Source organism: Vibrio sp. La 4.2.2 (assembly GCF_027586995.1).
Lineage (GTDB): Bacteria > Pseudomonadota > Gammaproteobacteria > Enterobacterales > Vibrionaceae > Vibrio > Vibrio mediterranei.
Genome location: NZ_JAPPTJ010000001.1, coordinates 1 through 115,343 on the forward strand (window position 1 = coordinate 1; position 115,343 = coordinate 115,343).

Consider the following 115,343-nt stretch of genomic DNA (forward strand, 5'->3'; position numbering starts at 1 on the left):
ATTACTTTAATAACAAATAGATCAGAATAACTAATGAAAAACAAAAGTATTTTTTTAGATAATTATCAATCTTCGATATTTTAGATTGAATATTCCAATTTTCACTGAAGAATTTTATAAGGTGAGCAAATAGCCGATTTTTAAACAAATTACAGATTGCTTTTCTAGCCAGTTCCTGCACCATAGAGACTAAACTAATGTGCTACTAGTAAGAAATATCATGAGAACTCTGCCATGGAATGCTTGGTTACTTGCCACAGTCCAACCTTTTGTCCTCTCTGTAGGCGCTTTAAACGTATTTTTGGGAGGCATTGTCGGTACCAGTCTTCATAGTGACCCGACCCTCGCTACTTTTCCGGTCACTGCTTTGATTTTAGGCGTATCACTTAATATCTTTCCCGCTGCTCGTATCCAAAGAAAAATCGGTCGAAAACGCGCTTTCGTTATCGCTGCGCTAGTAAGCAGCGTCGCGGCCTTCTTTGCAGCTTGGAACATCGATAATGGCAGTTTCTGGGGATTCTCACTGAGCACTTTCATTCTTGGCACTCAATTAGCCTACGTCGGTCAATATCGATTCGCAGCAATAGAGAGTTGTGCAAACCCTTCCCAACATGCCAGTGTTATAAGTTTAGTTTTAGTCGGAGGTATTGCAGCAGCATGGGTTGGTCCTGAACTGCTCAATTTGGGCCAGTTTATCCCAATGTTTGAGTCTGATTACGCTCGGGCATACGCGGCACTAGGGACTCTAGAGATCGTTGGTGCTCTCATTCTGGCTATCGCAATGAAACCTCTAGAGATTCACGATAGCAATAACGAGGTAGGTGAAGCGCGCACCCTTTCACTTCTATTTAAACAACCCCTACTTTGGCTCGCTATCGGTGCTGGGCTTACCGCTTATGCAGTTATGGCTTTCTTAATGACTGCGACACCACTTGCGATGTCGGGTCATGGACATGATATCCAAAGCGCAAAATGGGTCATTCAGAGTCATGTCATGGCAATGTACTTACCGTCATTAATCACTCCGCTGATCATTAAGCGCATCGGTCTCTACAAGTTGATATCCTTAGGTTGCATTATATTCCTTGCTTGTATTGTCATCGCTCTACTAGGACATTCCGTACACCATTATTGGTGGGCATTAGTAGCACTTGGTGTGGGTTGGAACTTCTTATTTATCGGAGGGACAACATTATTACCTCAAACATACAAGCCTAGTGAGCGATTCAAAGTGCAAGCTGTAAACGATTTCTCTATCACTGGATTTCAAGCGGCGGGTTCATTAGGAGCGGGATTCGTCCTCTATACTCAAGGCTGGGCGTGGATGTTGATTGCCTCACTATTTCCTATCGCGCTGTTGTTTGTCCTCAATTTAGTCGTTAAGAAATAGCTCAAGTAACCATGTTTTGACACACAAAACCATATAAGGCCGTCAATGACGGCCTTATTCGTACTTAACAATAGGTACCAAGTTGGCAATGAGAGTAGCTAGCGTGCATGTCATTGACTTTAACAAGACGTTGATTTACATCGCCCTGCCCCGCCAATTGAATCTGGTACCAACGGTTATATCGTTTTTCGTCGGAAGTAATACTATCGGCAACGTACTTAAGAACCTGATCATACGTAGCGACATTTTTTTCTGAAAAGCGATAACTATCAATAACGTCCTGTCGCTTTTCATCCAGCTGTTTAGCTAACGCAATACGGTCTTTTTTCATTTCAGTATCTTTTTCAGTAACTAAAATGGCTAGATAGTAGTAGGTTAATGCCGCATTTAACTGGCTCTTGTTAGCCGTTAAAGTATCCAAATGATATTTCACGTCATTTTCATCGGGGGATTGCTTATCAAAAGAGGCGACAAAGTCTTCGCTGTCCAACGCATCCCTTGAAAAAGACCAATCATAAGCCACCAGCAACCCCAAAATCACGGGTAGTATCCACTTTTTCATCTAGAGCACTCTTTCTACTTGTCCAGACCGATACTCGAAGCTCTCCTCAGCCTCGACCCAACACTCCACCATCTCACCTTCTAACTCAAGGCTTTCGCAGTCCTCTAACACGCCAAACTGGCCACTGGTAAGCATCACGACAATATCCATATGCATTTCCTTATGCAGTATCTAGATATGTTCAAAATTAGTCGCTATACCCCAACTCTTCAAGGAAACAAGACTAAAGTCTTATCGACTAATGGGCTCAACGCTATCACCCTCCCAAACAAAATACATTACTTAAACTAATCCATAAATCATTGAAAATTTATTTTTTAATTGAGAGTGGAATAATTATTTAAAGCTAAATTGTATTTGAGATCTCAATCACGGATATACTTGGAATTCAAATATAATATAAGCATCAATATGGAATTGGATAGATAAAATGAAACCAACAATGAAATTTAAACTAAAAGTTACGGAGTGCATCAAGCTGTTATTGCTTGCACTTCGTTCTTTTTGTTTGTTTTTCATACCACAATCTATTGATTCTGTAGATAAACTGACGAACGCATCTCAATCAGAACTCGCAACAGACGAGCTCAATCTTGCAGAGCAATACTCTAATTTATGGACTAAGAGCGCCGAACTCATTCCTCCATTTAGAGCGATTTCTCTTCCAATGGCAACGACTCGATTCAACCATGAATACAAGTACGCGGTGCAACACGCTCGCTTACTACGTCTTGTATTGAGCTTTATTGCCATTGTAGGATTTACAGAGATTTTAAAAGCATGTCAGTACTCTGTACTTGAGAAAGCCTACGCTTTTCTTACATTAGTTGATAGAAACATCAAAAAACACACAACTAGCGTTATCGCAATTGTGTGTTTTTTTTTACAATAAAAAGAGGATTACATTATGTTCATCGTGTGCGTTGCCGCTTGCCCTACTGGCGTAGCTCATACCTATATGGCCGCTGAAGCGCTTGAAGTTAAAGCCAAGGAATTGGGACTCGAAGTAAAAGTCGAGACTCAAGGTAGTATGGGAGCTGAAAACGAAATTACTCCTGAAGATATTGCGCGAGCTGACGCTGCTATTATCGCAGCTGATGTGGCAATAAATGGTGTTGAGCGTTTCGCTTCACTTCCTAAAATTGAATGCAAAGTAGCAGATCCAATTAAGCACGGCTCTGCTTTGTTTGAGGCGCTAACAGCGGAGGTGTAATTATGAGCCAGTTCAATGCAGGACAAAAATCAGTAGGTACTGAAATTAAGAATGCCATCATGACCGGTGTGTCATATATGCTCCCTTTCATCATTGCCGGCGCGGTACTGATGGGAATTGCTCGTATCGGTGCCTCGTTTTATGGTGTCGATAACATTTGGGATGGCAGTCACGCCGAGTCGGTACATCAACTAGTCAGACTGTTCCACGATTTTGACGGCTTCGGTGGTATGGCATTATCGCTAATGTTACCTGTTGTTGCGGGATACATCGCGTTTGCTATCGCTAACAAGCCGGCGATAGCCCCAGGCATGATTGGTGGTTTGCTTGCCGGTAAAATCGGTACTGGTTTCCTGGGGGCGCTTGCAGCAGGCCTTCTCGCAGGTTATATCGTCAAGTATCTAGCAACCAAAATTAAGCTACCAAAGTCACTAGCCTCCGCCGGACCAATCTTTATTATTCCTGTTGGCGGTACTCTGCTCGTTTGCGCACTAATGTCTTACGTAATCGGCGACCCAATGGCGGCATTGAATAGAGGTCTAGAAACATGGCTACTCTCTATGTCTGACGGCAACAAAATCGTTCTTGCGGCGGTAGTCGGTGGCATGGTTGGCTTTGACCTTGGCGGTCCGATCAATAAAGCGGCAGTAACTACTGCTATGGCTCTATTAGCGTCTGGCATTTATGATCCAAATACAGCAGCCCAAGTCGCTATTATTATTCCGCCAATTGGCATTGGTGTTGCGACGTTAATCTGGAAATCTCGCTTTCCCGCATCACTTCAAGAAGCAGGCAAAGCCTCAACACTGATGGGGCTAATCGGTGTGTCAGAGGGCGCTATTCCCTTTGCACTGGCTAATCCAAAGATCATCGCAGTAAACGTTTTGGGCTCTGCCGTTGGTGCCGCTATGGCTGTAGGCTTAGGAGCCGTAAACAAAGCGCCAATCTCAGGATTCTACGGCTGGCTTGCTGTTGAAAGCTGGTTTGTTTACGTCTTAGCAATTGCAACGGGCTCAGCCATCATTGCCGTAGGTTCCCTGTTAGTTTTCAACGGTGAACAAACGACAAAGCAGGACAAAACGGAAAACGCACCTAAATTTACCGTTTCCCGTTAAGCAAATTCTTCTTAGTTCAGGGCTAGTCACCTAGCCCTGAGATATACCTTCATTATAAAACTATTAGAGCCCATGCTCTGGGGTTAATCACGCCTTATGAAAACTATTCATTTAATTCAGCATACCCACTGGGATCGCGAATGGTATTTTACTGAGAACGATTCAAAAGCACTACTTTATTATTTTATGGACGATTTAATGTCTAATCTGGAACGAGATAATAATATAGGACCTTTTGTATTAGATGCTCAAACTGTTGTATTAGACGACTATTTACAAGTTGCACCAGAACACAAAGAACGATTAGAATTTCTTATCAAAAACCAGAGAATATTGACTGGCCCCTGGTATACTCAAACGGACTTTCTCACCGTCAGTGCTGAGTCAATTACGCGTAACCTACTACTTGGGATGAGCGACTGTGAGAAATATGGTCAAGCGATGAAAATCGGCTATGTTCCTGATTCCTTTGGGCAAACAGAGCAACTACCAATGCTGTTAAATCAATTCAATATTGATAGAGCAGTTTTATGGCGTGGTTGGTCTGAACGACTCGTCGCCAATACAGAATTTCAATGGCAGAGCCAAGACGGGAGTAAGATAACAACAGCAGTCTTTCCATGGGGTTATGGGTGTTCAAAATGGTTACCTACTGACCCTATGAGTTTTACCGAAGCTATTACTTCCAATGCACGAAAGCAATGCCAGTTTGCAGCGAGTGAGCACGTCATGCTTCCGAATGGCAATGACCAATCACCTTTTGAGTTTCAGGTAGTTAGCCTTCTTGATCATGCCAACCAAACCCAAGATGAATTTCACTTTGTGAACAGTTCTTTCGATGACTATTTCGATGCACTTGCTACATCGGCTCCCACTCTAAATTGCTTCAAAGGTGAAATGCTCGATCCTAAGTATATGAGAATTCATCGTGGCATTTTCTCGACACGAATGGATATTAAGCTCGCGAACGAAAAGTTAGAAACCCTAGTCAGTCGTTATTTGGAGCCTTTGCTGGCATTAAACTACACAAATGGACTGCCTTACCCACAAAATGCCGTTAATCAGATCTGGCGTGAAGCCATGAAAAGTCATGCACACGATAGTATCGGTGGTTGCAACTCAGACCGTGTAAATGCAATGGTTCTTAATCGTCTTTTGTCAGGCATCGAAACCTCTGAGCAATTGTTAGAACTCAACTTCAGAAAGTTAACGCAAGGTATTCAAGCCTCTGTCGATGGCACAAAAATCGTAGTCTTCAACAGTATTCCGAAAAAACGTGACAGTTTAGTTGAAGTTACCATCTACACCCCGTCTGACCAATTTAACATCGTCGATCAGCAAGGTAACGAACTGCAATATCAAATCATTGACGAATCACAACAAGATATGTCGACGATCATTCAGGAACTCTCGAATAACACAACAACAACTTGGTATAGAAAGATCTCCATGATGGTGAGTGTTAAAGATATCCCTGCATGTGGTTATACAACGATTTACCTTCAAGAAGATAAGCTAAGTGCAACTAACTCTGACACAACCCGCCGCAAAGAATCAGTAATCAGTAACCAATGGTTCACTCTTGAATACCAAACTAACGGTACACTGCATCTTGTCGACCATAGGAATGGCGCTCGATACCCGAACCTGTTCGAAATCTGTGATGGTTCTGACGAAGGTGACAACTACAATTTTTCTCCACTCCTCAATGATTGGATAATTAGCAGTAAGAGCGCCGAACACACCGTGTTTGTAGAAACAGGCGTATTAACGTCAACCATGACATTAAGTTTCTCCATGGTGCTTCCTAAAAACCTTGATGAGAGAAAGCAACACGTCGCTTCAACTCGACTTCCTATTTCTCTCAAAATCACTCTACGTAATGACCGTCCTGCCATTGATGTAGACGTTGACTTAGATAACTGCGTTTTGGACCACCGTTTACAAATCAACTTCCCTACAGGCATAGAGTGCTCACAACATGTGGCAGACCAACCATTTGGCTTGGTCACTCGAGAGAACGTACCGGGTGAGCTTGATATCTGGCAACAAGAATCGTGGACCGAAGCACCTGTTGCTAACTATCCGATGCAATCAATGGTGCTACATCGTAATGCGTCGCGAGGGTTAGGTGTTGTCACGAAAGGCTTACGCGAGTACGAGTTTCATCAAGACACACCTAACTCTATTGCTATTACCCTACTACGTAGCGTTGGTTGGCTTGGACAAGCAAATCTCACTTATCGACCAGGTCGTGCCTCTGGTATGGTCCTTCCTGCTCCTGACTCTCAAATTCAAGGCCGTCATCAGTTCTCTCTTTCTCTGGTTCCTTTCTGTAGTGAAAAGGAAACTGAGTACTGGCAAACCGTTGAGTGTATCAATACACCCGTCATCAGCCATGTCGGCACTGACTGGGCAAGATTCAGACTCAACCCTACAACGCTTGTCGTCCCAGAATCACAAAGCCTGGTCGAATGGAACAATTCTCTGCACTTCAGCACATTAAAGAAATCTGAGCACTCCGAACAGATTATTTTACGTGCTTTCAACCCTACTTTATCTTCGTGCGAATTTGGCGATATTCAAACTCTTTACTCATACCAAAATGTTCAACTAGACGAACGTAGCCCAGTAGAACAAACGGCAGACATACCACCGTGCCGACCAGTAACAATAAGCCTTGCAACCAAAGCACTATGAGAAACGACAATGACTAATCTTAATTTTATCTGCCCACTACCAAATGGTTTACATGCGCGACCTGCCAAAGAAATTGAGCTACGAGCAAATCGATTCAACTGTGACATTCTCTTAGTCAACAGCTCAAAAGATAAAACTGCTAATGCGAAAAGTGTCTTGTCTATGATTAGTGCCGATATCTTGGAAGGCGATCATTGCCAGTTTATTTTCACTGGCTCAGACGCCAACGAGGCACTTATGTTTTTTCAATCATTTGTTGATACTGAACTCAGCCATATCGACAATGCGATAGACACACAGAATGTCCAATTAAGCGAACAACCACTTCCTGTGGGTTTAATGCGTGCAGCACCTCGTTATGTACGAGGTACCGTTGCTTCAGTCGGTTTGGGTGAGGCTAGTGCTACTCTCTGGCAACAAACTGACCTTAGAAAAATGGCCGCTGCATTACCAAGCCAGACGTCATCTTGTATCGAGAGTGAATTACAGAGTGCTTTGAAAGCGTTACAACTAAACCTTTTGAAGAAGCAAGCTAGCTCTGAAGGCGAATGTAAAGAGATACTCGAAGCACATTTGAAAATTGCCCAAGATGAAGAGCTAGGTCGTGCTCTAATGATGCAAAATAATGCGTTAAACACTCTTGATGCGATCGCAAATGCATGCGACAAGTTATGTGCGCCACTGGAAAATAGCGCTAGTGACTATTTGAAAGAACGAGCGCTCGATATCAAAGATATCGCTCTTCAACTTGCTAATATCGTTCGCGATGAAGATCTGAGTCAAATGCCGACGATCACAGCACCAACTATTTTGGTCTCAGACACGCTACTCACCCCAAGTCAGCTTCTTGCTCTTCCAAAAGCACTAATTCAAGGTATTGTGATGGGTGAAGGAGGCAGCACTTCTCACACTATAATCTTGGCACGCTCTTTTAATATTCCTGTTTTGGTCGGAATAGAAAACCCCACTCAGCAGATTATCCAAGGCCAACGGCTCGTTGTTGATGCCATTAATGGCGCATTGATTTTAGAGAGTAACGTGGCTTGTGATGCGTTCTATCAACTAGAGCGCAAAAAACTCAACGCACTTTCGGCTCAAACCGCAGAGTTTAAGGGTCTTGAAGTAACGACACTCGATAAAGAAAAGGTTAACGTTCTCGCCAATATCGTCTCAAGCGAAGAAGCTGGGGGTATCTATTCGTCTGGTGCAGATGGTATTGGGCTATATCGAACTGAGATGCTGTTCTGCGAGCGTACCACTCCACCTTCAGAGGAGGAGCAATTCCAACATTATTCAAATGTTGTGAAACATAGCCAAGGTAACAAGGTGGTTATTCGAACTCTAGATATAGGCGGTGACAAACCTTGTGCTTATATGGGTTTTCCAGCAGAAGACAACCCTTTCTTAGGTTATCGTGCTGTCAGAATGTACCCTCAATATGACGCCATTATACGCTCTCAGCTTCGTGCATTACTTAGAGCCAGTTGTTTTGGTGAAGTGTCTATCATGGTGCCTATGATTTCTAACCTTAACGAAATCATTTGGTGCAGAGAACTCATTGACGAACTGGCTATCGAACTTGCCAATGAAGGGCATGAGTTAGGCAATATCCGTCTTGGTGCAATGGCTGAGGTTCCATCCATTGCTTACATCTTCGACCAAGCATCTGAGTTCATCGATTTCATTTCTATTGGTAGTAACGACCTAGCACAATACTTCTTTGCGTGTGACCGAGGAAACAAAACCATCGCTGACCTATACGACCACTTCAACCCAGCCTTTATCGCATTTCTAAAGCAGCTGATTGGTTCGGCAAAAGTGGCCAAGTTAGAGGTTAGTCTGTGTGGCGAGTTCGCTGCTGACCCTATCGCGCAACCCTTGTTATTGGGTTGTGGGCTCACACAGTTTTCTATGGCAGCCTCGAAAATTGCCACAAGCAAACGTGCCTTAACTCGACTTAACGTAAACGAGTGTGAAGCTTTAGTTAATGAAGTACTTACCTTAACGAATAGCGAGCAAGTGAAAGCGCGTGTCGCAGCGTTTTACAACAGCAGTGACGGCAAAGAAACACTCGATGAAGCGCTCGTATTTACTCAACAATCTATTAGATCGAAAGAAGAAGCCATAAAGCTACTTTGCGATAACTTAGAGATTAACGAACGCACAGGTTGTGCAAATGAGATTGAAAAAGCGATTTGGGACAGAGAAGCCGTGTTTTCAACCGCACTAGGATTTTCAGTAGCTATTCCTCATTGTAAATCTTCCAGTGTCTCTCATAACAGCGTCTCCGTTCTCACCTTAGACAACCCTATCTCTTGGGGCGAGGATGTCGATGTTGATATTATTATCATGCTTACTGTCACTGAAGAGGGTAAGGATTCACATATGAAGATTTTCTCTAAAATCGCACGCAAACTCATGCATGAAGACTTCCGTACCTCTTTGCAGCAAGCTCATGAACGGAAGCAAGTCATCGACATTTTGAATAACGCAATCAACGCCTAAAGCTTGTTCTTATCTGATTGCTGATAAGCAATTAACCATCAGTATTCATCGGAGGAGGTCCACAGAAATGTGGGCCTATGTTTCAGTGGCTTCCAAATCATCTCAATCTTTAATTTTGTTATCTGCTGTGTTTTTCAGTTGGGGTCTACTAACTTCTGCAAACAGTATATTAGTCCCCTATTTTCAATCGACATTTTCACTAAGCTACGAACAATCGATGCTTGTTCAACTGGCCTTTTATTTTGCTCCGTTTGCCATAAGCATTCCTACTTCTGCTTTAATGGCCCGTAAAGGGTATAAATTAAGCCTGACGGTAGCGCTTATGCTCACATTTTTGGGCTCGCTCTGTTTGTGTATCAGTCTTTATGCTGAAAGTTTTGTCTTCGCGTTAAGTGCCGTTTTTATAACCGCTATGGGAGTAGCTGCTTTGCAGGTTGTTGCTAACCCGTACATCATCAGAACCAGTAACGACCAGAACGAAACTAAGAGGTTAACGATCGCTTCAACGTTCAATTCGTTAGGTACAACTATCGGTCCTATTGTTCTTGGAGTCGCTATGATTTCCATCGGACTATCCAACATTTACTTAGTTTTATCCGCATTGCTTGTTTTGCTTGCCTGTACTTTGTACTCCTCATCGATAACCGATTATCGAAGCGCAGAGAGCGTGAAAATTCTAAGTCATCTGGCTACCTTACGTCACCAGCCTCAGTTTATTTTTGGTGCTGCAACTATCTTTGTTTACGTAGGGGTCGAGGTGTCGATTGGTACCGTCACGATAAGTTACCTTTCTGATCCCAACATTGGAGGATTCAGTGCTCCAGTTGCCGCTACGTTAATGAGCTTATACTGGGCTGGCTCCCTGCTTGGTCGTTTTGGATACAGCATTTTTGCCCAACGTCTTTCTGCGATGAACACGTTGTTCTCTGGTGCGTGTATTGCGATGATATTACTTTCAGTTGCTATCTTATCGCCGTCGCTTTTTGGCGGAGTCGCTCTAATAATGATTGGTCTGTGCAATTCATTTATGTATCCAATCATATTTTCTCGAGCGGTTTCAGGACTCGGTGATGCAAGTGGTGCAGCATCAGCGATTCTCATCATGTGCGGTATTGGTGGCGGAATTATCCCTATGATGCAAGCAACGCTAATTACAAGGTTTGATGTCCCTACTAGTTACCTCATTCCTGTCCTCTGTTATGCCTTCATTGCTTCGTTCGCCTTCATCGCCAAAAAGCGAGGACTGTCCATCGTGACCGCATAGCAACGTATCCTATCTCACTTGAACTGGTATCCGCTTTCTTCCCCACGGCTTGTCGCATTTCGCGAAACGTCCTGCAATTTGGTGGCCACAGTGGTGGCAAACGCCAGAGCTAGTTAGTGCGCAATCGCCGAGTTGGTGCCAGTTACGTGAGAGCACTTTATTATGACAGCTTGGGCAATAGGTACTGCTGCAAGCTTCATCGTGTACATTGCCCACATAGACATAGTGAAGACCGTTGTTAAGCGCTATGTTTCGCGCTCTGACTAAACTGTCCGCTGGTGTTCTCGTTTTATCGAGCATTTTGAAGTCTGGATGAAATGCGGTGAAATGAAGTGGCACTTCAGGTCCCAAATTGTCCATGACCCACTGGGTCATGGCATCGATTTCAGCCGAGCTGTCGTTTTCGTCGGGGATAAGCAGAGTGGTAATTTCAAACCAAACATCGGTTTCATGCTTAAGATACTTCAACGTATCTAATACCGGAGCAAGTTGCCCACTGCACACTTTATGATAGAAACGCTCAGTAAAAGCTTTGAGATCAATGTTGGCAGCGTCCATCACTGAGTAGAAGCTTTCTCGCGGCTTCTCACACATGTAGCCTGCCGAAACTGCAACGGTATTTACTCCTGCCTCTCTACATGCGAGCGCGGTATCGACAGCATATTCAAGAAAAATCACTGGATCGTTGTAGGTAAAAGCGATGCTGTCACTTTGGTGTTTCGTCGCTGTTAAGGCTATATGCTCAGGACTTGCCTGACTGCCTAACGTGTCAATTTGACGAGACTTACTGATATTCCAGTTCTGGCAAAACTTGCACCCTAAATTACACCCAGCAGTCCCAAAAGAGAGCACTGAACTACCCGGATAAAAATGGTTGAGAGGCTTTTTCTCTATAGGGTCAATGCAAAAACCACTCGAACGCCCATAGGTGGTTAACACTATCTCACCATCAATGGCTTGACGAACAAAACATGCGCCACGCTTGCCTTCTCTGAGAGTGCAAAAACGAGGGCAAACCGTGCAAGTGACTCTTCCATCGTCCTGCAAATGCCAAAATTGTGTACGGTGATTGGCGTTAACTGGTTCCATCTCACACCTTCATTCAGTACAAAAACTATACTAATGAGTATATACATTTGATGTTATTTGAGTGGAAAAATGACGATTAGACCTCCTGCTGTCGCGGGCCGTTTTTATAACAAGGATACCGAGCAACTCACTAGACAGGTAAACCAGTTATTGACTGGCCCTAACGTCAGAGACGCAGAGACATGTAACGTTCAGAATGATCTGCGAGGACTTATTGTTCCACACGCAGGCTATGTATTTTCAGGAGAAACAGCAGGATTAGCGTACCATCAGTTGCAATCTGTCGCACAGCAGTTTTCACGAGTGATTTTAGTTGGTCCTAGTCATCGAGTCGCGTTTCACGGATGTGCATTACCTTCTGTGGGTGCCTTTGAAACACCTCTAGGCCGCTTGAGCATTGACCGAGATTGTGTCGAGTTACTTGCCGACAATTCCATGGTATCGATTAACGATCAAGCACATGCTCAAGAACATAGCTTGGAAGTACAACTTCCCTTTCTTCAAACGGTATTGGATGACTTTCAACTGCTGCCCATCGTCACAGGACAAGTTAGTGCCTTAGAGATTGCCAAACTTATTGAGCCAATATGGGACAGCAAGACCTTATTGGTGATCAGCACTGATCTTAGTCACTTTCATCGCTATTCTGAGTGCCAACGCCTTGACCGGCAGACCTGCAACAAAATTGAGTCAGGCATGACGACGATTACCCCACCCGAAGCGTGCGGTTCAACCGGTGTTAATGCCGTAATCCATCTTATTTCAACCAAACAATATCAGTTACAGCGTCTCACTTTGATTAATTCCGGAGACACTGAATATGGTGATAAACAAAGGGTCGTTGGTTATGTCAGTTACACAATCTGCCGCTAATCCATCGAAAAGTACGCTAACCCATAGCGAGCTTTCTATGTTGCTCGACGTGGTTGAACACACCATTCATTGCTATTTGAATGAACTACCGCTACCGAAAGTACTGGTACAAGATTACCCAGAAAGTTTGGCTTTACCCGGGGCTTGCTTTGTCACGCTAACCGTAAACAATCAGCTGCAAGGCTGCATTGGCACAACAGTGGCACAGATTCCCTTAGTACTAGAAGTAGAGAGAAAAGCTTGGGCAGCGGCTTGCCAAGATAGACGATTTACCCCTCTTCAAAAACATCAAGCCGAAGCGCTTAACATTGAGGTTTCCGTACTGACACAACCCGAACTCCTGCACGTTGATTCGGAACAAGACTTACTACAGCACCTTTCCTTGCACCAGTGCGGCGTGACGTTAAAGGACGGAAAAAAAGGCGCGTTATTCTTACCCCAAGTTTGGGAACAACTCCCTAATCCGGCTCAATTCTTAGGACACCTAAAACAAAAAGCCGGGTGGTCTCTAGATTTTTGGAGTGATTCGATACAAGTCGCCACTTTCGAAGTGCAAGCATTAAGCCGCCCATTCCGCAGGCTATAGATATTCTAACGCTTTGATTAATAACCAGTGAGCTCCATATATCCTCTACCCTGATGAGATCCTTCAACGATAATTGGACCTTCCCAATATGGGATGGATAGTGGCATTTTGGCGTTAGAATTAAGTGCTGAAAGCTTTACGTTAATGCCCTGAGACACGACTTTTAGTATCCACTGCGTTGGGTATGATTGGCCTTCAATTATCGTTTGTTGAACGGCTGACAGTTCTAGATCGTTTTGAGTCAAAGTAATGCCTCGACCATCTTTATACATTAATCGCCCATAGGAATAGCTCGCTTGTCCGGTCGCAGCATCACGCAATTGAAAGACCACCAAACTCGTTGCTTCGTCTAACCGTATTGCGAACCAATCCCATCCTTGTTGAGAATCGAGCAAAAATTGAGAGCTCCACTCTCGGTCTATCCAGCCTTGTCCAGATACCTGATGGCTTTCACCATTAATCGATACAGTACCGTGAACGTCGATAAAGGGCTGGCTGTAATAATACGATGCAACCTTTCCGTCAGCGCTTTTCTCGCTATAACCCTCATCACCTTGTTTTTGATAGGGAGCGGTTCGAGTCAATGACAATTGATAGCCGAACTGGTTTGATGCGACATCAAGAGTGGCAGGGAAAAGATCGTTGGTTGTGGAAGTCCATTGCCAATCATCAATAAAGACTTGAAACGGTTCGCTTGATACGTCCGCTATTTCTGGGTGCTGGCGAGACCACTTCTCATCTGCAAGATGAATATCAGGGGTTGTAATCGCACTGTGCGCCATAAAGATCTGCTGGCTTTGCCATCCATTTTCATTCGCTGGTGCCTCAGAACTCACCGCCAAGCGAAACTGTGTCCATTGAATACCATATTCTCGGCCTTCGGCATCCTGTAAGTTTGCCGTGAGATACCACCACTCTTGACGAAAGTCGTTGTGGGCTTGATGATCTTCTGGAAAAGAAAGGTCACGACCACCTTTGACCTCTTCAAATTGACCATCATCGGAGCCTAACATTTGGCCAAAACTTGGAGCGTCAGGTTCACCGCAGCCAATAAGGATTAGAGCCGATAATGCCGCCATCATCTGTTTGAACATTACAGTACCTCGCTTTGCAAACTTGCGACCACAGGACGAGTCACCAAACGCCACAAAGGAATAACGGTCGCGACGATGGTCACGGCGACGGTTATGGTCGCAAGGCGAACCACATCCATCCAACTCCAAACAAAGTTCAAACTCCAACCAAATGCTCTCAATGTCACAATATCAGTCAGCACATAACCGACTAATGCGCCCAATGGCAAGGCAACCAATAATGTGAACAGCACTAAAGTGACCATTTGTCCTACCACCATAACAAACAATTGCGATTTGTTGACGCCCAGTGCATAAAGCCGAGCGATAGCTGCTTTGCGAGCTTCCAGTAGCATAAAACAGGAAGTAAATAAGCCGATAACAGCGACGAGTAACGTCACTCCATTGAGAGCGCTGGTAATAGCAAAGGTTTGAGCAAATATATTGAGCGCAATCGCCTTAATTTCTGCCTGATCAAACAATTGACTGGAGTGTAAATTCAGTTTGGTTTTTAACGCTTGCTGCATAGCTTCGCGGTTACCGCTCACCTTCACACCTAAACTGCTTGGCACCATCGAGAACCCTTGTGATTGCCATAATTCAGGCGAGATAAGCACTTCGCCATCGGGCGAACCATAATCATAAAAAATGGCACCGACTGTCAGTGTCATGCCAGACATAAAGTCTCCTGGCAGCTCACTTCCCAGTACTAACCCCAGTTTCACTGCCATCGGCTCACTGATAGCCACGACATCCCCAGCATAGAAACGGGACCAAAAATCATTGACTTGTGATTGAAACACCATGGTTTGTTCTAAGGTTATACGGTCTTTGGTACCTAATCGTGTGGGCAGTCCACTGACGTTAGATTGCACATAATATTGCTTATAGACCTCTTCCACGCCGTCGAAATGAGCTAACGTCTGCTCGACTTTAGTCATGTCACTTTGTGCAGGACTGACATAAATATCCGCATGCAGGCGCTGCTCTAGCCAATGTTTCAATGTCGACTCGAAACTGCCCACCAAGGTGTTCATTCCTATGTTAGCGGTAATAGCCAACAACAGCGCCATCATAGCCAAAGACAAAGGTGCAATCAGTTCCCGCAACTCCGCAAACAGGTACTGGACCAACCCAGTAGAGGTTTTACGTTCTGCTATTCGAGCCAGCAGGCCAAGAGACTTGGGCAGCAACATTGGAATCGCAACAATAAACACACCCAGCCAAAACATCGTTAAGCGAAAATAACTACTCAACCAAAGGCCAATGAGTGCCACCACCACAAGTATCAGCCCAACGGTCATCAAGCGGTTTTCGTTACTCTGTTCAGGAGATTGATAGAATCCGCCGTGGGAGGATAAGGGTTGTTGTACCCTCTGTTTGAAATGATGCCAACAAGCGAACAATGCCGCTACTAACGTAAGTAGCAATGCCTGAGCCCACCATTGCCATTGCCATGTTCCCGGCAATAACGTTGCGCCGTAAAGCTGCTCTAAGGTGAGTGCTACCGTGGGATGTAACCAATGACTTAATTGGATACCAAAGATAAACCCAAGACTGGAGCCTACAGTGACCAAAAGCACCAGTTCTAAAATCAGCGCCAAGAAAACCGTGTTAGGTGTGAGTCCCGCTTGCTGCATTTGCACTAACAGCCGATTGCGTTTCAGTAAGCTGTATTTCACACCGTTGTAGGCAATGAATAATCCAACCAGAAATGCCAACATACTCATTGCAGTGAGGTTGAGGTGAAAGCTCTCTGTCAGTGAACCAAGGTCTGAGCTTTTTGTATTGGCAACCCATTGTGCTTCGCCTGATATCAACGCTTGCCACTTAGTATCGTCCGCCACCTTGTTATCTAATATTGCAATGTAGCTAAGCTGCCCCTGTTTGTTCAGCAAACGTTGGGCAAGGCTGATATCCACCAGCAAGCGACTTCCCAACTGCCATTCGTCGGGTACTACAACAAACTGGATAGCAACGTCGTCCAAAACCGCGGTCTTAGCGCCGCCCATCCTTTGATACTGAGTTTCGCTTACAATGACAAAAGGTTCGCCATTCATCAAATTCGCCAGAGGCAATGCTGAATTAGATAAAGACACATCATCACTCTCTGACTGTAATCGAGAGCGTGAAGTGACGGCCGCTACAATGTCACTTCCTTGGATAGAATAACGTCGCCCAGTATCATCTCTCACTCGACCCTCAAGTATTGGCAACGATTGACTCAACCCAGATTGACGTAATGAAAAGTACACGGATTCAGCAAGATAGCGCTGTCCAGGCATTGGAATGACTAGATAACTCGCCTTGACGCTAAGCGATTCTGCCGATTCCGCGTAACTGCGTTTGGCGTTTAAATTGATCGCTTGCACGGCCACAAATAACGTCACTGCCAAGATAATGCCAATAAGAATAGCGAGTGCCTGTAAAGGCGCTTGACGATAGTGGGCAGCAGAAATGGACAGAGCGACTCGTAGATGGATTCCTTTACGGTTTTTCATAAAGCAATCCGTTTTCTAGACGGCAACGTCGCTGCATAAACGCCGCACATTCTTCGCTGTGAGTGACAAGCAAAACAGATGTATTTCCTTCGCGGGTAATATCTTCTAACAGTCGCATCACTTCCAAGCCCGCTTTCTGGTCAAGGTTTCCGGTGGGTTCATCTGCCAAAAGCAATGCGGGTTGATGCGCCAACGCTCTTGCAATCGCCACTCGTTGTTGCTGACCACCTGATAACGCAGAAACATGGCGTTCAAGCAGTGGTTGAATATCCAATTTAGCGACTAAATAGTCGCACCAAGCGTTCCACTTCCGTTTGTTTAAACTTAAAGGAAACTCAATATTCTGTCGGACATTTAACGGCGTTAGCAGGTTAAATTGCTGAAAGACTACGCCAAGCTTGTGGTGACGAAAATAGCCCCATTGCTTATCGTTCCACGTTTGCGCCAATTCACCAGCCAACTCTAAGGTCCCACTGGTCATTGGCTCGAAACCACCCAAAATATTCAATAGCGTGCTCTTGCCACTACCACTTGCGCCAGTGAGTGCCATGCTCTCTCCTTCCGCCAGCGACAAGTTCACTCTGTCCAATACGTGATGAGATTCTTTGCCGTCAATAAACGTTTTGACCGCATCTTTAAGTACAACTACCGGCCTTGGTAAAACCATCGCTCTTGGCACTATCGAGCTTTCCATCCAGGTTCCTTATTTGGGTTTGGATACTTTATACGTACTCGTTAAGGTAACGGATGCTTACCTTGTTGAGCGAGCTAATTATCGAAATTATAACGGATATTTCTTGTGCATTGCGCCCACTCATTAGCTAAGTCATTGTGTTTTCGTTAATCCGCTGCGTCATTTCACATATTCCTGAAAGAAAACGTTCTTTGAACTATAAATTAAACTATATTGATACAAAATGTATCAATATGGACAGTTAAAATGCATTCAGTAAAAGGAATTAGAACAACCATTGGCGAGTCGCCTATTTGGAAACCCGACACCAATAGTCTCGTCTGGGTCGAAGCTGCAGGTAGTGAGATTTTTGAGTATTCGATTCACAGCCAGAGTACCCAAGTCTTTCACGTACCTTTTGATATCACGGCGATTGCACGATGTGAGGGCAATGGTTGGATATGTGCTAGCAAACAGGGACTGTTTTATTGTACTTCGAGTTTTGACGATTTTGCTCCTATCGCTGATCCTTGCTTTGGTTCAACTAAGCTTCATTTAAATGATGCGGTTACGGCGCCGAATGGTCATTTATGGTTTGGTTCGATGAACCACAAGCAACTTGAAGCTCCTGATGGCAAGCTTTACCGACTAACGGCGAACACCGCGCTTGAAATGGATTCTGGATTCAGCGTCGCCAACGGCATAGCGTTTAACCCAGCACTCAAACGCGCCTACTGTTCAAATATGTTCCAAAGAAAAGTATATGAATATCAACTCGATGATTCGATGACCCAAATAATTGAAAAGGCGGTGTTTGTTGAACTCGATGAGTGCAAGGGCTATCCTGATGGGCTGTCCGTTGATCGCCACGGAAACCTGTATATCTGTCACTGGGACTGCGGCATCATTTCCTATTACACTCCATCACAGAACAAAATAGGTCATGCCACACAACTTGGTGAAATCAATCTTGCAGTTAAGCACGCTACGCGCTGTACTTTTGGCGGCGAAGATTTCAATACCTTATTCGTCACAACAGCAGATTATGAGCTCACCACTCAAGAGTCGGTGTTATATCCCAGTTCAGGAGAACTCTTTATTCTCGATGCGCCAACTCAAGGACGAGAAGAGTATCGGGTCAATACCGACATTTTGCCCCACTCAAATCAAGTCAATGTCTCTTTAACCAGTTGAAACTCGTAAAATACTTTGGGAATATAAAGCCTTGCTGCCCAAATGACTGCGTTAACGCAGTGAGATTGGATATTATTTTAGGGTGAGCTTTTAAAAGGAATCTATGGTGTCGGAAAAAGTAAATTCAGTCGATCGTCTTATCAACGTTATTGAACGGATTGGCGAAGCAAAGAGTCCTATCTCAGCTTCTGATATTATCTTCGAGTCAGGGATTCCCAAACCTACTTGCCACCGATTGTTGCAGCAACTCGATGACGCAAACTACATCCAGTCTGATGAACGCGGTCATTTCTATCCAGGCTCACAAATGCTCTCTATCGCGTTGGATGTAAGATGGACCAATCAGCATAAACTGCAACGACAAGCTATTCTACACGGCCTTTCTCGTAAGCTAGAGGAAACCTGCGGTTTGGCCTTGGCGAATGATGACCCTAGCCCGCATATGGTCTACTACGACCGAATTCAAACCAATTGGCCGCTGCAAATTGTCATTCCGGTTGGTTTTCCCACTCCACTTTGGGCATCCGCCAGCGGCAAGCTTTATTTAAGTACTTTGACGCCACCCCAATTACGTCGAGTATTGAGTAAAATTGAACTGAGCCAGTGTGCGAAAAACACCATTATCGACAAGCAGAGCCTAAAAAAGGAGCTAAGCGTTATTCAACGCAGAGGGTACAGCGTGGATGATGAAGAGTTCATTGATGGTATGGTGGCGATCGCACTTCCCCTTTATGACCAATTTGGCAACTTTATGGCAGCCTTATTTTGTCATTGTCCAAAGAGCCGTAAAACCGTTGCCGATCTCGAAAATTACCTCCCTATTCTTCGTGTCGCCCAACAGAGCCTAGAAGCCGTATATCAGGAAATGAAAGAGCTGGCGGAAAGTAAATAGCAAGGTGTGACTCATCTTTACCTAATCATACAGTCACATAGCTAAAGCTTCCTTAAACTGGGGGCATAGTAATTACTAAACTTAGCTCTTTTTCACTAAGTTCGTTAGCTGTTCACGTTCGCTATCTCGCCATTTCAAGGAACTCATCAGATTATGAAAAAGCTCTGCTTTTTAGCTGCATTACTCATCACTGGTCATGCACAGGCACAATGGGACAACCCTGTCGACCGTTATGCCAACGAATATAAAAACCATATCTCTGCTAAATGCCCGATTCCAAAAGATAATATTCAGCATTTTGTGTACTTTGCACGTGATCGAGAAGCCATACACAATCACCCATTGCTAAACAACACTCGCTTTTCGGGTGCGCAAATCATGTACTCTTGGGCAATGTTAGAACCAGAGAAAGATCAGTACGACTTTTCTATGATTCAAGCCGATTATGACTATCTAAATGCACATGGCAAAAAGCTCTTTATTCAGCTTCAGGACGCGACGTTTGATCCTCGCTACAAAGGTGTACCTAGCTACCTCTTGTCTGATGAATACGATGGTGGTGCGGTTTACCAATACACAGACGACGGTGAGCCAGAGGGTTGGGTGGCAAAACGGTGGGACAGCAAAGTAAGAGCGCGTTTCGCGAAACTCCTCAACGCATTAGGAAAACAGTTTGATGGAAAAGTTGAAGGCATCAACCTTCAAGAAACCGCTATTGGCGTTGAGAAAGATCCAAGCTTCACTGAAGCGAGTTATGTCGAAGGACTCAAGGATAATATGCGGGCCATGAAACACGCGTTCCCAACCTCCACCACGATGCAATACGCTAACTTTATGGTTGGTGAATGGCTACCATGGGAAGATAAAGGTTACTTAAAGAGTGTTTATCAATATGGACAAGAAATAGGTGTTGGCCTTGGCGCACCTGACCTTATGATGCGAAAACGCGGACAATTAAATCACGCCCTAGCGATGATGCATGAGAATAACTATACCGTGCCACTTGGTATCGCGATACAAGATGGTAACTACATTGGCCAAACCAACAATACTGACGTCGTGGATAAACGACAAAGTCTTGTTCCTGCCCTCCACTCATTCGCTCAGTCGTTTCTTCATGTTAACTATATGTTTTGGGTAAACCAAGAACCCTATTTTGAGCAGGATGTATTACCCTGCTTTAAGTAATCGATAGCCCCGCTGTAAAACCTGCCTGAGTCTGCTTCAGGCAGGTTGAAATCTAAAGGTGCTTGTTTCCTGAGCATTTGGTAACTGCACATGAATCAATCCATGACATTCACAATAAATCTCGCTACCATTCACGCAATGTAAATAATTCTCATTGGCGACTAACATTGTTGTTTGCTGGTGCACCGCTATTTTGCTATGACTATTTCTCATTCAGATTACTTCAAAATTGCTCTGCCCTTTATTATCTCCACAGTCACTCAGCCTCTGCTGGGTGCCGTCGATACTGCTGTGATTGGCCACTTAGGTATCACACAGCTGATTGGTGGCGTTGCTATCGGGACGGTCATTATGAACACCCTATATTGGTTGTTCGGTTTTTTCCGAGTTAGTACAACGGGCCAAAGTGCAATGGCATTAGGTAAAGGTGATGACGCATTGATGACAAATAGTTTGATGCGCCCATTTGTTCTTGCTGCTGTTGTCGGTGCAAGCTTTATCCTACTACAGTCCGTCATTTGGCAAGGAGCACTCTGGGTAATAGAGCCCGAAAATGCCGTAGCTGAACAAGCCCATATCTATTTTGGTATTTTAATCTTCGGTGCTCCGTTTGTGCTTCTCAACTACACCATTATTGGTTGGTTGATGGGGCAAGCGAAAGCGAAAGAAACTTTATACACCCAGGTCTTTGGCAATGTCTTGAATATTGTCCTTGACGCAGTATTTGTATTGTATTTTGACCTTGGTGTAGCAGGTGTGGCTTATGCAAGCTTGATTGCACAGATCGCGACATTTGCGATTGGAATGACGTTAGTATTCAATACACAAGGAATGTCTCTAACTCGCCTTATTTCCTCCGCCAAAATGAGTAGGCACGACTTCTCAACGATCGTCTCATCGAATACTGATTTGATGTTGAGAACGGTCTGCATTTTGGTTTTCTTCAACATGATGGCAAGAGTTGGCTCTCAACTAGGGGCTGACGTACTTGCGGTTAACGCCATCCTTATGCAAATTACTTTTATCGTCAGCTACATGTTTGATGGTATTGCTAATGCCTCTAGTGTTTTCGCCGGTAAAGCCGTCGGACAAAACAATCCAAAGATGCTAGATCGAGTGCTAACACTCAATTTCCAGTGGACATCGGGCTTCATCGTAATTCTCACTCTGTTGGTGCTGATGTTCCAATCGCATTTAGTTTTACTGTTCACGACACAAACAGAACTCGTCAGCTTGTATCACCAAGTGGCAGCTTGGCTAATTGTATTCCCCTTGGTTGCCGGGTACGGCTTAACGGTCTACGGGATCTTTACCGGAACCGGAACAACCCGACCGGTCAGAGACTCCAGTATTGCAACACTGATGGTGTTTTTATTGGCGCAGTTATTGGCTGTTCCACTATGGGGTAACCACGGTTTATGGCTTGCTTTTACTATTTTTTATTGTGGCCGTATCGTCTTTCTCTATCCATTCATCGGTCAAGTTAAGCAAAAGTGTGGTCATCAAACCATTTCTTAGCCCCAACCACAAAACCATACTATTCAAGAAGCTCTCTTTTGAGTGCTTTTTTGATTTAATCTGGTGATACACCAGCGAGAAAATCTACACCGTAATCTGTGCATTGCTCTTCTCTTACCTAACTCGTGATGATAACATTGTTATGTTATAACATATTATTTAAGAGTTTTTTCGTGACACCTCCTCTCCTCGCCATAAATCAACTATCCATAAGCAGTAAAGACCGAATCCTATTTCAAGGCATTCAGTTTGACGTATCTGCGGGGGAAACGCTGGCCGTAATGGGTCCTTCAGGTATTGGTAAGTCCATGCTATCTAAAGCCATTGCGGGCTTTACTCCAGACACCATATCCGTATCGGGTACGATAACAATTGCGGGCAGTGAAGTCTGTAAGATTCCATTGCTTAATCGTTCTGCACAACAACGGCCAGCCTTCATTTTTCAGGATGCCCTTCAAGCGCTTAATCCTTTAGTTTCTGTAGAGAAGCAGCTTTGTCTCGCTCTCACCGGAGACCAAACAAAGCCAAGCGCTAGAAATCGGAACACCATAGTTAATCTACTTGCTCGTCTTGGGTTTCCCGATCCAGCCATAGTATTAACCAATTATCCTAGCCAACTCTCTGGTGGGCAGAGACAACGCATTTGCATTGCTATTGGTTTATTAAGCCAAGCTCAAGTATTAATTGCAGACGAACCGACAAGTGCTCTCGATCCTGTCACTGAACAGGAAATATTGACTCTCATTCTCCAAAGCGTAAAGCAGTCCAATATGGCTGGTATTTTGATTACACACGACCTAAATAGTGCGTTAGCTTGCGACAAATTACTGGTTATTGACGAAGGAAAAGTCGCTGCTTATGGTGAACCGCGAGTCGCTCTTGAATCCAGTTCTCATCATTTTTGTCGTTCACTGAAAGGACTCCTTCAATGACTGCCATTATCGAAGAGACTATCATGGGTTGTAGTAAGGTAAGTTCAACTTTAGTGAGCTTTAGCAATGTCAGTGTGCACCACTACTCTACTCCTAGATGGTTGGGTGGCAAACCATTTAAAGCACTCAGTAATGTTTCCCTCCAGATCGAGAATCAAAACATTGCCATTGTTGGCCCATCGGGTGCCGGAAAGTCTACGCTTATTGAATTGCTCTTTGGTTTACGGACACCTTCACTAGGAAACGTTCAAATCGCGGGAAGGACACTCTCTCTCCACAACGCAAGCGAGCGTTTGAGGGTCTGCAGTGAAGTACAAATGGTTCCCCAAGAGCCACACACAAGTTTAAATCCGTATTACACAGTCGAACAAATCCTGATTGAACCACTAGAAAACCTCAAAATTGGGGGGAACCACCCACAGCTCGCACAAATTGCACTGAACGAGGTTGGCTTGACCACGGACTTGTTGTCACTCTACCCACAACAGCTTTCAACAGGTCAGGCACAGCGAATCGCCATCGCTCGTGCGCTCATTGTAAAACCCAAGTTACTTGTTGCAGACGAACCTACCAGTAGCTTAGACCCAGTAAATCGCCAACGAATAATCGAACTGCTCAACTCGCTAAAGCAAAAATATGACCTGCAACTACTTCTTGTCAGTCACGACCTCAAGGCAGCAATCGCGCTATGTGAAGAGATAGTGGTCTTAGATCAAGGAGAGATCGTCGAATACGGCTTTGTTAAACAAATCATGGAACAACCTGTTCACCCAACAACACAGGCACTGATTCGTGCCCAAATTCATTCAAAAACGAATACTTAACACAACATCACCGAGACATAATCATGCGTTTTCACTCAATTAAATTGGCATGCGCGCTTGCGCTCGCTCTACCGTTAACTGGCTGTTTTGATACACAAACTGAAAACAGTGAATCAAGCGTCAAATCCGAGATTCGTGTGGCAATGATGCAGCCACCTCGCACTGGACTATCACCATTATCTGACGACGCTTTCAAATTGTCACGTTGGAGCACCGCGGAAACGTTAATCAATCTTTCCCCGGCTTCTGAGGTTGAACCAATGCTGGCTACCGATTGGAAGCAGATTGACCCACTCACATGGCACTTCACTATTCGCCAGGGTGTGAAATTCCACGATGGTTCCATGCTAACCGCAGAATCAGTGGTTAACTCACTGCAACAGGCTTTGAGTGCTGCACCTAAGCCTCGTATACTTGATGGTGTTGACCTCACTGTGAGAGCCCTTGATTCATCGCACGTAGAAATCAAGACAACATTTAATGACCCTTTACTACCTAGCCGCTTATCAAGTCCTCAACTCGCCATTTTGGCGGCAACTGCATATAAAGAGAATGGTCGAGTCGTACCCACTGGTGCAGGTACTGGTCCATTTGAATTAATCGAAATTAACGGCACAACCAGTGCCACGCTAAAACGATTCGATGATTACTGGGGTGAGAAAGCACACATAGACACGGTCATCGCTGAGTATGTTCCAAATGGTTTCGCGCGTGCAGCAGCACTACGCACAGGTTCCGCCGATGTTGTCGAAGCTGTGCCTGTATCTCAAATAGCAACGATTGATAGCAACCTTTTACACGAAGTGGCTATGCCGCGAACCAACACGCTCTACTTAAACAATAAGTCAGATGTTTTTAGTCAATTAGAGTTGCGCCAAGTTGCCGCCGCCGCGGTAGATAGAGAGCAAATCATTAAAACTGTGTATGAAAACCATGCCGATATTGCGAAGGGTTTGTTAGGTCCGGCACTTGCTTGGGCTGCACCACATCGTCCCGAAGCATCACCGATTGAAGCTAAAACAAAAGCAAATGGTGAGAAAATCGTCATAGGTACTTTCACTGACCGTGCTGAACTTCCTGAAGTCGCCGCTTTGCTCAAACAGCAGCTTGAAAGCGCAGGCTTCCAAGTAGAACTTGATATCCGTGAGTACGCTCAAATTGAAAACGATGCATTAGCGGGTAATTTTGATGCCTTTATTCTTTCTCGAGCGACAGTTTTGGATTCAGGCGATCCTATCGCATATATGATGAGTGATTTTGGCTGTAAGGGATCGTTCAACTTAGGTCAATTCTGTTCTGAGGAAGTCGACAACGCTCTGACTTACGCCGATCTACAGCCTTTAGGACCAAAACGTCAACAAGCCATCATTGCTGCAGAACAGATCATTTTGAACGATTTCGCTGCCATTCCACTGCTACACGAACGTGTCATTCAGGGTGAAAGCCTTCGTGTTTCTGATGCTGTTCGCGACCCAAGCGAACGTCGCCTTATCAATGCGAACACTAAGGTGAACTAACTTAATGTTGTCTGTTGATACTTCTCGACGAATATTCGATGTGCTAACACCTTGGTTATCAAGACTTATCTCATTGATCGTCGTCGTCATTTTAGTGGGTTTGATGCCAGATATTGCTGGTATTGACCCAAGCCAATCGATTTTGCGTGCCCGCGCCGGACAACAACACATGTTAACGCCGGAAGCACTTGCCGCGGTAAGAGCCGATTTACAGCTTGACCGTAGTGCAATGGAACGATTAACAGACTGGCTTAGTGACGCTCTGCATGGTGATCTAGGCTACTCATGGATCGATGGTTCACCGGTCATAGATGGTATTCAACAGACAATGTCGACCTCTCTGTTACTGATGTCGATGGCACTAGGTTTAACCTTTGTACTGTGTGGGTTTAGCTTAGTTCATACCTTGTTTAGCTGGAAACAAAGAAAGCTAAAACAAACCCATAATAGCCTGAGTACTGTGCTCATCTCGTTACCTGAATACGTAGTAGCGTCCGTTCTCATCCTTATTTTATCTATTTGGTTGGGTTGGTTCCCCCCCTACGGGTGGCAAAGCTGGCACCATATTTGGCTGCCTAGTCTGGCACTTGCGCTTCCCGCTAGCGGTCTTTTGAGTCGTCTATTGAGGGACAGTTTGCAGCGCGTCCTTAATGAACCATGGGTGATCACTTGGCTCAGTGCGAACATCAGTTCCTTCCAGATCATGCGCTTCGCATTAAAACGTGCAATCAGTAGTTTGATCCCGCAAGTCGCGATGATAATGATCGGCCTGACCGGTGGAGCGGTTGCTGTCGAGCAGATTTTTTCCATCCCAGGAATAGGACGACTAATTTTAGGTGCAGCGAAAGCACAAGATCTACCAGTGCTCCAAGGTGGTTTGTTAGTACTTCTATTTATTTCGATTTTCATCAGTAGCTTGAGCTTGCTTGTTCAACAGTTGTTGTTAGGCCACAGTCTCAGAAACGGTAAGCTTATCAGTAGTCATTCATCTTTTGCGTTTACCTCGAGTAATAACAAACGATTGACGGCGGGTTTAATCTTTTCACTGTTGCTGGCTGTTGTTATCTGGTCACTGTTTCGCGACCCGTTTAGCAGTCAGTTCATCAGACTTGCTGCTCCGAGCTTGCAGGCACCTTTAGGTGGCGACAGCATTGGACGTGACCTTCTAGCCCGCATTGGGTCTGGTATGTTATCGACGTTTTGGGCAGGATTTGTCGCGACAGTGCTAAGTTTGGTTGTGGGCATGGTTCTTGGGTTCAACACTCGATACAGCCAAGGTTTAATCGAAATAACCAAGGGTATTCCTTATATTATCGCTGGCTTATTGGTTGCTGGAATGACGGGGATGAATCCAAACAGTGCCATGATTGCCATTGTTTTGGTGTCTTGGGCCCCTCTTGCGGCTCACTGCTCAAGTCTTATCGTTGAGGCTAAAGCGCAGCCCTACACGCATCTTGCGCCGATATGGGGAACGAGCAAATTCAAGATACTTAGGTACTATCTCCTTCCTTATGTGCTTCCGCCATTATTGAGACATGCACTACTTAGAATGCCAGTGATTACGCTAAGCTTAACGTCGCTGAGTTTTATCGGTCTTGGCGCTAAGCCACCCTCACCCGAATGGGGGCTGATGATTGCAGAAAACCTACCGTATATTGAACGAGCACCGCTTGGCGTACTTGGTCCAATTTTCGGATTAGTGCTGTTAGGCATTGCTATTAACCTTTTGTTTGACGATTAATTGTCAACCGAAACGCCAAAGCAGGTAGTGCTGTGAAATTCGTTTCGACCATTTAGTACTAAACAGAGAAGTATCTATAAGAGAAATACCCTTTGCTATGACTTCTTTCAATATAGCGCCCAAAAGGTGTCCTATTTGTGTTAAAATCCGTCCTTCAGGATTAGATGTAAAACGGACACTTTCATCATAAACTACTGATTAACATAATGTTAATTGGAAGAATTTCGAATTCTAATCAGTTATTAATTAAACATGGAGTTGGTCTTTATATTCGTTCACACGAATATGTAAACCTCATAATTATGGGTTTTAAATCTCAAAAATACAGTATAGATTCTACAGATTATCAAGTCGGTCAAGACAACATCACTAAATGGGGCATGGATGTTCACAATACAGTGTTTACCGCTTCCGCGGGCTTATCCATCCTCTTCATCGTCACTCTCTTAGTACTTTCCCCAGAAGACGCAAAAGCAGCCATCGATGCCGTTAAATCCGCTGCACTATCAAAGTTTGATTTTGTCTTTATGTGGGGCGCAAACATTCTTCTGATTTTTGCCTTGCTGATTGCTTTATCTCCGCTCGGTAAAATTCGTTTAGGTGGCGACAATGCCACAACAGATTATTCAACTATTTCCTGGATCGCCATGTTATTTGCAGCAGGTATGGGTATTGGTTTGATTTTTTGGGGCGTAGCAGAGCCGACCGCCTTTTATACCAATTGGTTTGGCACACCACTAGGTGTTGAACCGTTTACACCAGAAGGGCGAGAACTAGCCTTAGGTGCCGCCGTATTCCACTGGGGACTTCACGCTTGGGCTATCTATGGGATGGCCGCATTATCGCTAGCATACTTTGTCTATAACAAAGGTCTTCCGCTCTCAATGCGTTCGGTATTCTACCCTCTACTTGGTGACAGAGTTTGGGGAAGAGTCGGTGACGTTATCGATGTAATGGCTGTTCTGGTAATCCTATTTGGCCTTGCAACATCACTTGGTCTGGGCGGCTCACAAGCTGCAAGTGGAATCAGTCACGTATTCGGACTAGAAAACAGTCTTCTGCTTCAGATTGCCATTATCCTGACCATTATGGGTTTGGCTATTGTTTCTGTTGTTCGTGGAATGGACGGCGGCGTTAAGGTATTGAGTAATCTCAATATGATTATCGCATTCGTTTTCCTTGGTTTTATCGGTATTTTGAACTTCACAACGGTATTGGATTCAGTTTCGACCGCAGTCGTTGGTTATGTGAAAAATATTCTTCCACTAAGCCAAAGCGCTGGCCGTGAAGACACCACATGGCTTCATGGCTGGACTGTGTTCTATTGGGCCTGGTGGGTTGCATATGCGCCATTCTTCGGTATGTTCGTTGCACGAATTTCAAAAGGCAGAACAATTCGCGAATTCCTATTTTGTGTACTAGTTATCCCTACTCTTGTCACCACTGCATGGATGTCTTTCTTTGGCGGTGTCGCAATTCAACAGATCGTTGATCATGTGGGTATACTTGGTGCCGCTCAGGGTATCGGAGACGTTTCACTTAGCTTGTTCTATATGCTTGATGCGTACCCTATTGGTAACATCTTATCGCTGATTGCCGTTGCGCTGATCATTGTTTTCTTTGTGACCACTTTGGACTCAGGTTCAATCGTAGTAGACAGTATGACTGCAGGTGGCAAACTCGAGCTTCCTATCAAGCAGAAAGTGGTCTGGGCTGTGATCTCAGCTGTCATCGCCGTGGTCATGTTGTGGATCGGTGGTACTCAATCGATTCAAGCACTTCAATCGATTACCATCATTGCAGCGCTGCCATTTACGCTGATTCTAATTTTAGGTTGTGTGAGTTTGATTAAAGGCTTACTTACTGAGGTTGAACAACCTCAAGTAGCTAGCGACAAGTCCGCACAATAGATAACTTTAGGCTTATCGTAACCGCGTTACGGTAAGCCTTTTTTAGCTCTTTACTCACATTCCCCCTTGCCCTCACCGTTCAAGATCCTCCTTAATAAAACGACTGTTCGACATGACCCTGCTCTCCAAATGGGATATCAACAGAATAAATACCACACACCAAAGACATAGCCTCAACTAATGTTTTATCAAGTATATCTGGGTATAATCTCTATCAATTTAAGGATATTTCTTCAAAACGGTGTACTTAACACCCCGTAGCTGCTTTTCGATTCAAATCATCAATGCGGCAAGATAAAGGACTATTGAACACATGAATTCCGATTTATCTATCCATGTATTGCTCATTGAAGATGACCGAGACTTAGCAGCCTCGGTTGCAGATTACTTGGAATACGAAAACATAAAATGCGATCACGCCTACGATGGACAGAGTGGTTACAATTTAGCCAGAGAGAATTACTACGACGTCATCCTTCTTGATTTAATGCTACCCAAGGTCAACGGCTTTACGGTTTGCCAAAACCTTCGAAAAGCAGGTATTGACACACCTATTCTCATGTTGACGGCCAAAGATACCATTGAAGACAAAGAGGCCGGGTTCAACTCAGGTACCGACGATTACCTTGTAAAGCCATTTATGATGAAAGAACTGGCTTTACGGATAAAATCTCTATCGAGAAGACGAAGTGGTCAAATAACTAAACTCGTTGCTGGAGATCTGACCTATGATCTTAAACAAAAACGAGTAACGCGTTCAAATCAACCTATTGAACTCACTCGACTTAATCTTAGGTTGTTAGAGCTGCTAATGCGTAAATCTCCTCAGTTGGTCTCGAGAGAAGAAATCGAACAGACGCTATGGCCTAATGAAATACCTGAAACCAACAACCTAAAGGTTCAGCTTTATCAACTTCGACAGAAAGTTGATAAGAATCATAATATTAAACTCATCGAAACCGTTGTGGGCCAAGGTGTAAGAATTCAGGTTACCAGCAATGCTTAATAAGAGCTTTCCATTAAAAAACCATCTCACCTCGTTTTTTGTTGGAATCGCGATTATCACTGCCTTCATGCTTTTCGAGCTGCTAGTTCGCTACTTTGAGTACGGCATTGAAGATTCCGTGAGGATGAGAATGTTAACGGAGTGGCGAGCCTACTCAGAAGCTTACCAGTTAGACCCCAATATCGAGTTGCCAAGTTCTTATGTGATTCGATTCTACCTAGACGACCTCCCCGTTATTCGTGTGGAAGGAACGAATATTTTGGAAAATGTTCAACTTTCCAACAATCAATTCACTGTGGTTTCAGTGGATGAAACTTTTTCCGATGACCCAGAGAAGGAAATCACTTTAGGGATATTTAGGTTTCTTCGCGACGACGAAAGAACGGTATACGTCATCGCGAAATATGACTACCACCTAATCAATGACACAATCGATATATGGTTTGATAGCCGATTCAATTTTATCTTGCTAATCGTCGGTGGTTATATCTCTATAGTGCTATTGGCACTCTGGTTTTATAGCTATCGAATAGGAAAAAGAACAGAGCAACTGGTTCATTGGTCTGAACTGGTATCAGAGAACTTAGAATCAAACCCCACTCCCGATTTTACTTTTCAGGAATACAATCGCGTCGCTTCATATTTGCAACGAGCACTATCGAAAAATGCCCGCCTGCTCGCTCGGGAAAAGGACTTTTTATCTCATACCAGTCACGAACTTCGCACCCCTCTGGCCATCATCAGAGCTAATATGGAGATATTGGAAAGAATAGCGCTACCAGAAGCATCAAAAAACGCGATTGTGCGCATAGACCGAGCAAGTCAAAATATGCAACAAGTCGTTGAGACGATGCTTTGGCTTTCTCGTAAACACAACACCCCTCCACCACAAAAGGAAGTTTCAGTAGCCGCTTTATTGAATGAACTGGTCGACGAGTACTATCACTTCATTAACGGTTCTGATGTGTCGTTAGAGACTGATTATAGTAACGCTCCAGTACTAGACTTACCGGAAACCCCGATACGAATCGTTATAAGTAATCTATTGGTTAACGCATTCAAATACACCCACGCAGGGCTTATACGCATTTACTGCAAAGACAACACCGTCATCATTGAAAATACCACTACGGCGGACCACGAGCTGCAGGTAACAGACGGATTTGGTTTGGGACAAGATCTAATATTCAGAATTTGCGATAAGCTTGGTTGGTTTATGGAAACTAAAAAGACCGAGACCGGCTTCGTAGCTATTCTTCACTTGCCAACATAATGTCATGTACTCGCAACAGGCCGAACCGAATGTTCAAAAAACGAGGGTTCCACCATTTCACCTCTGTTTCACCTCCCTTCCGATAGAATGGACGGTATGTCAGATTTATAGGCTAAAGATAGTTCCTTCAGAATAGTTTTGGTTTCTTAGCCTAGAACTCTGCTCGTATTTACCGCCTCTCGCTACATCAAGCGACTTCTTATGGAGCCATTTTTATGACTTTGCAATATCCCAAAGCCTTTCCGATAGCAATGACCGTAGCTTGTCTCAATATCAACGCAGTCAACGCGGGTTCATCCAGTGTTGATTTTTCTATTTCAACACAACAAGAAGCACTCGGTATTACTGAAGTTCCGTTACAGCTGAAAAAACAGTTTTCGTCAGAGTTACGCTTTAATCGTTACACTTCGGTTGTTGCACCTAATGGAAAGTCGATTCACATTGTTGCTCAAGACCAGCTATCTGACGGACAGATAATTCGAGCCAAATCGGTGCTTGTTCATTATCTTACCGACTTTTCCGGATCTAAGTATGGAAGCAATAAGAGCTCTGTTGCGAATAGAATGGCTGAGAATGGTGCTACTTTACTCCTTTTAAACGGACGAGATGATGGCACTAATAATGCTGCCGAACTTGAGGGGCAGCCTTTATATGAAGAGGAAATTCAAGTTGAGGGCGGACCTTGGTACATGGCGCAAAACTACCAGCACCGAGACGCGACTTTTGAAGAAATATTGCACCTCGTTCATGATTATGGAATCGGCGTAGATGGGTACGACAAATTCATAGGGGTTCTCCCTGAGTACCAAACTGAAATACGCAATGCTCAAATCAATGCTTATGCCAAACAAATTTGGGCTATGACTCCAGAAGTACAAGATTGGATCGACGAGCTAACGGCAGAGAACAGTCTAACTCAAGAGTATCTAGCATCTGTTCTAGACTCATATTACGGCTTGTGGGGTGCTTATCCGAAGCAATCTTTTAGGATGATGGACAAGTTTACCGGCGGATGGGGAATGTGGGGATTTTACATTGCTGGAACTAGACACGAAGTTCAACTTCGTGATCCAAAGGGCTATCAGTTAATGACAGAATTCTTCCATCCCTACTTAACCTATAACGCCCATCTAGACCCTAATTTTAAAGGAACGTTTAGTCTCCAATATCGTGAAGACTTGCTTTATACCAACCACTCTCGCTACCTCAAAGACATAACTTTGACAGGAGGCCATCCCGTCGAAATAATCGTCAATAAACTTGACAATGACATTACGGGCAATAATTCCAATACCACCGTTACGTTCTCAGGAGAAAAGAATGATTACAACATCAACTATCAGGATGATGCTGTGATTGTTAGAGACTCTCTTTTAGGACGAGATGGTAATAATACGCTACGGTCAGTCAGTACAATACGTTTTGCAGACCAATCCGTTGACACTCGTAGAATATATTAGCTCTCCGACTCGTCATTAATTCTCAACTGACGAGTAGACGATGCTCTCAGACACTGTGAATTAGATAATAATACCAAAGCAATTACAATCACATACATTAGGTGAACAAGAAATTACATACAAGTTACTTAGATAGACTTAACCCACAATTATCTTACCAACCTTATCACAATGAATATCAAAAGTGGCGTTCAAGTCTAAATAATATATTTATCATCTTGATATGCTATATATCACAAAAAATAAATGCACTCTTTCATCAGAGAACATTGACAATTGAGGCAATCAATAGAAACTGAAGACAACCCAATTAATATGCAACAAAAGTCGATGCTGCACACAAAAAGATTGGGCTCTTCACTATGCAATAACTGTTACCCTAGGTTTGTACTTGCATATAAAAATGTCAATTGAAATACAACACCTGCGGTAAACAGCTAAGTAAACCAATATTGCTTTACATTAAAACCTATCAGAAAGAATGAACCAATGTTGGTTTATTTAATGCTAAACCAACAAGTAAATATAGATAAATCCAAGGTTACTTTATGAGCTTTCCACCAAAATCTGCTGTCGATGTTTTTGCTTTATTAAAGGAAAAACATAACCTCAGTACAAGAGAGTTGGCTCGGTCCATCGGTGTAAGTCATGGTGGACTTGCAATGGTCTTATGCGGAAATACGAGACTCTCTCCTAAACTAGCTATGAGGCTGTGCTGCTTCTTCGCACTGGACATAGACAGCATACTTGAGGCACAAGCAAAATATGAAGCATGGCAAGTTAAACAGGACGGCTTGTCGATTGAAGCTACATTGACCGAAGTATTGGAAAATCGGCAAGAAAACAAATAACCTGTGTTTTGCTTTAACGCTTAAGGTGATCACCTTTTAGATGATCGCCTTACTATCGTTTCCTATCACGTTTAGTATTGTCGTCAATTCATTATTAAATCTCTACTAATAAGATTCTCAACCTCTTTTCACTAAATACCTCAACTCTCACCATCTCGCGATATAGCACCCTCGTTAATTATATTATCTATTCTTTATTACATTCCAATACACTATCAACATAGAAAATGACATTGTAAATAACCCATCTGACAAAGAAGTTATATTCAAATACAACCTCCCACATTAAAAAGGGTATTTAACTGTTCAAGTCTAAATATTAATACTATCAACTTGTCAATAAACATCTCTCACATAAAAATAATCATCGTTGAATAAAAACACAAGAAAGGACAAAAAGGTAAATTATGAAATTCAATATATTAGCAGTGAGTATTGCATGTGCGACTATGTCATTTGGAACAATGGCAGCAGACATTAAAGCTGGCCCTGGTACATTAACTCTTGGCGGCAATATGCGTATTGATATGAACGCTACGAAACAATCTGTTGACTTAAAGACTTCGACAACAAAACTAAAATCGGACAAAACAACGCTTAATACAAATGGGCGTCTATCATTTACTGCCGATTATATTGTTGAGCAAAACGGGTATAAAATGAAAGCTCGTGTTAATCCGTTACTGAAAACGGACGGCACCGTCACTATGGATGACGCTTACTTAGACCTCAAGAAAACTGGCAACACTTATCTGGGCGCTCAGCTAGGTCGTTTCGAAGCTCTGGATCTCTCCCCTCTTCAAATTGATATTTTCGTAGATGATGCTGATACAGCCAGTCTAGTCGATGGTGAACTATTCGCAGGTCACTATCGTGGTAACAAATACCGCGGACGTTTTGATGGCGCAGCGTTACTTTACGCTGGTAATGATTTAATTAAATTTGAAACCAACGTTGTTTTCGTTGACCAAAAAGATAAAAACAGCAATGTTGCGTTACGTCCAGTATTAACAGTGACTCCAAGCAAATCGTTCTCAATCTCAGCAGGTCTTGAGAAAGGTTTTGACGACGCGTCTAAAGACAAAGATGAACTTGGTTTAGCAACAACTGCTAATGTTAAATTTGGCCTAGCAAGCTTAAACCTGAGTTACGCATACAAGACATCTAAACCTCTCTTGAAAGGTACCAGTACCCGTGTAGACACAAAACTACACACGTTCGGTACTAACATTGCAGCGTATGGTTTCGGCTTAGGAGCTTTCTATACAACAGCCAACAACGAAGTAAAAAATGGCAGCGTTGGCGATGTGAATCTATTCACTACCTACGCTGGTTATGAGCACAAAGACTTTTTAGTTGACTCATTGACGGCGTCTACAGGTGCTTATTACACCTCCGCAAAGGCTGACAAAGTAAGCGGCGATGTCTCTGAATACGGCGCTCGTGTACGTCTTCAGTACAACTTCTAAACAAAAAGAATCAAGACTTATAAGGAAACTGCCTTTTCGATAAGTCCTGATGCTCCCTTGCAAACTTAATCTCACTTGCAAGGGAGCCCCTCCTTCCATAACTCCTAACGTATCTCATTGTTTTAAGTAGGCTTACGTAGAGTTGCTAAGATATTTCTATACCAATTTACCATCTACTACCTAAAAATTATCCAAAATAATATTTGACACATACTCAAAGTGAAATTAACATTCGCACCCACTGACTGACTGGTCAGTTAACAAAGTGAGTAATGTGATGGACAAGAAAGACAAGATCATTGAAGTTGCCATGCAGCTATTTGCGGAGCATGGGTTTGAAAAAACGCCTATTTCAACTATCTGTGAGCATGCAGAAATCTCAAAAGGCTTAGTTTTCCATCACTTTAAAAATAAGAACGAACTACTAAGAGCAGTGTTCACCCATATGACTGACATCATCAACGGAGTTGACCAACAAGATGAGCACTTAGCTTCATCAGAAGGGAGACTTGAGGCGATGATTGATTCGATATTTGAAGGAATGATGATCGAACAGCACCGAAAGATGTATCAATTAAACTTCAGTGTTATGGTACATCCGACCACGCGTAAGATCGTCTTAGATCTAATTGAAGAAAGATATCAAGGTCTGCAGGCATCAACCGAAGAGGTGTTTCGTTCCCTGTCGCACCCAAATCCATCGGTTGTGACAAGAATGTTTATCGCTGAAATCGACGGCATCGCAATGAACTATTTGTTGAATGTTGACTTCCCTATAGAAGAAATCAAACAAGAATTCATCAACAAATATTGTTAATAGATTCACTCAATATCACGCACAGTTAATGGCGTGATTTTTTTAAACACAACAACCGACTGTACGGTCAGTCAGTTCCTTTTTAAGGAGCAGTATCACCAATAAACTAACTAGTGTGAGGTATTCATTATGACTAGAACGAAAACTTTAAGAGCTAACCCTAACGAATCATTCCTTTGTGCATCATGTGGTTTAGGCGTGACACCTATTCAATACGGTGGACAACATCGTAACCACTGCCCTCACTGCCTAAGCAGCGTGCACATGGATATTAAAGCGGGAGATAGACGTTCGAGTTGTCGTGGCATTATGGAACCGATCAGTATTTATGTTCAAAAGAATCGAGAATGGTCTCTGGTCCACAAATGTAGTAAGTGCAGCACGATTAGAACAAACCGAATCGCAGCAGACGACAATGAATTTTTGTTAGTATCAATGGCAGCAGAACCGATGATGTCTCTACCATTCCCATCAAAAACTATTTTGTCTGAACTGAAACAAATGAGCATAAACAAAGGTAGTGAATATGTACTCGAATAACCTACAGACATACCGAGTAATTGAAAGAAACGCCAATAGATACAAAGTACAAACCCCTGACGGCATTAGAACTGCCCAATTGAAGGGTAGCTTTATCCATTTAATACAAGACAAGCAAGGCTATCCTTGTGTTGGCGATTGGATAGAAGCCAGAGATGACAACAATATTATATTGATCGAAAGCATCAAGAAACGGAAAAGTTTGGTAAGCAGAAAAGCCTCAGGTGAAGCAACAGTCCAACAAACTATCGCTGCAAACGTAGATTACACATTCATCGTGATGGGCTTAGATGGTGGTCGAAACTACTCAGACCGTCTATTAGAAAGACTTCTGACCGTTGCTTGGAACAGTGGTGCAACGCCTGTAGTCATACTTAATAAGTCGGATTTAAATGAAGACGCTGAATTAGTGCAAATGCAAGCCGAAACGATCGCGCTAGGTATCGACATAATTACCTGCAGTGCTCTAGACGGCACAGGTATTAACGACGTTATGACATACCTAGCTAACGGTAAAGTCGGTGTCTTCATTGGACCATCTGGTGTGGGTAAATCGACCTTAACCAATACGTTATTGCAATATCAAGCGCAGAAGACTAATGGACTTCGCTTGCAAGACATGCGAGGCAGGCATACCACGTCAAGCTCTTACCTATTTGAGTTAGAAAATGGCGGTTTCATTGTCGATACATCTGGTATCAAGGAAGTACAGGCGTGGGCAAACGGTAACGATATTGACTCAGTTTTCGAGGAAATATCTCTTGTTGCCCAAGATTGCAAATATAGAAACTGCCAGCATGAGGGGGAACCTGGTTGTGCAGTTCAGAAAGAGCTTGAAGCAGGTAACATAACCCCTGAACGTTATGACAGTTACCTAAATTTAAAACAGGAACATGCTTTCTTAGAAAGACGAAAAAATGACAAAAACTCGAATGTAGAACGTCGATATGACAAAGATATGAGCAAATTGATCAAAACGTCTTTAAGTAGAAAAGAACTCGTCAGACAAGCAATGAGGTGAACCGTGGACGCTTGGGTTTGTGCTCTGACAACCATGAAATTTATAAGGTAAATCGAATGAAAACGCCGTACCAAATTCAATATGAAGCCTTCGCTGCTGCAGGAGGACTATATGATGAAAGACATGCCAAGCTCTATGCTGAGTTTGCCGATAACTTAATTCTCGATGGAAGCTACTCTATCGTTTATCAGGGTGTCGCTCACGCATGTTATACGCCAATTATCATTGATGCTGCACCACATCTCAAATGTTATGTGCTCGCACCATTAGCTGTACTGCCGGAATATCAAGGGAAAGGCTATGCGACACGATTGATGGACCAAGCCGAAAGTGAATTGGATGCAGACGTTATCTTTGTTATGGGAGAACCCTTCCATTATGGTAATCGCTACAATACACCGCATAATGTTCTACCGCCGGTGAGAACACAGGCGCCATTGGAATGTTGGTTTGCACGTGAACTGACACCGAACGCTTTGCAAGGTATTGGGGAGTCCACATCATCGATAACAGGCCCTTACGCTGAGCCGCGCATGTGGGGACACCCAAACGAACAGGTATAAAGTAGGCCTTCGAACTTCAAGAGCACTCAAATAGGTCTAGCTTTCAAGCTAGACCTATTCCTTATACGTAGGTATCAACGCCCGCTTTTTTCTCCGCAATTTTCTCACCGTCATAGGTTTTGACGACCGCTCCCTCAGAGTTGCGAATCTTGATTTGGTTCTGACTATCCAAGGATGCTGTCAAGTCTCCTTTGCCTGATTTTAGATACCCATTAATGAACTTTGTGGTGTCTTTTAAATGCTGCTGAATATGAGGTTGGTACATTGCGTTGCTGGTTTTCAATGCCTAATGCTCCCTTGGATTGGAAGTATTAGCATACTCAAGACGGATGAAAATTAATATCTCAACCAATCACAAATTCTCACTAACGATTAATGCCGTACGGTAATTTTTGGCAAAGATCAAACTATTCGGTCTTTAGCTCGCCAAGTGTAAACTCTAAAATTTCTTGCGCAGCTGAGCGTAATTCTGGGAGATGTGTTTTCAGCTTATCCAACGAGGTACGAAAGCTCGGTGCATGGCAAAATAGATAGCCAAAACTTAATGCATCGGAGCCAATAGGCACCGATATCGCCACCATACCGTCGACAAATTCTTCATTGTCTTCACCAAATCCTTGTTCAGCAATCCGATTCAGTTCTTCAAGAAACAGACCATCATTAGTTATGGTCTTTGGAGTGTATTCAGTTAACCCCATGTGTTGTACGACGTTTTCACGAATTGATGTGTCCAATGAAGCGAGATAAAGCTTACCCGAGGCGGAAGCTGCGATAGGGACCGGACTCCCCTCTGCCAAATTGATTTGCAGTGGCCAGTTGCAGTTCACACGCTCAAAGTAGATCATTTCAATACCATTAGGCACTGAAATTCCGCACGTTTCACCAATCGTGTCAGCAAGGCGTTGCAACACCGATGTTCTTTGTTCAGAAAAGCGTTGGTTCTTCAAAATATCATGAGATAAAGACTGCAGGTTCGGCCCCGCAATAACGCGACCAATGATATTTTCTTGGAGATGGCCTAAAACGATAAGCTGGTTGATCAGTTTGTTCGCAGACGCAATTGGCATAGACAGTTGTTCGGCAATAGATTCTCTATTGAGTTGACCACGGCTGTGAGCCACGATGGCGAGCACTTGTAGTACTCGGTCTAGGGTTGAACCTTTAGTAGTATTTGCCGAACTAGAGCTTGTCATAGAACTACATTCATCCTTGATACGGTATTCGATATGCTTTGAATAGCCTATTGCTTTTACTGATTAAGTGCAACCGTGTACAAAGCCTAAGTGACAGATATTAAAAGGGCTTGCCGGAGCAAGCCCTGTTCAAGCTAGTTTTGCAATAGTTTCGCATCCCCCCAACTCGCGTGGTCATAACCATTGCCATTTCCGGCATCATTCGCCTTAAGTGTGATGGTCGTAGCGTCTACTGGAATATCAACAGAAACGGATTCTGCGTTATCTGAACCGGTCAACGTCGCACTTTGATAGTACAACACGCCATCTAGTTCTACTTGGAATACTACCGAGCCAGAGTTACCCACTTCGTCATCAACACCAACACTCGCAGTAAAGCGACTGTATTGACCGGCAGAGATGGTATAAGTGATCGTTGAGTTCGCATGTACCCCCAATCCTTTGGCGAAGGTTTGCCCGCCTATTGAAATGGTGGTGCCATCTTGCGCTTCTCGCTCACCATTACTCATATCTTTTTCGATAGAGCCCCAGCCATTGGTCGAGCTGTCTTCCTGTAAGTCACTAAGATAAACGCTCGCTGGCGGTGTGGACGAGCTTCCTGGATCCTCAGTCATAAATAGATTACCCGAACCGTTATCGGCTGGATGAATCCAATTGCTGCCACCGTCTGGGTCATAGGCAAAAGCCAATCCAGTATGAGGTCCGCTGCCACCATTGCCATTACTTAGCCTCAACTCAAACTGATGCCAACCAGGAGATAAGTTTAAGTTGCCAGTCGAGACCCGATCACTCCAGAGGTCACTACTTAGCACCAACTGTCCATCAATCCATAGACGCGTTTTGTCATCATTGTTTTCACTGAAAGAAATCTGACCGTCGGCATCGTAGATATAACCGGTAAACACCTCGGTCGTATTACCAGCAATCGCATCTTCCGTTTCGCTTAATGAGGTTGTTATGGATGTTTTCGGGTTAGCATCGGTTTCATTAATATTGCCCGAAACGGTGCCATAAAACAGCCCAGGAACAGCGGCACCGCCCCCTTCACTTGGTGTGCGAAGCTTAGCGTCTCCCCAAGAACCATGGTCACTACCGACTCCGTCGCCCGCATCACTCACCACTAGCTTGAGCTCCTGCGCGCTACTTGGAATGTTCACTTGCACGTACTCGGCAACATCACTTCCTCGTAATACGCTACTTTGATAAGCCATCACGCCATCCAACCAAACCTCGAACACGACGGAACCTGAACTGCCCGTCTCATCATCAACACCGATGAAAGCAGTAAACTGATCGTAAGTGCCACCCGTCAGGCTGTACGTCACCTCTGAATGAGCATGAACACCGAGTCCTTTGGTAAATTCACTACCACCAATGGATATCGTTTGACCATCACCCGCAGCGTTTTCACCAACACTGGTGTCTTTTTCAATCGGTCCCCACCCATTGGTTGCGCTGGTTTCCGAAAGATCACTTAGGTAGGTATAGGTTGTTGCTTGCGGTGGTTCGGGTACCACTATATCGGGGCCTTCGTATTCAATCTGTTCTAGATAAGCCACCAATGCAGCGCGTTCTGAGTTATCCGCCACGCTATGTTGCGAGCCAATTTGTAACACATCATCCAGCGTTGCCGCTTGACCGTTATGGAAATATGGCGCGCTACCCCAAAGACCAATCAAACTCGGTGTATCAAAACCCGTACCTACTAATGGAGCTCCGATGCCTTGCCCTGAAGAGGCATCAATGGTACCGACATCGTGCCTTTGCATGTCGGTGTAATACACTCCCGCATGACAAGTGTCACACCCTTTCGAGGTGAACAGCGCCTGCCCCGTTAAGGCTTCAGCTGTTAACGCGCCAGAAGAATCTCGGTGTGGACTTTTAGGGAATTGATTTAAGCTACTGACGTAAAACGCGAGGTTATCTAAGTCTTCACTTTTACCTGATTTCGATGTTCCTAATGGGTTTTCTGACAGGCTAAATAAGGCGTCTACCATAAACCCACGACCACCGAACGCGTAGCGAATATCGTTTTCGAAATCCTGTATCTCGTCAAAATTCGCGGTCCAATGCACTCGACCATTGCCTGTGCCTGTCTTACCCAATAACGAGATAGTGTTTCTTAACCCTTCACCACGGTCCGTAAAGTCCCACACCCTATGGTCGCTATCGCCATCTGCGTGGCAGCTGGCACAAGATATGTAGCCATCTTGGGTCATTCTCGCATCGGCTGCGTTATAGAAAATCTGTTTGCCGCGTAGCACTCGAGGATGCAGTGTTTCATTCGCCACCACAGAGACTTGTGCCAAGGTTGGAATGTCACCTCGATCGGTCAAAAACGCATTGACGTCATGCACAGACACCGTTCTTGACATAAAGTTGTGAACAAATAATGTCGACCCTGATAGTACGAGCCCTCTTGGTGCTAAGCCAGTATCAAAAATCTCCCCAGCTCTGTTTAAGTTGTAGGTATTGCGAATCTCAATGCTATTTTGACCTTCTACCGCAATAAAAATTAGGTCGCCTATATCGCTGAATACGGCCGCTTTGGGCTGTGCACGATCATCAATATCTAAGGCATTATCCATCACTGTTTTCGAATTGAGATCGAGTCGGTTAACCACAGCTCGAATCGTCGTTTCAAACGTCAGCGTTTTGGTTTCATCACCTTCTAAATAGGGACCACGATCAACGTTTGCTTTATTAGATGGCAGCCAAGCACTATATCCATCCGGCGAAATTGCGACGGAACCAAGGTAGTTAGCAATGCCTCGGCTTCTATCTGGGCCATCTATTGTAGTCGTATCTTTAGCGATAAGATAACTCTGGTCGATGGTCATACTGGATGCATCAACCGCGACAACTTCCGCATTAGTTTGAGGCGAAACAAAGCGTGTCACCAGAACCTGTGATGATGAACTGTCAACCGCAATGCCTCTTGCGCTATGACCAACATCCACTGTTGCCACGATAGCTTTGGTGCTTGGGTCGATCTTGAGCAACTTACCACTTGCCTGCAGCGACACAAAAGCGTTAGTGCTATCTGGGGAGAAAGCGATGCCGTATGGCTGAGACGCTCTTGGCAGCACAATCGTATCCACAAACTGGCCAGTATTTGTCAGCACAGTGATACTAGCATCTGCCTGATTAACTACCCATAAATTGCCATTAGGCGCTACCGCTAGAGTTCTCGGCTGATCACCCACCGCAGCTTCCCATAATTTGCCGTACGGAGCTGTGTTTTCGATAGCACTGACGGTATCGTTGTCTTCGTTAACCACAACAACCTGGCCATTGGCTTCCACTATGGTTGATGACGCCGTTGGCGAGACCGTTGTTGGTTGACGATATACTGTAATGGGTACCGACTTACTACTCTCAAACACGCCATCAGCCGTGGTTTCTTTAATCGTCACCACCGCAGACCAATGGTTAGGCTGATTGTAGGTATAACTCGCGTTTCCGCTGGTCGAAAACGGTGTCGAACCACTACCATCGCCAAAGTTCCAAGAATACTCCAGACTGCCCCCTAACAAAGGTGTCGTAGAAGCAGACACATTAACACTACTACCTAGTGTCACTTTATCATTGGCTGACAAGCTCACATCGTGGCCGACTTGTGATCCCGTCGCAAAGCGATATTCAGTACGAGCCATTGGGTTGCCAGCAAAGTCTTCAATACCTTCAAGTACGACTTCGTAAATACTTTCCGCTTCCAGTGCTTGGGATGGAGTAAAGTGGATGAATCCGAGGTTGGTGCTGTACTCCCCTTGAAGCGGGGTTGAACTACCGATTTTGGTAACAGTAAACGAGCTACTATTGACCGATTCCATCAACACGCTATCTGATAACGCCACACCAATACGGGTCGATAAAGGTTGCAGTGTCGCGTCGATCGCTGGGTTAGTGGCGGATATATAAGGAGGAACATTGTCCGGCATACTTTGATGTGCAATCAAACCACTGCCAGAACCATGGTCGTTTCCAACCCAAACTAGGTTACCAAATGGGAACACCTGACCATGGTCAGTGTTGCTGCTTGTGGCATTCAATGAGCTGCGCCCAAGTTCACGTATATTGTTGATATCACTGACATCTAATACCGCAATATCGTCTTGGTTACCCAGAAACAACTTGTTGTCTTGAACGTTACAATAAAGATTTTCGAATCCAGTCAGTTTTTCATTAACTAACGTCATCGGGTTAGTAGTCGTGTCATAGACACGCAAATAGTCATTGGTGCTTCGCGCTCCGAAATACGCATATTTGCCATCCCAACATGAAGCATAGTACTTCTCTGGTAGGCGATTAACCGTCTTAACTAAGGTTGGGTTAACCGGATCATCTATGTTGAGCATGGAAAAACCTGCCGTCCCTTCCATGCTGGAAATGAACATTCGGTTACCTAGCGCAAAGAGTGGTCCTATGTTGAATCCGCCCAGTTCCGAGTTCGGCACCGTTTTCACTAGTGTTGGGTTACTCATGTCACTGGTATCAACAATGGTTAACCCTGCATTGCCACGAGCAATATAAAGATAAGGAGCTTGCCAAAAAAGCTGCCAAGAGACGTTGTTGTAATCACCGAAGTTCACGCCAGAGATCGCCAATTTCGACAAGCGCACAGGATTAGTCACATCCGACCAATCCCAGATTTCTATCCCCTTTCCCGTTTGGATGGCAATGGTGTTATTCTCCCCCAAGCCAAACGAGTGCGGCTCTCTGAACTCCGCTGTTCTTAACCCATCACCAGTACGGTTTAGATTGGCAAGATCCGGTTCATATACTGTTTTAACGAGTTGCATGGCTTTGGGGTTAGAGACATCCAGTGCGATCCAACCTCCCGGCCCACCGCCACTATCAGGGGCAAAGACGCCAACCATATAGCCGTTGAGCATGGTCATGACGTTTACGCCATAGTGTTTTCTGCCGGGATAGTCGGGGGGAAGAAAATTAGTGGTATCGTCAACGAGTGGACTCGATACATGAGTAAACGCCTCTGATGATCCGTAGGTAAGGTTACCCAATCCAGGGCCTTGTGCAGCATTTGCTGCGGCAATAAACGAGGTACTGCATAGTCCCGCTAATACACTGCTCACAACAGGGCGACGCCAAGTCTCAAGAGACTTTATCAAGCGATTGGCTTTCATCGCCTTCTCCTTGTTTTTTATGGTCACTAAACAAAGCTCACTTCTCATAGAAAAGTGAGCACTTAAAAAACATGAAGAGGACAGGCTCGCCTACCCAATCAATCCAAAAAATAGACAGTTTATCTTGTTGACTCGCTGCCCAAATTTAAGCAAACCTACCGCACACCTCCTCACGTCAATGCGTTATTTCATAGTTGGCATGACGAATTCGGCTTGAGTCTGTGTGCTGTCCTTTGAACCGACTTTCACATCCGATTCGGGCCAACGTGTAGTGATGGTTTTCATTCGAGTAAAGAATCGAACGCCGTCAGGACCATGCATATGCAAAGGGCCAAACAGTGAACGCTTCCAACCGCCAAAACTGTGGAATGCCATTGGCACTGGAATAGGCACATTTACTCCGACCATACCGATCTGAACATTGGCGGAGAAATCTCTTGCGGTATCCCCGTCTGCAGTAAAGATAGCCGTGCCGTTGCCATATTCATGGTCGTTTATGATTTGCAGGGCTTCTTGATAGGTTTTGACTCGAACAATGCAAAGCACTGGACCGAATATTTCTTCTTGATACACAGTCATGTCGGTGGTCACATGGTCGAACAAGGTACCACCAACGAAAAAGCCATCGCAAGACTTAGCCAGTTCTAGATCTCGACCATCAACAAGTAAAGCTGCGCCCTCTTCCTGACCCTTTTGAATGTACCCGCAAACTTTTTGCTTATGCTCTTTGGTAATCAAAGGTCCCATATCGTTTTCAATCGCTTGACCGTAACCGGGTCCTACTTTTAACGTGGCTAACTTATCTTGAAGGTGACGAGCCAATGCATCGCCCGTCTCATCACCCACAGCGACGGCAACCGAAATCGCCATGCAGCGCTCTCCAGCTGCACCATAAGCTGCACCCATCAGCGCATTCACTGCACCGTCAATATCGGCATCCGGCATGACCACCATATGGTTTTTCGCACCACCAAGGGCTTGAACGCGCTTGCCGTATTTTGCGCCCTCAGAATAGATGTATTCCGCAATCGGCGTTGAACCGACAAAGCTAACAGCTTGAATTCTTGGGTCTTGCAGTAACGTATCTACCGCTTCTTTGTCCCCTTGAACCACATTAAACACACCATCAGGTAATCCCGCTTGTTTCAGAAGGTCAGCAATAAACAGAGGCGCAGAGGGATTTTTCTCTGACGGTTTTAAGATAAAGGTGTTGCCCGTTGCGATGGCAATGGGAAACATCCACATAGGAACCATCACTGGGAAGTTAAATGGTGAAATCCCGGCCACCACACCAAGTGGCATCATTTGCGAGTGCGAATCGACACCAGTCCCAACATTTAGACTATGCTCTCCTTTTTGCAGGTGTGGGATGCCGCAGGCAAACTCGACCACCTCTAGCCCTCGAGTTATCTCACCTAATGCATCACTAAACACCTTGCCATGTTCACGGCTGATGATATTCGCCAGTTCATCACGATTCTGTTCTAACAGAGTTTTGAACTTGAACATCACTCTGGCGCGATTAAGCGGTGTGGTTTTAGCCCAAGAGTCAAACGCTGCCTGTGCAATGGTAATTGCCTGCTCTACTTCCTGTTTTGAGCACAGTCCAACTTGGTTCTGCACTTCACCTGTAGCAGGGTCATAGACAGGCAAATGTCGTTCCGACTGACTTTCAACATATTGATTATTAATAAAACTACTGATCATGTTTTCATCCTTGTTTAGTATTCTGAGGCTTAATTGAGGAAATTCAGGCGCTACCAAGCGGCTTTATACAGCTCGATCACTTCTTCTTTGTTCGGAATTCGAGGATTGTTGTTAGGCGATCCAGAAGCCAGAGCTTGCTCAGACATGATGTCGAGATTTGACCAAAACGCCTGTTTATCAATGCCAAAATCGCTCATGGAAGGCACGCTTAAATCCTGATTGATCTGCTTAAGTTCCAGCAGTAGCGCAGCGACTGCATCGTCGTCATTGGTGCTCGCATCAACCACTCCCATTGCTCTTGCACACTCGGCATAACGAGTTTTAGCCGCAGGAATCGAATATTCCGTGACCGTCGGCAATAACATGGCGTTGCTCATACCGTGAGGCACATGAAAGTGCGCGCCAATTGGGCGGCTCATGCCATGTACCAAGGCAACAGATGCGTTAGAAAACGCAATGCCTGCGAGCGTCGCGCCGAGCATCATTTGCTCTTTGGCATCTTTATTGTCGGGATTATTGACGGCTTCACGCAGATTTGGCGCGATAAGTTTCATCGCCAATAGCGCTTGCTGATCAGTAAACAGACCCGACTTTCCACTGACATAGGCTTCAATGGCGTGAGTTAACGCATCAATTCCGGTATCCGCTGTGATGCGCTCCGGAGCCGTCATTGTTAAAGTAAAATCAATGATGGCGGCTGATGGAATAAGACCTGGTCCCATACAAAGCAGCTTTTCGTCGTTGGTTTCGTCGGTAATAATGGTCACTTTGGTGACCTCCGAGCCCGTTCCCGCCGTCGTTGGAATCGCAATCAACGGCATAATTGGCGAAGTCACGATATTAGGGACACTGTAATCTCGAATTCGACCTTGGTGCTCCGCAAGCAAAGCAATCGCTTTAGCACTATCAATCACACTGCCACCGCCTAGCGCGATGACGCCATCATAATGCCCATCAATCACCTTATTTACCGCTGGAAGTATCGACGCCTCTGTTGGTTCTGGAACGGTATCCGTGAAAACATCCGCCTCAACACCAGCTTGATTCACGAAGGACTTTAGCTGGTCGACCTGGCCTAAGGTTTTCATCACTGGGTCAGATACAATCATGACTCGGCGACAACCCAGTTGGATAGCTATCTCTCCCGCTCGCGCTGTTGCGCCTTCGCCTACCTCTAAAAGCTTTGGCAAAACAATAGATTGACTCATAATTCACCTCACAATTTATATCGATACATTTCGTATCATTATTTAAATTAATTTATTCAGGACGTAACAAGTCCCCACAACTTTGCTGTGGCAAATTCTTGTTAGTCGCTAACTAGCTAGACCTGTCGCTTGAGATAATCAAGGTTCAATCAACCCAATGAACGTAATGCATCTCTCAGAAGACAGTACTTACTATATCGAGTCGCAAAGAACTCCGAGCGTTTAGTATTAGGCACATAACGCTTATCGGGCTGCGGCTGAGGGCTTAGTCGCTCAGTCTGACTTTCAGTAACAGAACTCATCGCCAGTTGCGCCACGCCTTTTGCCCCGACCTCGTTACAATTTGTCGACGTCACCGTGACGCCCAATATGTCTGCAAACAACTGACACCAATATTCACTTCGAGAAGCGCCACCGCTAATGGCAATTCGATCCACGTCATACCCTGCCGATCGCAGTCTCTGGATATGCTCAAGGTGGGCAAATACAATACCCTCATAAAAGGCGTAGACCACGTGAATGTCCTGATGCCAACCCTTCAAACCAAACAGATTGGCCGATTGGCTATCTTGCCCAGTCGAACCATAGAGATACGGATGGAACATGGGTAGCGTTGGCATTAATTCGACATCTTCCAATTGGCGATTAAACTGTTCGAAAATATTGTTGCCATTACTCGCCTCATGTTCTCTTCGCTCTGAGAAAAATCGCTCCACCAGCCACTCTAAATTGGATGCTGAGCAGGTGCTGGATTCTATGGCTAAGTATCGATTCTCAGCGAATTTACACGCCATAAATACCTCTTCAGGCGGCAGTTCATCAGTTACTACCTGATTGATATTCCATGTGCCTGCGACTACCGAGGTATCAGCTAACGCACTGGCTTGTGAACCATAGGCGCATGCCACTACATCGAACAGACCAGCAATGACAGGTGTCCCCGCTTTAAGCTTTGTTATACGTGCAGCGTCTTCAGTAACTGTTCCTATCACTTGATTACTTTCATAAATCGGCGGCAACTTGGTGCTAATGTCTGCCAACTGGTAGTGATTTAGAAGCTCAAGAGACACTGAGTCGGTTTCAAAATCGAACAAACCCGATGCAGTGATATCTCCCCATTCTGTCGCGCACTGCCCTGTAAGGCAGTAGTTCACATAGTCTTTGCAAAACAGCACCTGACCGATTTTTTGAAACGTTTCTGGCTGGTGCTTCTGTAGCCACGTAAGTAACACTGCTGTTTGAGATGACCACACGCCTTGCCGATTACGCTTTTTGAGGTCTGTGAATCCCTTAGATGCCTGTAGCAAGGTGACTTCGCTGGCAGCACGATTATCCAGAGACTTAATACCAAGTAATGGCTTTAGTTCAGTATCAAGCAGATATAACCCATTCCCATGACCGCTGGTTCCTAGCGCGATAATTTGACTGCTGTCCACACCGGTTTGCTCAATCAATGTAGCGATCACCTCTGCGCATAGCGACCAGCATTGGTTTAAGTCCGCTTCAGTGTGATCAGGTTGAGGGATATGAGTCGGATAATTATTGGCTACAGCGCCTATCTCGCAGCCATGCTCATCGAACAATGCCGCTTTGATAGCCGTGTTACCACAATCAATTCCTATCGCATATGACTTCATATCCCCTCCTTGCTTTAGTTCTGTATCTGCTATTTATCGCCAATGTAGATGTTCATTGCTTCTGAGGTAGACGCACCGTTGTGAATCATCGCCATCAAAGCATCGACAACGCGGCTTGGATTTGGGTGTTGATAAATGTTGCGTCCATACACCATGCCAAGCGCACCCTGATCGAGCAGTGCTCGCGCTTTGCTAAACACAGATTCAATATCTTCACGTCCACCGCCACGAACCAATACCGGGCACCTTGCCGCCTCAACCACTTTATGGAAGTCTTCTGCTTGGCTGGTTGGATCGGCCTTAATAATGTCAGCACCTAGCTCACGTGCCATACGCACCAAGGTGACAATCTTTTCGCAGTCACCATCGACCATATAAGCCTGTCCTTGGCTGTTAGGTTGCATCACCAAGGGTTCGATCATCAGTGGCATACCATATTTCTCACACTCAGCTTTGACCTTACTTATGTTGGCAACACATTGCTTAAACAAGTCAGGTTCATCAGGCAGCATGAATAGGTTCACTACAACGCATGCCGCATCCATTTGAAGGGCTTGAATAAGAGGCTGCTCCGCATTTTGTAGTAGTGCCCACATGTGGCGGTGACGCTCTGCGTTATATGGGTTACCCAAATCGATTCGCATGACCAGTGCAGGTTTGTCTTTGCCATCGACAGTTTGCAGTAAGTCAGCTTGACCCGCATTCATCTGAATCGCATCTGGCTTAGCATCCACTAGTTGTTTTACCACTGAAGACATGTTTTCTAGCCCATCTAAAAATGAAGGCTCGTTGCACACGCCGTGGTCGATAGCCACATCCAAACAACGCCCTTGCTTAAATAGGCGATTCATCCTGACTTTACTGGTTAAATACATACTCTTCTCCATCTAATAGTTGTTCATTTTCCGTAACGGTAGGTTGTAATGTGGGTTTTGAAACTTTTGGTAAGGCGTCCAATTTAACGCCATGGAAATCCAGCAACACTTGCTTCGATTGAGCTCTATCTTTATCGCGTTCGCTTTGACTCCAAGAAAAGTGGTCAGCGACCAAATTGGAAATCTCCTCGAAGCTTTCCTCAGTTAACTTGCCTTCAATCGCTATCGAGGTACGGCGAAGCAGCACATCCAACGTTGTCGATACATACTCACGTTCCAGAATAAACTTGAGCTCGCCTTGGGTGTAGTCATCGAGTGACGACAGCGCTTTATCTTGTGTTCCTTGAAGTGCACCAAGCAGTGATTCACAGGCCGTGCCGTAGCGCTGAAACCAAGTTTCCATTTGGCGTTGTGAATATTGCGGATGACGCTCACTTAATGAGGCTAAGTAAGTCGCTTTTGATGAATCAGTGACAGGGTAACCCTTACCGCCACCTATTGCTCTTTGTTTGGTATCGCAAACTCGCGTTTTACCTAACGATGCTAAAAGTTCATCTGCCACTTCCTCACCAAAGGCACGGAACGTTGTCCACTTGCCTCCGATAAGCGAATAGATAAGAGTGTCGCCAATCTTGTCTTGTTTCAATGAATGACTGCGGGGGATTTGCCCTGTGGTCGAGGTATTGACTGACGGAAGTGGTCTCACACCACAGAACTGATAGACGATCTGCTCACGACTGATATCCAGCTTTGGTAGCACGCCTCTAAGTGATTCGATAATGTAATCAATTTCTTCGTCAGTACAACGCACCGATTCAGGGTCGCTCACGGGGATATCCGTCGAGCCGATCAGTACTTTTCCGAAATACGGGAACAAGATACAAACTCGTCCTTCGCTGTTTTCATAAAACAGCATATTGCCATCCAGTTCAGCCAACAGCTCTGCGTTATCGACGATAATATGCGACCCTTTCGTCCCCTGCATATACTGGCTAGGTGCAGTCAGTAATCCATTGGTGGTGTCGACCCAAGCTCCTGTCGCGTTGACCACATGGTGCGTTTTAACTTGAATAGACTCCGCAGCGTCGTGATTAGAAATCGTCAACTGCCCCTGCTCTAAACCAGAGACCATACTGTAATTTAGGGCAACGCCGCCCGCTTCTACCCCTTCTTGAATCAATTCCAAGGCGAGGCGCTCGGGTGAGCTAATCCACGCGTCAAAGTATGTGGCACTGCTCTTTACGTCACCCCCCATCATCGGCCAGCGTTTTTGGGTTGAGCGAGATGAGTGCATCTGGTGATTTGGCATCAATTGATCACGCTTGGTGAACCAATCGTAAAGACTCAGCCCTATTTTGATGACCACAGAGCCACGCTGTGAAGGCTTGTCTTTCAATCCTAAGAACTTAAACAGGCCGTCAAACATACCCGACCAAGTAGAGAAAATAGGAATGGTGGTTTCTAAAGGAGCAACAAAATGAGGCGCGTTATCAAGTAGGCGATTTCGCTCATAGAGTGCTTCTTTCACCAATTGAAACTCACCATTTTCTAGATAGCGAAGTCCGCCATGTATCATGCGAGATGGCGCAGCACTGGCCTTAGAACAAAAGTCATCTTTCTCGACTAGCAAGACCTTCACACCTTGTAATGCCAGTTCTCGAAAAACGCTTATACCATTGATTCCTCCGCCAATGACCACGACGTCAAAGTTACTATTCTCTTTTAATCGCCTAAAGGCGGTTGAGTTGTTATTCATTGTTGCTCCCTGCCACTGTTTTCCGCTTTCCTTACGATGCGTCGTTACGCCAATTCCAACTCGCCAAAAAACTCATGGGATTTTGCATCAATAAACTTCACCTCTTCCTGAGATAGCACCACACTTCCTGCTGCGGCATTTTCTATTGCTTGAGCTGCATTTCGTGCACCACAGAGAGCATAAGTGATGCCTGGCTGTTGCAGTGTTGCGGCAATCACTAGCTGTGCAACACTTACATTTTTCTGGCGAGCAATCGGCTCAATGGACTGACAGAACTTTTGTACCCAACGGCGGTTTTCGATAGTAAACATAGGATCAGTGATGCGCTGGTCATCGCCAGTGAAAACACGTTCAGGGGTGATTTTTCCGCTCAGCAGCCCCATAGCAAGTGATGAGTAACTAAGACACGCGACATTAGTTTTGATGGTTGATGGCAACAAAGTTTGTTCTAACTGACGCTCGATGAGGTTATATTTCTCCTGCACCGCGTCCACAACGCCTGCTTGTTGATACTGTTCCAACTCCGCTTGATTAGCGTTGCTGATCCCGATGGCGCGGATCTTACCGGCTTTCTTTAGCGCCAATAATGCTTCCATGGTTTCAGCAATCGGCGTGGTTGGGTCTTGCCAGTGGGTAATGTAGAGATCGAGATAATCCGTTTGCAGACGTTTTAGGCTTTGATCCACTTCATGTTGGATAGCATCAGCACCAAGATAACGATGCACTGGCTTGCCATTCTCATCAAAAAAGTGATTACCTTTGTTGGTATGCCAAACCAAACCACATTTAGTTGCCAGTACTACCTTGTCGCGGCGTCCTTTGATTGCCTTACCCACTATTTCTTCAGACACACCAAGTCCATACGCTGGAGCGGTATCAATTAAAGACACGCCGTGATCTAAAGAAGCATGAATGGCATCAATGGAGGCTTTCTCATCTGTTCCACCCCACATCCAACCACCCATTGCCCACGTGCCAAGACCGATGACTGATGCTTCAATTCCTGAATTTCCAATTTCTCTAGTTTGCATGTTGATTCCCTATTCTGCTTGTTCTAATACGCTGGCGACGGTGTCTTCGTCCGAGACTAACCCGTTGATCAATCCGCCTCTCAATGCCGCTAACATGGCAGACACTTTAGAGCGAGTTGCGGCTACACCGAAACTGTGTTCGATGCTATCGAGTTCTTGAAGATTGAGGCCGATAAGTTTTTGGTTGATGTGTTCTGCGCATTTATCGCCTTGTGCATCATAAAGATGGGCCAGTACTTCCCCTTTACATTGGGCGCTGATCAGCGTTTCAGTTTCATGGCCACTTAACGAGCGCAGGTCATAGTAGCTGTCACTTTCACTGGCGACGGAACCAATACCCACCAAGGCAATATCTGCGTTTCGAGCCAAGTCGAGAACGTCTTTAATGCTACGCATCTCCATCAAGATGTTGCGCTGTTCGTCGGTATCTACAAAAAGCGGCGCGTGCAGTTGGGTACTTGTTCCACCCAGCTTTTCTGCCAATTTGCTTGCTAGGTAGTTCACATCTGTGAAGTGGTGCCCCTGGATACCCCCTGTAGCCGGAACCACTCTCACATTCGGAAAGTGCATAGGTTTTAGCTGCTCAACAATCTGCGCCATGGTTTTACCCGCACTGATGCAAATAATGCTGTCTGGCTTGATGGTTTCTATAAGTAGTTCACCTGCTGCCTGTGCCACTTGGCGAGTAACGACTTCGTCATCCTGGCTGAGACTTGGCTGAATCACCGCAGTTTTCAAGCCAAATTTTTCCAACAAGCGATGTTCTAATGTATGCGTTCTTTCTTGTGGAAGCTTTAAGGTAATCTCAACTAGACCATCATCATGCGCTTGCTTAATGACACGATTCACTTTCGCTGTGGACAACCCAAGTTGCTTAGCAATATCCGACTGGCTGCGATTTTCCATGTATCGCAACGTTAAGATCTTTGCTGTCTGTCTCAATATGTCGTCACGTTCGTTCATCGTCATATCTCTACCTTTATTACTGCTTTCTGCCTTTATATAGGCTTCACATTTCGTTAACACTTAATAGCTTTTTATCTTGGCAATCTTGGTTAACAAGGTGTGAAATTTATTTCATCTGAGTAAAAAGTAATCATAGAAAAAGACTTTTACAAGTTAAAATGATACCAATCGTATCGTTTTGCCCATTTAAGTGCGTTAGATCACAAATAATGACCAAAGTGATACGTATTGTATCGATATAGCATTGACCGGCTACATTTTGTTCACTACCTTTTAACACGTGAAATATATTTCACCTGTCTGAAAGATAATTCACATCATCGAGAACAACGTGTTGTGCTGCTTTTGGCTTAATAAGAACCAAGCTGTTTTATAGAGGCGAAGCAGATGTTGCTCCAAAGACGACGAGTGAATAGCAAATAAAAATGGAGAAAATTATGAAGTCAGTGACTTTGAAAAAGATATTTAATAAAGGACTTATCGCTACGAGTATTATTGTCGCTTCAAGCCTAGCTGCCACAACACATGCAAACGAACGAATCGCGTTTTTCGTTTCTGATTTGTCTAATGTATTCCACCAATCTCAAGCGACGGAAGCAAAGCGCTATGCAAAAGAGAAGTACGGTGCTGAAGTGGTTATCTTCGATGGTAAAGCCGATTCAGCGGTAATGACGCAAAACGTTGACCAAGTAGCAGCAGGTGCATTTGATGGTGCCTCACTTCATATATGGGATGGCGAAGCAGCGACACCAGGTGTTGAAGAAGCATTAGAAGAGAACATCGCTATGACGTCTTTCTTTAGCCCAATCACTGATACCGGCATTCCAACGGCTCGAAGTGATGAAGCGACCGTTTCTTTCGATATGGGCGCACAAATGGCAAAAGCATGGAAGGAAGCGAATCCTGACAAGCCAATCGTCATGGTTCAACTCGGTTGGCCAAACCATACTGAGGTAAGTTCTGGTCGAACTAACCCATTTGCAGAAGGTGTGCTTTCGGTTGATCCAACAGCGAAAAACCTAGGCGCTCTTGATGCTAGCGGCGGCCAAGAAGCTGCGAAACAGATCATCGTTGACCTTCTTACTCAACAGCCAGAAGTTAACTTAATTTATTCCGAAGCCTCTAACTTAACCGTTGGCACAATGGCAGGTCTTAACCAGCTAGGCCGCGGCAAGTTCAAAGATGGCAAACCGGTGACAGAGATCGTTGCCAGTGTTGACTTTGACTCGGTCGAATTTGGTCAAATCTATGACCCTGAATCAAGCCTAAAAGTCTCTATGGGTCTTCCACCGATTGAGACAGCACGTGGTCGTATCGACTTGGTTATGGACGTAATCAACAAAAAAGTCGCTCCGACAAAAGATCAAGCAGAAGAGTTCTTCTACAAGGCTTACACCATCTCTTACTGGTCAATGCCAAAACCTGATGCAGAGCAATGGCTAGACGCTCAGTTCAGCAACTAACCTAGGCTTAAGGTCGGCGGCTAGACCGCCGACCTTATATGTTACTCATTTATTCAAAATCTCAGTGTTAAGGAAAAACTCGCTTCATCTGTCATGTCATCTGTGGCCTAGCAGTATCGAAGGTGCAACCACTGAAGGAGAGATCATCTTGAATAGTCACAATTCAACACCTGTATTATCAATTGAAGGGCTGATTAAAGACTACCCCGGTGTTCGGGCAGTTAACGATGTGAGCTTTGCAATTGAACGAAGTACCGTTCACTGCTTGATTGGCGAGAACGGCGCAGGAAAATCCACATTGGTAAAAATGATCACCGGTGCTATTCAGCCTACTCAAGGCGTAATGAAAGTGAACGGTAAGGATTACCGACCTACTGGCACTCAGTCAGCACGTGAATCGGGAATCGCCACTTTATTCCAAGAGCTACACGTCGTTGATGAATTGACTGTACTTGAAAACTTAACGCTGGGTATGGAACAGAGCCGATTCGGCTTTTTAATTAAATCAGATCTAGAGGATCGCGTAATCGAGACCTTAGCGACCATCGAGCCATCTATCGACCCATATGCTCGCGTCTCGACCCTAGGTGTCGCTCAAAAGCAGATTATTGAAATTGCACGTGCCGCTTCATCTGGCGCGAACGTCATCATTATGGATGAGCCAACAGCTGCGTTGTCGGAAAGAGAAGTCGAAAGACTTTTTACCGTTATTCGTAGGCTACAAGAACAAAGCGTGACGGTTATTTATATCTCTCACAAACTGGATGAGATTTTGACCCTAGGCGACCGCGTCACCGTCATGCGCGATGGCAAACACATCGCAACCAAACCCATGTCTGAAGTCGATGGCCGCGCAGAGCTTATCGATATGATGATTGGTCGAAGCATCATGCACGATTATTCCCCGCGCGACGCCATTACCGATGAAGTGTTCCTGGCGGCGCAGCGCCTTAATAACCACCGCCTCAAAGATGTCTCGTTTGATATCAAAAAAGGCGAAATCGTTGGGTTTTATGGTTTGGTTGGCGCGGGAAAAACAGAAATCGCACGAGCGATATTCGGCGCCGACAAAGTCTCAGGCACAATTCGCCTCAATGGCAAAGATGTGGGTAATTCGCCACGTGAAGCCATTGCTGCAGGTATTGCCCTCGTTCCTGAAGAACGTCGTACTCAAGGCTTATTTACCAATTTAACCATTCGAGAAAATATCCCAGTGATGAATCTACCAAGAATGTCTGACTTCGGGGTATTCAGAGAAGATGATGAGCTGAATGCAGCGATTGATTACGTCGATAAGCTCTCCATTGCCACCAGCTCAATAGAAAAGCACACAGAGAAACTCTCCGGTGGTAATCAGCAAAAAGTGGTTATCGCTAAATGTCTGTTCTCACAGGCAAAGCTTCTTCTACTTGATGAACCCACTCGCGGCGTCGATGTGGGAGCGAAAAAAGAGATCTATGACTTGGTGAAAAGCCTCGCCAACGAAGGCAACTCAGTCGCGGTGTTTTCTACAGAACTCGAAGAGATCTTGGGTGTTTGTGACCGAATCTTCTTACTTTATGACGGTTCACTGGTGTCTGAAATCAAGAATGGACCGAACGTCGACACTAACTTTATTTTAAATGCCGCTACGGGTGGCCTTGAGGAGGCAGTATAATGAACACGTCAGTAAAGCCTAATCACTCGCCAGTCGAGTATCGAAGGGTGAGCGACCAAATGTACATCACCTTGTTAGTGGCATTTGTCGCTATCGGACTCTTTCTTGTTGCGTCAGCGTTTGTCCCGAACTTTTTCCAAGTTCAAAACATGCTTAACCTGATTACCAATAACTGGGCAGTAATTTCTCTTGGTGTTGGCGTCTCTTTCTTGTTGATTTCAGGCAACTTTGACCTATCCGTTGGCGGTATTGTTGCGCTTTCAGGCGTGCTATCGGTTTGGTTTGCTCAAGCCATAGGTGGCGGTTCTGCTCTGTCCACAGGTTTAGGCTTACCTTATTGGTTAGCCGTGGTCGGCGCTTTAATGGGTGCACTGGCTATCGGTGGTCTAAACGCTCTGTTCGTCGTGAAGTTTCGCATCCCATCAATCATCGTCACGCTGGGTACTATGATGGTGGCGAGAGGTATCGCTCAGGTGATTACTCAAGGTTCGCAACGCAACACCAATTTGCCGGAGGAGTTTGGCTTGCTAGGCAATTTGAAGGTGTTTGGCACCTCAATGCAATTCCCCGTGCTGTTTATGCTCATTCTATTTTTTGTCGCCATTTTTATTGAGCGTAAAACCGTGTTTGGCCGCATCACCTATTGGATTGGCGCCAACCCTGAAGCCGCCAAGCTGTCAGGTATCGACAATTCAAAACACATTACTTACCTCTATCTATTTAGTGCACTAGTAGCCGGCATTGTTGGCATCCTGCTCTCCTCAGAGTTTAAGTCAGGCTTTTCTAATCGTGGTTTACTGATGGAGTTTGACGCATTGGTTATTGCGCTACTTGGCGGTATTGCTATTGCTGGCGGCTTCGGTTCTGTCATTGGCATGTTCTTTGGTGCCATTATCTTGGCGGTGGTAACCTCGGCTGCAACTGGGTTAACTCTCTCACCGGATTGGCAATTCATACTCAAAGCAGTCGCCGTTTTCTTAGCAATTACTGCTCAAACTTGGGCACTGTCCCTTAGAAACAAATAAAGAGGGGAAACGTTATGTCCGATTCAACCAAATCACTTAATTCATCATCTGCCCCGTCACCAGTACCATCACCTGCACTGGGCGGACAAGTGGCCGAGTTTTTCCGTAACTATTACATCTACTTTGTATTAGCAGCGATTGTTATTTTTCTAAGTAGCGTTAACTTAGATCAGTATGCACTGTTTGAGCGCGGAAACTTTCTTTATAAGAAAAACGTCATCAACATTTTACGTGTCTCCGCACCACTGTTAGTGCTTGCCGGCGCATTTACCTTGCTAATGGTTTCGGGTTACATCGACTTATCCGTTGGTAGCACCATGGGACTCACTGCGGTCATATATGCCCTCCTCGCCATCAATGGTGTTCCAATGTGGGCGGCTTTCTCCATTACCGTGTTTTGTGGTGTATTGCTGGGCGCTTTCAACGGCTTGTTAGTGGTGAAGTTTAATATTACGCCCGTTATTGCCACTTTGATTACCCTGAGTTTATATAAAGGCATCGCACTGCTTCTAGTAGAAGATGGCGTGTCAGCCATCAAGTCCATGGGCGATCTAAAAATGCCAGCATGGTTTAACGACTATGGTCGCGATGCTGTTTTACTTGGTTTGCCAATGGCATTTTGGGTAGCGGTGGGGGTTACGGCTTTGCTCATCATCCTGCAAAACCGTTCTTTACTAGGTAAATACGCCGCAGCGACGGGTGGTAACCCAACGGCGGCTAAATTATCAGGTATTAAGACTGGGCTAGTCGTCTTCACGCTCTACGCCATTGTCGGTGCAACAGCTGCGCTTGCGGGGATTGCTCGTTCAAGCTTTATGTCGCTGGGTGACCCGCTGTCGGGTGATGGTATGGAGTTGACCGCGATTCTTGTGGTGTTAATTGGTGGTACAGCGTTTAGTGGCGGTGAAGGCAAAGTACTGCGTTCATTTGTTGGTGCATTGATTATCATGACCTTAACCGTCGGGATGCTCACTCTCGTACCTGCCTACTACCAAACCTTGGTAATTGGTGGTGCGCTATTAGCAGCGGCGGCGTCAAATCACTTGGTAAGCCGAAAGCGTAACCAAGGCTAATATTCATTACAACCTAAAGAGCCAACACGTGCGCCTAGCCCTGTTGGCTCTTACTATTTGGAATAGCTTTTCCCTACTTCTATCTATCTACTTCTACTTCCATTCTTTTACTTAAAAGGTCTACTACCCTGATTTTTCGAATAAAATTGTATATGCTTAATGCAAGAAATTGACATTCAACAGGTGAAACATGGACGTTTTACGCATCATTTTACTGTTCTCGACGATACTGCTGACAGGCTCATTAAGCGCTGAAGAAAATAGCTATTGGCAATTTGACAGTGATAATGACGGAATCACTATCTACACTCGAGAACATACCGATGGCTTAGTCGAAATCCGAGCGCAAATGTTTACACCAACAACTTATAGCGCCTTCTTAACCTTATTAGAAGATAGTGAAAACGTCCCCAACTGGATAGATAACGCCAGCCATAGCCGAGTGTTAAGGCAAATATCAATCAACGAAAACATCGTTTATACCCAGTTTAAAGCGCCTTGGCCAGCGAGAGACCGCGATATGGTTACCTACTCGAAGTATTGGGTCGACGATTATGGTTTCACCATAGAAATTAACGATGCTCCTGAATCTTCATTGCCGATCCAAGAAGGCTATATTCGCATTACCTCTGTCGATGCGAGTTGGAATCTACAAAAATTGACTAATGGTACGACACTTATCGAATACAAAGCCTATGCTGACCCTGGCGGAATTTTACCCGACTGGTTGATGAATAAACTCTCGACCCAAAGTGCTAGAGCGACGTTCAATAATCTAAGAAATCAGTTACCGAGGTACCAACGCTACTCTCATCCATATCTGAAAGAATGAGCCCAATCAATACATTAATGATCCATCTCTCTTCATCTTTAGTATCAATGTTGTGAATTAATCTCCCCTCCACTCTCCATCACAGGGTCTTTTGTGCTATGATTCGCGCCCTCGCTGGTTGGCGCAGTGAAATAAGAGAAAACCGCAGTGTTCAAAGCGGTCATTAAGCAAGCGTGAGATAGAATATGAGTTGTGAACTGGTTGTTGTCGTCGATAAATTTGGGAAACCAATCGGTACCGAAGAGAAGCTGGAAGCCCACCGTTTAGGCCTTAAACATCTGGCTTTTTCAGTGCTTATTTATCGTTATAACGCTGGCCAACTTGAGTTCTTACTTCAGAAACGCGCGATCAATAAATATCACAGTGGTGGATTGTGGAGTAATACCTGCTGTTCACATCCACGTCCAGATGAAGAGATTATCTCGGCTTCACAACGTCGTCTTGTCGAAGAGCTTGGCATAACGACCCCACTCGAACTCATCGATATTGGTACCGTTAGTTATTGTGCTAAATTCAGCAATGGTTTAACTGAGAATGAACTTGATCACGTGGTTATTGCTGAATCGAACAAGGTCGAATTCAACCTTAATGCAGACGAAGCAGAACTGTGTGAATGGTGGCAGCAGTCTGATATCGAGCAAACGATGAAGGCGGAGCCAGCAACCTTCAGTGCATGGTTTCGGTTAGTTTTAGAGAAAACGACTCATCATCTAAGTAATTAGAATGACCATTTGATGTTGGCAAACAGCAGTGTTGAGGGGGTTGCTCCAAACAAGCTTCCCGAACTGCCATCAAAACGCTGTAATACGGTAAGTAATTGCCAGTCGTCAGACAATGAGTAGCTGTTGGATAAACCAACGAAAAAAGAGCCATCTTGATAGTAACTACCAGACATAGTAAATCGCGACAATGGTGTAATGTCGAAACCTAAGTCGGCGTAGCCCGTGAATTTAGTAAAACTCAGAGTTCTCGCGGTGAGAGGCAAAGTTAGATATACCGCCGCATCAATCGCTTGTTGTGGTTCACTAATATAAAGTACCGATGCTCGCCCTATCCAATTGCGTCTTCCACCAAAACTATAGTCAGTCTCAATACTCGATACGATGGTCTTTTCATAAGATTGACCTTGATACTCGGACTTCCATGGGTCAAACCATGTCAGCTCCCCTCTAAAGCCAGCACCATTAATATCACCGGCAAAACCACCACCTACAACGTAATCCAAACCTGAGCGTCCAGCTAGAACCTGCATGTCCCAACCCTTGTGATTAAAAAGATAGCGAGCAGAGTATCTCTGTAAATTGCTGTCTTTGTTGGGACTGTAGACAAAGTCTATACTGCTCGCAAATCCAAGTTTGCGGCTGAGCGATATCGCATCGGTTCCTGGTCTTTCTTCATAGTCAAAGTCGTATATCGAGTACGAGTTATACAAATCGTTAGGATTCCAAATGGTGTTCATCGCCCAATTGACTCGATAACGTCCTATTCTTGAGCTCCAGTCATCTCCTTTCCAATCAAAATACAAACGGTCAAACTGACTGTTGATGATCATGTTGTCGTTATCGACCAGGTTTCTTGATAGGTCAAAATATCCGTTGTCCGCCGCAGTAATCTCTGAATAGAACGGCGCATTCAAGCTATCGCCAGCGAGTACTCTATTGCGCATGCCTGCATTAAAACGAAATGAGGAAGAGAAGCGATACTCGTAGTTAAATCGCTGATGTATAAGATGATCTAAGGTATTCTCTCCGTGATCTGGAATACCCCCTGTCGCCATGTATTTCACATAACCAGTTAGGTCCCAGTTCTTCTCTGGCTGTAACCCCGGTATCTCCGCTTTCACTTCTACCATATAGACAGCTGCGCCAACGATAAAAATGGTGGTGACTAACTTTTTCCACATAACTAGTGTTCGAGCTCCGTGGTAAGCTCAGTTTGCAGTTTGTCGGACGCCAGTTTGCCATCTTCAAACACAATGACGCGCTTTGCCCTTTTTATCACTCGAGGATCATGGGTGGAAAATATAAATGTCGTTCCTTCCACTTCGTTCAGATGTTGCATAATATCTAGCAGTTCTGCGGTACTTTTGGCGTCTAGGTTGGCTGTCGGTTCGTCCGCCATCACAAATCGTGGTCTTGGCGCTAGAGCACGTGCGACGGCTACACGTTGCTGTTGTCCCCCAGACATTTTTGGTGGCCGTTTATCTTTCTGATTTTCAAGCCCCACTTGGGCCAATAACTCACTCGCACGCTGCTGACACTGCTTCTCTGCTACGCCTTGTAGTTGCATGACAAACTCGACATTCTCTTGAGCAGTCAGGACAGGTAATAAACTATAGTCCTGGAAGATAAACCCGATGTTGTCACGGCGAAATGCAATGAGTTGTTTCTCAGATAGCTGACAAATGTTGCTTTCCTCAATCCATACTTCTCCAGATGTAGGGGTATCAATGCCCCCTAACATATTGAGGATAGTAGTTTTTCCTGATCCCGAAGGTCCCATAATGGCGACAAACTCTCCCTGCTCAATCGTCAAAGATAAGTCTTGAACCGCATGCACCGGAAATTCACTTTTTGGGTTATAGATTTTATTAAGCTGTTTAATCTCTATGGTCATCTCAATTCACTTACCTTTTGATTATTTCTTATCAGACATAGCTTCAACGGGCTTCTGTTTAAGGATTTGTCGTGCAGGATAGAGCGCAGCCACTATAGAGGCGATAAACACGGTAACAAATACCATCAGGTATTGTTCATTGGAGACCGTTGGGAACAGTAACGTATCTACGCCATAAGCACCTAACCCTTGCGCCATAGAGCCAAGTGACAACCCCGTGTGACCTAAAATAGCAATAAGTGCTTTGCTAAATACAATACCTAAAACGGCACCTAAGCTACCTAGTAACACAGTTTCTAGCATCACCAGCATAAAAATCTTGTGCTTTTGCATTCCCACGGCCATTAAAACGCCAAATTCTTGAGTACGTTCAAAAACCGACATCAACATGATATTGACGATACCAAACGCCATCGCCACAACAAAAACCGTCAACATCACTTGATTACTGATTTTCATCGTATTAATCATGGTTGCCAATAGCGGTTGCAATTGATACCAACCTTGTACCACGTTACCACTTGGAATGAGCGATTGCAGGTCTGAGACAACATGTCGTACTTGCTCCTCACTGTCAGCGTTAGCCTTTGCGGTTACTTGGACGGCATATTCATGAACACCATTAAGTTTTGCCAGAGATTGGATGTCAGACTTTCGGACTAAGACGTGACCATCATCGTAAGCAGATGATGGCGTTTTAAAGATACCGCGAACTCGGAATGCCGCTCCCGTTACCTCTCCTTTAGGGTCGGTAAACGTAATCACCACCTTAGAGCCCACGCGAAGCTTTAGACGCTGCGCATTTTTGGCCGACACTAATATCGGGTTACGACCTTTTTCATCAAGCCACTCCCCATCAACGAGACGTTCTGCAATTGGTGTAAAGTCACGTTCATTGGTCGAATCTATGCCCAATACCGTTACACCACGGGTGCTGCGAGCTGATGCCATCATGCCATCCACAACGAACCTAGATACCCACTGATTGATATTCGAGTTTGCCTCAAGTGCAGCTTCAATTTGCTTATCACCAATTACGGTGTCTTTAATATCAGGATTCTCATCGAATCTTTGATTATGGATCTGTAAGTGACTGGTTTGCCAAGCAATAGCATTATGGACCATGTTGTCAGTCATACCATTCATGAATCCCATCATGGCAACCACCCCCACCAGACCGAATACCATAGCGCCCGCCATGATCCCGGTGCGAATTTTGTTGCGCCATAGATTACGCCACGCCAATTTAATGAGCATGTGATCCCCCTTTTAGCGCAGAAACCAGATTGAGACGATAGAGACGCCAACTTGGGTAGACTAGACACAATAATAAGATGAACGTGACAGCCACGGCTTGGGTCATAAATAACGAAAGATCGAGGTGAACCGGAAGAATCGGCTCGAAGCCGGCTTCAAGCATCATTTGAGCAGCATCACCTGTTATCTCGATAGGATTTAAGAAGAAATAACCTAGAACTGGCATGGTCAATAGCGTACCGATAACAATACCTAAAAGACAAATGAACGCCGATTCAATGAATAACAACCCCAGTAGTTGACGTCGTACCATGCCCGTTGCAAGCATAACGCCAAACTCTCGCTGCCGTTCCAGTGTCATCATCATGACAGTCGCAAACAAACCAAAACCAACAATGCCATATAAGATGTAAATTAAGAAAATTCCACCTGCACGATCCAAGGCAATTTGTTGCGCCATTTCAGGGGATAGGTCTTGCCAATCCCTAACTTTCAATTGATCCTGATAATGATCTTTAAGCTTTGTTTCGACAGTTGCAACGTCATCAAGGGAGTCGGTGTGCAATACCCAAGAAGTGACTTGATCACCAGTACTGTATAGCTCTTGTGTAAGCTTGATCGGCATATAAACCATTTGGTTATCCAGTGCTTTCACTGGGAAATGAAGCAATCCATTTACAGTGTAAAGCCCCGCAGCAGTGTGTCCTCTGTAACCTTGCCCGTAGAGTATTATTTCATCACCTACGTTCAGTTTTAAGTACGAGGCTAGTCCTTCACCCAATAAAACACCGTTACTGTCAGAATCGATAAAATTCCCAGAACTGACTTTACTACTAACATGTGAATAGCGATCTTCTGCTTCTGGATCCACGCCCAAAACCAACACACCCTTAGAGCGGTCATCGGCCGCAGCCAATGCTACAGACTCAAGTCTCGGCAAAATATAGCTAACACTGTTCATGTTCTTTAGATAAGGAAACTGCTCCAGGTCACCCGATATCACATCATCGATACTATTGCTTTCGGCATATTCTGGGTGCTGTAATTGAATGAGACCGGTATAAAAGCGTGCCGCGTTATCTATGTTGGCGTTGTAGCTTCCTTCTTGAAAGCTACGAGTTAACAGAGACAAAAAAAGGGCTAATGCCAACGCCGATGCGGTTAGCAAGGTTCGGCGTTTTTGTCGCCACAGATTTCGCCAAGCCAGTTTTAATAACATGATGAACGCTCACTCCTTGTTTTCATGTGGGCCTTAGTCACGTAACGCTTTCATTTGGCTTTGAGAGAAGAAGCTGTCTTCAATAGCAAAATTAAACTGTGCTTGATGAGTGATCATTTCTGTCTTCTGTCCGGGTTTGTCAGCTGGAATCATCTCCATACGTGTTGCCACTTTACGTCCACCTAATTCCTTGATATCAAAGGTTTGCATTGTATTTACCTTCTCATCAAACTCGTCATAGAACTCCGCTTTACGTTGTAAGAAAGTCTCTTTTGAAATCCACAGTCTTACCTTACTCCAAACTACTGGCGCATCCGGCTTAGCATAAGCGTCAATGACCCAAGTTTGCTCACCATCGAAACTCTCTTCTTTTACTAACTCATGTGTGTAATCAACCACAATAGAAGACTGGTTTATGAGGTCATCATTGGTAAAGTCCGATCCCATCCATGACTGTCCCAACATAGATGGCGCAATCTTTACCACCCTCTCAATATTCGGTAACCAGTTCCACATTTCCCGTTGACGTTTTAGCGAGGCAGAGCCTTTATCTTTTGCAGGTGCTGTAACCAAAACAAGGGAAAGATCTTGCCCTTTGGTCCAACTCTTCATACTCATTGTTCTCGTCCAATCAGGCCTGATAATACGCATGGTCAGTTCGGTATAGCTTGAGTCGCCTCTCATAGATTGGTCAGATTTGATGACGATATCCGATGGGCTTAATGCCAGGCTCGGTAGGGAAAACAGTAGTAGTAAGGCAGCAATAGCGCGCAATATAAATCTCATTGAGAACACCTGTTCTTATCGGTTTGGAAGACTATATCAATTCTTTAAATATATATTTGTGACACATGACATTTCCATAACTATCGAAGTTAATATTCTGCAATTTGCACCATATTGAGTCAATGCGATATCACTGCTGCTATTCGGGTGCAATTTTCGAATAGACATCACTAAAATGGTGCAAAACTCTATTTAAGGAACTCCATAGCTTTGAATAATCAGTAAGTTACGGTATGGCGTAGATCTTGTAAGGATTAATAGACCCCCATAAAAATTGCACACATTCAGGGAGAAGACGATGCAAGATGTCCTTACGATTGTTCTCGCAGGAGGCATGGGTTCACGGTTAAGCCCTCTAACCGATGACCGCGCTAAACCTGCCGTACCCTTCGGTGGCAAATACCGAATTATCGACTTTACGCTAACCAACTGTTTGCATTCTGGACTACGGCAAATTCTGGTTCTCACCCAATACAAGTCTCACTCCTTACATAAACATATCCGAGACGGTTGGTCGATCTTCAATCCTGAACTAAAAGAATTTATTACCGTCGTACCACCGCAAATGAGAAAAGGCGGCAAATGGTATGAAGGCACTGCCGATGCTATTTATCACAACATGTGGCTCCTCTCACGAAGTGACGCTAAGCACGTAGTTGTGTTGTCAGGCGACCATATCTATCGTATGGATTACGCTGCTATGGTTGAAGAGCACAAACAAACTGGCGCTAAACTTACGGTTGCTTGTATGGGCGTACCTCGAGATGAAGCCAGTGCGTTTGGAGTAATGGCGACCAATGCTGAGTTGCAAGTAACAGCATTTGCTGAAAAGCCAGCAGATCCAGCGGCCATGCCGACAGACCCTCGTCGTTCCCTTGTCTCTATGGGCATCTATGTATTTGATATGGAAACACTTCAGCAAGCTCTAGAAGATGACGCTGAACTGGATAGTTCAAGTCACGATTTCGGAAAGGATATCATTCCTAAGTTGATAGACTCACAAGGTGTTTATGCTTACAACTTCGGCCAAGATAAAGGCCGCGTGGCACGAGATTGCTACTGGCGAGATGTCGGCACTATTGATTCGTTCTATGAGGCGAATATGGACTTACTAGAGCCTGTTCCACCAATGAATTTATATCAAGAAAACTGGGGAATACGGACATATGAACCTCAGTTGCCTCCAGCACGCACTGTCCCTTCTGCGACTGGGAACGAAGGCATATTTATTAATTCGATTATCGCCAACGGTGTGGTCAATTCTGGTGGTTCAGTCCACCACTCCATTCTGTCATCCAACGTAAGAATCAATGATGGTGCGACCATTGCTGACAGTATTTTGTTTGGAGAGGTTACCGTCGGTGAAAACTGTCAATTAGCAAACTGTATTGTCGACAAGCACGTTGTCATTCCTGCCGGTACAGTGATTGGCCTAAACCCATCACAAGACGCGGAGCGTTTTCATATTTCAGAGAAAGGTATTGTTGTTGTACCGGAAGGCTATGTATTTGTAGACTAAAAATCTATGACATAAATTACAAAAGCCGCCAATATAACTTGGCGGCTTTGCTGTTTAGTTGCTATCTATTAGATAACGCAGACTTGTTCCCAACTACCGTCACTTCCTGGCACCGAGTTCGTCCACCATTTCGCTTTGTAAACCACTCCGTTGTGACTCATTTTATCACCACCACTCGCGTGGCTAGGGTCACCTTTCCAGTCCGTTTGAGGGAAATTTGGATAAGCATTTACTCCGGTGGTATTACACGTTCCAGAGTTACCACCTCCATCGCCACCGCCATTATTCCCACCACCAGCGTTCAAGTCAGCAAGAGGAAGATCAGGCTGTTCGAACTTAAATGCATAGTCGACACCATTAACATTGACTGCATAATTAGCAGGACCTGAGATAGGTAGGTAGTACACCATATCCAGTTCATAGCTCGCCCCAGCAGCTAAACTCTTCCAGCTTGGTAGCGTAAAGGCGACGCGATGCATTGGTCCGTCTAGACCACCGATATTATTCGCTCTAGTATGACCAGAAGCGATAACTTTTAGTCCACCGCCAGACTGGTCTTTAGCGTTGTCCGGTGCCGATACTGGAATATCAAATTGAAACTCAGTGCCACCTGGAATGTCGGTGCCTGTATTGTTGGTGAAAGTGATTTTAGGATTGATTGGGTAATTTTGGTCACCTACTTTGAAACCATCGATAGAAACAGCAATATCAACAGCCTCAGTTGGTATCGCACCCGTAGCAACTTTATTGCCATACGGGCTAGCACTCAAGAATTTGTCGTACATGGCTTTGGTCATGCTATTACCCATATGATATTCACCATTACCAGTTGCACATGCTTGTTCCGTAAGATCAACCGCTCCACGATTACCATTAGCGTCTAGTACATAACAGTTGTAGTCACCCGCAAGTTCCCAAAACATGATGCCACCAATTTCTTTATCAATAACGTATTGCGCTTTTACATCAATAGATTCTACATCTTCAGTAGAAAGGAAAACGTTCTTTTCTGCATTCCACAACCAAGGTGCGACGGCAACACTGTCATAGTTACGAGTGTAGGTTCCTACAAACTTATCGCTTGGGTCGTTTACAGGATCTAAACCATAGGCTTGTGCATAGGAGCCCCAGATACCCTTTTCTAAGTTCTTCGCATGCCACATAGGGTTAGAACCTGCGCCCATTTCATTGCCGTTAACGTCCTTATCATGCCACATATTGTCGATACCTAAAGCACCGTATCCACAGTTGTTTTTCTCTCCTTCTCCCGTTCCCGCTGGGCATTCAGATTGATTCGGAAGTGGTGCACGTCCCCATAGGCCGTTGTTGCCACCAGAAACGTTTTGCCATCCTCGGGTATAGTACGGAACACCAATATTGATTCGACCAGCAGGCATGGAACCACGGAAATAATGATAAGCCCAATCAGTGTTTAGGTACCCGATGCCACCATAAGCTGCTGTTCCATAGACATTCCATTGTGCCAGTTCAGAGTCTTCACCTGTGTCATAAAGGGCTGCGTTATGGCCTACATGGTCATTCCAGGCTCCGTGGAGGTCGTAGGACATAATATTCACATAATCAAGATATTGGGTCACTGACATGGTTTCCATACCACGCAGTAAGTAGCCTGAGGAAGGTGCCGCAATCGTCAACATATAATGCACACCATCTTGAGCACTGACCGCGTCCAGTTTCTCACGCAGTACTTTCATCAACACTTCATAAGACTTCCAAAGATGCGCTCTTCGGCTTTCTGCAAACGCTTTGTCATCTGGGTTACCCGCGCCTGCCATTGAGGTAGGATATTCATAGTCAATATCCAAACCATCAAACTGATACGTTCTCATCATTTCAACGGCTGAAGTAGCAAAGGTTTCAATTCCTTGATGATTAATCGAGCCATCAGCATTAGTGGTCATAGTATAGAAACCACCGTCAGCAACTCGTGTACCGTCGGTAGCGAAATGACCACCGGTCTCAGCCCAACCTCCTATAGAGATCAGGGTTTTTACACCATGTTTCTTTTTCGCTGTCGCTAACGCCCCAAAATGGCCTTTAAAGCCAAGCGCAGGGTCAACTTCCACACCAGGCCATTCCTGACCTACAGCTACATTATTCGGATCATTAACGTCACCAATATTAACTTTGCCATCTGAGCCTATACTGACGAACGCGTAGTTGATATGAGTTAATTGGTCCCAAGGAATATCTTTAACTAAGTAGGCTGCCTGAGGATCACTCCCTGAACGCCAACTCGTAAAGTAACCAATTACTCGACGTGGGTGGTCTGCCCCCATCAGCTCTCTCCCCTCTGCATCATAAATAGTGCAATAAGGTACCGTTATGCCTGGTGTCTGATATAAGCCATCTGGACGACAGTCAGTTTGTGATGTGTTCGCTTGGGCATAATTACCATATAGTGAAGCAGCACAAACCAGTGCTAATAAGCTTAGAGAACCTACCTTCAATGTAGGTGTGAGCTTTCTAGTATGTTCCATTACGAATCCTTTCTTAACTAGTAGAAAATTTCACAATGATGCAATGAATCATAAGGACTACGACTTTTTTGTGAATTTACAATTCAATTACATCTCAGAAACACACTTTAGATACGACAAAAATAAAGTGTAACTTTTGAGCCGTTATTGAGAATTCTATTGATGGTTTTTAAGAAATGTCTCGCAATTAATTGCTGTTACACTGAAATGACGGGACACTTATTTTGCGTCAAGAATACAGATTAATAATGATTCGATAGGTTAAATAACAGAGTTTTATATCTCTTCCCAATACCACCTAAGTTAATTAAATAATGAATCGTTCTTGCGTCAGTTTAGTATGTTAAATACTTCGCTAACATACTAATTAAATGGAGAAAAATCTGCAGATCCATCCTATACTGGCTCAATAACTATCAATGACAAGGAATTGATCATGAAAGTACGTTCGTTATTAGCTGTCGCCATTTCTTCTGTCTTACTATTGGGCTGTGGCGCCAATACTACACAAGGGGCTGCAGAAGGCGCGGCAGTTGGTGCGGTCTCTGCTGGTATGTTGGGGGCACTTACCGATCTAATCGTTGATGGCGAAGTAGACACCTACCGATTGAGTCGAAATGTTACGGCAGGGGCTCTAGCTGGCGGTACTGCCGGAGCCGTAGATGGATATGCCAAAGACCAACAACAAGAAGCACAACAGCAGAAAGCACCTGCACCCGCTAAGCCCTCGTTAGATTTTGGTCCCGATATCGATGCTTCGGTGAACGCATTAATTTCCTGTCAACACGATAATGCATACCGCTCAGCACTTGCTGCCGAGAATGCATCTCAAGAATCTTATAAGGAAGCAGGAGTCGCTATGCAGGCTCTGATCGACTTTGACCGTGATAATACTGAAGGCGTTGATCGAGCGGTGAGCAAATTCGTTAAGATGAGTTCATCCATCAACGATCCAGCCGTCGCACAAACCCAATTAGAAGCATTCCATAAAGAACTACAGCAAGAACGAGAGATAGCTGGCCTATCCCCTGATTGCTCTTAACTGCGCATTAATTCGCCCATCATTACAGATAGATCAGGTTTAACACTTGAAGCCTGATCTATTTGCCCCAAACATAAGTAGCATAAATGCAATGCGCCCTCTTCATAATTAAGGTGCATTTACTACATTGGAATGTGAGGCAATACTATGAAATTTAGCTACGTAAACCCTACAGTGATTCATTTCGGCCAAGGCCAAATTGCACAGATCTCTTCTAGCATACCAACGACCTCCAAAGTACTCGTTATCTATGGCGGCGGCTCCATTAAAAGCAACGGAGTCTACGATCAAGTCGTTGAAGCTTTGCAAAATCACACATGGTTAGAGTTCTCAGGCGTAGAAGCCAACCCTACTAAAGAGACCTTAGACAAGGCTATTGAGCTGGTTAAATCTGAAGGCGTAGATTATTTGCTCGCAGTGGGTGGTGGTTCTGTTATTGATGGAACTAAATACATCGCTGCAGCGTCATTACACGATGGTGACAGCTGGGACTTAATTACTGGTCAATATAAACCTGAAACAGCTGTGCCTATCGGGGTAATACTGACGTTACCAGCAACAGGTTCCGAGTCAAACATGGGCGCGGTTGTCACCAAGAAGTCGACTCATGAAAAGCTGGGCTTCATGACACCACTAGTTCGACCTCAGTTCGCAGTACTCGACCCGGATGCAATGAAGACATTGCCAGAGCGTCAACTGATTAATGGGCTTGTTGATGCATGGGTTCACGTTTGCGAGCAATACATCACTACTCAGACAGGCAACATGGTTCAGGAAGGGTATGCTGAAGTGCTGCTACGTAACCTGCTCCAGCTCGGAGCTAAGTTTGAGCAACGCGATGATGCGTGGCGTGAAAACTTAATGTGGACAGCTAACCAAGCACTTAACGGCTTAATTGGTACAGGGATGCCTCAAGACTGGGCTACTCATATGATCGGCCACGAACTGACCGCTCTTTGGAATGTTGATCACGCTCGCTCACTGGCGATTATTCAACCGTCACTGCTACGCAGTCAGATGACTTTCAAGCGTGGGAAAATTGAGCAGATGGGACGCAACGTCTTCCAATTAGAAGATAGCGATGATCTAGCGGAACGCACCATCAGTGCTATTGAAGCTTTCTATTCGAGCCTAAATGTTGATGCTCAATTATCCGAAGTAAGCGGTGACAAGTCTGATGCAGTAGAAGCAGTCTTAGCGAAGCTTGAGCAAAATGGCTATGTTAAGTTAGGTGAAAATCAAGCAATTACCCTAGACGTCAGCCGAGAAATTCTCACTAACGCGCTGTAAATTCTCAGTAGAATGCCGTAATTAAAACACATACCAATAACATCAAAAAAGCACCTGCCAAATGCGAGGTGCTTTTTTATTTTGCCGTGAACAGCCTACAATAATGACTTTACACTGTTTCTCACCACTAGGGTTGGCTCTAACTGTACTACGTCAGGAACCTCTGTCGTTTTATCTATTTTGGCTAACAAGGTTTCAACTGCAGCTTTACCCAACCGATATTTAGGCTGGTGAATCGTTGTTAAAGCAGGCGTCATGTATTTTGCTATGTGAATATCATCATAGCCGATTATAGACAGCTCTTCGGGCACCTTTACGCCTTTGTCATGAGCGATATTTATGGCGCCCATCGCCATCATGTCATTGCACACAAATATCGAACTCGGTAATGCACCACGAGACATTAATATCTCTAGAGACTTAGCTCCACCATCACATTCAAAATCTGACTCAATAATCCAGTCGGGATTTAGTAGCAACGAATGTTCTTTTAGGGCTTTTTTGTAGCCCTCGTAACGCATCAAAGCCTGATGGCGATTCAATGGTCCAGTGATACAACCAATTTCCCTATGCCCACATTCGATCAAGTGCTTAGTCGCTAGATAACCTCCTAGATAAGAGTTATCTTGAATTTTGTCACTTTCAAAATGGATAGGCCCCCAGTCCATTACTACCACCGGTATAGTTGGGTACTGGTCGAAAATATCCAGTTTCTCACCTTCTAGTGTCGAACACATAAGAATCAGCCCATCAACACGCTTTTGCAGAAGCGTATCGATGGATGCTCTCATGCGCTCAGTATCCCCTTCTGTATTGCACAGAATAAGGTTGTAGTTTTGATGATAACAGCTACGTTCTACCCCTTTCACCACCTCGCCAAAAAACGGGTTGGTTGAGGTTGTCACTAACATTCCAATTGTTCGTGTACGGTTCATTTTTAAGCTACGAGCTAGTGCTGAGGGGGCATAGTTCAGCTCTTTCGCTGCGCTATTCACACGCTCCGAAATCTCTTCACTCACAAACCGTGTTTTATTGATGACATGACTCACTGTCGATGTGGATACGCCAGCTAGTCTTGCTATGTCCTTCATCGTTGCCATTGGGCAATGCTCTCCGCTACTGCTTATGCATTGTAGTCGCCTAATATCAGCGCCTTATTTTAAGCTTTTTGCTCTAAAAACTCTTTTACTTCATCTAGCGAAGGAATGGAAGTCTGAGCACCAAATCGAGTCACCGAAATAGCGGCAGCAGCATGAGCAAAAACGATCGCCTCTTCAATCGATTTTCCTTCAATTAAACCAGTAACCAACGCGCCATTAAATGTATCACCCGCAGCCGTGGTGTCCGTTGCATCTACTTTAAAACCAGGGATACGCACTCCACGACCATTTTGACTTAACCATACACCTTTTGAACCCAGCGTAATCATGACAATTTCAATGCCTTTACGGTGAAGTTCATTCGCTGCTTCTTGTGCTGACTCATCGTCAGTGACTGTAATACCAGTAAGTACTTCCGCTTCTGTTTCGTTTGGCGTGATCACATCAACACACTCAAGCAGAGAGTCTGGTAACGCCATTGCAGGTGCGGGATTTAGGACTACGTTAGTTTTCGATTGTTTTGCCAGTTTTGCCGCATACTCTATACCTTCAATAGGAGTCTCAAGCTGTGTCAGCAAATATTTTGCGTTTTCAATCATTGTCCTATGTGGTTCAACGCGAGCAGTAGTTAACTTTGCGTTCGCTTCTGCAGAAATACAAATACTATTCTCACCGCTTTCTGCTACTTGTATCATCGCGATACCTGTTGGGGTTCCTGGCTCCAATTGCACACCCGCGATATTGATACCGTCAGCTTTGAATGCTTCGCGAATGTTAATGCCAAACGCATCATCGCCTACACAGGCAATAAAGCCAGTATCTCCACCAAGGCGCGCCGCGGCTACAGCTTGGTTTGCACCTTTACCACCTGGAATCACTTGGTAATTCATACCGTGCAAGGTTTCACCCGGTCTAGGGAAAGAAGGAACTTGCAGCACATGATCTGCATTCACACTACCCAATACGATGAGTTTATTCATACATTGTTCCTTTTTACTCAAATAAATTAACTTGGGGTTGCCTTGATATGACAGGCCGAAATTAACTTGGACGAGACAGGCTTGCTTCATTCAAAGCTCTCCTTTTGTTAAAGGAGAGCTTTACTATCCTCAAAAGAGGGAGTCTGGTGATTATTCAGTCACTACTTTAAGTGGTACAGGAATGTACTCTTCGACTTTTTCGCCTTTCAGTACTTTATCTGCTGTTTCAACACCTAATGCACCGATCATGTCAGGTTGCTGAGCGATAGTTGCAGCCAGTTTGCCGCGTTTAACCGCTGCCATACCGTCTTCTGTGCCATCAAAACCAACAATCATCACGTCTTTACCAGCTGCTTCAACCGCACGAAGTGCGCCCAGTGCCATTTCATCGTTCTGCGCGAATACCGCTTGAACATCAGGGTTAGCTGCTAGAAGGTTTTCCATTACGTTCAGACCTTTAGTACGGTCAAAGTCTGCTGGTTGGCTAGCAAGGAGCTCCATTTGAGAACCTTTTACAGCGTTCATGAAGCCTTCACCACGTTCACGAGCTGCCGACGTGCCAGCAATACCTTCAAGTTGGAAAACTTTCGCTTTCTCACCTACTTTTTCCATAATGTAGTGACCAGCCATTTCACCACCGACTACGTTATCAGACGCGATATGACTAACTACGTCGCCACGGCTTGCACCACGGTCAAGAGTGAGTACTGGGATATTAGAACGGTTAGCCATGCGAATTGCGTTAGATACTGCGTCAGAGTCTGTTGGGTTGATCAGAATCGCTTTGACGCCACGAACGGTTAAATCTTCGATGTTTGACAGCTCTTTGCTTGGGTCATTCTGAGAGTCCAAAACGATCAGGTTATAACCCAAATCTTTTGCTTTTGCCTCTGCGCCTTCTTTCATGGTTACAAAGAATGGGTTGTTAAGAGTAGATACAACAATTGCCATCGTGTCTTGTGCAGATGCCGTTGCAGACATCGAAGCAGAAAGTACCGCAGCAGAGATAAGAGTTGCTAGTTTTTTCATCGTTTTAGTCCTTTGTGTAGGGGGTGGCTCAACTTAATGTCGAGCCAGTTATTGTTAAATTGTGTTTACGAGTTATTACTTGTTTTTGTTATCTACCAGTACTGCCAGCAGAATTACCACTGCTTTAGCAATCATTTGGTAGTAAGAGGAAACATCTAATAAGTTCAGAGCATTGTTTAGGAAGCCAATAATAAGAGCACCGATTAAGGTTCCCATGATTCGACCTTTACCGCCCATCAAGCTAGTGCCACCAAGAACAACGGCAGCGATAGCATCTAACTCATAGCCCATACCTGCCGTAGGTTGTGCTGATGATAAACGGGAAGTCACTATGATGCCTGCTAGTGCTGCTAACAAACCACAGATGGCGTACACACCGATTTTTACTTTGTCGACGTTAATACCAGACAAACGTGTCGCTGATTCATTGCCACCTAGTGCGTAAACATAACGACCAAATCGTGTATGGTTAAGTAGGTACCATGCTGCAGCAAATACAATCACCATAATCCAGACCGGTACCGGAATGCCCATAGCGTAGCCTGTACCAAACCAAGCGAACGCATCAGCGGTATCAGTGAAGCCAGTTGAAATAGGACGACCATCGGTATAAACCATAGTGACACCGCGCAACAAGGTCATCGTTACTAATGTTGCTATAAAGGCTTGCACTTTACCTTTCGCGATTATGATGCCACTGATCGCACCCAACGCAGCACCAGCAAGTAAAGCAGTAGGAACGGCGATTAATACCGGCACTTCCATGGCAATCAAACTTGCTGCAAACGCACCGCAAAGTGCTAATACCGAGCCAACACTCAAGTCAATACCCGCCGTCAAAATGACCAAGGTCATACCAACCGCGATAATAGCGTTAACAGAGGTTTGACGTAGAATATTCAGAATATTGTCTACGGTGAAAAAGTTAGGGTTAAGGAATGACACCACGACAATCAAGAAGATCAAAGCGATCAGCGACTTCTGCTCGATTAACCACTCTTTGTTAAAAAGAGGCTTCTTTTTTTCCGTGTCAACGCTCATTGTTTTGTTGCTCATGCTGCTTCCTCACTTACATTTTTGCCGACAGCGCATGCTAATAGTTTTTCTTGGTCTGCTTCGTGTGCCATAAACTCTCCGCTTATATGCCCTTCATGCATAACCAAAATGCGATCACTCATACCCAATACTTCAGGCATTTCTGATGATACGAGAATGATGCTCATACCATCTGCTTTAAATTTGTTGATAAGCTGATAGATTTCTTTTTTCGCACCAACATCAACGCCACGGGTGGGCTCGTCCAGAATCAGAACTTTTGGTTTGGTCATCAGCCCTTTGGCAATAGCTACCTTCTGCTGGTTACCGCCCGATAAGTTACCGATGATCTGATCACGAGACGGTGTTTTGATGTTAAAGAGCTTAATGAAGTCCTCTACTGCAATCACTTCCTCACCATGTTGAATCTGGGCACCTTTAGACAACTGTTCTAGGGCACAAAGCGACATGTTCTCTTTAACGGATAAACCGAGTACCAAACCGTCACCTTTACGGTCTTCGGAGATATAAGCGATACCATTTGCCAAGCCATCCTGAGGGCTACTTGGATTAATGGTTTTGCCATTCAGTATCACAGAGCCCGACTCACGCTTGCGAGCACCATAAATAATCTTCATAAGCTCGGTGCGCCCTGCCCCCATAAGCCCAGAGATTCCAAGAATTTCTCCTTGGTCTAAGGTAAAGCTGACATCATTCACGCCTGGGCCTGACAGGTCTTTCACTTCTAGGCTCGTTTTGCCGTGAACCGCATCAATGCGAGGGTATTGTTCATCTAACTTACGACCAACCATCATTTCAATAAGTAGGTCTTCATCGGTTTCCGCTACAGTGCGTTGACCGATGAACTTACCATCACGCAATACCGTGATGTCGTCACAAATCTCAAAGATTTCTTTCAAACGGTGTGAAATGTAAACTATGCCGCAACCCTGATCGCGCAGCTCATTAATGACGCTAAATAGCGACTCAGTCTCGGTGTCAGTTAATGCGTCGGTTGGTTCATCCATAATGATGACTTTTGATTCGAACGATAGTGCCTTGGCAATTTCCACCATCTGTTGTTCACCCAGACTCAACTCACCCAATGGTGTTTTGGAGCTGTGCTTTACATTCAAACGAGCCAACAAACGATCGGCTTCGGCATACATCTCATTCCACAGAATGCGACCAAACGCGTTCGTTTTTTCTCGACCTAGAAAGATGTTTTCCGCAATAGTAAGCTCGGGAATTAGATTTAATTCTTGGTGGATAATACTGATGCCGGCTTGCTGAGAGTCTCTTGGACCTTGGAATGCAGCCTCAGTACCTTGATAGCGCAAATCTCCAGAATCTTTGGAATAAATACCCGTTAACACTTTCATTAATGTCGATTTACCAGCGCCATTTTCACCTAGCAAAGCCATGACTTTGCCCGGATACACATTCAAACTGGCTTTATCCAAGGCTTTGACCCCTGGGAAAGCTTTTTCAATATCGCTTAATTGTAATATTGGTTGCAGCATGTTAGTTGTCCTGTACTGTCTGTGCTTGCCGGACTAAAAGACGACGCCCGCTTGAAAAATCACGTTAGCATAAGGCGTACATTCACCTGTTCTTACTACCGCTTTTGAATCGTGTGTTCTTACTTTGAACTCTTCATGTGAAACGTATACAACTGAAATCGCTTTGCCCGTTGCTTGCTTCTCTTCTTCTATCGTCGTAATCAGTGCGTCATGGAGTTCAGGGCTTACTTGTTTAAATTCCTCTGCAATTACCACACCTTCGATTTGCGCTTCTCCAAGATAAACTTTAACCGTATCCAGGAAGGCGGGAACTCCGTGAGTTAACGCAAGATCGATGCGCTGCACGTGGTCTGCTATAGGTAACCCTGCATCACAAATAGTCACTTCATCAGTGTGACCTAATGTGGACACTAAGTAAGAAAGTTCAGAGTTAATTAGAGCACTTTTTTTCATGTCTTATACCTGCTTCATGCGGCTTTATCGAGACTGTATTCTGGATAAATGTTTTTTGATAATTCTGTCATCGAAACGTTTCGATGATAATCCTAGCGTAGTTAATCAAAAGATCGAGGGAGTGAATGGTCAAGTGTGAGCCAGATCGGACTATCGAAACGTTTCGATGAGTTTTCCGTGAATGGTTTCAAATTGTGACAATTGGAATTAAAAGAAGGAAATAAGCAGCTTAGCTACCTTGTTGCATACGAAATGAAATGTAAGGACCTGAGGCAAAATGGCAGCCAATCGTTTTTAACGACTGTAATTGCTGTTCAGTCGTAACCCCTTCCGCAATAGTCTCGATATTAAGCACGTTAGCCAACCCAACAATCGCCTTAGCCACCTGCTCTACTGACGTATCTTGCGCAATTTCTTCTGTCAGTTGAGCGCCTACTTTTAGTTTTTGAATAGGCAGCGCACGCAATTCGGAGATGGAGATATGACCCATACCAAAATCTGCGACGGTAATTTGACAGCCGAAATCGACTAATTGGTATAGCTCATCAACGCAGCGCTTTTTAGAAAGCATATCTTCAAACACTTCTAATACTAGACACTGAGGAGGTAATTTAAAGCGCTCAAGAATTTCAATAACTTCTTGAACAAACAAACCGTGACCAAAGTTCTTCGAAGACACTTTAACGGCAACCGTTTTTAGCTCACCTACGGTTGCGTATTTACAAGCCTGCTCGATAGTAAATAGATTAAGTTTGCGAACCAACTGCGATTCTTCCGCAATAGGAATAAACTCAAAGCGATCGACGTTACCAAGAACTTTATCCACCCACTCTAAGCGACTCTTATAAGCAACCACTTCATTCTTATGAAGATCGATGACTGGCATAAAGCTCACTTCTAGCTTATGAAGTTCTATCGCTTCAGCAAGCCTTTGAGCTAGGGCTTTTTTACGTCCCCACTGGGTTCCCATCTCTTCGTTATAACTTACCCACATCGTTTGGCACTGTTTGGCACGATACATGGCAAGGTCAGCCTGCTTAAGAAGCAAACTTGTTGGAATGCGTTTACTTTCGTTCGTTGTAATACCAACCGCAGCCGAGCCGCGCTCGGATTTATTACCGATTTCGATGTAAGCTATGGCATCTAGTAGATTTTGGGCGACGCGCTCTGCAACGTCTACACCAGACTTGGGCAATAACACGACGAACTCATCGCCCCCTAGACGAGCAACAACTCCACCTTCCCCCACCACATTCTTAAAACGTCTGGCGACATTTTGTAGAAAGAGATCACCATAATCATGTCCTTTACTGTCGTTAATTGATTTAAATTCATTTAAATCAATTAACAGCAACGAATATGGTTCAGTTGAGTCTTGGTGCTCTACTAAGAAATTCTGAAGATGATCGAAAAAAGATGTTCTATTAGGCAAGCGAGTGAGTGCGTCAAAATACGCTAAGTCACTTAGTTTTTCAGTTAAGTTTTTTTCGGAGGTTACATCTCGTTTGACCGCAATATAGAATTTTTGGCCTTGATACTCGAATGGGCTAATGTGTGCTTTTTCAACAAACAACGTACCATTCTTCTTTCTATTTATCAGCTCACCGTACCAATCCTTGCCGGAAAGAAGCTTCGACCACATATCACGGTAGGTTTTTTCGGTTGTTTTTCCAGAGCGAAGAAAATTAGGATTTTTCCCAATCACTTCTTGCTCACAGTATCCGGTAAGATTGTAGAATTGTTTATTAGCATATTTGATATGTGCGTTGACGTCAGTAATTAGGACAGCAGCAGAGGCACTTTCCAACGCTTTTTCCATCAAACCTAATGACAATTCAAAATCCGAATACTGCAACGCCAAATCCACTACAAATAGAAACTTATAGAACTAACGCCGTTATGATAAATTTTTATGGAATGGACATCAAACAAAACGTCAAAAAATCGTTATCCAATCAACAATTTTTTGACGCAAAGTTAAATTACTGTTTTTGCGTTATTTTATTCTTGCGTTAAGACGTAAATTAGGCATTTATTGACTGGATCGTTGGCCATTATCGATTTCTTTAATAACCTTACAAGGATTACCTACCGCCAAACTATTTGCCGGAATGTCCTTTGTTACCACGCTTCCTGCACCAATAACAGCGTTGTCACCAATAGTAACGCCTGGGCAAACAATAACACCGCCACCTAACCAAACATTGTGCCCAATTTTAATTGGTAGGCCAAACTCCACTTCATCCTCAACTCGACCTTTAACATCCAATGGATGGCCTGCGGTATATATTTGTACATTAGGTGCAAAAAGAACATTGTCACCTATCTCGACCACGTTGACATCTAAGATGACGCAATTGAAGTTAGCGTAAAAGTTTTTTCCAACATGAATATTTTCACCATAATCACATCGAAATGGTGGCTCCAAATATAGATTGCCAGAGCGATTAGGAATTAACGCCTCTTGTGCTTGTTTCCAATCCTCTGTATTAGGAATACTATCATTGAGTTTTTTTAGGATTTTTCGGCAGTTTACACGCGCTTGAAGCAGCTCTTCATCCCAAGCTTGATAAGCTTCACCCGCTAACATCTTTTCACGTTCAGTTTTTGTTGTCATTGCTAGAACCAGTAGAGTAATTAACTAAAATATATTGCTCTAATTGAATCTATTGCACTATTTACTATGTCAACAAAACGTCAGATATAGAGCAACGAAAGCAAACAATCTCGCCGTCATCACACTTTGTAGTGAGTCTTTCAATGGTAAAAAACAGTTACACATCATATCTAACGCCCTGAATTAAGATAGTCCACGACGGCTTCTGCGGTAGCTGCAGAACTTGCAGGGTTTTGGCCTGTGATTAATTGCCCGTCTATTTCAACGTAACAGCTCCAGTCATCGCCTTTAAAATATAGCCCTCCGCAATTGGTAAGTTCTTCCTCAACAAGGTATGGCACAACTTCACTCAAACCAACGGTTTGTTCTTCACTATTACTAAAACCTGTAACTCTTTTGCCCTTTACTATCGGTTCTTCGTCTTCTCCAACAACATTGATAAGAACGCCGGACGCATGACAGACTGTCGCTACGGGCTTACCTTGACTGAAAAAATCATCGATGAGAGAAACAGAATCAGGGTCACAGGTGAGATCCCACAGGGGACCATGCCCACCAGGATAAAAAACAGCATCATAATCTGACGCTTGAACTTCTACTAATCTAAGAGTCTGAGCTAGGTGGGTTTGCGCGACTGGATCTTGCTCGAATTTGGTAGTGGACTCAGTTTGAAACTCTGGAAGTGCGCTCTTGGGGTCAATTGGAGGCTGTCCCCCCTTAGGAGAACAAAGAGTAATATGTAAGCCAGCGGCCTTAAAGACATAGTAAGGTGATGCGAATTCTTCAAGCCAAAAGCCCGTTTTCTCATCCACGTCGCCTAAACGGTCATGAGACGTGATTACCATTAGTATTTTCTTTTGACTCACTAAGAATTCTCCTACTAGAGCTTTCTTTTAAACCTAGTGAGTTTATGAGAATTTTCAAATCCAAACGCTAGTTGACTAAAGGTTGGCATCTTGCCTAAGGCACTGGACACCAACCTAAACTACCTTATCCTTACACGTACGTTAGCCTTTCATTGCAGGCCGAGACGAGACAACCTCAAACCAGCGCTTGATATGCGGGTATGGCTCTAACACTTCGATCTTCAGTGCATTGATAGCCACAACAACAAATATATAAGCACTAATATCGGCGATGGTATAGCGCTCTGTCGCTACGTAATCAGATTGAGAGAGTTGCTTATCAAGTTTCGGTAAAAAAAGCTCCACTCGATGCTTGGCTTCTACGCCCCAAGCCTCTATACAATTCTCTCGATCTTTATACAGCCCAGTCGTGTTTCGAAACGCTTGAAATGCGTTTTGAATTCCATCGATTTCAACGATGCGATTCCACATTTCAACCTTGGCACGAGCTACCACGCTATCCCCAAACAAGTTCAAGTCATTCGGTTGCAATTCATCAAAATACCGGCTGATAGCAACGGTTTCACTTAAGAAACTACCATCATCAAGCTCTAATAATGGCACCTTACCATTGGCACTTTTTGCCTTGTAGTCATCACTTAGGTTGTCTCCTTCTCGAACATTAATTTCAACTCGCTCAAACCCTGTCGCATCAATTTCGCGTAAAAATAAATTGAGTCGCTTGCAGCTTACAGTTGCTGCCTGTTCGTACAGTTTCATCACTATCCCTTTTATCTAACCGATCGTTCAGATATAATCTACGAGAAAACTAAACGATCGGTCAAGAATAATTTTATGTAATATTGAACGGTTAAAGCGCGTTTAAGAGTATTGAGATGGCAAGAAAAGCAAACTTCTGCAAACAAGAGAAACTTCAGCAAGCAATGACGTTGTTCTGGAGCAAAGGGTACGCAAACACCTCTATCAATGACCTCATCGAAGTTCTAGGAATCAATCGATTTAGTCTGTACAACACGTTTGGTGACAAAGAAACGCTCTATTATCTAGCACTCGACAATTACCTAGAGCAGATTTCGTTTCCCAAACTTACTACACTGCGAGAACCCGACTCCGGCTTGGAAGCGCTCCAAGACTTCTTGCTACTTTTTGCTGAGAAGCAGAAAGACAACACCTGTGGCTGTTTTATTCAAAATGCTGTTGTAGAACATGCCGCTACAAACGCCATGGTACTCAAACGTAGTGATTCCTTATTTGACACATTGGAAAAGGCAATCGCAGATGTACTTAATAACGCCAAGCTGCGCCAAGAACTGGAATCGGACACAGATGTAAGTGCTCTTACGCAGTTCATTATTTGCCATATGCAAGGTATCCGAGTATTAGGAAAAGCAAAACGTTACGACAATATTGATATCGCAACCAAAATGCTAATTAAGGCAATCAAGTAACGTCTATTGTTGATTAGCTGAAGGTCATTGTGTCCTAAGTGAACGTTTGTAAAGGGCTTCAAGATACTGAGTATCTCTACAAGGCATTTCTTGATATTCCTTTAAGCGTACTTGGTTTACCGCTGACTTGAGTTGTTGCAGTGAAATATCGTGCTCCTGACAAAGCTGATGCCTATTCAAACCTTGATAGAGCTTGTCAGCAAGCTGTTGTGCTAGTGTACTGTCGAGTTGATGGTGAGTGTTTAGTTGTCTGTTCATCATGGCTGTATCCCCTAGGTCATAGCACCTAGGGTATACAGCGTAAGATTTAAGTTCTAATCAGATAACGTTCAATAAAACTTACATAAGAACACCCATGAAATACGGGATGATAAATGCGTTGGCAAGGTCAATGAAAAATGCGCAGACCAACGGAACAACGATAAATGCTTGATGAGAATTGCCATACTTTTGCGCAACCGCGGACATGTTTGCCATTGCCGTTGGCGTAGAGCCTAACGAAATCCCACCAAAGCCTGAACAAATAACCGCTGCATCATAGTTTTTACCCATTGCTGGAAAAATAACGAAAAGATTAACTAATATCGCCACAATAAATTGCGCTGCTAAAATCGCGAAAATTGGTCCGGCTAGATCCACTAATGTCCATAGCTGCATACTCATTAGTGACATCGCAAGGAAAGCTCCTAAAGACATATCCGCAATCAGAGCAACAGCAGGTTTGTTCGCAGGCCATGAGGTTCCAGTAATCCGCGGATAATTATGCGGTACGAGATTAGAAAGAATGATGCCAGCAAATAAGCAGGTCACAAAAAGAGGAAGCTGTAACCCTAAATGCTCAATACCTTCATTTAAGAAAACACCAACAATGATACAGGTATGAATGGCCAACATGGCATCAAGAAAATCATAGGAGGTAATTTTAGGCTCCGGCTGATTTTCGGAGACACCTACATCTAACGACTGTTGCTCTTGTGGTTTAAGGTCGTATCGCTTGATAAGGAACTTAGCAATTGGTCCCCCCATGATACTTGCAAGAATAAGACCAAAGGTTGCACTTGCAATTCCCAGTTCCATTGCTGAATTTAACCCAAACTGCTCCTGGATTTTTGGAGCCCAAGCGATGGCAGTGCCATGTCCACCAATAAGAGAAACAGTGCCACTAAGTAGCCCTGCTACTGGTTCCAAACCAAAGGCCGTAGCAACGGTAATACCAGTTAAATTCTGGACTATCATGTAGGCTATTGTCACTGCCAACAATATGACGAGTGGTTTTCCACCTTTTTTGAGGTCACTCAAGCTAGCGTTAATGCCAATGGTAGTGAAGAAGTAAACAAGCAATACATCGCGCGCCATCAGATCGAAACTGACCTCGATTGATGTCGCCATATAGAACAGAGCAAAAAGAACCGAGAAGACGATTCCTCCAGAGACCGGTTCAGGAATGCTGAATTCTTTTAGGAACCCAACAACCTGATTCAGTCTACGACCAACAAAGAGAACAATAATACCCAGAGTAACCGCAAAAAAAGAATCAATATGGACAGCGCCATCTTCAATAATCATGTATTCCACATCCTGTTAGAAAACGATACAGAATAGAATGCCTTTATTTTGCGCGCTATCCAACTCTTTTTAAAAAGATTTTAACCTTGATAACCAATACTTACTTGTTCTTTCCGTACCCTTACTTACCTTTATTCTTCAGTTCTTCAATGACGTAAGGCGGAGCGACTTTTTCTAGCTCCGTCAGACAGGCGTCAGCTTTCTCGTGCCCAGTTCGCACATAAATGTCGCAAACTGCGTAGAGTTGTTCTGGCGCACCAGAAATCAAGTACGCTTTTTCAAACGAATCCGTCGCTTTCGCTACATCAATCGATTCTTGAAGCACACCGTTCAAGTACCAATAATAACTGTTGTCAGGCGAGTACTTCGTCGCCTGTTCGATAGCATTAGCCGCTTCGTTCTTGTTGCCTATCCTGACTAACGTTAACGCTTTTGAATAGTATAATTGAGCTGAAGTGCTGTCGTTTTCTATGGCACGATTTAACACTTCTAGCGCATTCTCATCTTGTTGTTGCGCTCGATAATTATCCGATAGACTCAGAGAGACCTGCGTCGCCATTACAGGGTTCGTTATCAACTGTTGGTAGATTAATTCAGCGCTGCTGAAGTCTTGATGCCAACGGTAAACATCCGCCAGAAGTAACTGCTTTTCACTACCAGAGTGCTGCTTCAACTGCTTAATAGCGCTTGGATAAATCTTATCAAGCTCTTGTTGCTGCTGCTCATGCATATTGGTGTAATCAGGGATCAAATTTACCAAAGCTGCCAACTGCACGTCACTGCTTTCATCGTTTAACAATGGAGCAACCAACTTCCATCGATATTCAAACTGATAAGGTTTGGCACCTACGATGGCTGCTTGTCGAATATCAGAGTTTGAGTCTTTAAGAGCTCTTGAAACTGCAACCAGTGCATTCTGGTTTGGAAACTGACTAAGCTGATGCAAAGCATCAACGCGACGTTGTACGTTCTCTGACTGATTCTGCGCCGTATAAGACAGGCGCTGAATTTGTTGCGTCGTACTTTCTTGAGCTGAAGCAGCGACGCTTTGTGGTTTGGTTTTGGTAACTTGATCTTTCTGTGGTTCGGCACTGACTGCCGAAAGACTAAAGATCGTTGCCATCGCACCTAAAGCGATCAGATGTCTATTTTTCATTGGTAGGCTCCTAGAACTTGGTTGCAAATCCAACATTGCGAATCGCTTGGTCGCTGTACTTTCCATGAGCTACCGGATTGCCGGTGGCACGTAAGATATAGGCAATCGCTTTATCTGCGTGCGAGAAAAACTTTTTCCACCCTGCACAAAGGTAGTTGAGCCCAGGCTCACCTGTACGGGTCTTAATAAATCGGTTTTTGGGACATTCGCCATAGCATGCAAACTGATAGTCACACTGCTGACACTGCGCCGTTAACGTCTTAGATTTAGCGAATCCGAAATTTTGTTGTGCTTGGCTATAAGCCATTGTTTCCAATTTAGTTTCGTTAATATTGCCAATTTTGTACTCGGGGTATACATAATGGTCACAACTATAAACATCGCCATTAGGCTCCATTGCTAAGCCTTTGCCACACAATTGACCAAGCGTACATAACGGGTTTTTTCGTCCCATCCATGTTTCTACACTCGCTTCAAAGTACTGAACAAACACACGGCCGATATCTCGTTGAATCCACTCATCGAAGATGGCAATAAGGAAATTACCCCAAGCCTCATCAGAAACGCACCATGATTCCATAATCGAGTTGGCGTTACCGGGAATTAGTCTTTTGTCTCCTTGCTTGAGCTGCTCATTTGATTTCCATGTTTGCGGTGCGGTGGTTCGGAACGACTTCTGCTCAACAATTGGAATAAACTGCATTTGTGGTGAACGCACTTCATCACGCAAAAAACGATACACTTCTAAAGGATTCTTGCTCGTGAGGTTATTAACGCAGGTCAAAGTGGCAAAGCTCACCTTGTGTTTGTGCAGCAGTTCAACTGCCTTCATGACTTGCTTATGTGTACCACGCCCTGCTCGGTTGGTTCGGTAAGCATCGTGTAGCATCTGTGGGCCATCAATACTCAGTCCAACAAGGAATTGGTTCTTAGCAAGAAACTCACACCATTTATCATCAAGCAGTGTACCGTTCGTTTGCAGGTCATTTGAAATCTTAATACCTACAGGCTGATATTTCTTTTGTAGTTCAACCACTTTTTCGAAATAACTGAGGCCAAGCATAGTTGGCTCCCCACCCTGCCACGAGAAGATAATTTCCGGCGTATTCTGTCCTTCAATGTAGTTTTTGATGTACTGCTCTAAAAGCTCTTCGTCCATCTCTGGAGAACAGCCTTTTTTGTATTCCAACAGGTCTTGTTTACTCAGGTAATAGCAATAATTGCAATCAATGTTGCACACAGCGCCAATGGGCTTCGCCATCACATGCATTCTTTTGGAAGCTTTCCCTTGGAACTGGGGACCTTGCGATAAGTGGATTGACTGTGAGGACTCTGTCTTTCGGGAATCGCCTATCGACTGAGCTGAATTCACACTTAATACCATAACTCATGCACCTTTTATGTTGAGACTCATCGCATTTTATATCAGGGCGAAATACGCGGGCGTTATAGTGCTTATAACCAAAAAGAAAGTGGGCAGTCGTTAAAATTGAGGAGATGTTTCTTAACACTACAGAGCCAAACTATGACTGATTACTCAGAGGAAAAAAGGGCATGGAATACAACAAAACTACTTGTTGTTTTAGCCATCATTGCGCTACCTATACTACTTTCTGGCTGCGCGAGTCCGTCCAACCATCCTATCGCTATGAGTATCAACCAAGATATGGTTCTCGTTGAAGGTGGTGAGTTTACTATGGGCTCAGATTCCAAAACTGCTGCGAAATCAGAGCGTCCAGCCCACTCTGTTCGAGTCGATAGTTTTTACCTATCCAAATTTGAAGTCACCCAAGAGCTGTTCGAGTCCGTCATGGGTTCATCGATGAGTTACTTCGCAGCACCTAATGTGCCAGTTAACAATTTAAGTTGGCAACAAGCCAACTACTTCGTTGAGAAACTCAATGAAATGACCGGCGAAAACTATCGTTTACCGACAGAAGCCGAGTGGGAGTTTGCAGCGAAAGGCGGTATCCACTCTAAAGGATATATCTACGCCGGTTCCAACAACATTGATGACGTCGCCTGGTACTCAGAAAACGCTAATAATCGCGCTCACCCAGTTGGAATGAAACAACCTAATGAGCTAGGTTTGTATGATATGACTGGAAACGTAGGTGAGTTTGTTCAAGATGCTTTCGATGACGGCTTCTACCATTTTTCTCCTGTTAACAACCCAAATAACGCCAAACATTCAGACTCAGGGCTTTCACATAAATCCGTAAGAGGTGGCAGTTTCTCTTACGACGCGAACGAATCTGAAAACTTCCGACGCGACTTTGCGAGTCAATCAATCATCATGTCGGATATGGGCCTTAGACTCGCGAAAGACAAATAAGCTTTCATCGTCACGGCAAGGACAGACTATGCATAAGAATAAACTCATAAAACCAATAGTGACAGCATCACTTTTGGTGACTTTGTGTTTCAACGCTAGCGCGGCGTTAGCAACAGAGTCTAAACCCAATCTCGTGCTGCAGATAACCGTTGATGGGTTACGTGCAGATCTGATTGAGCGTTACAAACACAATTTCTCAGACAATGGTTTTAAATACCTTATGGACCAAGGCGTTTATTATAAAAACGCCAATTATGAACATGCTAATACCGAAACCATCGTAGGCCATGTTTCCCTAGCAACCGGTGCACCACCAGCCGTACATGGCATGGTCGGTAACGTTTGGTTTGACCGAGGATTAGATAGGCTTGTCTACAACGTCGAAGATCCCAACTATTCAATGTTAACATCTGGTGCAGGCGTTGATAAATCCACTGAAATAGACCCAACACAGAAAGCAGCTGCAGGCGATGGTCGTTCACCTGAACCTATTCTTTCGACCACATTTAGTGACGAGCTCGTTATCAGCAATAATGGACAATCACACGTTTTCTCTGTTTCAGTGAAAGATAGAGGTGCAATTTCCCTGGCTGGACATGGTGGTAAAGCCTTTTGGTTCTCAAAAGCACAGTCTCAGTTTGTCACCAGTGATTATTATTACGACACCAACCCATTTTGGGTTGATCGATGGAATGAAAAAGCCATTCCTGCCAAATACTCAGGAAAGCGATGGGAGTTGTCACTACCTAAAGACCAGTACTCTCTGCAAGAAAACAGCAAAGATCATAAAGTGGATTTAGGCGGATTTGCCCGTACCTTCCCTCACCCTTACGGGCCTGCATCTTATAAGTACTACTCGACGATGTTGACAGTAAGTCCAGCTGGCGATGAAATCACAGCTGACTTCGCCAAGACACTGCTGGCACAAGAAAAGTTAGGAAGCGGAGATGCAACGGATTATCTGGCTATCAGCTTTTCTTCCAATGATTACGTCGTTCACCTTTATGGCGCATCGAGCTTAGAAACCGAAGACAACCTCATCCGATTGGACAAAACACTCGCCGATTTATTCAAATATGTTGACGACTCGATTGGTCTAGAGAATACCCTCATCGTGCTCTCTGCGGACCACGGAGTCCCCGAGGCATCTCCAACTGTAAACACGCTTGGTTTTAGACAACCTTTTTATTTCAATAAGGATGCGTTGTTGACTGACGCTCTTATGACACGACTTAAAAACGAATTTGGTCTGGAAAAAGACGTGATTAAGCTTTACGCACAGCCTTATATTTATCTCGATCACGACCTCATTGCTGCAAAAAAAGTATCACTCAGGGATGTGCAAAAAGTTATTGCTGAAGAGGTAATGAAAGTAAAAGGGGTGGCGACTGCAGTAACCAGTGAGGATATCGCAAGCAATCGAGTTGCGGACTCACGAGTTAATGAACTGATTCGCAACAACTATCACCCTCTTCGTTCCGGCGACGTCTATATGGTATTTGGTCCTCGTACTTATATTAATGATATGGATGGACTAACCATTGCATCAACCCATGGTTCACCATGGCGCTACGATACGCACGTTCCCGTCATCTTTGCAGGGCATAATCTTAAGCCCCAAACTGTTACGCGCCCTGTCACGCCTTATGACATCGCCCCAACACTATCTGGATATTTAGACGTTAGTGCACCAAGCGGCGCCACAGGCGTGATGTTAGAAGAAGTATTTCAAGATTAACTTATCCTAACCACCAAGAGAGCATTGAGCTCTCTTGGTCACAACTTTCTCCTTGAGCACACCAAAAATCATGTAGGAAAACATGAAGTTTTCTCCGTGTTTAGTGTACAAATCACCGTCACCCTATTCAGCAAACCACTTTTAACACCCTAGTTTAAAGCCCAAATAGTCCTTAAATGCGCTCTTCGGCTTTTTTGGCTTAAGCATTTTCGATACCATCGTGCATCACTTGTCATCACAGATAGTCCATGATGCCTAGCAACCAAATCGAGCTTTTTCCTTGGAACACCAATTTCGAAACTGGAATAGCCAGCATTGACGAGCAACACAAAAACCTATTTTCGTTGATTAACAAACTCGCTAATGCCTTGGTATACGATAACCAGCTTCAAGTTTCTACCATTTTTGATGAGTTAGCTGACTATGCTCTCTACCATTTTTCGGAAGAAGAGCGCGTGTGGCAGCAATACTTTGAACAAGATTCTTGGTGTGTACTTCATAAAGGTAACCATGAATCCTTCGTACCAGAGATTATTCGACTTCAACATCGTACGAAGAGTGTTGGTTGGCATGAAGCGACCGAGCAAATTCTACATTTTCTTATTCGCTGGCTGCTACTACACATTCTCAACGAAGACAAGAAAATGGGCTTAGTGATAAACGCTCTTTCAAAAGGTGCTCTTGACTTAAACCAAGCAAAAATCGAAGCCGAAGTCGCCCTCGTTGGAGAACATGGAGCACTCACCGACACTATTTTAAATATGTACTTTGAACTCTCCTCTCATGCGATTGAGCTTATTAGAGAGAAGAATCGTCGCATCGTTGCCGAGAAAGAACTAAAAGCGCTCAATGATAAACTCCAGCAACTGGCAGTCACCGACGAGTTGTCCGGTTTGTTCAATCGCCGATATTTTATGATGATGACACAAGAGGCCTTGTTAAGAGCAAAAGTGGAGAACAGCTACCTAAGCTTCATTTCTCTCGATCTCGATAATTTCAAGCATCTAAACGACACGCTTGGGCATGCTCGAGGAGACGAGGCCATCATTCACTTTAGTCACGTATTAGCATCAAAATTCCGCCGCAAAAACGACTTTATCTTTAGGATGGGCGGCGATGAGTTCCTGGTAGTTGTATGCTGTGCTGAACATCAACAGGTAATTGAAATAGCGGAACAAGTGAGAAGTACGATCGAACAACAATGTCTAATTGATACGTCAAGCATTAACGCTATAACAACATCCATCGGAGTATTCACCCACATACCCGAAGAACACGAAGATTTTATGTACTTTATGGAGCGAGCAGACCAACTGCTATACAAAGCAAAAGAACAAGGCCGAAACTGCGTGCTTTCAGCTTTGGAGTGACGACCCTGACTTCAAACCTTATGGCACACCTTCCAATCAGGAAGCGAGTCCACTAGTATGAAGACGTTCCCCCGAAAATAATTGGTCAAAATGTCTATTACTCATCAGCTTCGGCTCTTCGTGGATGTCGTCCAGCAAGGTTCATTCGCCAAAGCTGCGACACTCAATAATATGGATAACTCCTCGCTTTCTAAGCAGATAAAAAAGCTCGAGGAGACATTGGGCGTGCAGTTGCTCAATCGCTCTACTCGTTCGTTTTTTCTTACCTCTGCAGGGGAAGACATTCTTGCTGAAACTCATGTGTTGTTAGAATCATTGGATAACATAAAGGGAATAGCGGATTCTTACCAATCTGAGCCAAAAGGAGTCATACGGATTGTCTCCGCGGTGTTCTTAGGACAGCAATATGTTCAGCCCGTTATTAGTTGCTTTATGAGAAAGTACCCAAACGTTCAAGTAACTTTGCATTTAGACGACAGAAAAACCGATATCATTGCCGATCACTTTGATCTAGCTATTCGGATGGGTAAGTTAACGGATTCGAACTTAATTGCTAAAAAGCTGGCTAAGACTAACTTTGCCATCGTTGCCTCTAAAGAGTTCCTTAAGCAACATGGAACACCACAAACACCGGAAGAGCTCATTACCCTGCCCGCTGTCATCTATAATAACGGCGATGTATGTCTTGATAGTTTTAAAATGAGTAGAACACCGAGTTGCCAAGAAATGACTAGCTATAAAATGCAGGGTAACTATAAGGTCAATGACGTTCGAACCATGATGTCTGCAACGCAGAATGGAATTGGTTATTGCGTTATTGACCTATTTAATTTGGAAAAACCCATTGATGAATTAGGGTTAGTACCATTACTCACCGACTATACCCTATCTACTCAGGACACAGGGATTTACGCTATTTATCCACATCGCAAACAAACCTTACTGGTTTCCGAGTTCATTAATCAGTTGAAGAGCTACATTGGAGAGCCAGCTCGCTGGGAAGCCCATATTCCTGACTATCAGCATATGTACAAGCAATGACCTTAGATTAATTAACTTGAGAGGCAATCTTAATAATCTGTTGCCTTAACCATTGATGCGCCGCATCCGAGTTGCGACTCGGGTGCCAAACCATGCTTAGTCCATAATCTGATGCGCCAAATGGCATCATCAATGCCTTAACATCTAGACCAACAGCAAACTTGTTGAATGTTGAGTGGGTAATAATACCTATTGCGTCAGTTTGGCTAATCGCTGGCAACATATCTACCTCACCCGCCGCTCGGTACATAATTTTACGTTTACCGAATTCAGGGAAGTCCTTCTCATTAAAGAAGCTTTTACGTGTCTGCCATTGAGACATCACCACATGCTGCTCCGCTAAATATTGCTCGGTAGTAATCGTGTCTCCGGTTATACGTGGGTGATTGTTGGCGACTACCACGTACAGCTTTTCTCTGAAAATCTCTCTAACTTTTAATGTTGGAGTTTCACTTCGAGTTCTATCAATGACCAAATCGTATCGCTGTAAACGCAAATCAGACTCATGGTCCTCAGTAAACAAAGGATGAACTTCTAGAGATACTTTGGGTGCAATTTTGGAGATACGAACCAATAACTCTGGCAATATCGCATAATTGGCTGCAGACACTGAAGCTATCGAGAATGTCTTGGTCGAAGTCTTTGGGTTAAAGTCTCTAGAAGCTTCTAATGTCGAAGTAAAGTTCTTCAAAGAAGTGGCTAGCGCTGGATAGATATCATTGGCAAACGTAGTCGGCTCTACACCACTTGCGTTTCGATGAAACAGCGAGTCATCATAGATTTCTCTTAATCGCTTTAAAGCCTTGCTAACGGCAGGCTGACTAATTCCCAACCTTGAAGCCGCGCTAGAAAGACTTTGCTCTTCATAGATTGCAACGAATACGGGAATTAGGTTTAGCTCAGTATTTTTCATTATTACCTTAACTTCACTCGCAGCACTCAACCCCATTTATCAAGGCCTTTTAAGTCACTTGCGCGCTGTTGTTGTTTGCTACTTTTCAACTGACGCCACAGCCAAAAGCTGTTTTCTTTGTTTGGCGTATGCCTCTGAATGTACTCACTTTCCGCTCGCCACTTATCACTGTCGTGCATTCGCTTTAATTCTAGGGTGGCAGTACGCTTTCGACCTTTTAAATAAAGTAACGTTCTTACCTTAGGCCAATCTTGTTTTCTTACGGCTTGTTGGAACAGCCACCAAGGCGGTTTAGGATGAAACTTATAATAGCGATTTACAAAGATCGTCAATCCTATCAATACAATAGAGGCACTTATCAGTATAGCTATCTGCGACCAATAGGTATTCAATAAAGATCGCCAAGTGTGAGCAACGGTTATTTTTTTAGTTTCTAGTGTTACTTCTTTGACAGATTGTGACTCGCTATCCCACCAACGAATCGTCTGCTTTGGAAACGTGACCTCACCACCTGTTGTCAGTATATAAACAGTCTCATCGGTTCGGGTCGATTGATAGTTTCCACGAGTCTGACTATCTGTCAACGCACTTGGTTTGGGATAAGATTTCGTGCCAACGATGGATTGTTCACTGTCTAGTGGAGGCAATAGTATGGATAACGTGTCATCAGCCGTAATGGTTACTTTTCTTGTCAGGCTATCTCCTGCTTCCAACTTCTCAGATGACTGCTGCCAATCTTCCGAAACCTTGACGTTACTGGCAACAAACCAAGGCTTGTTTGGAGTGAAGGAAGCATCTGGAAGTTGAGTAAAAAGCGACATCGGTTTGGTATAGAGTGTGCCTTGCACGTTAGTCCCATCAGATGCTGACACTTGAACTCTAACTGGAACTTTAGGTAAACGATATTCACCACTTTGCTGAGGGTAAAGCGTAATCTCCCAACGCTGACGTGACCATGTTTGGCCATTTTTTCTCTCAGTATAATTGGTCGCAAGCTGGTTTCGCTGTTTGACAATAAGATCGGGCATACCAAAAGCCGAAATGCGAGTACCACCTGTAAACCAACGAGGTGTCGACACCTCAATGTACAATATCACCTGTTCTCTAATGGCAGCAGGTTCAGACGCGGTTGCTCCTTTACTGAGCCAAGATTTGATTTCTACGCCTCCTACACGTTCAAGTTCGTTGATGGACATAGCCGCATTAGATTGTACAGAGAACATCAGTAAGAAAGTGCTAACAAGCAGTAAGCTCAATCGTTTTACATAGCAAAGTCGAAAAATCATTGAGTTTGACCTCTCTGAGTGTCACGCAGTTGAATCTGGAATTTATTGCGTAAGAAGTTTTTAGGATCGGCTTCCACTCGGCTTAGCCATTTATCAGCCAGTTCTTCACTTCCTAGAATTTCCCGTGCATTGAGCGTCTCTTTTAGCATCATTTCCGATGTCGTCGTTTCATCAGCGCCATCTGCCGTTTGAGGATTATCACCAAGCTCTATAGATTCTTCTGGGCCATCTGTGGTCCCTTTTTGGCTTTCACTGAATCGGTTTATTTCGTCAACAAGCGATTGCATCACCTGGTAGTTATGAGTCGCTTTTTCTGCAATATCCGCGGATTGTGTGTCCTTAGTAAGCGCGCGATAGAGGTTTCTTGCTGCCAAGTATTCTCGTTGTCGTGCTAATGCATTGCCTAAATATAGGGTACCTAGTTCGTTATTCTGAACTTGCAAAAACTGCGCTTGTGCTGACTTAAAATCGCGCCCGTAGTAATAGGCAATGCCTTTATTCATGGGCTCTTGATAATGCTTTGCCGCTTTTAGAAACTCTCCACGCTCAAAATACCACTGACCTTGTTGTTCGGGTGTCAGCCAAAGATTCATCCACGCTTGTTTCGCTGAGATCCAGAGTTGATCCACTTGTGACACAGATTGTGCAGTTGTCTCAGTTTTTGCCACCGACGACACCGCTTCCGCGTGTGCTTCTGAGACCAAAATATTTGGACTTAATAAGGTTGCGACGAACATCCATTGCACCAACCAACCCTTTCTGAACCAAAGCAAAGCTAGCAGCATAATCGGAAAGACCAGATAGTAGCCCATATCACGCCAAGGCATAGCTGACTCTCCAGAGATTTGCATGTGCCTTTCAACATCAGTAGCAATTTGTTCAACATCAGTGTTGTCGATACTCAACGCGTAGTACCTTCCACCAGTGTCATTGGCAAGCTGCTTCAGGCTGTCCCAATCTGTTGCTGCGCTTGATTGGTTGCGTTCACTGCCTACCGCCATCACCATGACGAGCACGTTTGAGTCTTCAAACTCCTTCTTATACTGTTCAATCGCCGCTGATGCTACGCCATCTGAAATAATGAGCACTGAACCCGATGAACTGCCTTTAAGCTGTGACTGTATCTGAGGGATAGCGGCTTGGGCACTCTTACCCTGAACAGGAATCACTTCTGGTAAAATAGCGTTTAAGAACGGCAAGAACACCTGATTATCTTCTGTCATTGGCATCGCGGTATGAGCGCTGCCAGCAAATACAATAAGCGATGTTTTTCCACCTTGACGAGCTTGCAGTAAGTCACGAATTTTGTACTTGGCACGCTCGAGTCGAGAAGGAGGTAAATCACTTTGCATCATCGATTGGCTGGTATCGAGTACTATCACCAATTCGCCTTGATCCTCACCAAATGGTGAGGCCTCACGCTGCCAAGTCGGCCCTGCGCAAACAATAATCGCTAAGCTAAGAATCGCACTAAGGAGTTTAAGTGGCAGCTGGCTTTTCCACCCTTGCTCGCCAATAACCAACGCCTTTTGCAGATGCTCAGGAATTATGGTTTTCCAAGCAGCAGATGATTCTCTGCGCCAACGAAGTAACAACAGCAAAGCTAATGGCACAAAAGCAAGCAACCAATAGGGACGCATAAAATGGAACTGAGAAATAATTTGCTCGACGACTAGGGAATTCATTAGATGTTTCTCCCTGTTTGATTGGTCTCGTTAAGTTCGCGAGGTTGACCATACCGACGCCGTAGCGTTGCGGTTGAAAAGGCGATCAAATACAGGATGACTACTACCATCAATAAATACTGGTGCACGGTTTGTTTAGGTCGGTATTGAGTACTTTCGTACAACTTCGGCTCTAACTCACCAATCGTTTGGTACGCTTGTTGAAGTGCTTCTTGGTCTAGGGCCTGAAATGCCTGACCACCTGATTGGCTAGCAATATTATCGATCGTTGCCATATCCAGCGCCTGCTCACCGATGGTGGCGGGATCGCCCATCGCAATCACGTGAATACGCACACCTTTTGCCGCCGCGACAATAGCGGCATCTTTAGGTTCTACAAAACTGCCAGTGTCATTACCATCGGTCAGTACCACGACTACTTTCTCTTTGTCTTTTGACGATTCAGATTGTTCAAATACCTTAATCGCGAGACCTATCGCATCACCTAGATGCGTGCTCTGCCCTGCCATCGCCACTTCAGTCTGATCAAGTAACGCAAGCCAGACATCGTGATCCGCGGTGAAAGGCGTTTGAAGATAAGCCGCATCACCAAACAGTATCAGACCAAGTCGGTCACCTTCTCGCGTTGCAACGAATTCATGCAGGACACTTTTGACAGCATCAAGCCTTGAGACCGCTTGACCATCTGACGAAGAGAAGTCCATCTCAGACATAGAGCCCGATAAATCAACTGCGACCATCACATCTCGACCAAGCTTCTCTCTCGTTTGTGGCTCGCCCAATACCGTAGGTTTGGTCATTGCAATAACCAATAAGCACCATGAAACGATCAGTATTCCACGTTGCCACCAAGACGGTTGCAATTGGCTGGCACCAAGTTCTGGCTGCTCACCCAAAATATCCAGCAACTTATTAAAGAAAGGGACTTTGATGGCACTTTGTTTGGTCTTGTATGCAGGTACAAATCGATAGACAACCACTGGCAGCGGCAGAAGCAAAAGCCACAGCGGATACGTCAATGTTAAGGTAGACCAACTCATCGCTGACCTCCTTGAATACCAATTCTACTGAGACTGCGAGCAATCACTTGTTTTGCCTGCCAATACTGTTTAAGCCAATTAGGTACGGGGTGATGTTCAATCCACCTATGTACTTGTTGATAAATATGTTCTGATTCCGAAGCGTCTAGTGTCACTTTTGAACTCAGTAAAGTGCGTAACCATTTTCCACCCAACTCAACATTAAATTGAGCATCAGGGCTGACATAGCGGTTCAATTGCTCTATCCATGCTGTTCCATATTGTTGAGATTGAGAGATTTTAAGGTACTGCGTGACACTTTTTAGTACGTCGTAACACATCTGGTCGCGTTGTGGTGATGTCTTGTTGCTTTGCAGAATAGCGAGTGCTTCTCTTCGGTAACGAAGCATAGAATGGCGACAATAGCCGCGAAAAAGTTTAACGCCAATGAGTAGAACGATGAGTAATCCGATAAGTTGCCATCCAATGGTTTGTGGCAACCAACTAACCGAATCAGGATTAGGAACTTCGAGCATGTTACGCAAAATGTAAGAGCTAGGTGCAGGTTGAGTCATGAGCTAAACCCTCCTACAGCTCGTTTAAACCTGGCAATGTGGTCACCATCGGTCGTCAGTTCAATCACAGGTAATTCTTTTATCGACATAAGCTGGCGTAAGCTTTCCAGTTTGCTTTGAGATTGCGCTGCCAAACCAGCATTAGCGGTATTGAGTTTATGTTTCTCTGTCACACTTAACTGATACTTACCATCGCCAAATACTAACGTTGACGCATCAAGAATCTCATCAGGTAGTCGACGTTCTAGTGGGTCCGAGATGATTACGCTGAGGATGTCATTGTGCTGTTGTAGGTATTTCAGTCGGTCAATATCATGCTCTGTCGCATCTGACCAATCCGATATGAAAACTACGGTGGCGTTTTTTAACCCCAGATTACCAAGCATAGATATGGTCGCCGTAAAGCCTACGTTGTCACTGTCTTCACTGTGTAAACCAAGGGATTGATTTGCGTGACACAAGCGCTTAAGTCCATGTAGCAGATGATTTTGCGAGCGCTGTGGTTTTATATACTCGATGTGGTCACTATGATTAATGATAAAACCCACACGGTCGTTGTCTTTTATGATTCGCCAAGCAGCCAGTGCGCCAACTTCAGCTGCAACAACCGATTTCATCGTATCGACTGACGAAAAATACATCCCGCTTCGCTGGTCAATACACAGAATAAAGTTACGATCTTTCTCTTCGGTATAGGTTCTGACATGTGGTTTACCAGTACGCATCGTGACCTTCCAATCGAGATTACGAATGTCATCACCAAGCTGATAATGTCGCAATTCTTCGAAGTTAAGACCACGACCGCGAAACGGAGAACTGTGTCTGCCAGACATTGCCGACTGCGCCATCAAGTGTGGCAATAGTGAGAAAGCTTGAACTTGCGATTGCAGTTTCACCAATCGGGCGTATGGAGTATAAATGCGAGTATCGAGTGACGCCTCGGTATTGTGAGCCATATTATCTACCTCTGCGGTTAGCCAATAGCCACAACATCCAATAGACGGTCGACGACATCCTTCTGAGTGATTTGCTCTGCGAGCGCGTTGTATGACAGCGATACCCGATGACCCAGAACCATATGAGCCACGGCACGCACATCATCTGGCTCTACATGAGAGCGGCCTTGTAACCACGCATAGGCTCGACTGCATTTATCCAGAGCGATAGACGCACGAGGCGAAGCGCCCACTAAAATCCAATCTTGTAACGAGGAATCTGCGTAACGGTGTGGCTGCCTCGTAGCCATCACTAATCCGACAATGTAGTTTTCAACGATGTCAGATACTTCTATCTGTGCCATTTCTTCACGAGCAACAAACACCGACTCCGGTGAGATGGAAGATTCAGAGCTATTGCTCTTTGTTGTACTCGAACGCGCTCCCAGTTCTTCATCACGAACTAGGCGAATGATGTCTTTCTCGGCTTCGTCTTCTGGATAATCCACCGTCACTTTCATGATAAAGCGATCCATTTGCGCTTCTGGCAATGGATAAGTCCCTTCTTGCTCGATAGGGTTTTGTGTCGCTAACACCATAAAGAGTTCTGGGAGAGAGTGGCTTTCACCACCTACGGTGACCGTGCCTTCTGCCATTGCTTCCAACAAGGCGGCTTGAACCTTAGCAGGAGCTCGATTGATCTCATCCGCCAACACAATGCTGTTGAAGATAGGTCCGGATTGGAAATGTAGCTGAGGTTTCCCATCTACATCTTGATAGATTTCGGTGCCTGTCACGTCGGAAGGCAACAAATCAGGGGTAAACTGAATACGACCAAAACTTGTATGTAGACGATCCGCTAACGCTTTGATAGAGCGCGTTTTGGCCGTACCTGGCAAGCCTTCTAGAAGAATATGACCATTGGTAATAAGCCCAACCACCAGTGCAGTGACCACATGCTGTTGTCCGATCACTGACTCACCAACTTCAGATATTAGGCGGTTAAGCTCTGTTTGTGCTTGATTCATTCGTTTACCCTTCCAGCTACACTTAATTTAGGCGATAACACATACCCTTCATACTATCGTTAGCGGTCATAACTTTTAGTTATATTGATAATGCTCATCGCACTTTAATAACGTGATTGTAGTTGCTCTATTACTTCCTTAGGTGCGAATTGCGACAATTGCTGCAAACAAGCCTTCGATTCAGGCTTTTGGTATTTCAACAGCATGTCACATTGTGCGTATAACTGTTCTGGATTTCGACTGAGCTTGAACGCTTGGTTCAGAGCGGAGATTGCCTGCCCAAGATTAATAGACTCCATCGATAAACCATAAACGTACCAGTACTGAGCATTGTCTTTTTCTAGGTCTACCGCTTGTTTTAATAAGTCAGATGCTGCCAGTTTTTCACCCTGTCTTAGTTTGGAAAGCGCGGCGCTGTAACGAATTGCCGCTGAGTTTGGCTGATTTTTGATGCCCAACTGTAGAGTTTGCTCGGTTAATGCCTCTTGACCCTGAGCACGATAAAGGTCCGCCAGATTGATATAACTATTGGCAAAGTATGGTTCAACAAGAATGGCACCTTCGTACTCTGCAATGGCCAGCTTTGTCTTACCTTGAGCGGCGTAAACGTTACCTAGATTGGTGCGACCAAAACCTCTGTCAGAGTTAAATTCTTGTACTGCTATATATTCTTTTAACGCAGGCTTTAGTTGATCTTTTTGAAGAGGATTTAGCTCTTGCCAATAACGCGCTAACGCACCAGCGGCTTCAGTTCGAACAGCTAGCACTGAATCAGTCAATAACGGCGAGATAATTTGCCAGCGTTGGTGTGAAGGATAAGGCTCACTGCCTTGGATCGCCCCGACCCGTACCATAGCATCGCTGTTTTTTACAGCACGCCCAAGCGCTATCAAACTATTTTGGCCAGGATAATTGGCTAAACGTTGCAACGCTGATGCTCTTACGATTGAAGCTTCAGAGTTATCTTGCGCAATGTACGATAAGGCATCCGCTGCAGCGCGGTGCCCTATGGCACTTGCATAGAAGGCAATTCCATAATGCTGGCTGTTTTGGTATTTAGATTCAGGGAACCATACCGCAAGCGCTTTACTAGCCCACTCAGGTGACTCACTTTCATGGCATGTCGTACAGACATTGGGCGTTTTGATATGTTGTGTGAGGTCTGGACGAGGAACGTGCCAACTGTGGTCTCTTCTTGGATCGACTTCCATATAAGTAGTTTCTGGCATGTGACAAGTCGTACACTTGTCTGCTTCACTACCTTTTTGATGGAATGTATGATTTTCCGAGCTATATTCAGACGCGATGTGACATTGTAAGCAAACACTTTCTTTCGGAATTTTAAGCTTAGCTGTATGTGGGTCATGACAATTGGTACACGTGACGCCCATCTGAGCCATTTTCGATTGTTCGAATGAACCAAGCACATACACTTCATCGTAGATTTGACCATCGGCGTGATAAAGTTCTTGAGTAAGGTTTGAAACCAAGTAACGGTCCAAAATCTCGCCTTGTACATGATCGTAGTCTTCTGTGAGCTGAACACGTCGACTATGACACTGAGCACATACTTTTACCTGTTGGGTCGATTTAATATCACTAGGTTGTAACGTCGATTTCCCTTGTTTGAATACCCAGCTTGTCACCGCTTGAGATAAATCACGATTGAAACCGTAGTGGTCAACAGTCCTAAAGCTCCCGTCACTGCCTTGCTTTGCAAGCTCTATATGGACACTAGCAGGACCATGACAGGCTTCACAACCGACATTAATCTCAGACCAAGTGGTTTCATATTGATTGGTGGCTTTGTCGTAGCCTTTGTGTAAGTTTGTAGAGTGGCAATCTGCACACATGAAGTTCCAATTTTGACCAGAGTTGGTCCAATAAAACTCATCGTTTGGCGTCGTATCAGGATAGAGGTGGTACCACCTTTGCCCGCCAGACTCCTTGGCTCTCGAATCCCATGTAAAAGGTATCAGTTGTACGCGACCATCATCAAACTGGACCATATATTGTTGAAGTGGGTAATGACCGAAAGTATAAAGAATTTGATAGTCGTGGAACTCACCGTCAGGTCCTTGAATATTGACCCAGAATTCATCGTCTTTCTTATAGAAGCGATTCGTTTTCCCTTGATACGTAAACTGAACATTATTGAAATCGGCTAGAACACTCTCCGATGTCGCGTGATCCATGGCTCGCTCATGGTCAGAGCCCGTCCATGACTCGACTTCCTTAGCATGACATTCAATACAAGCATCACTGCCAACAAAGGAAGCCCCTTCAAGTTCAGAGCTAACTGCCGACGATGTGAAACCGACACTAACTAGTGCTAATAAAACTCTTACCATCACACCCATTTAGCTTCCCTTCTAACACGTGCAAGTTATTGTTATTTCAATAATAACAATAGACTACTGAGTTATAGGTGCAAGGTGTTCTAAAAAGATAAAACCCGATCAGTTTATTAAGACAGCAAAAAGATAGTTTATCGACTATTCAATAGCGATTTTGGCGACTCGCCTGTCCAACGCTTGAAAGCTCTCGAGAAGGAGCTGAGATCTTTAAAACCGACTTCTAAGGCAATTTGAGTGAGGTTTGTACTCGGGTTGGCGGACAACGAAATCGCTCGTTCTAATTTGTAACGGTCTAGCAAAGTTCGAAACGACAAAGACTGCGCACTGAGTTTTCTTGTTAGTGTTCTACTACTCATATGAAAATGCCGAGACACAGAGTCAATCGTTATATCTGTGACCTCATACTGCTTAAAAACGGAAAACACCTGCTCAGCTAAACTCGAATCCATAGTGCTTTCGGCACTGTAATGCATCGGTGCCACTAATGTCGCGTTAAGCTCAGAGTTGGCGTAGGTGCATGGTTTATTAACAAACCAGCTTGGTAAGGTAATACGTCGAATCTTATGCCCATAGAAAATTCGGCAATTAAATCGTTGTTCTAATGACTCTATGACGTCGTCATCTAGAGGATCTCGTTCAAAGAAAAACTCTACGGTGCACGCTTCTTTTTGTGTCGAACGAATAAAAGTAATTAGGGCGATACAGTAATAGCTAAAACCAAGGTTGGAAAAGGTCGGCATACCTTTATCGTTGTCGTGTCTGAGCATCCAAAGTTCAGACTTCTCATTAAGGCGATGAATAAACACCAACTTTACAGCAGGACAAAACACTAACGAAAATGCTTCGAAGAACTTCAACATGACATCAACGCTGGGAGCGCTATATAGAAACGCCCCAAGCACACCGAGATGATTTGCCGTAATACTGGTACCAGCATCTATCACAATATCAAACGCGGCAGGATGTGCTTCCACTAGTGCAATCGCTTCCTCCAACGCATCAAGGGAGACCTTTGGCCTCTCCATTTGCTCGTGCCAATCCTTGATGCCGCCGCGATACGCAGCAATATCGAGACCATAGCGCTTAGCAGCCTCGTCAAGAGACCGAAGCCACTGCACATCAATGATTTGTCGGGTCGAAGCCGTCTTTAGAAGTTCATTTGAGTCCATACCCTAACGTAAGCCACACAAGCGAAGGAGTACTGTCTCCAATTGCTCCCATGGTAGAAGTTCACTATCGATGACTTCGATTCTTGATTCATAGCCTTCTAACGACATTTGATTGACAGAAACAACACGATTAGCAACGTTAAAGGCGTAACAACCTTTATCTGTGTTTACTACCGCCTTAATGCGCTCTGCATTCAAATCACTGAACATTGAGAATAACTGGTCAAAATCGAATGTATGTTCCGCACCAACAATCCAACCACAACTAAAGTAGCCTTGTCCCTGATTCTCGCGACGAATAAATGGTTTTTCAGGAGATAACTCGAATACTGGTTCAAGATCGCTATGGTCGTGAAAGTCGTGAGAGTGGGCAGAAAATTCCGTTTCTTGAATTCGTCGCTCTATATCCAATACCTCTATCGGAAGCACGCCGTTTTTTACCAGTTTGTGGAAAATCTTGGCAGGCGTTTGATCCGTAACCCAATCATTGAACACATCGACATCTTCAGCGGTGCATTGATCCACTTTATTACCGATCACAACCTCAGCGACACTAAGTTGATCATTAAAGTTAGCATTAGATAAATGCCTATCATCGGATAAATTACGCGGGTCCACCAACGCAATCGTCGCTTTTAAATCAATATAATCAGTGTACTGCTCTGATGTTAACGTCTTAATGACCTGTTTGGGATGCCCCAACCCTGTTGGTTCGATTATCAAACGATCCGGCTTTTGTCTTAACAAGACGTTGATACCTACCGACATCGGAACACCTGCAGTGCAACACATGCAGCCTCCCGGGACTTCTTTAATAAGTGCACCACCCTCAGCCATCATTGCACCATCAATACCGACTTCTCCAAACTCATTAACGAGTACAGCCCAGTTCTCATTCTCGGGTTTTGATTTAAGTAGATTAAGTATTGTGGTGGTTTTACCCACACCAAGAAAACCAGTGATGATGTTGGTAGGCACTTGATTTGACATGATGAACTCTCTGAATGTTGCTTTGGTATGAGTATATACCTAAGTGACTCGTAGGTTCTATATTGAATAGGTTTAGGGATGAGTATAAAAGACCAAAAGACAAAAGGCGCACTTTGCGCGCGCCTTGATCCCCCGTTACTCAATCGTGAGTTTGCGAATCTCTGAACCTTGTTAACGCGGCTGAGATAATTTACGGGGCAGTAGTATGTGTTTGTTGCACATCCAAATTGTACGTAGGGTTTTCAAATCCTCCATGCTCGTCGAATACAATCCCTACGCTTTAAATATGGTACATATCTGGATTATTGCAAGTAGAGAACATTGAGGTGAATCACAAAACGCTGCAACACTAGGCAACATTAAATTTGGAATACTACTTTTCATCTTTACCACTGTTGCCAATTGTTCTAAGTCGTATAATTTTACTTATACATTCCCGCCAATCCGAAGAACCAAGGTCTTTAAATACAATGACAAAGAGAGAAAGAATCAAACAGTCGTTACTTGCCCATGTGCCACGCGGAACGATTAATCAATTTCTCTCGAGAGACACGACCCCTATCTCAGTGCTTTTGCTGTCTTGTGTTGTGGGTGTACTTGCAGGTTTAGTAGGCACATTGTTTGAGCTTGGTGTTCACTTCGTAACTGAGACCCGCACAGAGTGGCTTCGCGACGAAATCGGTTCAGTCCTTCCTCTGTGGTTATCAGCTTTTCTAATTAGTGCATTACTCGCCTTCATTGGCTATTTTTTGGTCCATAAATTTGCACCAGAGGCCGCTGGATCAGGTATTCCTGAAATTGAGGGTGCGATGGATAATATGCGACCAGTTCGTTGGTGGCGCGTGTTACCCGTTAAGTTCTTTGGTGGCTTAGGCGCTCTCGGTTCAGGTATGGTACTAGGTCGAGAAGGCCCAACGGTACAAATGGGCGGCAACTTAGCTCGGATGGTGACAGATCTCTTCCGAGTAAAAAACGATGACAGTCGCCATACCTTACTTGCGTCCGGTGCTGCAGGCGGTCTCGCAGCTGCTTTTAACGCCCCTCTTGCCGGTATCATGTTTGTTGTCGAAGAGATGCGTCCACATTTTCGCTACTCTCTTATTTCTATTAAAGCCGTACTTATCTCAGCAGTAACCGCGACTTTGGTTTTTCGCTATATTAATGGCCAAAGCGCCGTCATCTCCATTCCACAATATGGCTCACCAGAGCTCAATGTGTTGTGGCTGTTTCTAGTTTTAGGTGCACTTTTCGGTGTATTTGGCGTTGCTTTCAATAAACTTGTTACTGTGTTTCAGGATCTGTTTGTACGCATTCATAAAAACGACCTTAAGCGTTTCCTGTTTACTGGCTCTATTATTGGTGGATGTTTCGGACTACTCCTTCTCTATGTACCAGAATTAACTGGTGGCGGTATCGGTATTATTCCTGATATTACAAATGGCAGTTTTAGCGCTTCCATCTTGGTATTGCTGTTTATCGGTAGAGTACTTACTACCCTTATTTGCTTTGGCTCTGGTGCGCCTGGCGGTATTTTTGCACCTATGCTGGCACTGGGAACGTCCTTCGGTTATGCCTTCGGATTAACAGCGAAAGCACTATTTCCTGAATTACCAATAGAACCCGCTGTCTTTGCAATCGCAGGGATGGGTGCACTCTTCTCTGCAACGGTACGTGCACCGATTACTGGAATTTTACTGGTCATTGAAATGACCAATAACTACCACTTGATCTTACCACTTATCATCACTGCGTTGGGCGCAACAGTAATTGCTCAAGCAATGGGGGGACAACCTATTTATAGCCAACTACTCCACCGAACCATCAAAAACGAAAAACTACGACAAGAAGATCTACCACGAAAGGAAAACTGAGCGCATTTTCTATCCAAACTGTGTATAATTAGACGGCTAGACTGCTAGTTCTCCCAGAAGAGCTAGCAGATAATAATAAGGATATTAAAGAGAGCTCTCCTCGTGACAACAAGTCTTGCTGCCCTAAAACGACTGACACAGTTTCACAGTGTCCCCACCTCTCAAGCCTCATTGGCTTTAGGAATAATCGGCCTCGGCCACGCTTGGGCGATGTATGTACCAGAACTTGGTAAGACTATTCAGCCAATCTTAGCCACTATCGGGGCCCTACTGTTAATTCCCGTACTGTTAAAATATCTGCTCAATCGCCATATATTTTCTGCTGATATAAAGCACCCATTAACAGGCAGCTTAATGGCTCCAATGAGTATGGCGTTATTAATCCTGTGTGATTACTTAGCCGTTATTAGACCGCTCATCGCCTATCCTCTTTGGTTTGCTGCGTTGATGTTGCATATACTCATGGCGATATTATTCTTTTTCTATCAAATTAAGAATTTTAAAATAGCCAATATAGTTCCAAGCTGGTTTCTTTATCCTGTTGGACTAATTAGTAGTTCATTAGCAGGAACTCAATTTGGACATACGGTATATTCTGAAACCATTGCTAGTGTATGCATCGCAATATATTTCTTTATGCTACCACTGGTTCTATATCGACTGGTGTTTGAAGGTATGCTTCGCAAACGTGCCAGACCTACTATCGCTATCATGGCAGCGCCGATCAACCTCACATTATCAGCATACTTAGTCAATTTCCCTGAACCTGATCCTATACTGACGGGTGCGCTAGCTGGTATCGCCATCACGATGACATTACTTATCTATTTGTGTTACTTCAGATTATTAAAACTGAAATTTCAACCATCTATCGCTGCGATTACCTTTCCTTCAGTCATCAGTTCTATCGCGATGTACAGGTTAACGGATTTCTTCGAGGGCGAGTACCCGCATTGGCATTGGCTTCACAACTTCGGCTTTTTGGAGTTATCTGTAGCAACTTTGGCGGTTATCTGGGTGAGTTTTGGTTTTATCAAAATGTATTGGCCGGAGTTAATGTCACGACAATGAAAAAATGTGATACATATATCAATAACAACTAAAAAGAGTATAAAAAACCTCGCACAGATCCCCAATGGGTATAAGCAAGATGAATATATCGCTATGTAGTATAGTGAAGATTGCTAGTAACTCCAAAAAATAAAATAGTCACTAGTGACTATTTTTGCATATTGGGCAATATTTCGTTCTGTCGGCCGACAACCCATTTTAAATGTCGAGAGAACCTAGCTATGCACTTAGAGAAAATAACAAAAACGTTGCCTAAATTTATTGAACAGCAACACGATATTTATATCGCTGAAAATATCCATTCAACCAAAAGTAAAAAGCATCTAGTCTCTGGGAAAAGACCTACGGCAAGTGATACTAGTTACCAAACAAATGACTATCTATGTCTGAATAACAACGCCCATATTAAGGAGAAGCACATAGACGCTATACGAGCCAATACGGAAAGTATGTTGATGTCTGGTGTTTATACTGCTGAGGCGGAAGACAGTTCTGCTTTTGAAAAAAAACTCGCTAAACTAACAGGATTTGAAGAGTGTGTGGTATCACAATCAGGTTATACCGCAAACCTGAGCTTACTACAGGCTATCTGCACGAAAGACACTAATGTGTATGTTGATTTCTTCGCTCATGCTTCATTATGGGAGGGTGCAAGAATTGCTGGCGCTATGGTTCATCCATTTATGCACAACAATATCAGGCACTTAAAGCGACAGATTCAAAAGAATGGCCCAGGCATAATTCTAGTTGATTCTATCTATAGTACGTTGGGAACTATAGCACCGCTTGTAGACCTGGTATCAATGGCTTATGAGTATGACTGCGCTTTGGTCGTGGATGAATCACATTCACTTGGAACTCACGGTCCTAAAGGTGCTGGTTTGGTTGCTGAATTGGGTTTAACTGAGCATGTCGATTATATTACTGTGAGCTTAGCAAAAACATTTGCATATCGTGCAGGCGCAATTTTATCCAACAAAAAGACCGCACATTGTCTTCCATTTGTGGCATTCCCTGCAATATTCAGTTCCATGCTACTACCGTATGAAACTGAACGGTTAAGTGCCACTGTCGACGTTATCAAGAGCGCCGACAGTGCAAGACGCTCGCTGTTCTCAAATAGTGACTATTTACGAAATCAACTAAGAAACTTGGGACTATCTATTCGTAGTGAATCTCAGATCATCGCTTTAGAGACAGGTGACGCTGAAAACACTGAAATTGTTCGGGATTTCTTAGAGAGCAAAGGCGTTTATGGTTCTATATTTTGTACTCCGGCAACGCCAAAAGGAAAAAATATCATCAGATTTTCAGTCACTTCAGAGCATACTCTCGAGGATTTAGATCGAGTAGTACAAGCATGTAAAGAAGCAACGGAAAACAAAGAATTCTATTTCTTATAGTTAGTAAATCGGATGCGGGGCTCAACCTTAAGAGCTGAGCTCCCTCATCTATATCCAAGACGCCACTTTATCAACTAGCTCATCTTTCGGTGTCGGTTTAATGAGTAAGTCATCCATTCCAGATTGCTTGATTTTTTCACGAGTTGTTGGATTCGCATCACCAGTAAAAGCAATGATAGGCACTGTATTATACTTTGCTGTGGATTTTCTTATCTTATCCGCAGTGGTAATGCCATCTAGAATCGGCATCTCTATATCCATAATGACTAAATCAACGTTTTCTTCATCAAGCATGACTAGTGCGTCAGCACCATTGCTAGCCTGAAGCACGACCAAACCTTCTTTTTCCAACATTATGCTAGTAATTGTTCGCAATGAGTGATTGTCATCGACTAAGAGAACTGTTTTTGTAGAAGATATTGTGTTGTATGGACGAACCGTCGCAAGCTCTTCCACTTCTCTAAAAAACAACTTATCTAACGTGTCTCTAATATCAGAGGTAAACTCGTCATAATCCATTAGTTCGACATTAAGATAGCGCTTGAAGTATAGATTTCTCTGGTCATTTGCGGAGTGAACGAGAACAATTCTTGCCTCAGTAAACTCAAGCTTAGCCTCTAGACTCGAAAGGTAGATCCACCCTTCTCTCGATAGATTACCGTCGATAATAATAAGGCTATACTCAAAACTATATTCTTCGCGATAACTTGCCGCTTTTATGTCTTCAACTGTCAGCTTGAATTCTCGGTGATATTGAGCACTCTTAACCAAGTCCAACATGCTAGATGACTCACCAATAAACAACACTGACTTATCTTTAATCAGTTCACTCTTAATCTGTGCCACTTCAGCCGACTCATACTTAGGAAATATTAATTTAAACTCTGTCCATGCACCAAACTCGGATTGACATACAATCTTACCGCCAAACGACCTCATAACCTTTTTACAGAAGGCCAACCCTAGACCATAGGACCCAGATTTACCGGTAGTGTAAAAGTCTTCAAAAATATACGGAAGTAGTTGCTCTTCAATCCCCTTGCCGGTATCTCTAAAAATAATGATATTGCAATCGTCTTGGGTTTGAGAGTCAATTGTTATGGTGAACTTCCCTGCCCCCCGGTGGCGAAACGAGTTTTTCAGTAAGTTAAACAACACATACTTCAATAAAGTATCACTGCCAAAATAGTCGAAACTGTTCGGGATATTGACCGAGACAGCTTTATTGTCCAGTGCTGTTTTATATGCAAACGTTCTGATTGCATTTTCAATTACTTCTTTGCCATTATTACGGCAGAAAGTCGATGTAGATACTCGACTTTGATCGATAGAAGTCAGTAGTAAGTCAATGGTCTCATTGCCATTCATGATCGTTTTCATGGAATCATCTATGATTTCATTCAAACGTTGAAGCTCTTCGGTGTTCAATTGGTGAGAGTTACGAAAGATAGCGCTCTTATTAGGAATAATCGCTCGCATTACCTCTAACGAAGAATACATAGCACTAAGAGGGTTTCTCATTTCATGAGCGATACCAGCACCGAATGACTTAGCAATCGCGAATTTCGATTCATGCTCGTTTTGGTTACGAAAAAAGAACAAACTGCCGAAAATATAGGTAAACGCAAATATGGGCAAATAAGTAAGGCTCTGTTCCATATAGATCCCTTGCCCACCCATAATGTAAGCAAGTATAACAGCAGATACAACAGATATTACCGCCTGAGCGACCATGATTCTTGTATCATAAATAAGCAATATATGAAGAAATATGGATGACATAAACGACATAACCCAAACTGTCGTCCAGTTATTCATCAACATCATGTAGCAAAAGAAGAATGGTAAAGTAAAGCCAATGACTACTAGGTAATAGTATGGGAGGATTCGCTTAGTTTTTTCTGAAAAAGCACGTAATAAGATAAACCCTATTAACATGATTGCGCCAATAGTTCTTAAAAGCTCACTTTCATAAGGCTGAGGAAATACATACTTCCAAATGACGTAATAAAGTGGAAAGCCCAAAATCCCCATCCATGCGACAAGTGTAATATTTGGCGCAGCATACTCGTAGGTTCTCTTTATCCTTTCCATCTGTGCAATCAATCCAGATTTAAAACTTATTACTATTGGTTAAGCATAACATTGGCTTGATCGGTAAGAAAGCTTTGTAAAACAACAACGCCCTCGTAATCAGAGGGCGTTGCAAACGAATATGTGATACGTCTTCCAGAAAGAACTATCGCAGTCCATGCAAAAACTCATGTCGAGTCGCTGGTTTGGATTTAAAGATGCCACCCAATGCTGTAGTCGTCGTTTCGCTGGTAGCATCCATGACACCGCGAGACTTCACACAGTAATGTACTGCATCAATTGTTACTGCGACATCGTCGGTTTCAAGCAATGCTTGTAGAGCAACCAGAATTTGTTGCGTCATGCGTTCTTGAACTTGTGGACGCTGTGCGAAGAACCTGACGATACGGTTAATTTTAGACAAACCGATGATTTTACCTCGAGGGATATAGGCGACTGCCGCTTTACCATCAATGGTAACAAGGTGGTGTTCACAAGTGCTCGTTACCGTGATGTCTTTAACACGAACCATCTCACTAACATCCATCTTGTTTTCGATGACGGTGATTTTAGGGAAGTTCTCATAGTCCAAGCCAGAGAAAATTTCATCGACATACATCTTGGCAATGCGATGCGGCGTCTCCATCAAACTATCGTCTTGTAGATCAAGCTGTAACAACGTAAGAATTTCACGCATATGATGTTCAATACGCTCTTTCTTTTCTTCACGGCTGACTTCATTTGGCAGCATCGGTGTTTCTAGCCCTCGCTCTGACAACGCGGCTTTCACCAATTTTGCTGATTCACTTAATCCTGACATCTTACTTCCTCGCACTAACACCCGTAAGGGGGCACAAGGATACTCGGAATTTTCATCAATTACACCCACAAATTCTGTATTGCTTTGTATGCATTATGATTTGAAGCATGTTTTTGGCTATTTTATCCATAGGAGTAAGCCTCTCTTCAGACAAAATGTGTTACATTCCGAAGACTTTATTGAATTAAATAGTTCCACTGAATCAATTAGGACGGCTTATCTTATGGGTTGCTGCGACGCACCAGGCTTAATGCCTATAGAAGAAGCATTGGATAAAATGCTCACACCAATTACTCCTGTTACTGACACTCTCACACTGCCGTTACCTGACGCGCTTGGGTATGTATTAGCAGAAGACATTCTTTCTCCTATTAATGTGCCTCCCTTTGATAACTCCGCAATGGATGGCTACGCCATTCGTCTCCGTGACTTAGAGCAAAGTACCACTCTATCAATGGTTGGTAAGTCATTTGCCGGCGCACCTTATGATGGTGACTGGCCTGCAATGACAACGGTTAGAATTATGACTGGTGCGAAAATCCCAGAGGGTTGTGATGCCGTTATTATGCAAGAAAACACAACGGTAGACGGTGATAACATTACGTTCAACCAGTGTTCTCCGAAGACAAATATGAACATTCGTCCTACTGGTGATGATATTCGAGTGAACGATGTCGTATTAAAAAAAGGTGCTCGTTTAACCACACGCGATATTCCTATGATCGCTACGTTAGGAATTAGCCACATCAGTGTCTTCCGTAAACCTGTTGTTGCTTTCTTTTCTACAGGAGATGAATTGCGCCCGCTTGGTACTGAGCTAGAAGATGGACAGATTTACGATAGCAACCGTTACGGAATTAAACCGCTTATTGAAAACTTCGGTTGTGAGGCTATTGATTTAGGTATCATTCCTGATTGCCCAGAAACACTGAAAGCCACATTCGAGCAGGCGCAACAACAAGCCGACGTTGTTATTACCTCGGGTGGCGTAAGCGTTGGTGAAGCTGACTATACTAAAGATATTCTTGAAGAATTAGGTCAAATTGGCTTCTGGAAACTTGCTATCAAGCCCGGTAAGCCTTTCGCTTTTGGTGAGCTGGACAACGCTTGGTTCTGCGGATTACCAGGAAACCCTGTTTCTGCAGTATTAACTATGTATGTCCTAGTACAACCTCTCATCGCTAAGCTTTCCGGTCACTCAGAATGGAAAGAGCCGGAGTCTATTCCTGCCATCACACGCAGCGCTTTCAAAAAAGCTCCTGGAAGAACCGATTATCAACGCGGTATCTATACGATTGAAGATGGCCAGTTTGTAGTCGAAACAACCGGAAACCAAAGCTCAGGAGCCTTTAGATCGATGAGCTTAGCAAACTGCTTTGTGGTGCTTGAGCGCGACCGCACGTCAATTGATGTGGGAGAAACGGTTCAAATCCAGTTGTTCAACCCAACTTTATTCTAACGAGGCTATTGTGGACATACTGTCTGATGAAGAGATGCTTCGCTATAACCGTCAAATTATATTGAAGAACTTCGATTTTGATGGACAAGAAGCACTCAAACAATCTTCAATTTTGATTATTGGAGCCGGTGGTTTAGGTTGTGCCTCTAGTCAGTATCTTGCCGCAGCGGGTATTGGTTCGCTCACCTTAGTCGATGACGATAAGGTGGAGCTATCAAACTTGCAACGACAAGTATTACACAACGATGACTCTATTGGTGTAGATAAAGTTGAGTCAGCTCGAGCTGCGTTGAGCAAAATCAACCCTAATGTGATGATTAAAACCATTAATCATCGCTTGGACGATACTGCTCTCGAAGCACAAATTCAAGAACACGACCTTGTTCTTGATGCCACTGATAATGTAGATACTCGTAACCAACTCAATCGCCTTTGCTTTAAACACAAAAAGCCGCTGGTCTGTGGGGCAGCGATTAGAATGGAAGGTCAAGTCTCCGTCTTTACATATCAAGACGACAGCTTACCTTGCTATGCTTGTTTAAGCGTACTGTTTGGAGATACAACGCTGAGCTGTGTTGAAGCCGGCGTCATGTCACCTGTCGTTGGCATCATTGGTGCTACGCAGGCACTAGAGGCGATAAAAGTCCTCGCTAACTATGGGCAGCCTAAAATAGGTAAGCTATTAATATTTGATGGTATATCATTAAGCTGGCGAGACATGGGGTTGCCTAAATCCAAGGCCTGCAAAGTTTGTGGTGAATAGAGAGTAGCCTATGGAGAAGTACTAATGAAACAACTAACCATCGCATTTGCTATTCTCGCTGTGGGTGTTGGATTCTTGCTGCTTCTCCTATCTTCAGATTCAAATACAGAAAAAACCGAACAAGCCAAAGTAATAAGCCATGTTCTCACACAATCTTTAGACGGTAATCGTTACTACCTCATCGTGGAACATAGAGACGGTAGTAACAGCCGTGTCGCCACAGATAAAGCAACATTATGCCCCGTAGGTTCAGAAGTCACACTAAGCTCACAGCAGAGCTCAGTTTCTAATACCAAGACCTATCGCCTTCAGCATTGCCTCAACAGATAAGGAAATCATTGATGACACAACCTATTGTTTCTCCTCAATGGCTAAAGCAACAGCTAGATGCTAACAACGACATTATTGTTCTTGATGCCAGTATCGAATTTCAAATTCCGCTAGAGCCTGAAAAGGACAAAAGTGGAGTAATTCCTGGCGCTCAGCGCTTTGATTATGACAACGTCTTTTGCGACCCAGACAGTTCTCTTCCTCATATGATGCCAACTGAAGCTCGTTTCAATGAACTAGCTTCGAAACTGAGCCTTACTGAAAAAAGTACGATAGTTGTTTATGATAATTCCGGTACTTATGCTTCACCTCGTGCGTGGTGGATGCTTAAAGCAATGGGATTAAGTGAGGTTTATGTGCTCTCCGGAGGCTTACCTGCTTGGAAAACAGCTGGTTACGATTGCGATGAAGATTATTCGATTGGAGCGCCCACCTCCCCTTCTCTGTCACTAGATCAGCATTACTTCCTATCAGCAGAACAAGTTCTTACGTATTCCGAAAAGCAAAACGCTCATATCGTCGATGCTCGCTCTTTAGCACGCTTCAAAGGCGAAGTGAAAGAACCAAGAGAAGGTGTCAGAAGCGGCCATATTCCAAATTCTGTTTGTCTTCCTTTTGCTGAACTCATCAACGATGGCACCCTCAAACCGTTAGAAGATCTTGCTCCTTTGTATTCAGCTATCTCAGCAAGTAAACGAGAGCATATGGTGTTTAGCTGTGGTTCCGGCGTAACGGCTTGTATTCTCGCTCTTGGCGCTTATGTCTGTGGTTATCATAATTTATCTGTCTATGACGGTTCATGGACTGAATGGGGTCAACGTGTTGATCTACCTGTAGAAAAGTAAAATGAAGACAAGCAGGTCTATGGGACCTGCTTCCTTTCGCTACCCGTTATAAGCACCACTTGAGTAATGAAGCTCATAACTATGTGAGTAGATCTCTAGAATATTACCAAACGGGTCTTCCATATAGATCATTCGATACGGTTTCTCTCCCGGATAGTAGTAACGTGGCTCCTTCATTCGTCGTTTACCACCTGCCGCGACAATTTTGTCAGCTAGCCCTTCAACATCAGGATCTTGTACGCAAAAATGAAAAATGCCGGTTTTCCAATATTCAAAGTTGTCTTCTGGATTTTGCTGATTTTTGAACTGAAATAGCTCTACCCCAATTCTGTCACCGGTGGACAGATGAGCAATTCGAAAGTGGTCCCACCCTTCCCCAAAAACGTCTGTACACATTACACCGATAGCAGAGTCGTCTTCAGTAACATCAGTCG

At 44.3% G+C, this 115,343-nt stretch carries 97 protein-coding genes (1 of these 97 running past the window's edge); 48 read left to right on the forward strand and 49 right to left on the reverse strand.

The window, feature by feature from the left end; translation table 11 throughout:
* Window positions 1-220: 220 nt before the first annotated feature.
* On the forward strand, window positions 221-1,390 hold the full coding sequence (locus tag OH456_RS00005; RefSeq protein WP_006070450.1) for an MFS transporter: 1,170 nt from the start codon (window positions 221-223) through the stop codon (window positions 1,388-1,390).
* A 64-nt stretch (window positions 1,391-1,454) separates the two neighbouring features.
* On the opposite strand, the gene OH456_RS00010 is transcribed toward OH456_RS00005, so the two are convergent.
* Together OH456_RS00010 and OH456_RS00015 are read right to left on the reverse strand one after the other, a co-directional pair.
* A complete protein-coding gene (locus OH456_RS00010; protein ID WP_062459202.1) occupies window positions 1,455-1,952 on the reverse strand; it encodes a hypothetical protein in 498 nt (165 codons plus the stop codon).
* Window positions 1,953-2,102 (reverse strand): hypothetical protein, encoded by a 150-nt coding sequence (locus tag OH456_RS00015; RefSeq protein ID WP_006070452.1) that lies wholly within the window; start codon window positions 2,100-2,102, stop codon window positions 1,953-1,955. It lies immediately after the preceding gene.
* Window positions 2,103-2,394: 292 nt separating this feature from the next.
* On the opposite strand from OH456_RS00015, the gene OH456_RS00020 reads away from it, so the two are divergent.
* The 6 genes from OH456_RS00020 (at window position 2,395) to OH456_RS00045 (ending at window position 10,749) form a co-directional block, all read left to right on the forward strand.
* Window positions 2,395-2,844: a hypothetical protein gene (locus OH456_RS00020; RefSeq protein WP_270032541.1), complete on the forward strand. Its 450-nt coding sequence runs from the start codon at window positions 2,395-2,397 to the stop codon at window positions 2,842-2,844.
* Between the two features lie 15 nt (window positions 2,845-2,859).
* Window positions 2,860-3,165, forward strand: coding sequence for a PTS fructose transporter subunit IIB (locus tag OH456_RS00025; protein ID WP_353505907.1), 306 nt, complete (start codon window positions 2,860-2,862; stop codon window positions 3,163-3,165).
* A gap of 2 nt (window positions 3,166-3,167) precedes the next feature.
* Window positions 3,168-4,280, forward strand: a complete 1,113-nt coding sequence (locus tag OH456_RS00030) for a PTS fructose transporter subunit IIC (RefSeq protein WP_006070455.1) — start codon at window positions 3,168-3,170, stop codon at window positions 4,278-4,280.
* Between the two features lie 96 nt (window positions 4,281-4,376).
* Window positions 4,377-6,980 (forward strand): glycoside hydrolase family 38 C-terminal domain-containing protein, encoded by a 2,604-nt coding sequence (locus OH456_RS00035; protein WP_270032542.1) that lies wholly within the window; start codon window positions 4,377-4,379, stop codon window positions 6,978-6,980.
* Between the two features lie 9 nt (window positions 6,981-6,989).
* Window positions 6,990-9,485, forward strand: a complete 2,496-nt coding sequence (gene ptsP, locus OH456_RS00040) for a phosphoenolpyruvate--protein phosphotransferase (protein WP_270032543.1) — start codon at window positions 6,990-6,992, stop codon at window positions 9,483-9,485.
* 67 nt (window positions 9,486-9,552) lie between these two features.
* A complete protein-coding gene (locus OH456_RS00045; RefSeq protein ID WP_124941956.1) occupies window positions 9,553-10,749 on the forward strand; it encodes an MFS transporter in 1,197 nt (398 codons plus the stop codon).
* Window positions 10,750-10,758: 9 nt separating this feature from the next.
* Here the strand turns inward: OH456_RS00045 and amrS are convergent, their stop codons facing one another.
* On the reverse strand, window positions 10,759-11,838 hold the full coding sequence (gene amrS / locus OH456_RS00050) for an AmmeMemoRadiSam system radical SAM enzyme (RefSeq protein WP_270032544.1): 1,080 nt from the start codon (window positions 11,836-11,838) through the stop codon (window positions 10,759-10,761).
* A 69-nt stretch (window positions 11,839-11,907) separates the two neighbouring features.
* Here amrS and amrB point away from each other — a divergent pair, with 69 nt between their 5' ends.
* Both amrB and amrA read left to right on the forward strand, forming a co-directional pair.
* Window positions 11,908-12,711: an AmmeMemoRadiSam system protein B gene (amrB, locus tag OH456_RS00055; protein ID WP_270032545.1), complete on the forward strand. Its 804-nt coding sequence runs from the start codon at window positions 11,908-11,910 to the stop codon at window positions 12,709-12,711.
* A complete protein-coding gene (gene amrA, locus OH456_RS00060) occupies window positions 12,686-13,297 on the forward strand; it encodes an AmmeMemoRadiSam system protein A (protein ID WP_038226637.1) in 612 nt (203 codons plus the stop codon). Before amrB ends, amrA begins: the two co-directional genes overlap by 26 nt.
* A gap of 17 nt (window positions 13,298-13,314) precedes the next feature.
* Here amrA and OH456_RS00065 read toward each other — a convergent pair whose 3' ends face one another.
* Genes OH456_RS00065 through OH456_RS00075 form a run of 3 tightly spaced genes read right to left on the reverse strand, consistent with a single transcriptional unit; the run spans window position 13,315 to window position 17,565 of the window.
* Window positions 13,315-14,391: a lipocalin-like domain-containing protein gene (locus OH456_RS00065; protein WP_270032546.1), complete on the reverse strand. Its 1,077-nt coding sequence runs from the start codon at window positions 14,389-14,391 to the stop codon at window positions 13,315-13,317.
* Entirely contained in the window at window positions 14,391-16,871 is a 2,481-nt protein-coding gene (locus OH456_RS00070; RefSeq protein ID WP_270032547.1) for an ABC transporter permease, read from the reverse strand. The genes OH456_RS00065 and OH456_RS00070 overlap by 1 nt, the downstream gene beginning before the upstream one ends.
* Complete coding sequence (locus OH456_RS00075; RefSeq protein WP_252039662.1) at window positions 16,858-17,565, reverse strand: ABC transporter ATP-binding protein; 708 nt, start codon at window positions 17,563-17,565, stop codon at window positions 16,858-16,860. The genes OH456_RS00070 and OH456_RS00075 overlap by 14 nt, the downstream gene beginning before the upstream one ends.
* A 246-nt stretch (window positions 17,566-17,811) precedes the next feature.
* Here OH456_RS00075 and OH456_RS00080 point away from each other — a divergent pair, with 246 nt between their 5' ends.
* From OH456_RS00080 to OH456_RS00165, 18 genes are all read left to right on the forward strand, one after another.
* A complete protein-coding gene (locus tag OH456_RS00080) occupies window positions 17,812-18,738 on the forward strand; it encodes an SMP-30/gluconolactonase/LRE family protein (RefSeq protein ID WP_252039661.1) in 927 nt (308 codons plus the stop codon).
* A 103-nt stretch (window positions 18,739-18,841) separates the two neighbouring features.
* Window positions 18,842-19,630: an IclR family transcriptional regulator gene (locus tag OH456_RS00085; protein WP_065311644.1), complete on the forward strand. Its 789-nt coding sequence runs from the start codon at window positions 18,842-18,844 to the stop codon at window positions 19,628-19,630.
* A 153-nt stretch (window positions 19,631-19,783) separates the two neighbouring features.
* Window positions 19,784-20,818: a hypothetical protein gene (locus OH456_RS00090; protein WP_270032548.1), complete on the forward strand. Its 1,035-nt coding sequence runs from the start codon at window positions 19,784-19,786 to the stop codon at window positions 20,816-20,818.
* Between the two features lie 198 nt (window positions 20,819-21,016).
* Window positions 21,017-22,336: an MATE family efflux transporter gene (locus OH456_RS00095; protein ID WP_270032549.1), complete on the forward strand. Its 1,320-nt coding sequence runs from the start codon at window positions 21,017-21,019 to the stop codon at window positions 22,334-22,336.
* 173 nt (window positions 22,337-22,509) lie between these two features.
* Window positions 22,510-23,268, forward strand: a complete 759-nt coding sequence (locus OH456_RS00100; protein WP_270032550.1) for an ATP-binding cassette domain-containing protein — start codon at window positions 22,510-22,512, stop codon at window positions 23,266-23,268.
* On the forward strand, window positions 23,265-24,092 hold the full coding sequence (locus OH456_RS00105) for an ABC transporter ATP-binding protein (protein ID WP_270032551.1): 828 nt from the start codon (window positions 23,265-23,267) through the stop codon (window positions 24,090-24,092). The genes OH456_RS00100 and OH456_RS00105 overlap by 4 nt, the downstream gene beginning before the upstream one ends.
* A gap of 23 nt (window positions 24,093-24,115) precedes the next feature.
* The gene (locus tag OH456_RS00110; RefSeq protein ID WP_270032552.1) at window positions 24,116-25,609 is read left to right on the forward strand and encodes an ABC transporter substrate-binding protein; all 1,494 of its coding nucleotides are present in this window, start codon (window positions 24,116-24,118) and stop codon (window positions 25,607-25,609) included.
* Window positions 25,610-25,613: 4 nt separating this feature from the next.
* Entirely contained in the window at window positions 25,614-27,350 is a 1,737-nt protein-coding gene (locus tag OH456_RS00115; protein ID WP_270032553.1) for an ABC transporter permease subunit, read from the forward strand.
* Window positions 27,351-27,652: 302 nt separating this feature from the next.
* Window positions 27,653-29,260 carry a BCCT family transporter gene (locus OH456_RS00120; protein WP_006070473.1) on the forward strand — a complete coding sequence of 536 codons (1,608 nt, stop codon included), beginning with the start codon at window positions 27,653-27,655 and terminating at the stop codon, window positions 29,258-29,260.
* Window positions 29,261-29,573: 313 nt separating this feature from the next.
* A complete protein-coding gene (locus OH456_RS00125; RefSeq protein ID WP_270032555.1) occupies window positions 29,574-30,266 on the forward strand; it encodes a response regulator transcription factor in 693 nt (230 codons plus the stop codon).
* On the forward strand, window positions 30,259-31,539 hold the full coding sequence (locus OH456_RS00130) for a sensor histidine kinase (protein ID WP_270032556.1): 1,281 nt from the start codon (window positions 30,259-30,261) through the stop codon (window positions 31,537-31,539). The genes OH456_RS00125 and OH456_RS00130 overlap by 8 nt, the downstream gene beginning before the upstream one ends.
* 215 nt (window positions 31,540-31,754) lie before the next feature.
* Window positions 31,755-32,999: a hypothetical protein gene (locus OH456_RS00135; RefSeq protein WP_270032557.1), complete on the forward strand. Its 1,245-nt coding sequence runs from the start codon at window positions 31,755-31,757 to the stop codon at window positions 32,997-32,999.
* A gap of 548 nt (window positions 33,000-33,547) precedes the next feature.
* Window positions 33,548-33,850 carry a helix-turn-helix transcriptional regulator gene (locus tag OH456_RS00140; RefSeq protein WP_124941940.1) on the forward strand — a complete coding sequence of 101 codons (303 nt, stop codon included), beginning with the start codon at window positions 33,548-33,550 and terminating at the stop codon, window positions 33,848-33,850.
* A 407-nt stretch (window positions 33,851-34,257) separates the two neighbouring features.
* The gene (locus OH456_RS00145; RefSeq protein ID WP_006070478.1) at window positions 34,258-35,319 is read left to right on the forward strand and encodes a carbohydrate porin; all 1,062 of its coding nucleotides are present in this window, start codon (window positions 34,258-34,260) and stop codon (window positions 35,317-35,319) included.
* Between the two features lie 277 nt (window positions 35,320-35,596).
* Entirely contained in the window at window positions 35,597-36,136 is a 540-nt protein-coding gene (locus tag OH456_RS00150) for a TetR/AcrR family transcriptional regulator (RefSeq protein WP_031495133.1), read from the forward strand.
* A gap of 129 nt (window positions 36,137-36,265) precedes the next feature.
* Window positions 36,266-36,676 (forward strand): RNHCP domain-containing protein, encoded by a 411-nt coding sequence (locus tag OH456_RS00155; protein ID WP_270032558.1) that lies wholly within the window; start codon window positions 36,266-36,268, stop codon window positions 36,674-36,676.
* Window positions 36,663-37,697 (forward strand): ribosome small subunit-dependent GTPase A, encoded by a 1,035-nt coding sequence (rsgA, locus tag OH456_RS00160; RefSeq protein ID WP_239941732.1) that lies wholly within the window; start codon window positions 36,663-36,665, stop codon window positions 37,695-37,697. The genes OH456_RS00155 and rsgA overlap by 14 nt, the downstream gene beginning before the upstream one ends.
* Window positions 37,698-37,753: 56 nt before the next feature.
* Window positions 37,754-38,260, forward strand: coding sequence for a GNAT family N-acetyltransferase (locus tag OH456_RS00165; RefSeq protein WP_171389470.1), 507 nt, complete (start codon window positions 37,754-37,756; stop codon window positions 38,258-38,260).
* Window positions 38,261-38,321: 61 nt separating this feature from the next.
* Here OH456_RS00165 and OH456_RS00170 read toward each other — a convergent pair whose 3' ends face one another.
* The 10 genes from OH456_RS00170 to OH456_RS00215 form a co-directional block, all read right to left on the reverse strand.
* Entirely contained in the window at window positions 38,322-38,543 is a 222-nt protein-coding gene (locus OH456_RS00170) for a hypothetical protein (RefSeq protein ID WP_006070483.1), read from the reverse strand.
* Between the two features lie 124 nt (window positions 38,544-38,667).
* Window positions 38,668-39,453 carry an IclR family transcriptional regulator gene (locus OH456_RS00175; protein WP_124941936.1) on the reverse strand — a complete coding sequence of 262 codons (786 nt, stop codon included), beginning with the start codon at window positions 39,451-39,453 and terminating at the stop codon, window positions 38,668-38,670.
* Window positions 39,454-39,587: 134 nt separating this feature from the next.
* On the reverse strand, window positions 39,588-44,600 hold the full coding sequence (locus OH456_RS00180; RefSeq protein ID WP_270032559.1) for an NPCBM/NEW2 domain-containing protein: 5,013 nt from the start codon (window positions 44,598-44,600) through the stop codon (window positions 39,588-39,590).
* Window positions 44,601-44,783: 183 nt separating this feature from the next.
* A complete protein-coding gene (locus tag OH456_RS00185) occupies window positions 44,784-46,307 on the reverse strand; it encodes a CoA-acylating methylmalonate-semialdehyde dehydrogenase (RefSeq protein ID WP_031494138.1) in 1,524 nt (507 codons plus the stop codon).
* A gap of 50 nt (window positions 46,308-46,357) precedes the next feature.
* Entirely contained in the window at window positions 46,358-47,515 is a 1,158-nt protein-coding gene (locus OH456_RS00190) for an iron-containing alcohol dehydrogenase (protein WP_239913608.1), read from the reverse strand.
* 149 nt (window positions 47,516-47,664) lie between these two features.
* On the reverse strand, window positions 47,665-49,152 hold the full coding sequence (locus OH456_RS00195; RefSeq protein WP_270032560.1) for an FGGY-family carbohydrate kinase: 1,488 nt from the start codon (window positions 49,150-49,152) through the stop codon (window positions 47,665-47,667).
* A gap of 29 nt (window positions 49,153-49,181) precedes the next feature.
* Window positions 49,182-50,027 carry a class I fructose-bisphosphate aldolase gene (locus OH456_RS00200; RefSeq protein WP_038226596.1) on the reverse strand — a complete coding sequence of 282 codons (846 nt, stop codon included), beginning with the start codon at window positions 50,025-50,027 and terminating at the stop codon, window positions 49,182-49,184.
* The gene (locus tag OH456_RS00205; RefSeq protein WP_270032561.1) at window positions 50,011-51,783 is read right to left on the reverse strand and encodes a glycerol-3-phosphate dehydrogenase/oxidase; all 1,773 of its coding nucleotides are present in this window, start codon (window positions 51,781-51,783) and stop codon (window positions 50,011-50,013) included. The genes OH456_RS00200 and OH456_RS00205 overlap by 17 nt, the downstream gene beginning before the upstream one ends.
* Before the next feature lie 44 nt (window positions 51,784-51,827).
* Window positions 51,828-52,814: an aldo/keto reductase gene (locus OH456_RS00210; protein ID WP_236109586.1), complete on the reverse strand. Its 987-nt coding sequence runs from the start codon at window positions 52,812-52,814 to the stop codon at window positions 51,828-51,830.
* A 9-nt stretch (window positions 52,815-52,823) separates the two neighbouring features.
* A complete protein-coding gene (locus tag OH456_RS00215) occupies window positions 52,824-53,783 on the reverse strand; it encodes a sugar-binding transcriptional regulator (protein ID WP_270032562.1) in 960 nt (319 codons plus the stop codon).
* Between the two features lie 434 nt (window positions 53,784-54,217).
* Here OH456_RS00215 and OH456_RS00220 point away from each other — a divergent pair, with 434 nt between their 5' ends.
* The 6 genes from OH456_RS00220 to idi all read left to right on the forward strand — a co-directional run bounded on the left by OH456_RS00220 (window position 54,218) and on the right by idi (window position 60,552).
* On the forward strand, window positions 54,218-55,243 hold the full coding sequence (locus tag OH456_RS00220) for a sugar ABC transporter substrate-binding protein (RefSeq protein ID WP_006070493.1): 1,026 nt from the start codon (window positions 54,218-54,220) through the stop codon (window positions 55,241-55,243).
* A gap of 148 nt (window positions 55,244-55,391) precedes the next feature.
* The gene (locus OH456_RS00225) at window positions 55,392-56,900 is read left to right on the forward strand and encodes a sugar ABC transporter ATP-binding protein (RefSeq protein WP_252039645.1); all 1,509 of its coding nucleotides are present in this window, start codon (window positions 55,392-55,394) and stop codon (window positions 56,898-56,900) included.
* Window positions 56,900-57,925 carry an ABC transporter permease gene (locus OH456_RS00230; protein WP_088878264.1) on the forward strand — a complete coding sequence of 342 codons (1,026 nt, stop codon included), beginning with the start codon at window positions 56,900-56,902 and terminating at the stop codon, window positions 57,923-57,925. The genes OH456_RS00225 and OH456_RS00230 overlap by 1 nt, the downstream gene beginning before the upstream one ends.
* Window positions 57,926-57,939: 14 nt before the next feature.
* Window positions 57,940-58,998: an ABC transporter permease gene (locus OH456_RS00235; RefSeq protein WP_252039644.1), complete on the forward strand. Its 1,059-nt coding sequence runs from the start codon at window positions 57,940-57,942 to the stop codon at window positions 58,996-58,998.
* A 190-nt stretch (window positions 58,999-59,188) separates the two neighbouring features.
* On the forward strand, window positions 59,189-59,830 hold the full coding sequence (locus tag OH456_RS00240; RefSeq protein WP_252039643.1) for an START domain-containing protein: 642 nt from the start codon (window positions 59,189-59,191) through the stop codon (window positions 59,828-59,830).
* 185 nt (window positions 59,831-60,015) lie between these two features.
* Window positions 60,016-60,552: an isopentenyl-diphosphate Delta-isomerase gene (gene idi / locus OH456_RS00245; protein ID WP_031494129.1), complete on the forward strand. Its 537-nt coding sequence runs from the start codon at window positions 60,016-60,018 to the stop codon at window positions 60,550-60,552.
* On the opposite strand, the gene OH456_RS00250 is transcribed toward idi, so the two are convergent.
* Genes OH456_RS00250 through OH456_RS00270 form a run of 5 tightly spaced genes read right to left on the reverse strand, consistent with a single transcriptional unit; the run spans window position 60,549 to window position 65,708 of the window.
* Window positions 60,549-61,682 carry a hypothetical protein gene (locus OH456_RS00250; RefSeq protein WP_252040008.1) on the reverse strand — a complete coding sequence of 378 codons (1,134 nt, stop codon included), beginning with the start codon at window positions 61,680-61,682 and terminating at the stop codon, window positions 60,549-60,551. The genes idi and OH456_RS00250 overlap by 4 nt on opposite strands.
* A 53-nt stretch (window positions 61,683-61,735) precedes the next feature.
* Entirely contained in the window at window positions 61,736-62,446 is a 711-nt protein-coding gene (locus tag OH456_RS00255) for an ABC transporter ATP-binding protein (protein ID WP_006070500.1), read from the reverse strand.
* Between the two features lie 21 nt (window positions 62,447-62,467).
* Window positions 62,468-63,703: an ABC transporter permease gene (locus OH456_RS00260; protein ID WP_252039642.1), complete on the reverse strand. Its 1,236-nt coding sequence runs from the start codon at window positions 63,701-63,703 to the stop codon at window positions 62,468-62,470.
* Window positions 63,693-64,922, reverse strand: coding sequence for an ABC transporter permease (locus tag OH456_RS00265; protein WP_252039641.1), 1,230 nt, complete (start codon window positions 64,920-64,922; stop codon window positions 63,693-63,695). Before OH456_RS00265 ends, OH456_RS00260 begins: the two co-directional genes overlap by 11 nt.
* 33 nt (window positions 64,923-64,955) lie before the next feature.
* Window positions 64,956-65,708 carry an outer membrane lipoprotein-sorting protein gene (locus OH456_RS00270; protein ID WP_038222067.1) on the reverse strand — a complete coding sequence of 251 codons (753 nt, stop codon included), beginning with the start codon at window positions 65,706-65,708 and terminating at the stop codon, window positions 64,956-64,958.
* 274 nt (window positions 65,709-65,982) lie between these two features.
* On the opposite strand from OH456_RS00270, the gene glgC reads away from it, so the two are divergent.
* Window positions 65,983-67,227: a glucose-1-phosphate adenylyltransferase gene (glgC, locus tag OH456_RS00275; protein ID WP_333482757.1), complete on the forward strand. Its 1,245-nt coding sequence runs from the start codon at window positions 65,983-65,985 to the stop codon at window positions 67,225-67,227.
* A 68-nt stretch (window positions 67,228-67,295) separates the two neighbouring features.
* Here glgC and OH456_RS00280 read toward each other — a convergent pair whose 3' ends face one another.
* On the reverse strand, window positions 67,296-69,728 hold the full coding sequence (locus tag OH456_RS00280) for a chitinase C-terminal domain-containing protein (protein WP_443088618.1): 2,433 nt from the start codon (window positions 69,726-69,728) through the stop codon (window positions 67,296-67,298).
* A 436-nt stretch (window positions 69,729-70,164) separates the two neighbouring features.
* On the opposite strand from OH456_RS00280, the gene OH456_RS00285 reads away from it, so the two are divergent.
* Together OH456_RS00285 and OH456_RS00290 are read left to right on the forward strand one after the other, a co-directional pair.
* Complete coding sequence (locus OH456_RS00285) at window positions 70,165-70,770, forward strand: hypothetical protein (protein ID WP_198558783.1); 606 nt, start codon at window positions 70,165-70,167, stop codon at window positions 70,768-70,770.
* A 147-nt stretch (window positions 70,771-70,917) separates the two neighbouring features.
* A complete protein-coding gene (locus OH456_RS00290; protein WP_171389489.1) occupies window positions 70,918-72,060 on the forward strand; it encodes an iron-containing alcohol dehydrogenase in 1,143 nt (380 codons plus the stop codon).
* Between the two features lie 95 nt (window positions 72,061-72,155).
* Here the strand turns inward: OH456_RS00290 and OH456_RS00295 are convergent, their stop codons facing one another.
* From OH456_RS00295 to OH456_RS00340, 10 genes are all read right to left on the reverse strand, one after another.
* The gene (locus OH456_RS00295; RefSeq protein WP_198558782.1) at window positions 72,156-73,160 is read right to left on the reverse strand and encodes a substrate-binding domain-containing protein; all 1,005 of its coding nucleotides are present in this window, start codon (window positions 73,158-73,160) and stop codon (window positions 72,156-72,158) included.
* Window positions 73,161-73,219: 59 nt separating this feature from the next.
* Entirely contained in the window at window positions 73,220-74,140 is a 921-nt protein-coding gene (gene rbsK, locus OH456_RS00300; protein ID WP_031494699.1) for a ribokinase, read from the reverse strand.
* A gap of 150 nt (window positions 74,141-74,290) precedes the next feature.
* Entirely contained in the window at window positions 74,291-75,169 is an 879-nt protein-coding gene (gene rbsB, locus OH456_RS00305) for a ribose ABC transporter substrate-binding protein RbsB (protein ID WP_270032564.1), read from the reverse strand.
* A 75-nt stretch (window positions 75,170-75,244) separates the two neighbouring features.
* The gene (rbsC, locus tag OH456_RS00310) at window positions 75,245-76,225 is read right to left on the reverse strand and encodes a ribose ABC transporter permease (RefSeq protein ID WP_006070511.1); all 981 of its coding nucleotides are present in this window, start codon (window positions 76,223-76,225) and stop codon (window positions 75,245-75,247) included.
* Complete coding sequence (rbsA, locus tag OH456_RS00315) at window positions 76,222-77,727, reverse strand: ribose ABC transporter ATP-binding protein RbsA (RefSeq protein WP_124941919.1); 1,506 nt, start codon at window positions 77,725-77,727, stop codon at window positions 76,222-76,224. Before rbsA ends, rbsC begins: the two co-directional genes overlap by 4 nt.
* A gap of 33 nt (window positions 77,728-77,760) precedes the next feature.
* Window positions 77,761-78,180: a D-ribose pyranase gene (gene rbsD, locus OH456_RS00320; RefSeq protein ID WP_088878251.1), complete on the reverse strand. Its 420-nt coding sequence runs from the start codon at window positions 78,178-78,180 to the stop codon at window positions 77,761-77,763.
* Window positions 78,181-78,409: 229 nt separating this feature from the next.
* Window positions 78,410-80,035 (reverse strand): sensor domain-containing protein, encoded by a 1,626-nt coding sequence (locus OH456_RS00325; protein ID WP_124941918.1) that lies wholly within the window; start codon window positions 80,033-80,035, stop codon window positions 78,410-78,412.
* Window positions 80,036-80,212: 177 nt separating this feature from the next.
* Window positions 80,213-80,797 carry a sugar O-acetyltransferase gene (locus OH456_RS00330; protein ID WP_006070515.1) on the reverse strand — a complete coding sequence of 195 codons (585 nt, stop codon included), beginning with the start codon at window positions 80,795-80,797 and terminating at the stop codon, window positions 80,213-80,215.
* A 170-nt stretch (window positions 80,798-80,967) separates the two neighbouring features.
* On the reverse strand, window positions 80,968-81,642 hold the full coding sequence (locus tag OH456_RS00335) for a type 1 glutamine amidotransferase domain-containing protein (protein ID WP_006070516.1): 675 nt from the start codon (window positions 81,640-81,642) through the stop codon (window positions 80,968-80,970).
* A 162-nt stretch (window positions 81,643-81,804) separates the two neighbouring features.
* Window positions 81,805-82,422, reverse strand: coding sequence for a glutathione binding-like protein (locus OH456_RS00340; RefSeq protein ID WP_124941916.1), 618 nt, complete (start codon window positions 82,420-82,422; stop codon window positions 81,805-81,807).
* Between the two features lie 116 nt (window positions 82,423-82,538).
* On the opposite strand from OH456_RS00340, the gene OH456_RS00345 reads away from it, so the two are divergent.
* Window positions 82,539-83,111, forward strand: coding sequence for a TetR/AcrR family transcriptional regulator (locus tag OH456_RS00345; RefSeq protein WP_107305887.1), 573 nt, complete (start codon window positions 82,539-82,541; stop codon window positions 83,109-83,111).
* A gap of 24 nt (window positions 83,112-83,135) precedes the next feature.
* Here the strand turns inward: OH456_RS00345 and OH456_RS00350 are convergent, their stop codons facing one another.
* The 4 genes from OH456_RS00350 to OH456_RS00365 form a co-directional block, all read right to left on the reverse strand.
* On the reverse strand, window positions 83,136-83,372 hold the full coding sequence (locus OH456_RS00350) for a hypothetical protein (protein ID WP_198558778.1): 237 nt from the start codon (window positions 83,370-83,372) through the stop codon (window positions 83,136-83,138).
* Between the two features lie 78 nt (window positions 83,373-83,450).
* Complete coding sequence (gltS, locus tag OH456_RS00355) at window positions 83,451-84,677, reverse strand: sodium/glutamate symporter (RefSeq protein ID WP_006070520.1); 1,227 nt, start codon at window positions 84,675-84,677, stop codon at window positions 83,451-83,453.
* A 121-nt stretch (window positions 84,678-84,798) separates the two neighbouring features.
* Entirely contained in the window at window positions 84,799-85,833 is a 1,035-nt protein-coding gene (locus tag OH456_RS00360; RefSeq protein ID WP_270032565.1) for a tetratricopeptide repeat protein, read from the reverse strand.
* Between the two features lie 10 nt (window positions 85,834-85,843).
* Window positions 85,844-87,151, reverse strand: a complete 1,308-nt coding sequence (locus OH456_RS00365) for an anaerobic sulfatase maturase (RefSeq protein ID WP_038227711.1) — start codon at window positions 87,149-87,151, stop codon at window positions 85,844-85,846.
* Between the two features lie 207 nt (window positions 87,152-87,358).
* Between OH456_RS00365 and OH456_RS00370 the strand changes: the two genes are divergently transcribed.
* The 4 genes from OH456_RS00370 to OH456_RS00385 all read left to right on the forward strand — a co-directional run bounded on the left by OH456_RS00370 (window position 87,359) and on the right by OH456_RS00385 (window position 92,317).
* Entirely contained in the window at window positions 87,359-88,168 is an 810-nt protein-coding gene (locus tag OH456_RS00370; RefSeq protein ID WP_038226550.1) for a formylglycine-generating enzyme family protein, read from the forward strand.
* 28 nt (window positions 88,169-88,196) lie between these two features.
* Window positions 88,197-89,906, forward strand: a complete 1,710-nt coding sequence (locus OH456_RS00375; protein WP_270032566.1) for an alkaline phosphatase family protein — start codon at window positions 88,197-88,199, stop codon at window positions 89,904-89,906.
* A gap of 248 nt (window positions 89,907-90,154) precedes the next feature.
* Window positions 90,155-91,276 carry a bacteriohemerythrin gene (locus OH456_RS00380; protein WP_270032567.1) on the forward strand — a complete coding sequence of 374 codons (1,122 nt, stop codon included), beginning with the start codon at window positions 90,155-90,157 and terminating at the stop codon, window positions 91,274-91,276.
* Window positions 91,277-91,366: 90 nt separating this feature from the next.
* The gene (locus tag OH456_RS00385; protein ID WP_006070526.1) at window positions 91,367-92,317 is read left to right on the forward strand and encodes a LysR family transcriptional regulator; all 951 of its coding nucleotides are present in this window, start codon (window positions 91,367-91,369) and stop codon (window positions 92,315-92,317) included.
* A 7-nt stretch (window positions 92,318-92,324) separates the two neighbouring features.
* On the opposite strand, the gene OH456_RS00390 is transcribed toward OH456_RS00385, so the two are convergent.
* The 10 genes from OH456_RS00390 to OH456_RS00435 all read right to left on the reverse strand — a co-directional run bounded on the left by OH456_RS00390 (window position 92,325) and on the right by OH456_RS00435 (window position 104,274).
* Entirely contained in the window at window positions 92,325-93,230 is a 906-nt protein-coding gene (locus OH456_RS00390) for a LysR family transcriptional regulator (protein ID WP_038222099.1), read from the reverse strand.
* A gap of 26 nt (window positions 93,231-93,256) precedes the next feature.
* A complete protein-coding gene (locus OH456_RS00395; RefSeq protein WP_270032568.1) occupies window positions 93,257-94,516 on the reverse strand; it encodes a hypothetical protein in 1,260 nt (419 codons plus the stop codon).
* On the reverse strand, window positions 94,513-96,201 hold the full coding sequence (locus OH456_RS00400; RefSeq protein WP_270032569.1) for a VWA domain-containing protein: 1,689 nt from the start codon (window positions 96,199-96,201) through the stop codon (window positions 94,513-94,515). Before OH456_RS00400 ends, OH456_RS00395 begins: the two co-directional genes overlap by 4 nt.
* A complete protein-coding gene (locus OH456_RS00405) occupies window positions 96,201-97,241 on the reverse strand; it encodes a vWA domain-containing protein (RefSeq protein WP_240205196.1) in 1,041 nt (346 codons plus the stop codon). The genes OH456_RS00400 and OH456_RS00405 overlap by 1 nt, the downstream gene beginning before the upstream one ends.
* Window positions 97,238-97,795 (reverse strand): DUF4381 family protein, encoded by a 558-nt coding sequence (locus OH456_RS00410; protein WP_252039631.1) that lies wholly within the window; start codon window positions 97,793-97,795, stop codon window positions 97,238-97,240. The genes OH456_RS00405 and OH456_RS00410 overlap by 4 nt, the downstream gene beginning before the upstream one ends.
* The gene (locus OH456_RS00415) at window positions 97,792-98,751 is read right to left on the reverse strand and encodes a DUF58 domain-containing protein (protein WP_240205194.1); all 960 of its coding nucleotides are present in this window, start codon (window positions 98,749-98,751) and stop codon (window positions 97,792-97,794) included. Before OH456_RS00415 ends, OH456_RS00410 begins: the two co-directional genes overlap by 4 nt.
* A 17-nt stretch (window positions 98,752-98,768) precedes the next feature.
* Window positions 98,769-99,758: an AAA family ATPase gene (locus OH456_RS00420; protein WP_270032570.1), complete on the reverse strand. Its 990-nt coding sequence runs from the start codon at window positions 99,756-99,758 to the stop codon at window positions 98,769-98,771.
* 104 nt (window positions 99,759-99,862) lie between these two features.
* The gene (locus OH456_RS00425; protein WP_443088619.1) at window positions 99,863-102,118 is read right to left on the reverse strand and encodes a multiheme c-type cytochrome; all 2,256 of its coding nucleotides are present in this window, start codon (window positions 102,116-102,118) and stop codon (window positions 99,863-99,865) included.
* Between the two features lie 128 nt (window positions 102,119-102,246).
* Entirely contained in the window at window positions 102,247-103,284 is a 1,038-nt protein-coding gene (locus OH456_RS00430) for a helix-turn-helix transcriptional regulator (protein ID WP_031494840.1), read from the reverse strand.
* A gap of 3 nt (window positions 103,285-103,287) precedes the next feature.
* The gene (locus OH456_RS00435; RefSeq protein WP_270032571.1) at window positions 103,288-104,274 is read right to left on the reverse strand and encodes a CobW family GTP-binding protein; all 987 of its coding nucleotides are present in this window, start codon (window positions 104,272-104,274) and stop codon (window positions 103,288-103,290) included.
* 470 nt (window positions 104,275-104,744) lie between these two features.
* Between OH456_RS00435 and clcA the strand changes: the two genes are divergently transcribed.
* From clcA to cqsA, 3 genes are all read left to right on the forward strand, one after another.
* A complete protein-coding gene (gene clcA / locus OH456_RS00440) occupies window positions 104,745-106,145 on the forward strand; it encodes a H(+)/Cl(-) exchange transporter ClcA (protein ID WP_006070537.1) in 1,401 nt (466 codons plus the stop codon).
* A gap of 102 nt (window positions 106,146-106,247) precedes the next feature.
* The gene (locus OH456_RS00445) at window positions 106,248-107,216 is read left to right on the forward strand and encodes a TDT family transporter (protein ID WP_038222071.1); all 969 of its coding nucleotides are present in this window, start codon (window positions 106,248-106,250) and stop codon (window positions 107,214-107,216) included.
* A gap of 221 nt (window positions 107,217-107,437) precedes the next feature.
* The gene (cqsA, locus tag OH456_RS00450; RefSeq protein ID WP_270032572.1) at window positions 107,438-108,619 is read left to right on the forward strand and encodes an alpha-hydroxyketone-type quorum-sensing autoinducer synthase; all 1,182 of its coding nucleotides are present in this window, start codon (window positions 107,438-107,440) and stop codon (window positions 108,617-108,619) included.
* A gap of 48 nt (window positions 108,620-108,667) precedes the next feature.
* Here cqsA and OH456_RS00455 read toward each other — a convergent pair whose 3' ends face one another.
* Window positions 108,668-110,713, reverse strand: a complete 2,046-nt coding sequence (locus OH456_RS00455; protein WP_270032573.1) for a hybrid sensor histidine kinase/response regulator — start codon at window positions 110,711-110,713, stop codon at window positions 108,668-108,670.
* A 145-nt stretch (window positions 110,714-110,858) separates the two neighbouring features.
* A complete protein-coding gene (gene folE / locus OH456_RS00460; RefSeq protein WP_038226529.1) occupies window positions 110,859-111,512 on the reverse strand; it encodes a GTP cyclohydrolase I FolE in 654 nt (217 codons plus the stop codon).
* Between the two features lie 223 nt (window positions 111,513-111,735).
* On the opposite strand from folE, the gene moeA reads away from it, so the two are divergent.
* From moeA to OH456_RS00480, 4 genes are read left to right on the forward strand one after another with little or no spacing between them, the layout of a single operon-like run.
* On the forward strand, window positions 111,736-112,971 hold the full coding sequence (gene moeA / locus OH456_RS00465; RefSeq protein WP_270032574.1) for a molybdopterin molybdotransferase MoeA: 1,236 nt from the start codon (window positions 111,736-111,738) through the stop codon (window positions 112,969-112,971).
* 10 nt (window positions 112,972-112,981) lie between these two features.
* Window positions 112,982-113,734, forward strand: coding sequence for a molybdopterin-synthase adenylyltransferase MoeB (gene moeB / locus OH456_RS00470; RefSeq protein ID WP_270032575.1), 753 nt, complete (start codon window positions 112,982-112,984; stop codon window positions 113,732-113,734).
* A gap of 24 nt (window positions 113,735-113,758) precedes the next feature.
* Window positions 113,759-114,064, forward strand: a complete 306-nt coding sequence (locus OH456_RS00475; RefSeq protein WP_006070544.1) for a hypothetical protein — start codon at window positions 113,759-113,761, stop codon at window positions 114,062-114,064.
* Between the two features lie 11 nt (window positions 114,065-114,075).
* Window positions 114,076-114,909 carry a sulfurtransferase gene (locus tag OH456_RS00480; RefSeq protein WP_006070545.1) on the forward strand — a complete coding sequence of 278 codons (834 nt, stop codon included), beginning with the start codon at window positions 114,076-114,078 and terminating at the stop codon, window positions 114,907-114,909.
* A gap of 39 nt (window positions 114,910-114,948) precedes the next feature.
* On the opposite strand, the gene OH456_RS00485 is transcribed toward OH456_RS00480, so the two are convergent.
* Window positions 114,949-115,343, reverse strand: the 3' portion of a protein-coding gene (locus OH456_RS00485; protein ID WP_270032577.1) for a lactoylglutathione lyase family protein. It continues 127 nt past the right edge of the window; the window shows 395 of its 522 coding nt (coding positions 128-522); its start codon lies off the right edge, out of view; its stop codon occupies window positions 114,949-114,951.

Excerpts from the sequence above, each read along its gene's own strand:
- OH456_RS00330 (WP_006070515.1), bottom strand. The coding sequence starts at position 80,797 with ATGACAACAAAAACTGAACGTGAAAAGATGTTAGCGGGTGAAGCTTAT.
- OH456_RS00155 (WP_270032558.1), top strand. The coding sequence starts at position 36,266 with ATGACTAGAACGAAAACTTTAAGAGCTAACCCTAACGAATCATTCCTT.
- ptsP (WP_270032543.1), top strand. The coding sequence starts at position 6,990 with ATGACTAATCTTAATTTTATCTGCCCACTACCAAATGGTTTACATGCG.
- OH456_RS00145 (WP_006070478.1), top strand. The coding sequence starts at position 34,258 with ATGAAATTCAATATATTAGCAGTGAGTATTGCATGTGCGACTATGTCA.
- OH456_RS00015 (WP_006070452.1), bottom strand. The coding sequence starts at position 2,102 with ATGGATATTGTCGTGATGCTTACCAGTGGCCAGTTTGGCGTGTTAGAG.
- clcA (WP_006070537.1), top strand. The coding sequence starts at position 104,745 with ATGACAAAGAGAGAAAGAATCAAACAGTCGTTACTTGCCCATGTGCCA.
- OH456_RS00400 (WP_270032569.1), bottom strand. The coding sequence starts at position 96,201 with ATGAATTCCCTAGTCGTCGAGCAAATTATTTCTCAGTTCCATTTTATG.
- OH456_RS00200 (WP_038226596.1), bottom strand. The coding sequence starts at position 50,027 with ATGTATTTAACCAGTAAAGTCAGGATGAATCGCCTATTTAAGCAAGGG.
- folE (WP_038226529.1), bottom strand. The coding sequence starts at position 111,512 with ATGTCAGGATTAAGTGAATCAGCAAAATTGGTGAAAGCCGCGTTGTCA.
- OH456_RS00385 (WP_006070526.1), top strand. The coding sequence starts at position 91,367 with ATGTCTATTACTCATCAGCTTCGGCTCTTCGTGGATGTCGTCCAGCAA.
- rbsB (WP_270032564.1), bottom strand. The coding sequence starts at position 75,169 with ATGAAAAAACTAGCAACTCTTATCTCTGCTGCGGTACTTTCTGCTTCG.
- cqsA (WP_270032572.1), top strand. The coding sequence starts at position 107,438 with ATGCACTTAGAGAAAATAACAAAAACGTTGCCTAAATTTATTGAACAG.
- amrB (WP_270032545.1), top strand. The coding sequence starts at position 11,908 with ATGACGATTAGACCTCCTGCTGTCGCGGGCCGTTTTTATAACAAGGAT.
- OH456_RS00205 (WP_270032561.1), bottom strand. The coding sequence starts at position 51,783 with ATGAATAACAACTCAACCGCCTTTAGGCGATTAAAAGAGAATAGTAAC.
- OH456_RS00030 (WP_006070455.1), top strand. The coding sequence starts at position 3,168 with ATGAGCCAGTTCAATGCAGGACAAAAATCAGTAGGTACTGAAATTAAG.
- OH456_RS00270 (WP_038222067.1), bottom strand. The coding sequence starts at position 65,708 with ATGAGATTTATATTGCGCGCTATTGCTGCCTTACTACTACTGTTTTCC.
- OH456_RS00335 (WP_006070516.1), bottom strand. The coding sequence starts at position 81,642 with ATGGTAATCACGTCTCATGACCGTTTAGGCGACGTGGATGAGAAAACG.
- OH456_RS00280 (WP_443088618.1), bottom strand. The coding sequence starts at position 69,728 with ATGGAACATACTAGAAAGCTCACACCTACATTGAAGGTAGGTTCTCTA.
- OH456_RS00290 (WP_171389489.1), top strand. The coding sequence starts at position 70,918 with ATGAAATTTAGCTACGTAAACCCTACAGTGATTCATTTCGGCCAAGGC.
- OH456_RS00410 (WP_252039631.1), bottom strand. The coding sequence starts at position 97,795 with ATGACTCAACCTGCACCTAGCTCTTACATTTTGCGTAACATGCTCGAA.
- OH456_RS00395 (WP_270032568.1), bottom strand. The coding sequence starts at position 94,516 with ATGATTTTTCGACTTTGCTATGTAAAACGATTGAGCTTACTGCTTGTT.
- OH456_RS00020 (WP_270032541.1), top strand. The coding sequence starts at position 2,395 with ATGAAATTTAAACTAAAAGTTACGGAGTGCATCAAGCTGTTATTGCTT.
- OH456_RS00220 (WP_006070493.1), top strand. The coding sequence starts at position 54,218 with ATGAAGTCAGTGACTTTGAAAAAGATATTTAATAAAGGACTTATCGCT.
- OH456_RS00080 (WP_252039661.1), top strand. The coding sequence starts at position 17,812 with ATGCATTCAGTAAAAGGAATTAGAACAACCATTGGCGAGTCGCCTATT.
- OH456_RS00105 (WP_270032551.1), top strand. The coding sequence starts at position 23,265 with ATGACTGCCATTATCGAAGAGACTATCATGGGTTGTAGTAAGGTAAGT.
- OH456_RS00090 (WP_270032548.1), top strand. The coding sequence starts at position 19,784 with ATGAAAAAGCTCTGCTTTTTAGCTGCATTACTCATCACTGGTCATGCA.
- OH456_RS00070 (WP_270032547.1), bottom strand. The coding sequence starts at position 16,871 with ATGAAAAACCGTAAAGGAATCCATCTACGAGTCGCTCTGTCCATTTCT.
- OH456_RS00180 (WP_270032559.1), bottom strand. The coding sequence starts at position 44,600 with ATGAAAGCCAATCGCTTGATAAAGTCTCTTGAGACTTGGCGTCGCCCT.
- rbsA (WP_124941919.1), bottom strand. The coding sequence starts at position 77,727 with ATGCTGCAACCAATATTACAATTAAGCGATATTGAAAAAGCTTTCCCA.
- OH456_RS00480 (WP_006070545.1), top strand. The coding sequence starts at position 114,076 with ATGACACAACCTATTGTTTCTCCTCAATGGCTAAAGCAACAGCTAGAT.
- moeA (WP_270032574.1), top strand. The coding sequence starts at position 111,736 with ATGGGTTGCTGCGACGCACCAGGCTTAATGCCTATAGAAGAAGCATTG.
- OH456_RS00130 (WP_270032556.1), top strand. The coding sequence starts at position 30,259 with ATGCTTAATAAGAGCTTTCCATTAAAAAACCATCTCACCTCGTTTTTT.
- OH456_RS00135 (WP_270032557.1), top strand. The coding sequence starts at position 31,755 with ATGACTTTGCAATATCCCAAAGCCTTTCCGATAGCAATGACCGTAGCT.
- OH456_RS00380 (WP_270032567.1), top strand. The coding sequence starts at position 90,155 with ATGATGCCTAGCAACCAAATCGAGCTTTTTCCTTGGAACACCAATTTC.
- OH456_RS00035 (WP_270032542.1), top strand. The coding sequence starts at position 4,377 with ATGAAAACTATTCATTTAATTCAGCATACCCACTGGGATCGCGAATGG.
- OH456_RS00370 (WP_038226550.1), top strand. The coding sequence starts at position 87,359 with ATGACTGATTACTCAGAGGAAAAAAGGGCATGGAATACAACAAAACTA.
- OH456_RS00285 (WP_198558783.1), top strand. The coding sequence starts at position 70,165 with ATGAAAGTACGTTCGTTATTAGCTGTCGCCATTTCTTCTGTCTTACTA.
- OH456_RS00235 (WP_252039644.1), top strand. The coding sequence starts at position 57,940 with ATGTCCGATTCAACCAAATCACTTAATTCATCATCTGCCCCGTCACCA.
- OH456_RS00185 (WP_031494138.1), bottom strand. The coding sequence starts at position 46,307 with ATGATCAGTAGTTTTATTAATAATCAATATGTTGAAAGTCAGTCGGAA.
- OH456_RS00425 (WP_443088619.1), bottom strand. The coding sequence starts at position 102,118 with ATGGGTGTGATGGTAAGAGTTTTATTAGCACTAGTTAGTGTCGGTTTC.
- OH456_RS00375 (WP_270032566.1), top strand. The coding sequence starts at position 88,197 with ATGCATAAGAATAAACTCATAAAACCAATAGTGACAGCATCACTTTTG.
- OH456_RS00110 (WP_270032552.1), top strand. The coding sequence starts at position 24,116 with ATGCGTTTTCACTCAATTAAATTGGCATGCGCGCTTGCGCTCGCTCTA.
- amrA (WP_038226637.1), top strand. The coding sequence starts at position 12,686 with ATGTCAGTTACACAATCTGCCGCTAATCCATCGAAAAGTACGCTAACC.
- OH456_RS00295 (WP_198558782.1), bottom strand. The coding sequence starts at position 73,160 with ATGGCAACGATGAAGGACATAGCAAGACTAGCTGGCGTATCCACATCG.
- OH456_RS00340 (WP_124941916.1), bottom strand. The coding sequence starts at position 82,422 with ATGAAACTGTACGAACAGGCAGCAACTGTAAGCTGCAAGCGACTCAAT.
- OH456_RS00190 (WP_239913608.1), bottom strand. The coding sequence starts at position 47,515 with ATGAGTCAATCTATTGTTTTGCCAAAGCTTTTAGAGGTAGGCGAAGGC.
- OH456_RS00195 (WP_270032560.1), bottom strand. The coding sequence starts at position 49,152 with ATGAAGTCATATGCGATAGGAATTGATTGTGGTAACACGGCTATCAAA.
- OH456_RS00125 (WP_270032555.1), top strand. The coding sequence starts at position 29,574 with ATGAATTCCGATTTATCTATCCATGTATTGCTCATTGAAGATGACCGA.
- OH456_RS00115 (WP_270032553.1), top strand. The coding sequence starts at position 25,614 with ATGTTGTCTGTTGATACTTCTCGACGAATATTCGATGTGCTAACACCT.
- OH456_RS00175 (WP_124941936.1), bottom strand. The coding sequence starts at position 39,453 with ATGACAAGCTCTAGTTCGGCAAATACTACTAAAGGTTCAACCCTAGAC.
- OH456_RS00435 (WP_270032571.1), bottom strand. The coding sequence starts at position 104,274 with ATGTCAAATCAAGTGCCTACCAACATCATCACTGGTTTTCTTGGTGTG.
- OH456_RS00215 (WP_270032562.1), bottom strand. The coding sequence starts at position 53,783 with ATGACGATGAACGAACGTGACGACATATTGAGACAGACAGCAAAGATC.
- OH456_RS00140 (WP_124941940.1), top strand. The coding sequence starts at position 33,548 with ATGAGCTTTCCACCAAAATCTGCTGTCGATGTTTTTGCTTTATTAAAG.
- OH456_RS00085 (WP_065311644.1), top strand. The coding sequence starts at position 18,842 with ATGGTGTCGGAAAAAGTAAATTCAGTCGATCGTCTTATCAACGTTATT.
- OH456_RS00005 (WP_006070450.1), top strand. The coding sequence starts at position 221 with ATGAGAACTCTGCCATGGAATGCTTGGTTACTTGCCACAGTCCAACCT.
- OH456_RS00415 (WP_240205194.1), bottom strand. The coding sequence starts at position 98,751 with ATGGCTCACAATACCGAGGCGTCACTCGATACTCGCATTTATACTCCA.
- OH456_RS00120 (WP_006070473.1), top strand. The coding sequence starts at position 27,653 with ATGGGTTTTAAATCTCAAAAATACAGTATAGATTCTACAGATTATCAA.
- OH456_RS00075 (WP_252039662.1), bottom strand. The coding sequence starts at position 17,565 with ATGGAAAGCTCGATAGTGCCAAGAGCGATGGTTTTACCAAGGCCGGTA.
- OH456_RS00240 (WP_252039643.1), top strand. The coding sequence starts at position 59,189 with ATGGACGTTTTACGCATCATTTTACTGTTCTCGACGATACTGCTGACA.
- OH456_RS00230 (WP_088878264.1), top strand. The coding sequence starts at position 56,900 with ATGAACACGTCAGTAAAGCCTAATCACTCGCCAGTCGAGTATCGAAGG.
- OH456_RS00250 (WP_252040008.1), bottom strand. The coding sequence starts at position 61,682 with ATGGTAGAAGTGAAAGCGGAGATACCGGGGTTACAGCCAGAGAAGAAC.
- OH456_RS00165 (WP_171389470.1), top strand. The coding sequence starts at position 37,754 with ATGAAAACGCCGTACCAAATTCAATATGAAGCCTTCGCTGCTGCAGGA.
- OH456_RS00455 (WP_270032573.1), bottom strand. The coding sequence starts at position 110,713 with ATGGAAAGGATAAAGAGAACCTACGAGTATGCTGCGCCAAATATTACA.
- OH456_RS00095 (WP_270032549.1), top strand. The coding sequence starts at position 21,017 with ATGACTATTTCTCATTCAGATTACTTCAAAATTGCTCTGCCCTTTATT.
- OH456_RS00260 (WP_252039642.1), bottom strand. The coding sequence starts at position 63,703 with ATGCTCATTAAATTGGCGTGGCGTAATCTATGGCGCAACAAAATTCGC.
- OH456_RS00390 (WP_038222099.1), bottom strand. The coding sequence starts at position 93,230 with ATGAAAAATACTGAGCTAAACCTAATTCCCGTATTCGTTGCAATCTAT.
- amrS (WP_270032544.1), bottom strand. The coding sequence starts at position 11,838 with ATGGAACCAGTTAACGCCAATCACCGTACACAATTTTGGCATTTGCAG.
- idi (WP_031494129.1), top strand. The coding sequence starts at position 60,016 with ATGAGTTGTGAACTGGTTGTTGTCGTCGATAAATTTGGGAAACCAATC.
- OH456_RS00210 (WP_236109586.1), bottom strand. The coding sequence starts at position 52,814 with ATGCAAACTAGAGAAATTGGAAATTCAGGAATTGAAGCATCAGTCATC.
- OH456_RS00360 (WP_270032565.1), bottom strand. The coding sequence starts at position 85,833 with ATGAAAAATAGACATCTGATCGCTTTAGGTGCGATGGCAACGATCTTT.
- rbsD (WP_088878251.1), bottom strand. The coding sequence starts at position 78,180 with ATGAAAAAAAGTGCTCTAATTAACTCTGAACTTTCTTACTTAGTGTCC.
- OH456_RS00420 (WP_270032570.1), bottom strand. The coding sequence starts at position 99,758 with ATGAATCAAGCACAAACAGAGCTTAACCGCCTAATATCTGAAGTTGGT.
- OH456_RS00405 (WP_240205196.1), bottom strand. The coding sequence starts at position 97,241 with ATGAGTTGGTCTACCTTAACATTGACGTATCCGCTGTGGCTTTTGCTT.
- OH456_RS00475 (WP_006070544.1), top strand. The coding sequence starts at position 113,759 with ATGAAACAACTAACCATCGCATTTGCTATTCTCGCTGTGGGTGTTGGA.
- OH456_RS00255 (WP_006070500.1), bottom strand. The coding sequence starts at position 62,446 with ATGACCATAGAGATTAAACAGCTTAATAAAATCTATAACCCAAAAAGT.
- gltS (WP_006070520.1), bottom strand. The coding sequence starts at position 84,677 with ATGATTATTGAAGATGGCGCTGTCCATATTGATTCTTTTTTTGCGGTT.
- OH456_RS00430 (WP_031494840.1), bottom strand. The coding sequence starts at position 103,284 with ATGGACTCAAATGAACTTCTAAAGACGGCTTCGACCCGACAAATCATT.
- OH456_RS00265 (WP_252039641.1), bottom strand. The coding sequence starts at position 64,922 with ATGTTATTAAAACTGGCTTGGCGAAATCTGTGGCGACAAAAACGCCGA.
- OH456_RS00045 (WP_124941956.1), top strand. The coding sequence starts at position 9,553 with ATGTGGGCCTATGTTTCAGTGGCTTCCAAATCATCTCAATCTTTAATT.
- OH456_RS00345 (WP_107305887.1), top strand. The coding sequence starts at position 82,539 with ATGGCAAGAAAAGCAAACTTCTGCAAACAAGAGAAACTTCAGCAAGCA.
- OH456_RS00010 (WP_062459202.1), bottom strand. The coding sequence starts at position 1,952 with ATGAAAAAGTGGATACTACCCGTGATTTTGGGGTTGCTGGTGGCTTAT.
- rbsC (WP_006070511.1), bottom strand. The coding sequence starts at position 76,225 with ATGAGCAACAAAACAATGAGCGTTGACACGGAAAAAAAGAAGCCTCTT.
- rbsK (WP_031494699.1), bottom strand. The coding sequence starts at position 74,140 with ATGAATAAACTCATCGTATTGGGTAGTGTGAATGCAGATCATGTGCTG.
- OH456_RS00025 (WP_353505907.1), top strand. The coding sequence starts at position 2,860 with ATGTTCATCGTGTGCGTTGCCGCTTGCCCTACTGGCGTAGCTCATACC.
- OH456_RS00065 (WP_270032546.1), bottom strand. The coding sequence starts at position 14,391 with ATGTTCAAACAGATGATGGCGGCATTATCGGCTCTAATCCTTATTGGC.
- OH456_RS00350 (WP_198558778.1), bottom strand. The coding sequence starts at position 83,372 with ATGATGAACAGACAACTAAACACTCACCATCAACTCGACAGTACACTA.
- rsgA (WP_239941732.1), top strand. The coding sequence starts at position 36,663 with ATGTACTCGAATAACCTACAGACATACCGAGTAATTGAAAGAAACGCC.
- OH456_RS00150 (WP_031495133.1), top strand. The coding sequence starts at position 35,597 with ATGGACAAGAAAGACAAGATCATTGAAGTTGCCATGCAGCTATTTGCG.